This window comes from Pseudodesulfovibrio sp. zrk46, from assembly GCF_012516435.1.
GTDB lineage: Bacteria > Desulfobacterota > Desulfovibrionia > Desulfovibrionales > Desulfovibrionaceae > Pseudodesulfovibrio.
In genome coordinates this window covers 3,495,266-3,608,398 of record NZ_CP051216.1, presented here as the reverse complement: position 1 = coordinate 3,608,398, position 113,133 = coordinate 3,495,266, and the positions used below count along the sequence as shown (strand labels likewise).

118 protein-coding genes (2 of these 118 only partly in view) are annotated in these 113,133 nt (G+C 47.7%); 60 read left to right on the top strand and 58 right to left on the bottom strand.

Going from position 1 to position 113,133, the window contains the following annotated elements:
* Both HFN16_RS16415 and HFN16_RS16410 read left to right on the top strand, forming a co-directional pair.
* Positions 1–1,721: the 3' portion of a chemotaxis protein CheA gene (locus HFN16_RS16415; RefSeq protein ID WP_168891781.1), read on the top strand. 598 nt of this gene lie to the left of the window's left edge; only the last 1,721 of its 2,319 coding nucleotides appear in the window; its start codon lies beyond the left edge, outside the window; it ends in the stop codon at positions 1,719–1,721.
* Positions 1,722–1,754: 33 nt separating this feature from the next.
* On the top strand, positions 1,755–2,822 hold the full coding sequence (locus HFN16_RS16410) for a chemotaxis response regulator protein-glutamate methylesterase (protein WP_168891780.1): 1,068 nt from the start codon (positions 1,755–1,757) through the stop codon (positions 2,820–2,822).
* A gap of 82 nt (positions 2,823–2,904) precedes the next feature.
* Here the strand turns inward: HFN16_RS16410 and HFN16_RS16405 are convergent, their stop codons facing one another.
* Both HFN16_RS16405 and crcB read right to left on the bottom strand, forming a co-directional pair.
* Positions 2,905–3,243, bottom strand: coding sequence for a DUF190 domain-containing protein (locus HFN16_RS16405; protein WP_168891779.1), 339 nt, complete (start codon positions 3,241–3,243; stop codon positions 2,905–2,907).
* A gap of 14 nt (positions 3,244–3,257) precedes the next feature.
* Positions 3,258–3,632 (bottom strand): fluoride efflux transporter CrcB, encoded by a 375-nt coding sequence (crcB, locus tag HFN16_RS16400; RefSeq protein ID WP_168892403.1) that lies wholly within the window; start codon positions 3,630–3,632, stop codon positions 3,258–3,260.
* A gap of 48 nt (positions 3,633–3,680) precedes the next feature.
* On the opposite strand from crcB, the gene HFN16_RS16395 reads away from it, so the two are divergent.
* The 4 genes from HFN16_RS16395 to aat all read left to right on the top strand — a co-directional run bounded on the left by HFN16_RS16395 (position 3,681) and on the right by aat (position 7,796).
* Positions 3,681–4,277 carry a class IV adenylate cyclase gene (locus HFN16_RS16395; protein ID WP_168891778.1) on the top strand — a complete coding sequence of 199 codons (597 nt, stop codon included), beginning with the start codon at positions 3,681–3,683 and terminating at the stop codon, positions 4,275–4,277.
* An 84-nt stretch (positions 4,278–4,361) separates the two neighbouring features.
* A complete protein-coding gene (gene clpS, locus HFN16_RS16390) occupies positions 4,362–4,676 on the top strand; it encodes an ATP-dependent Clp protease adapter ClpS (protein WP_168891777.1) in 315 nt (104 codons plus the stop codon).
* A gap of 9 nt (positions 4,677–4,685) precedes the next feature.
* Positions 4,686–7,004 (top strand): ATP-dependent Clp protease ATP-binding subunit ClpA, encoded by a 2,319-nt coding sequence (clpA, locus tag HFN16_RS16385; RefSeq protein WP_168892402.1) that lies wholly within the window; start codon positions 4,686–4,688, stop codon positions 7,002–7,004.
* A 99-nt stretch (positions 7,005–7,103) separates the two neighbouring features.
* A complete protein-coding gene (gene aat / locus HFN16_RS16380; RefSeq protein ID WP_168891776.1) occupies positions 7,104–7,796 on the top strand; it encodes a leucyl/phenylalanyl-tRNA--protein transferase in 693 nt (230 codons plus the stop codon).
* Here aat and HFN16_RS16375 read toward each other — a convergent pair.
* Positions 7,793–8,308 (bottom strand): hypothetical protein, encoded by a 516-nt coding sequence (locus HFN16_RS16375; RefSeq protein ID WP_168891775.1) that lies wholly within the window; start codon positions 8,306–8,308, stop codon positions 7,793–7,795. The two genes, aat and HFN16_RS16375, sit on opposite strands and share 4 nt — an antisense overlap.
* A 13-nt stretch (positions 8,309–8,321) precedes the next feature.
* Entirely contained in the window at positions 8,322–8,789 is a 468-nt protein-coding gene (locus tag HFN16_RS16370; RefSeq protein ID WP_168891774.1) for a hypothetical protein, read from the bottom strand.
* Between the two features lie 86 nt (positions 8,790–8,875).
* Between HFN16_RS16370 and uvrB the strand changes: the two genes are divergently transcribed.
* Genes uvrB through dapB form a run of 4 tightly spaced genes read left to right on the top strand, consistent with a single transcriptional unit; the run spans position 8,876 to position 14,774 of the window.
* Positions 8,876–10,885 (top strand): excinuclease ABC subunit UvrB, encoded by a 2,010-nt coding sequence (uvrB, locus tag HFN16_RS16365; protein ID WP_168891773.1) that lies wholly within the window; start codon positions 8,876–8,878, stop codon positions 10,883–10,885.
* 3 nt (positions 10,886–10,888) lie between these two features.
* Positions 10,889–11,923 carry a potassium channel protein gene (locus HFN16_RS16360; protein WP_168891772.1) on the top strand — a complete coding sequence of 345 codons (1,035 nt, stop codon included), beginning with the start codon at positions 10,889–10,891 and terminating at the stop codon, positions 11,921–11,923.
* Between the two features lie 23 nt (positions 11,924–11,946).
* Positions 11,947–13,971, top strand: a complete 2,025-nt coding sequence (gene ligA / locus HFN16_RS16355) for an NAD-dependent DNA ligase LigA (RefSeq protein WP_168891771.1) — start codon at positions 11,947–11,949, stop codon at positions 13,969–13,971.
* Positions 13,972–13,994: 23 nt separating this feature from the next.
* Positions 13,995–14,774, top strand: a complete 780-nt coding sequence (gene dapB / locus HFN16_RS16350; RefSeq protein WP_168891770.1) for a 4-hydroxy-tetrahydrodipicolinate reductase — start codon at positions 13,995–13,997, stop codon at positions 14,772–14,774.
* 118 nt (positions 14,775–14,892) lie between these two features.
* Here dapB and cls read toward each other — a convergent pair whose 3' ends face one another.
* The gene (gene cls / locus HFN16_RS16345) at positions 14,893–16,338 is read right to left on the bottom strand and encodes a cardiolipin synthase (protein ID WP_168891769.1); all 1,446 of its coding nucleotides are present in this window, start codon (positions 16,336–16,338) and stop codon (positions 14,893–14,895) included.
* Between the two features lie 96 nt (positions 16,339–16,434).
* Between cls and HFN16_RS16340 the strand changes: the two genes are divergently transcribed.
* Positions 16,435–17,796 carry an MATE family efflux transporter gene (locus HFN16_RS16340; protein WP_168891768.1) on the top strand — a complete coding sequence of 454 codons (1,362 nt, stop codon included), beginning with the start codon at positions 16,435–16,437 and terminating at the stop codon, positions 17,794–17,796.
* Positions 17,797–17,869: 73 nt separating this feature from the next.
* Here HFN16_RS16340 and HFN16_RS16335 read toward each other — a convergent pair whose 3' ends face one another.
* The 3 genes from HFN16_RS16335 to HFN16_RS16325 form a co-directional block, all read right to left on the bottom strand.
* Positions 17,870–18,217, bottom strand: a complete 348-nt coding sequence (locus tag HFN16_RS16335) for an Hpt domain-containing protein (RefSeq protein ID WP_168891767.1) — start codon at positions 18,215–18,217, stop codon at positions 17,870–17,872.
* Between the two features lie 241 nt (positions 18,218–18,458).
* Complete coding sequence (locus HFN16_RS16330; protein ID WP_168891766.1) at positions 18,459–18,890, bottom strand: ACT domain-containing protein; 432 nt, start codon at positions 18,888–18,890, stop codon at positions 18,459–18,461.
* 15 nt (positions 18,891–18,905) lie between these two features.
* Positions 18,906–20,210, bottom strand: coding sequence for a phenylacetate--CoA ligase (locus tag HFN16_RS16325; RefSeq protein WP_168891765.1), 1,305 nt, complete (start codon positions 20,208–20,210; stop codon positions 18,906–18,908).
* 340 nt (positions 20,211–20,550) lie between these two features.
* Here HFN16_RS16325 and HFN16_RS16320 point away from each other — a divergent pair, with 340 nt between their 5' ends.
* The 5 genes from HFN16_RS16320 to HFN16_RS16300 all read left to right on the top strand — a co-directional run bounded on the left by HFN16_RS16320 (position 20,551) and on the right by HFN16_RS16300 (position 25,284).
* Positions 20,551–21,153 carry a nitroreductase family protein gene (locus HFN16_RS16320; protein ID WP_168891764.1) on the top strand — a complete coding sequence of 201 codons (603 nt, stop codon included), beginning with the start codon at positions 20,551–20,553 and terminating at the stop codon, positions 21,151–21,153.
* 20 nt (positions 21,154–21,173) lie between these two features.
* Positions 21,174–21,545, top strand: coding sequence for a ribosome silencing factor (gene rsfS / locus HFN16_RS16315; RefSeq protein ID WP_168891763.1), 372 nt, complete (start codon positions 21,174–21,176; stop codon positions 21,543–21,545).
* Between the two features lie 15 nt (positions 21,546–21,560).
* Positions 21,561–23,090, top strand: coding sequence for a 2,3-bisphosphoglycerate-independent phosphoglycerate mutase (gene gpmI / locus HFN16_RS16310; protein WP_168891762.1), 1,530 nt, complete (start codon positions 21,561–21,563; stop codon positions 23,088–23,090).
* 2 nt (positions 23,091–23,092) lie between these two features.
* A complete protein-coding gene (locus HFN16_RS18940) occupies positions 23,093–23,335 on the top strand; it encodes a hypothetical protein (protein ID WP_168891761.1) in 243 nt (80 codons plus the stop codon).
* Positions 23,336–23,556: 221 nt separating this feature from the next.
* On the top strand, positions 23,557–25,284 hold the full coding sequence (locus HFN16_RS16300) for a methyl-accepting chemotaxis protein (RefSeq protein WP_247648366.1): 1,728 nt from the start codon (positions 23,557–23,559) through the stop codon (positions 25,282–25,284).
* A gap of 110 nt (positions 25,285–25,394) precedes the next feature.
* On the opposite strand, the gene HFN16_RS16295 is transcribed toward HFN16_RS16300, so the two are convergent.
* Both HFN16_RS16295 and HFN16_RS16290 read right to left on the bottom strand, forming a co-directional pair.
* Positions 25,395–26,291, bottom strand: a complete 897-nt coding sequence (locus HFN16_RS16295; protein ID WP_168891760.1) for a DMT family transporter — start codon at positions 26,289–26,291, stop codon at positions 25,395–25,397.
* A 5-nt stretch (positions 26,292–26,296) separates the two neighbouring features.
* Positions 26,297–26,953 (bottom strand): TIGR00730 family Rossman fold protein, encoded by a 657-nt coding sequence (locus tag HFN16_RS16290; protein WP_168892400.1) that lies wholly within the window; start codon positions 26,951–26,953, stop codon positions 26,297–26,299.
* Positions 26,954–27,157: 204 nt separating this feature from the next.
* On the opposite strand from HFN16_RS16290, the gene HFN16_RS16285 reads away from it, so the two are divergent.
* Genes HFN16_RS16285 through miaA form a run of 4 tightly spaced genes read left to right on the top strand, consistent with a single transcriptional unit; the run spans position 27,158 to position 30,774 of the window.
* On the top strand, positions 27,158–28,765 hold the full coding sequence (locus tag HFN16_RS16285) for an MBL fold metallo-hydrolase (protein ID WP_168891759.1): 1,608 nt from the start codon (positions 27,158–27,160) through the stop codon (positions 28,763–28,765).
* Between the two features lie 3 nt (positions 28,766–28,768).
* The gene (gene rsmD / locus HFN16_RS16280; protein WP_168891758.1) at positions 28,769–29,329 is read left to right on the top strand and encodes a 16S rRNA (guanine(966)-N(2))-methyltransferase RsmD; all 561 of its coding nucleotides are present in this window, start codon (positions 28,769–28,771) and stop codon (positions 29,327–29,329) included.
* The gene (gene coaD / locus HFN16_RS16275) at positions 29,317–29,838 is read left to right on the top strand and encodes a pantetheine-phosphate adenylyltransferase (RefSeq protein WP_168891757.1); all 522 of its coding nucleotides are present in this window, start codon (positions 29,317–29,319) and stop codon (positions 29,836–29,838) included. Before rsmD ends, coaD begins: the two co-directional genes overlap by 13 nt.
* A 3-nt stretch (positions 29,839–29,841) precedes the next feature.
* Entirely contained in the window at positions 29,842–30,774 is a 933-nt protein-coding gene (gene miaA, locus HFN16_RS16270; protein ID WP_168891756.1) for a tRNA (adenosine(37)-N6)-dimethylallyltransferase MiaA, read from the top strand.
* Here the strand turns inward: miaA and HFN16_RS16265 are convergent.
* Entirely contained in the window at positions 30,771–31,226 is a 456-nt protein-coding gene (locus HFN16_RS16265; protein ID WP_247648365.1) for a histidine phosphatase family protein, read from the bottom strand. The two genes, miaA and HFN16_RS16265, sit on opposite strands and share 4 nt — an antisense overlap.
* 189 nt (positions 31,227–31,415) lie before the next feature.
* Between HFN16_RS16265 and HFN16_RS16260 the strand changes: the two genes are divergently transcribed.
* Genes HFN16_RS16260 through pgsA form a run of 3 tightly spaced genes read left to right on the top strand, consistent with a single transcriptional unit; the run spans position 31,416 to position 33,862 of the window.
* Positions 31,416–32,363 carry a hypothetical protein gene (locus HFN16_RS16260; RefSeq protein WP_168891754.1) on the top strand — a complete coding sequence of 316 codons (948 nt, stop codon included), beginning with the start codon at positions 31,416–31,418 and terminating at the stop codon, positions 32,361–32,363.
* 2 nt (positions 32,364–32,365) lie between these two features.
* Positions 32,366–33,283 (top strand): hypothetical protein, encoded by a 918-nt coding sequence (locus tag HFN16_RS16255; RefSeq protein ID WP_168891753.1) that lies wholly within the window; start codon positions 32,366–32,368, stop codon positions 33,281–33,283.
* 9 nt (positions 33,284–33,292) lie between these two features.
* Positions 33,293–33,862 carry a CDP-diacylglycerol--glycerol-3-phosphate 3-phosphatidyltransferase gene (gene pgsA / locus HFN16_RS16250; protein ID WP_168891752.1) on the top strand — a complete coding sequence of 190 codons (570 nt, stop codon included), beginning with the start codon at positions 33,293–33,295 and terminating at the stop codon, positions 33,860–33,862.
* 102 nt (positions 33,863–33,964) lie between these two features.
* On the opposite strand, the gene HFN16_RS16245 is transcribed toward pgsA, so the two are convergent.
* Entirely contained in the window at positions 33,965–34,156 is a 192-nt protein-coding gene (locus tag HFN16_RS16245) for a twin-arginine translocase TatA/TatE family subunit (protein WP_168891751.1), read from the bottom strand.
* A 232-nt stretch (positions 34,157–34,388) separates the two neighbouring features.
* Here HFN16_RS16245 and HFN16_RS16240 point away from each other — a divergent pair, with 232 nt between their 5' ends.
* The 10 genes from HFN16_RS16240 to HFN16_RS16195 all read left to right on the top strand — a co-directional run bounded on the left by HFN16_RS16240 (position 34,389) and on the right by HFN16_RS16195 (position 41,684).
* Positions 34,389–34,757 (top strand): hypothetical protein, encoded by a 369-nt coding sequence (locus tag HFN16_RS16240; RefSeq protein ID WP_168891750.1) that lies wholly within the window; start codon positions 34,389–34,391, stop codon positions 34,755–34,757.
* A 21-nt stretch (positions 34,758–34,778) separates the two neighbouring features.
* Entirely contained in the window at positions 34,779–35,579 is an 801-nt protein-coding gene (locus HFN16_RS16235) for a hypothetical protein (RefSeq protein ID WP_168891749.1), read from the top strand.
* A 17-nt stretch (positions 35,580–35,596) separates the two neighbouring features.
* Positions 35,597–36,277, top strand: a complete 681-nt coding sequence (locus tag HFN16_RS16230; RefSeq protein WP_168891748.1) for an HAD family hydrolase — start codon at positions 35,597–35,599, stop codon at positions 36,275–36,277.
* An 88-nt stretch (positions 36,278–36,365) separates the two neighbouring features.
* Positions 36,366–36,674, top strand: a complete 309-nt coding sequence (locus tag HFN16_RS16225) for a YggT family protein (RefSeq protein ID WP_168891747.1) — start codon at positions 36,366–36,368, stop codon at positions 36,672–36,674.
* A 44-nt stretch (positions 36,675–36,718) separates the two neighbouring features.
* On the top strand, positions 36,719–37,222 hold the full coding sequence (locus HFN16_RS16220) for a DivIVA domain-containing protein (protein WP_168891746.1): 504 nt from the start codon (positions 36,719–36,721) through the stop codon (positions 37,220–37,222).
* Positions 37,223–37,382: 160 nt separating this feature from the next.
* Positions 37,383–37,610, top strand: coding sequence for a DUF465 domain-containing protein (locus tag HFN16_RS16215; protein WP_168891745.1), 228 nt, complete (start codon positions 37,383–37,385; stop codon positions 37,608–37,610).
* A gap of 2 nt (positions 37,611–37,612) precedes the next feature.
* Positions 37,613–39,304, top strand: a complete 1,692-nt coding sequence (ilvB, locus tag HFN16_RS16210; RefSeq protein ID WP_168891744.1) for a biosynthetic-type acetolactate synthase large subunit — start codon at positions 37,613–37,615, stop codon at positions 39,302–39,304.
* Between the two features lie 6 nt (positions 39,305–39,310).
* The gene (gene ilvN, locus HFN16_RS16205) at positions 39,311–39,808 is read left to right on the top strand and encodes an acetolactate synthase small subunit (protein WP_168891743.1); all 498 of its coding nucleotides are present in this window, start codon (positions 39,311–39,313) and stop codon (positions 39,806–39,808) included.
* A 120-nt stretch (positions 39,809–39,928) separates the two neighbouring features.
* On the top strand, positions 39,929–40,918 hold the full coding sequence (ilvC, locus tag HFN16_RS16200) for a ketol-acid reductoisomerase (protein ID WP_168891742.1): 990 nt from the start codon (positions 39,929–39,931) through the stop codon (positions 40,916–40,918).
* Between the two features lie 193 nt (positions 40,919–41,111).
* Positions 41,112–41,684, top strand: coding sequence for a DUF5698 domain-containing protein (locus tag HFN16_RS16195; RefSeq protein WP_168891741.1), 573 nt, complete (start codon positions 41,112–41,114; stop codon positions 41,682–41,684).
* An 83-nt stretch (positions 41,685–41,767) separates the two neighbouring features.
* Here HFN16_RS16195 and HFN16_RS16190 read toward each other — a convergent pair whose 3' ends face one another.
* From HFN16_RS16190 to HFN16_RS16150, 9 genes are all read right to left on the bottom strand, one after another.
* A complete protein-coding gene (locus HFN16_RS16190; RefSeq protein ID WP_168891740.1) occupies positions 41,768–42,475 on the bottom strand; it encodes an SIMPL domain-containing protein in 708 nt (235 codons plus the stop codon).
* A gap of 12 nt (positions 42,476–42,487) precedes the next feature.
* On the bottom strand, positions 42,488–43,060 hold the full coding sequence (locus HFN16_RS16185; protein ID WP_168891739.1) for a chalcone isomerase family protein: 573 nt from the start codon (positions 43,058–43,060) through the stop codon (positions 42,488–42,490).
* A gap of 26 nt (positions 43,061–43,086) precedes the next feature.
* Positions 43,087–43,815, bottom strand: coding sequence for an alpha/beta hydrolase (locus HFN16_RS16180; protein WP_247648364.1), 729 nt, complete (start codon positions 43,813–43,815; stop codon positions 43,087–43,089).
* A 130-nt stretch (positions 43,816–43,945) separates the two neighbouring features.
* Positions 43,946–44,359 (bottom strand): tRNA (N6-threonylcarbamoyladenosine(37)-N6)-methyltransferase TrmO, encoded by a 414-nt coding sequence (gene tsaA, locus HFN16_RS16175; RefSeq protein ID WP_168891738.1) that lies wholly within the window; start codon positions 44,357–44,359, stop codon positions 43,946–43,948.
* 8 nt (positions 44,360–44,367) lie between these two features.
* Positions 44,368–45,318: a thiamine-phosphate kinase gene (gene thiL / locus HFN16_RS16170; RefSeq protein WP_168891737.1), complete on the bottom strand. Its 951-nt coding sequence runs from the start codon at positions 45,316–45,318 to the stop codon at positions 44,368–44,370.
* A 22-nt stretch (positions 45,319–45,340) separates the two neighbouring features.
* Positions 45,341–47,473: an ATP-dependent helicase gene (locus HFN16_RS16165; protein WP_168891736.1), complete on the bottom strand. Its 2,133-nt coding sequence runs from the start codon at positions 47,471–47,473 to the stop codon at positions 45,341–45,343.
* A gap of 3 nt (positions 47,474–47,476) precedes the next feature.
* Complete coding sequence (locus HFN16_RS16160) at positions 47,477–48,781, bottom strand: alkaline phosphatase family protein (protein ID WP_168891735.1); 1,305 nt, start codon at positions 48,779–48,781, stop codon at positions 47,477–47,479.
* Positions 48,782–48,785: 4 nt separating this feature from the next.
* Positions 48,786–49,667, bottom strand: a complete 882-nt coding sequence (locus tag HFN16_RS16155; RefSeq protein ID WP_168891734.1) for a phosphatidylglycerol lysyltransferase domain-containing protein — start codon at positions 49,665–49,667, stop codon at positions 48,786–48,788.
* Positions 49,664–51,070 carry an MATE family efflux transporter gene (locus HFN16_RS16150; protein ID WP_168891733.1) on the bottom strand — a complete coding sequence of 469 codons (1,407 nt, stop codon included), beginning with the start codon at positions 51,068–51,070 and terminating at the stop codon, positions 49,664–49,666. Before HFN16_RS16150 ends, HFN16_RS16155 begins: the two co-directional genes overlap by 4 nt.
* A gap of 206 nt (positions 51,071–51,276) precedes the next feature.
* Here HFN16_RS16150 and HFN16_RS16145 point away from each other — a divergent pair, with 206 nt between their 5' ends.
* Positions 51,277–51,675, top strand: coding sequence for a response regulator (locus HFN16_RS16145; protein WP_168891732.1), 399 nt, complete (start codon positions 51,277–51,279; stop codon positions 51,673–51,675).
* Between the two features lie 5 nt (positions 51,676–51,680).
* On the opposite strand, the gene HFN16_RS16140 is transcribed toward HFN16_RS16145, so the two are convergent.
* The 5 genes from HFN16_RS16140 to HFN16_RS16120 form a co-directional block, all read right to left on the bottom strand.
* Complete coding sequence (locus tag HFN16_RS16140) at positions 51,681–52,397, bottom strand: ABC transporter ATP-binding protein (protein WP_168891731.1); 717 nt, start codon at positions 52,395–52,397, stop codon at positions 51,681–51,683.
* Complete coding sequence (gene cbiQ / locus HFN16_RS16135) at positions 52,394–53,164, bottom strand: cobalt ECF transporter T component CbiQ (RefSeq protein ID WP_168891730.1); 771 nt, start codon at positions 53,162–53,164, stop codon at positions 52,394–52,396. The genes HFN16_RS16140 and cbiQ overlap by 4 nt, the downstream gene beginning before the upstream one ends.
* A 98-nt stretch (positions 53,165–53,262) precedes the next feature.
* Positions 53,263–53,826: an HD domain-containing protein gene (locus tag HFN16_RS16130; RefSeq protein ID WP_168891729.1), complete on the bottom strand. Its 564-nt coding sequence runs from the start codon at positions 53,824–53,826 to the stop codon at positions 53,263–53,265.
* Positions 53,827–53,962: 136 nt separating this feature from the next.
* A complete protein-coding gene (locus tag HFN16_RS16125) occupies positions 53,963–54,922 on the bottom strand; it encodes a dipeptide ABC transporter ATP-binding protein (protein WP_168891728.1) in 960 nt (319 codons plus the stop codon).
* Between the two features lie 9 nt (positions 54,923–54,931).
* Positions 54,932–55,897, bottom strand: coding sequence for an ABC transporter ATP-binding protein (locus tag HFN16_RS16120; RefSeq protein ID WP_168891727.1), 966 nt, complete (start codon positions 55,895–55,897; stop codon positions 54,932–54,934).
* 79 nt (positions 55,898–55,976) lie between these two features.
* On the opposite strand from HFN16_RS16120, the gene trmFO reads away from it, so the two are divergent.
* Complete coding sequence (gene trmFO / locus HFN16_RS16115) at positions 55,977–57,302, top strand: methylenetetrahydrofolate--tRNA-(uracil(54)-C(5))-methyltransferase (FADH(2)-oxidizing) TrmFO (RefSeq protein WP_168891726.1); 1,326 nt, start codon at positions 55,977–55,979, stop codon at positions 57,300–57,302.
* Between the two features lie 53 nt (positions 57,303–57,355).
* Here trmFO and HFN16_RS16110 read toward each other — a convergent pair whose 3' ends face one another.
* Entirely contained in the window at positions 57,356–57,586 is a 231-nt protein-coding gene (locus tag HFN16_RS16110) for a hypothetical protein (RefSeq protein ID WP_247648363.1), read from the bottom strand.
* A gap of 217 nt (positions 57,587–57,803) precedes the next feature.
* Between HFN16_RS16110 and HFN16_RS16105 the strand changes: the two genes are divergently transcribed.
* Positions 57,804–59,111, top strand: coding sequence for an O-acetylhomoserine aminocarboxypropyltransferase/cysteine synthase family protein (locus HFN16_RS16105; RefSeq protein ID WP_168891725.1), 1,308 nt, complete (start codon positions 57,804–57,806; stop codon positions 59,109–59,111).
* Positions 59,112–59,179: 68 nt separating this feature from the next.
* Here HFN16_RS16105 and HFN16_RS16100 read toward each other — a convergent pair whose 3' ends face one another.
* From HFN16_RS16100 to HFN16_RS16070, 7 genes are all read right to left on the bottom strand, one after another.
* A complete protein-coding gene (locus HFN16_RS16100) occupies positions 59,180–59,512 on the bottom strand; it encodes a ferredoxin-thioredoxin reductase catalytic domain-containing protein (protein WP_168891724.1) in 333 nt (110 codons plus the stop codon).
* Position 59,513: 1 nt separating this feature from the next.
* Positions 59,514–59,891 carry a glutaredoxin family protein gene (locus HFN16_RS16095; protein WP_348771056.1) on the bottom strand — a complete coding sequence of 126 codons (378 nt, stop codon included), beginning with the start codon at positions 59,889–59,891 and terminating at the stop codon, positions 59,514–59,516.
* A 3-nt stretch (positions 59,892–59,894) separates the two neighbouring features.
* Positions 59,895–60,785 carry an amino acid ABC transporter permease gene (locus HFN16_RS16090; protein ID WP_247648362.1) on the bottom strand — a complete coding sequence of 297 codons (891 nt, stop codon included), beginning with the start codon at positions 60,783–60,785 and terminating at the stop codon, positions 59,895–59,897.
* A 12-nt stretch (positions 60,786–60,797) separates the two neighbouring features.
* On the bottom strand, positions 60,798–61,616 hold the full coding sequence (locus tag HFN16_RS16085) for a transporter substrate-binding domain-containing protein (RefSeq protein ID WP_168891723.1): 819 nt from the start codon (positions 61,614–61,616) through the stop codon (positions 60,798–60,800).
* A gap of 156 nt (positions 61,617–61,772) precedes the next feature.
* Positions 61,773–62,507 carry an amino acid ABC transporter permease gene (locus HFN16_RS16080; protein ID WP_348771055.1) on the bottom strand — a complete coding sequence of 245 codons (735 nt, stop codon included), beginning with the start codon at positions 62,505–62,507 and terminating at the stop codon, positions 61,773–61,775.
* Positions 62,508–62,709: 202 nt separating this feature from the next.
* Positions 62,710–63,348: a dTMP kinase gene (gene tmk, locus HFN16_RS16075; RefSeq protein ID WP_168891721.1), complete on the bottom strand. Its 639-nt coding sequence runs from the start codon at positions 63,346–63,348 to the stop codon at positions 62,710–62,712.
* On the bottom strand, positions 63,324–64,352 hold the full coding sequence (locus tag HFN16_RS16070) for an HD domain-containing protein (RefSeq protein WP_247648361.1): 1,029 nt from the start codon (positions 64,350–64,352) through the stop codon (positions 63,324–63,326). The genes tmk and HFN16_RS16070 overlap by 25 nt, the downstream gene beginning before the upstream one ends.
* A gap of 139 nt (positions 64,353–64,491) precedes the next feature.
* Here HFN16_RS16070 and surE point away from each other — a divergent pair, with 139 nt between their 5' ends.
* The gene (gene surE, locus HFN16_RS16065) at positions 64,492–65,244 is read left to right on the top strand and encodes a 5'/3'-nucleotidase SurE (RefSeq protein ID WP_168891719.1); all 753 of its coding nucleotides are present in this window, start codon (positions 64,492–64,494) and stop codon (positions 65,242–65,244) included.
* A gap of 94 nt (positions 65,245–65,338) precedes the next feature.
* Complete coding sequence (gap, locus tag HFN16_RS16060; RefSeq protein ID WP_168891718.1) at positions 65,339–66,322, top strand: type I glyceraldehyde-3-phosphate dehydrogenase; 984 nt, start codon at positions 65,339–65,341, stop codon at positions 66,320–66,322.
* Positions 66,323–66,493: 171 nt separating this feature from the next.
* Here gap and cimA read toward each other — a convergent pair whose 3' ends face one another.
* The 7 genes from cimA to HFN16_RS16025 are packed head-to-tail and all read right to left on the bottom strand — an operon-like array spanning position 66,494 to position 72,971.
* Positions 66,494–68,098 carry a citramalate synthase gene (gene cimA, locus HFN16_RS16055; RefSeq protein WP_168891717.1) on the bottom strand — a complete coding sequence of 535 codons (1,605 nt, stop codon included), beginning with the start codon at positions 68,096–68,098 and terminating at the stop codon, positions 66,494–66,496.
* The gene (locus HFN16_RS16050; RefSeq protein WP_168891716.1) at positions 68,095–69,330 is read right to left on the bottom strand and encodes an aspartate kinase; all 1,236 of its coding nucleotides are present in this window, start codon (positions 69,328–69,330) and stop codon (positions 68,095–68,097) included. Before HFN16_RS16050 ends, cimA begins: the two co-directional genes overlap by 4 nt.
* A gap of 14 nt (positions 69,331–69,344) precedes the next feature.
* Complete coding sequence (gene tsaE, locus HFN16_RS16045) at positions 69,345–69,833, bottom strand: tRNA (adenosine(37)-N6)-threonylcarbamoyltransferase complex ATPase subunit type 1 TsaE (RefSeq protein WP_168891715.1); 489 nt, start codon at positions 69,831–69,833, stop codon at positions 69,345–69,347.
* Between the two features lie 5 nt (positions 69,834–69,838).
* Positions 69,839–70,291: a CBS domain-containing protein gene (locus HFN16_RS16040; RefSeq protein ID WP_168891714.1), complete on the bottom strand. Its 453-nt coding sequence runs from the start codon at positions 70,289–70,291 to the stop codon at positions 69,839–69,841.
* Positions 70,291–71,835 carry an NAD(P)H-hydrate dehydratase gene (locus HFN16_RS16035; RefSeq protein ID WP_168891713.1) on the bottom strand — a complete coding sequence of 515 codons (1,545 nt, stop codon included), beginning with the start codon at positions 71,833–71,835 and terminating at the stop codon, positions 70,291–70,293. The genes HFN16_RS16040 and HFN16_RS16035 overlap by 1 nt, the downstream gene beginning before the upstream one ends.
* Positions 71,836–71,862: 27 nt before the next feature.
* The gene (locus HFN16_RS16030; RefSeq protein ID WP_168891712.1) at positions 71,863–72,237 is read right to left on the bottom strand and encodes a holo-[acyl-carrier-protein] synthase; all 375 of its coding nucleotides are present in this window, start codon (positions 72,235–72,237) and stop codon (positions 71,863–71,865) included.
* Between the two features lie 8 nt (positions 72,238–72,245).
* Entirely contained in the window at positions 72,246–72,971 is a 726-nt protein-coding gene (locus tag HFN16_RS16025; protein ID WP_168891711.1) for a pyridoxine 5'-phosphate synthase, read from the bottom strand.
* 191 nt (positions 72,972–73,162) lie between these two features.
* On the opposite strand from HFN16_RS16025, the gene HFN16_RS16020 reads away from it, so the two are divergent.
* Positions 73,163–74,500 carry a UDP-glucose/GDP-mannose dehydrogenase family protein gene (locus tag HFN16_RS16020; RefSeq protein ID WP_168891710.1) on the top strand — a complete coding sequence of 446 codons (1,338 nt, stop codon included), beginning with the start codon at positions 73,163–73,165 and terminating at the stop codon, positions 74,498–74,500.
* A gap of 121 nt (positions 74,501–74,621) precedes the next feature.
* On the opposite strand, the gene HFN16_RS16015 is transcribed toward HFN16_RS16020, so the two are convergent.
* Positions 74,622–74,837 (bottom strand): hypothetical protein, encoded by a 216-nt coding sequence (locus tag HFN16_RS16015; protein ID WP_168891709.1) that lies wholly within the window; start codon positions 74,835–74,837, stop codon positions 74,622–74,624.
* 334 nt (positions 74,838–75,171) lie between these two features.
* Here HFN16_RS16015 and HFN16_RS16010 point away from each other — a divergent pair, with 334 nt between their 5' ends.
* The 10 genes from HFN16_RS16010 to HFN16_RS15965 all read left to right on the top strand — a co-directional run bounded on the left by HFN16_RS16010 (position 75,172) and on the right by HFN16_RS15965 (position 87,585).
* Complete coding sequence (locus HFN16_RS16010; protein ID WP_210772210.1) at positions 75,172–75,672, top strand: chemotaxis protein CheW; 501 nt, start codon at positions 75,172–75,174, stop codon at positions 75,670–75,672.
* A gap of 103 nt (positions 75,673–75,775) precedes the next feature.
* Entirely contained in the window at positions 75,776–79,252 is a 3,477-nt protein-coding gene (gene mfd / locus HFN16_RS16005) for a transcription-repair coupling factor (RefSeq protein WP_168891708.1), read from the top strand.
* Between the two features lie 19 nt (positions 79,253–79,271).
* Entirely contained in the window at positions 79,272–80,267 is a 996-nt protein-coding gene (locus HFN16_RS16000) for a peptidylprolyl isomerase (protein WP_168891707.1), read from the top strand.
* A 97-nt stretch (positions 80,268–80,364) separates the two neighbouring features.
* On the top strand, positions 80,365–81,303 hold the full coding sequence (locus HFN16_RS15995) for a SurA N-terminal domain-containing protein (protein ID WP_247648360.1): 939 nt from the start codon (positions 80,365–80,367) through the stop codon (positions 81,301–81,303).
* A 23-nt stretch (positions 81,304–81,326) separates the two neighbouring features.
* On the top strand, positions 81,327–82,331 hold the full coding sequence (locus tag HFN16_RS15990; protein WP_168891706.1) for a helix-turn-helix domain-containing protein: 1,005 nt from the start codon (positions 81,327–81,329) through the stop codon (positions 82,329–82,331).
* A gap of 32 nt (positions 82,332–82,363) precedes the next feature.
* Positions 82,364–83,122, top strand: coding sequence for a DNA repair protein RecO (gene recO, locus HFN16_RS15985; RefSeq protein ID WP_168891705.1), 759 nt, complete (start codon positions 82,364–82,366; stop codon positions 83,120–83,122).
* Between the two features lie 13 nt (positions 83,123–83,135).
* Positions 83,136–84,005, top strand: coding sequence for a glycine--tRNA ligase subunit alpha (glyQ, locus tag HFN16_RS15980; protein WP_168891704.1), 870 nt, complete (start codon positions 83,136–83,138; stop codon positions 84,003–84,005).
* A 36-nt stretch (positions 84,006–84,041) separates the two neighbouring features.
* Entirely contained in the window at positions 84,042–86,153 is a 2,112-nt protein-coding gene (gene glyS / locus HFN16_RS15975) for a glycine--tRNA ligase subunit beta (RefSeq protein WP_168891703.1), read from the top strand.
* A 119-nt stretch (positions 86,154–86,272) separates the two neighbouring features.
* Positions 86,273–86,539: a 30S ribosomal protein S20 gene (gene rpsT / locus HFN16_RS15970; protein ID WP_168891702.1), complete on the top strand. Its 267-nt coding sequence runs from the start codon at positions 86,273–86,275 to the stop codon at positions 86,537–86,539.
* A gap of 194 nt (positions 86,540–86,733) precedes the next feature.
* A complete protein-coding gene (locus HFN16_RS15965; RefSeq protein ID WP_168891701.1) occupies positions 86,734–87,585 on the top strand; it encodes a substrate-binding domain-containing protein in 852 nt (283 codons plus the stop codon).
* Positions 87,586–87,666: 81 nt separating this feature from the next.
* Here HFN16_RS15965 and HFN16_RS15960 read toward each other — a convergent pair whose 3' ends face one another.
* On the bottom strand, positions 87,667–88,341 hold the full coding sequence (locus HFN16_RS15960; protein WP_168891700.1) for a Crp/Fnr family transcriptional regulator: 675 nt from the start codon (positions 88,339–88,341) through the stop codon (positions 87,667–87,669).
* Positions 88,342–88,444: 103 nt separating this feature from the next.
* On the opposite strand from HFN16_RS15960, the gene HFN16_RS15955 reads away from it, so the two are divergent.
* From HFN16_RS15955 to HFN16_RS15925, 7 genes are all read left to right on the top strand, one after another.
* A complete protein-coding gene (locus tag HFN16_RS15955) occupies positions 88,445–89,761 on the top strand; it encodes a 4Fe-4S binding protein (RefSeq protein ID WP_168891699.1) in 1,317 nt (438 codons plus the stop codon).
* 30 nt (positions 89,762–89,791) lie between these two features.
* On the top strand, positions 89,792–90,583 hold the full coding sequence (locus HFN16_RS15950; RefSeq protein ID WP_168892393.1) for a 4Fe-4S binding protein: 792 nt from the start codon (positions 89,792–89,794) through the stop codon (positions 90,581–90,583).
* 15 nt (positions 90,584–90,598) lie between these two features.
* The gene (locus HFN16_RS15945) at positions 90,599–90,916 is read left to right on the top strand and encodes a cupin domain-containing protein (protein ID WP_168891698.1); all 318 of its coding nucleotides are present in this window, start codon (positions 90,599–90,601) and stop codon (positions 90,914–90,916) included.
* Positions 90,917–91,035: 119 nt separating this feature from the next.
* Complete coding sequence (locus HFN16_RS15940) at positions 91,036–91,701, top strand: nitrite reductase (RefSeq protein WP_168891697.1); 666 nt, start codon at positions 91,036–91,038, stop codon at positions 91,699–91,701.
* 27 nt (positions 91,702–91,728) lie between these two features.
* Positions 91,729–92,388: an NAD(P)/FAD-dependent oxidoreductase gene (locus HFN16_RS15935; RefSeq protein ID WP_168891696.1), complete on the top strand. Its 660-nt coding sequence runs from the start codon at positions 91,729–91,731 to the stop codon at positions 92,386–92,388.
* Between the two features lie 173 nt (positions 92,389–92,561).
* Positions 92,562–93,932 carry a Trk system potassium transporter TrkA gene (trkA, locus tag HFN16_RS15930; RefSeq protein ID WP_168891695.1) on the top strand — a complete coding sequence of 457 codons (1,371 nt, stop codon included), beginning with the start codon at positions 92,562–92,564 and terminating at the stop codon, positions 93,930–93,932.
* Positions 93,933–95,396, top strand: coding sequence for a TrkH family potassium uptake protein (locus tag HFN16_RS15925; protein ID WP_168891694.1), 1,464 nt, complete (start codon positions 93,933–93,935; stop codon positions 95,394–95,396).
* A 189-nt stretch (positions 95,397–95,585) separates the two neighbouring features.
* Here the strand turns inward: HFN16_RS15925 and nadB are convergent, their stop codons facing one another.
* The 3 genes from nadB to nadC are packed head-to-tail and all read right to left on the bottom strand — an operon-like array spanning position 95,586 to position 99,121.
* Positions 95,586–97,175 (bottom strand): L-aspartate oxidase, encoded by a 1,590-nt coding sequence (gene nadB / locus HFN16_RS15920; protein ID WP_210772209.1) that lies wholly within the window; start codon positions 97,173–97,175, stop codon positions 95,586–95,588.
* A gap of 24 nt (positions 97,176–97,199) precedes the next feature.
* Entirely contained in the window at positions 97,200–98,240 is a 1,041-nt protein-coding gene (gene nadA, locus HFN16_RS15915; protein ID WP_168891693.1) for a quinolinate synthase NadA, read from the bottom strand.
* Between the two features lie 11 nt (positions 98,241–98,251).
* Positions 98,252–99,121 carry a carboxylating nicotinate-nucleotide diphosphorylase gene (gene nadC / locus HFN16_RS15910; protein ID WP_168891692.1) on the bottom strand — a complete coding sequence of 290 codons (870 nt, stop codon included), beginning with the start codon at positions 99,119–99,121 and terminating at the stop codon, positions 98,252–98,254.
* A 161-nt stretch (positions 99,122–99,282) separates the two neighbouring features.
* On the opposite strand from nadC, the gene mgtE reads away from it, so the two are divergent.
* Positions 99,283–100,614: a magnesium transporter gene (mgtE, locus tag HFN16_RS15905; protein WP_168891691.1), complete on the top strand. Its 1,332-nt coding sequence runs from the start codon at positions 99,283–99,285 to the stop codon at positions 100,612–100,614.
* Positions 100,615–100,693: 79 nt separating this feature from the next.
* Here mgtE and HFN16_RS15900 read toward each other — a convergent pair whose 3' ends face one another.
* The 7 genes from HFN16_RS15900 to ileS form a co-directional block, all read right to left on the bottom strand.
* Positions 100,694–101,431 (bottom strand): protein phosphatase CheZ, encoded by a 738-nt coding sequence (locus tag HFN16_RS15900; protein WP_168891690.1) that lies wholly within the window; start codon positions 101,429–101,431, stop codon positions 100,694–100,696.
* 15 nt (positions 101,432–101,446) lie between these two features.
* Positions 101,447–101,965 (bottom strand): PilZ domain-containing protein, encoded by a 519-nt coding sequence (locus HFN16_RS15895; RefSeq protein ID WP_168891689.1) that lies wholly within the window; start codon positions 101,963–101,965, stop codon positions 101,447–101,449.
* A 23-nt stretch (positions 101,966–101,988) separates the two neighbouring features.
* Complete coding sequence (locus tag HFN16_RS15890) at positions 101,989–102,429, bottom strand: NIL domain-containing protein (RefSeq protein WP_168891688.1); 441 nt, start codon at positions 102,427–102,429, stop codon at positions 101,989–101,991.
* 65 nt (positions 102,430–102,494) lie between these two features.
* On the bottom strand, positions 102,495–103,445 hold the full coding sequence (locus HFN16_RS15885; protein ID WP_168891687.1) for a tetratricopeptide repeat protein: 951 nt from the start codon (positions 103,443–103,445) through the stop codon (positions 102,495–102,497).
* Complete coding sequence (locus HFN16_RS15880; RefSeq protein WP_168891686.1) at positions 103,442–103,669, bottom strand: PLD nuclease N-terminal domain-containing protein; 228 nt, start codon at positions 103,667–103,669, stop codon at positions 103,442–103,444. Before HFN16_RS15880 ends, HFN16_RS15885 begins: the two co-directional genes overlap by 4 nt.
* 32 nt (positions 103,670–103,701) lie before the next feature.
* Positions 103,702–104,190: a signal peptidase II gene (gene lspA, locus HFN16_RS15875; protein ID WP_168891685.1), complete on the bottom strand. Its 489-nt coding sequence runs from the start codon at positions 104,188–104,190 to the stop codon at positions 103,702–103,704.
* Positions 104,191–104,197: 7 nt separating this feature from the next.
* Positions 104,198–107,014, bottom strand: a complete 2,817-nt coding sequence (gene ileS / locus HFN16_RS15870) for an isoleucine--tRNA ligase (protein WP_168891684.1) — start codon at positions 107,012–107,014, stop codon at positions 104,198–104,200.
* Positions 107,015–107,229: 215 nt separating this feature from the next.
* Between ileS and HFN16_RS15865 the strand changes: the two genes are divergently transcribed.
* Together HFN16_RS15865 and HFN16_RS15860 are read left to right on the top strand one after the other, a co-directional pair.
* Positions 107,230–107,847: a tetratricopeptide repeat protein gene (locus HFN16_RS15865; protein ID WP_168891683.1), complete on the top strand. Its 618-nt coding sequence runs from the start codon at positions 107,230–107,232 to the stop codon at positions 107,845–107,847.
* Positions 107,848–107,891: 44 nt separating this feature from the next.
* Positions 107,892–108,455 (top strand): ECF transporter S component, encoded by a 564-nt coding sequence (locus HFN16_RS15860; RefSeq protein ID WP_168891682.1) that lies wholly within the window; start codon positions 107,892–107,894, stop codon positions 108,453–108,455.
* Between the two features lie 74 nt (positions 108,456–108,529).
* On the opposite strand, the gene epsC is transcribed toward HFN16_RS15860, so the two are convergent.
* The 5 genes from epsC to HFN16_RS15835 form a co-directional block, all read right to left on the bottom strand.
* Positions 108,530–109,450: a serine O-acetyltransferase EpsC gene (gene epsC / locus HFN16_RS15855; RefSeq protein ID WP_168891681.1), complete on the bottom strand. Its 921-nt coding sequence runs from the start codon at positions 109,448–109,450 to the stop codon at positions 108,530–108,532.
* A 9-nt stretch (positions 109,451–109,459) separates the two neighbouring features.
* A complete protein-coding gene (cysK, locus tag HFN16_RS15850; protein ID WP_168891680.1) occupies positions 109,460–110,380 on the bottom strand; it encodes a cysteine synthase A in 921 nt (306 codons plus the stop codon).
* A gap of 11 nt (positions 110,381–110,391) precedes the next feature.
* Positions 110,392–111,576: a cysteine desulfurase NifS gene (gene nifS / locus HFN16_RS15845; RefSeq protein WP_168891679.1), complete on the bottom strand. Its 1,185-nt coding sequence runs from the start codon at positions 111,574–111,576 to the stop codon at positions 110,392–110,394.
* 4 nt (positions 111,577–111,580) lie between these two features.
* On the bottom strand, positions 111,581–112,432 hold the full coding sequence (gene nifU / locus HFN16_RS15840; protein ID WP_168891678.1) for a Fe-S cluster assembly protein NifU: 852 nt from the start codon (positions 112,430–112,432) through the stop codon (positions 111,581–111,583).
* Between the two features lie 181 nt (positions 112,433–112,613).
* Positions 112,614–112,874, bottom strand: coding sequence for a DUF493 family protein (locus HFN16_RS15835; protein ID WP_168891677.1), 261 nt, complete (start codon positions 112,872–112,874; stop codon positions 112,614–112,616).
* A gap of 225 nt (positions 112,875–113,099) precedes the next feature.
* Between HFN16_RS15835 and HFN16_RS15830 the strand changes: the two genes are divergently transcribed.
* On the top strand, positions 113,100–113,133 hold the 5' end (the start) of the coding sequence (locus HFN16_RS15830) for an EAL domain-containing protein (protein ID WP_247648359.1). Its footprint extends 2,081 nt past the window's final position; the window shows 34 of its 2,115 coding nt (coding positions 1–34); the start codon lies at positions 113,100–113,102; its stop codon lies off the right edge, out of view.

Sequence of the window (113,133 nt, the reverse complement as noted above, 5' to 3'; positions counted from 1 at the left end):
ATATTCCTGGTAGTGAGGGGGCGGCCCGTTGGGAGCTCTCTCTTGTTACTGATATTGTTAAAGACAACGTCGCCGATGTGTTCTTCTTCGTTGATGCTGATCTTACTGTCGAGATCGAAGATACTGCTATTCCTTCGGATACAGTTCCTGAAGAGCCTATTGTTGAAGATGTCCCTGTGCTTGTTGACGAGAAGTCCGAACCAGAAGTCGAAGAGCCGGTGGTCGAGAAATCAGAAGAGTTGGTTCTCGACTTTGCCGAAGATGAGGGCTCTGTTGAGGGTGGGCCAGCTATTGAAGATGCTGAAGAAAAGAAGCCCGCCGCTAAAGCTGAGCTTTCTGCGTCTGCAGGCTTGGAAGACGTCCCTGCGCCAAGAATTGGTGAAATGCTGGTAGAATCCGGAGAAGTGTCGGAAAAGGATATTCAGGAAGCTCTGAGGAAGCAAAAGCCCATTGGGCAGATTTTAGCCGAAGAAGGCAAGATCGCTCCTGATAAGCTGGAAAAAGTTGTTAAGAAGCAGAGTGAAGTTAAAGAAAAGGAAGCTTCCAAAAAAAGACAGGAAGCCATGTCGAGTATCCGTGTGGCTGCTGATAAGTTGGATTTCCTAGTAGATCTGGTTGGTGAGTTGGTTATTGTGCAAGCACAGATTACTCAGGTTGTCAGTGAGCGAAATGATCCTCAGATGACTGCTCTTGCTGAAGAACTGGAGCGTCTGAGTGATGAACTTCGCGATTCTACTCTTGGAATCCGCATGCTGCCAATCGGTACTTCGTTCTCCAAATTCAAGCGGTTGATTCGAGATCTGTCCAGTGAATTGGGCAAGGAGATCGGACTTTCTACTAGTGGTGAAGATACTGAACTCGATAAGACGGTTATCGAACGATTGGGTGACCCGTTGGTTCATCTCCTCAGAAACAGTTTGGACCATGGGATTGAATCTCCAGAAGAACGTAAGGCTGTCGGCAAGCCGCCGCAGGGCATGATTCTTTTAGCGGCCGAACATTCTGGTGGTGAAGTTCTCATTCGAATTACTGATGATGGCCGTGGAATGTCGACTGAGGCTATTCGTGAGAAGGCCATAGAGCGTGGGCTGATCACGAAGGACACTGAGCTTACGGAAAAAGAGTTGCTCAAGCTTATTTTCGAGCCCGGTTTTTCGACAGCTAAGGAAGTCACTAATGTGTCCGGACGTGGTGTGGGCATGGATGTGGTTAAGCGCGCCATCGACTCTCTGCGTGGAACCATTGACATCGACAGTATTCCTGGAAAGGGAACAACCATCACTATTCGTTTGCCCTTAACTCTGGCTATAATTGACGGTCTTCAAGTGCGGGTTGAGGATGAGTATTATGTTATTCCTCTTTCCTTGGTTGAAGAATGTGTGGAGCTTTCTCGAGCAGAGGTCGAAGACAACGAAACAGGGCAGCGTATTCTGCATCTTAGGGGCGAGATTGTTCCTTATATCCATATCCGAGATTGGTTTGGTATCGAAGGAGACAACCCACCCATCGAACAGATTGTTATCACTGGAGTGGAAGGCAGTCGCGTAGGTATTGTTGTAGACACTGTTATTGGTGAGCACCAGACGGTTATCAAGAGCCTAAGTCGTGTTTATAAGGACGTGGAAGGGATTTCTGGAGCTACCATCAAGGGGGACGGCTCTATCGCATTGATTTTGGATGTTCCCAGCTTGGTACGTCGCGTTGTGGCGGAATCCAAGTAGTTCGACTTGTATTGCATTTGCGAGGCGAAAAGGATGAAGAAGATACGTGTACTCGTTGTGGATGACTCCGCTGTCGTCCGTCAGACTCTTGAGGATATCCTCAATGCCGATCCTGGCATCGAAGTTATGGCAACTGCTGCGGATCCGTATGTTGCAGCTCAGCGGCTGAAAACTGAGATTCCTGATGTCATTACTTTGGACATTGAAATGCCTCGTATGGACGGTCTGACTTTTCTGAAGAAATTGATGAGTCAGCATCCCATTCCAGTCGTTATTTGTTCATCTGTGGCGGATAAGGGTACTGACAACGCTATTAAGGCATTGGAATACGGGGCAGTGGAGATTATCACTAAGCCCAAAGTCGGTACTAAGAAATTTCTTGAAGAGTCCAGCATCCGTCTTGTTGACAGAGTAAAGGCTGCTGCAATGGTGAAGCCTGGCAAGAAAAGGACAGTAGTGGAACCTCTGAAAGTTGCTCCAAAACTTAGCGCAGACGTAGTTATTCCCATGGGTAAGCCACAGCCGTTAGGCCCTACGGATAAAGTCTGCCTTGTCGGGGCTTCTACCGGTGGTACTGAGGCGTTACGAGTTTTCCTTGAGGCTTTGCCTCCAAATTGTCCACCAGTTGCCATAGTACAGCACATGCCAGAGCACTTTACTGCTGCATTTGCAAATCGTTTGAATGGTATCTGTAAGATTGCTGTTAAAGAGGCGGTCGATGGTGATCAGATGATGCGTGGCCAAGCGTTGATTGCTCCTGGCGATAAGCACATGCTTCTTAAACGTGTGGGGAATCGCTATCACGTTGAGGTCAAGCAGGGGCCGTTGGTTTCTCGTCACCGTCCGTCTGTGGATGTTCTCTTCCGTTCTGGTGCCCGCTATGGTGGTGCCAATGTTGTTGCCGCCATTATGACTGGCATGGGTGATGACGGTGCCAAGGGAATGAAAGAGCTATATGATGTTGGAGCGTTTACCATCGCTCAGGATGAGGCGTCTTGCGTCGTGTTCGGTATGCCTCAGGAAGCCATTAAGCACGGTGGCGTCCATAAGGTCATGACTTTGACAGGGATTGCTGGAGAAATGGTTCGCATGTGCGGTTAACCAGCAAAGAGAAACAATTAAAAAGGGCCCCATGTGCAAGTATGGAGCCTTTTTTTTATGCAATGTAAAGGGGATGCAGAGATCAGTTCTTGTTGTGCCGATACAAAATTACATCAACAGGTTCGCGTGTGACCATACCTTCATTAAGCATCGTATCGAGCATTTCAAGGAGTGGAATAAGACGGTCAGGGTGTTCAACGATTTCTACTACTACAGGTAAATCTTCCGAAAGGCGTAGAATCTTACTCGTGTGAATTCTACTATTGGCTCCAAAGCCTATCATTCCACGAAATACAGTTGCACCGGCAAGTCCAAGTTTGCGCGCTTCTTCGACAATTACATCAGCAGTAGGGCGTCCTTTGAATTTGTCGTCTTCACCAATATAAACCCGAATGCGTTCAGCCTTTTCAAGAAGTTTCATGTGAACTCCAATAGTTAGAGAAGTCTACCAAGTGCTATCCCGACTATAACAAGCGTGAGACCCACAACGCTTTGGCCAACCACATTGAGTAAGGCTATAGTGATTTGACCAAACTTGACCAACTCGGCCGTCTCGAACATGTATGTAGAAAAGGTGGTAAATGCTCCCATGAATCCTGTAAGGGCAAGTAAGCGCATCTCGCTGCCGGGCAGAAGGCGGTTTTCGAAGTACCCCCATACTGCGCCGAAAAAGAGGCAGCCGAGCATATTTACGACAAAGGTTCCCAAGGGGAAATTACCCCCGGCCAGTCTTTGCGCTACGCCTGAAAGATAATATCGAGAGAGCGTTCCGGCTGCTCCACCTGCTGAAAGATAAAGAATTTTTGTCAACATTTTGGTATCCTTGATACACCGTATCAACTCGAAGGGAGAATGCCAATGGTTCTGGAATGTGAATTGAAATATCTAGAAGTGAACCTCAACGACTTGAGTGAACGGTTGCATAACGCTGGCGGAGAGTCTTCGGGGCGATATTTTGAGTCCAATATTGTGTTTGACTACCCAGATCGCTCCTTGAAAGAAGCTGGAGTTTTACTTCGATTGAGGGAGAAGAAGGGGGAGGCTGTGTTAACAGTTAAGAAGCCGCCAGAGACAGATGTCCCGTCTTCGTTAAAAGTGTTTGAAGAGATAGAATCTGTTGTTGAAGATTTTGATACGGTAAAACGAGCTTTGGAGGCCGTTGGCTTTCGGGTGGCATTTGCTTACGAGAAAGTGCGTGAAAAGTGGCGATTCATGGACTGTGTGATCTGTTTGGATCATCTTCCTTACGGTGATTTTGTAGAGATAGAGGGGACAGAGGAGACTGTTCATGCTTGTGCAAAGGCAATCGATATTGGTGACCATCCAACTTCCAAGTCAACATATCATGCCTTGAATCTTGAATATCGTTCGGCCAACGGTATGGAAATGAATGAGAGTTTTGTGTTCGCGGAGGAAGATAGACGCAGATTTAAGGAGCAATTCAGGAAAGATTGATATCCTCCCTCGACAGGTCGAGAAAAGGAATTTATATTAGAGGCTAAGAATTAATATTTAGAGGATTGTTGGAGAGTAACGCCCATGAGCGACCCTTTTACCGGTGACCATTATGATTCTGAGCTTTTGGACGAAATAGATGTTCGTGAGCCTCGGAAGTATAAGGTTTTGTTGCACAATGACGATTATACGACCATGGATTTTGTGGTCGAGGTACTAATGCGGGTTTTTCGTAAGAACGAGGCCCAGGCTACGGCGATCATGTTGTCAGTCCATAACAAAGGATATGGTATCTGCGGCGTGTACACCGCTGAGGTGGCTGAAACTAAAGTTGATTTGGTCCATCGCTTGGCAAAGAGTGCCGGTTTTCCGCTGAAGTGCAGCATGGAAGGTGAATAAGATATGACGATGCTCAGCAAGGAATTGGAAAGTGCGTTGACCTCCGCCGTCAACGAGGTGAAGCGAAGGAATCACGAGTTCTTGACGCTTGAGCACCTCCTGTATGCCATCTCCACTGAAGAACAGGGTGAGGAAATCCTGGAAGCTTGTGGTGCGGAAATGGAAAAGCTCCGCGACCAGCTTGGCCGTTTCTTCGTGGAAAACATGGAAGCCCTGCCAGAGGGTACAGAGACTGAAGTGATTCAAACTCTCGGTGTCCGTCGTGTTTTGCAGCGTGCAGTATGGCAGAAGAAGGCTTCTGGAAAGAGCGTGGTTGAAGTCGGTGACGTACTAGCTGCCATGTTCGACGAGGAAGATTCTTACGCTGTCTACTTCCTTCGTACCCATGACGTATCACGTTTGGATATTTTGGAATTTATTTCTCACGGTATGTCCACTGGTGAGGATTGGAATGATCTTGGTGAACATGAGCCTGGACATAAGGCAAGCCCATTGGATGGAGACGCCGGCGAGAAGAAGACTCCACTTCAGGAGTTTACTGTAAATCTTACTGACCGTGCAGCAGAAGGGCTTATTGATCCGCTTATTGGCAGGACCAATGAGCTTGAGCGTACTGTTCAGGTCTTGTCTCGACGTCGTAAGAACAATCCAATTTTTGTGGGCGATCCCGGAGTGGGTAAGACTGCCATGGCTGAGGGGTTGGCGCTTATGATCATCGAGGGCCGTGTCCCCAAGGAGTTTCTGAACGCGGAAATCTACGCCTTGGACATGGGCTCGCTTTTGGCTGGCACCAAGTATCGTGGAGATTTTGAAGCTCGCCTCAAGGGAGTGCTTGCTGAGCTAAAGCTAAATAAGGATGCAATCCTGTTTGTGGATGAAATTCACACCATTGTCGGAGCCGGATCGGTCAGCGGAGGTAGCATGGATGCATCAAATATCCTGAAGCCTCTTTTGCAGTCGGGCGAAATCCGTTGCATGGGCTCCACTACATTTGAAGAGTACAAGAATCATTTTGAAAAGGATCGTGCTCTTTCGCGTCGTTTTCAGAAGATCGATATTACTGAGCCTACAGTGGAAGAGACCATTGCTATTCTTAAGGGGCTCAAGCCTCATTACGAGGAATTTCATGGTGTAAATTACACTCACTTTGCCTTGAAGGCCGCGGCAGAATTGTCCGAGCGTCATATTACCGATCGTTTCCTGCCGGACAAGGCCATCGATGTTATGGATGAGGCTGGTGCTTTGTATAAGCTGTCTCCTCGTCAGCGAAAGGGTGACCGCATCAAGGTGATGGATATTGAAAAGGTTGTAGCCCGTATGGCTCGTATCCCTGCTCGCAGGTTGACTGTGTCTGATAAGGCACGGCTACAGAACCTTGAATCTGACCTTAAGAGCGTTGTTTTTGGTCAGGATGAAGCCGTTGTCGCTTTATCAAAGTCTATTAAGCGCTCTCGTGCAGGTATGCGTCAGGTCGGTCGTCCTGTCGGCTCTTTCTTGCTTACCGGACCTACTGGTGTGGGTAAGACCGAATTGGCCCGTCAACTTGCCAATGTGCTAGGAATTGGTTTCCTTCGCTTCGATATGAGTGAGTATATGGAGAAGCATGCTGTTGCGCGTCTGATTGGTGCTCCTCCTGGGTATGTTGGCTTTGATCAAGGCGGATTGCTCACAGAAGGCGTCCGTAAGAAGCCGCATTGTGTAGTATTGTTTGACGAGATTGAAAAGGCGCATCCTGATGTTTTCAACATTTTGTTGCAGGTCATGGATTACGCGACTCTCACTGATAATAATGGGCGTAAGGCCGATTTCCGTCATGTGATTCTGCTCATGACATCCAATGCCGGTGCTCGTGAGATGTCTAAGGGAGCTATTGGGTTCTCTCGGAATGAAGAATCTGATCGCAAGGGTGGGGCTATAAAGGCTTTGGAGAAGCTCTTTAGCCCTGAGTTCCGTAATCGTTTGGACTCTATTGTGACCTTCAAGTCGTTGGAACAACCTGTAATGGAACTGATTGTGGATAAGTTCATCAAGGAGTTGAATGATCAGCTTCAAGATCGTCGAGTTGTTGTTGCGATCACTGAAGAGGCGCGTGCTAGGCTGGCCGAACTTGGTCACGACAAAACTATGGGAGCTCGTCCCATGGGCCGTGTCATCCAAACCGAGATCAAGGATGTCATTGCTGATGAACTATTGTTCGGAGAACTGGTGAAGGGTGGAGTGGTTACCGTGGATTTGGCTGGCAAGATCAAGAAGCGCAAGAAGATGCCTCTTGTTAGTGAATCTGGTGAGTTTGCCTTTGCTTTTGATCCAGTGACAAAGATTCAGTAGCCAAAAGTAATAATTAATGGGCGGTGCAATCCGCCCATTTTTTTGATCGATTCCCAGAGTGAATACCCGTTGGGTTTAGAGCTTCGCAAAAGAGCATGCATGACAATTTACCGCTTGTTTGATGAACCCATATTTCCTGATCCTGAAGAAGCGGATCCGGATGGACTGTTAGCTGTTGGCGGAGACCTGTCGCCCCAACGTCTTCTAACAGCTTATTCAAACGGCATATTCCCTTGGTACTCAGAAGATTCTCCAATATTGTGGTGGTCAACCAATCCTCGACTCGTGCTTGTCCCGCAAGATTTTCATACCCCGCGCAGTTTGCGCAGGGTTTTGAATAAGGGCAAATACACGTTTACAATGGATACGGACTTTGAAGGAGTGATCCGTGGTTGTGCGCATTCGCCGAGGCCCGAACAGGAAGGTACATGGATTGTTGACGAGATGGTAGAAGCATACTCGCTGTTACATGAACTGGGTTACGTACATAGCGTGGAGGCGTGGCAGGATGGAGAATTGGTGGGTGGTCTGTATGGCTTGTCCTTAGGATCGGCCTTTTTTGGAGAGTCTATGTTCTACAAAGCCCCTGACGCCTCTAAAGCGGCCTTTGCAGTGTTGGTCAATCAGTTAAGGGCTTGGGGATTTACTTTAATTGATTGTCAGCAGACCACGCAGCACCTTTTGCGATTTGGTGCAGTGGAAATGCAGCGATTTCGGTTTCTTGCCATGTTGCGGGAGGCTATGGAGCAGCCAACTAGAGAAGGGCGTTGGTGCTTTGATTATCACTGTTAGCGGCTTTCGTCTAAAGAGATCAGATAGCCGAGCAAATCGTTGAATATTTTATCGGATAATCGCCAACGAGGCATGCAGTAATCAACTTCAATTCCGTTAGGTTTGTATCCTGTTTCCAGTAGGCGTTTTAGAGTCAGTTCTGTGTAAGCAGGGTGACTCCCGTCTTGACGTGCATTGAATGGATATCCACTTCCTGCCAAGTATTTGTATGAGATTGGGGGCGTGGTGAGAAAACAAAAATCAGGTTCAATATTCCCCAATCCCTTGGGGCCGTGGCAGGTTGAACAGCTGCCTCCCTGACTACGCAGCCAGTGAGGCCCTCCCTGGAATGGGAGGTGGGCTCCAACTAATGGAGCGCCTTTTTCAAAGATCGATTTGCCATTCTCTATGTCCGCCTTAGCCAGGACCTCTTTGGGATTGATGGGATCTTGCTTGCTTTTTGCTAATAGTGATTCAGAGCAGAAAAAGGTCAGGGTCACGACAAAGCAAACAATTGGTAAGTATGGGGACATCAGTTTTCCCCTGTTACTCGGCTACAAGGGGAGGATGTGCGCTTAGGTCGTAGAATCCTTTAAGTGGCAGATTTAGTGAATAGCTCGGTATTTTTTCAAATTCGATGAATCCAACGCTTTTGTCGGGCGACAGTTGTGAAAGGGCTGACAATCCAGCCGGAACTGGAAAGGTGAGCGGGGTGGAACGAATGGCTGTAAGCCTTGTGGAATACTGTTCTTTCAGGTAATTAATAATACGGTCCCGTTCTTCGGAAGAGAAAGACTCAAGGATGACTTTTCTACTGCTTTTGACGCAGTCAGAGCAGTCACTGGTAACGAGCCCATTCCAATCGATACTTTCTTCCAATGTGGCGTCCCAAGTTGCTCTGAATAAGTGAACTTCTACGTCACGACGGCCTTTAAAACTCTTAATGACCATGGAGAGGGAGTGGGCATACGGAGTTGGTGGTGGTGAATCAGGTTGTATGACTTTGATATCCATATTGAAATCTCCATGCAGATAGTTGATTGCTGTAGTAAATTGTTACGTGTTTTTGCGAAATATCTCAAGATTCAGAGTACATTTTCATGCCTGATTTTCGATTAGTTAGTGAATTTACACCAAAGGGAGATCAGCCTGAGGCGATTCGTCAACTCGTTGATGGATTGAATGCGGGGGTGCGAGATCAAGTTTTGCTTGGAGCCACTGGAACGGGAAAGACGTTCACAATGGCGAATATCGTGGCTGAACTTAATCGTCCTGCATTGGTGCTTGCACCTAATAAAACTCTTGCTGCTCAACTTTATACAGAATTTCGTGGGCTATTCCCTGACAATGCAGTCGAGTATTTTGTCAGTTATTATGATTATTATCAGCCGGAAGCATATTTACCCCATTCCGATGTCTACATTGAGAAAGACTCGTCCATAAACGATAATATTGATAAGTTGCGTCATGCTGCAACTCACGCCTTGCTTACTCGTCATGACGTTCTCATTGTAGCCTCAGTCTCCTGTATTTATGGTCTTGGTTCGCCTGATTTTTACGCCAAAATGGTTATTCCTGTTGAGGAAGGCCAGATGATGGCGATGGAGGAATTGTTGGCTCGTCTTGTAGAGATTCACTACGAGCGCAACGATTACGACTTTCATCGTGGTACATTTCGAGTACGTGGTGATGTGGTCGAGATTATTCCTGCGTATAGCCGTGAAAAGGCACTTCGAATTGAGTTTTTTGGTGATGAAATTGACTCGATTTCTGAGACCGATCCGCTTACGGGCGAGGTTAAAGACAAGCTCAGAAAGACAGTTATTTATCCGGGTAGTCACTTTGTGTCCGATCGTGACAACCTTGATCGTGCAGTGGAAGATATCCGTAATGAACTGCAGGTGCGTTTAGCCGATTATAAAAAAACTAATAAGCTGGTAGAAGCACAGCGGCTAGAACAACGCACCATGTATGATCTCGAAATCATAGAGGAGTTGGGATACTGTAATGGTATCGAAAATTACTCCCGTCATTTGGATGGGCGCACTGAAGGAGAGCCGCCTGCGACATTGTTGGACTATTTTCCTGATGACTTTATTTTGTTCGTGGATGAATCTCATATCGCCTTGCCTCAGGTGGGAGGCATGTACAATGGCGACCGTTCTCGCAAGACTACACTGGTAGATTTTGGCTTTCGTTTGCCGTCAGCACTAGATAACCGACCATTGAATTATGATGAATTTCAAGAGCGCATCAAGCAGGCAGTATATGTCTCAGCTACGCCTGGAGCACTGGAAATGGACTTGGCGCAAGGTGTTGTTGTGGAGCAAATCATTCGTCCTACGGGATTGCTTGATCCCAACGTGGAAGTGCGAAAAGTACAGGGACAGATTGACGATTTGCTTTCGGAATGTAAAAAAAGACAATCAAGGGACGAACGTGTTCTGGTCACAACGCTTACTAAGCGTATGGCCGAGGATTTGAACGACTATCTCAATTCGATGGGAGTTCCGTCTCGGTATCTGCATTCGGACATCGACACACTTGAACGTATGGCAATAATTCAGGCTTTGCGTACAGGTGAGTTCTTCGTGTTGGTGGGGATTAACTTGCTTCGTGAAGGGCTGGATATTCCAGAGGTTTCTTTGGTGGCGATTCTGGACGCAGATAAAGAAGGTTTTCTGCGCTCAAATCGATCGCTCATTCAGACGTTCGGGCGTGCTGCGCGAAATGCCGACGGCAGGGTTGTCTTGTATGCTGATAAAGTCACGGGCTCTATGGCTGAGGCCATGGAAGAAACAGCTCGACGTCGTGACAAGCAGAAACAATATAACATCGAAAATGACATCACGCCCAAGACCATCCGCAAAAGCGTCGATAATCTGTTTGGCGAGTTGGGTGGCAAGAGTGACGGTAATAGAGCCAATGTTGGCATGGCTGCTGAGACAGGAGCTGATTATGGCTCTACTGATCCCAAGCAGTTACAGAAGACCGTCAAACGGCTGGAGCGCGAAATGCGTGAAGCTGCAAAGGAATTGGAATTCGAGCGGGCGGCCGAACTAAGAGATCGAGTCGCTTTGCTGCGTGAACGCATACTGGAGTTGGGGTAGCCCATGTTCGAGAAAATCCATAGACGGATGCTCAGGCTGAGAGCAAGGCTTGGCTCATTTTGGAGCGTTGCTCTTGGTGTGGTTTATCTGTTTTTCGTGTTCATCATAGGCATCGCTTTTTATATGGGATACGAGGATTGGGATTTTACCAGCTCCTTTTATATGGTGGTAATAACCCTCTCCACGGTTGGCTTCATGGAGGTTAATCAGCTATCCGATCCAGGACGTATTTTTACTTCCTTTTTGATCATGGGTGGTGTTGGTGGTTTCGTTTATATCGCAGGTGCCTTTGCGCAAGTGTTGATTGACGGTCGTTTGCAAATATTGTGGGGTAAACATAAAATGTTGAAAGAAATCTCAAAGCTCAGAGATCATTTTATTATTTGTGGGCATGGTCGCATCGGCAGCATTGTAGTACAGGAAATATTGGCAGAAGGGCACGATGTTGTCGTCATCGAGCAGGACCCTGATCTAATAGATAAAATGGAGCAAGATGGCATTCTTTGTATTGATGGTGATGCCACAAGTGATGAGGTGTTGCTTACAGCCGGCCTATTGCACGCTAAATCTTTGATTTCTGCTCTCACCAGCGAAGCTGCGAATGTTTATGTGACCCTCACAGCTCGGCAGTTGAATCCGAACATAACCATCGTTGCCCGCGCAGGCGACAAATCTCACATTTCTCGCTTGGAGTTGGCTGGAGCCGATCGTGTTGTGTTACCGCATTTTATTGGTGGCTTACGAATGGCTCAGAATGTGCTTCGACCTACAGTTACAAACTTCCTGGAACTGGCTGTTCGAGGTGGTATTGATCTTCAGATGGAAGAACTGGAAGTTACTCCGGATTCCGAGTTGTGCGAACTGGATCTCATTGAGTCCAAGATTCGTCCTCGATTCAATTTGATCATTATTGCTATCAAAACAGGTACAGGGGAGATGGTCTTTAATCCAGGTCCCAAGGAAGTCATTCACGCCTATGACACTCTGCTTGCCGTTGGCAAGAAATCCAATTTGAATGAAATAAAAGAAATCCTGTAATTCAAACAGGCTGATAATACTATATGACTGTATCCGACGTTGAAAAGCGCGTGGTTTTGTTGCGCGAAAAAATCGAGCATCACAACCACTGCTATTATGTACTGGACGCTCCCGAGATTTCGGATGCTGAGTACGACGAATTGTTTCGTGAACTGGTCGCTCTTGAAGATGAACATCCTCACCTGGACGATCCGAATTCTCCCTCTAAGAGGGTAGGTGGAGAGCCTGCAGAAGGATTTACTCCCTACGAGCATGCCTTACGCATGTATAGCCTTGATAACGCCATGAATCTCGATGAGTGGTTTGCTTTTACAGATAGGGTGAGCAGAGGACTGAATCGTGAAGACGCCGAATATTGGACTGACCCTAAAATGGATGGGTTGGCAGTTGAGGTGATTTACGAGAAAGGGATGTTTGTGCGTGCCGCTACGCGCGGTGATGGTCTTGTGGGCGAAGATGTGACCCACAATATGCGTACGGTTATGAATCTCCCATTGAAACTTCGCGGTTCCAATATTCCGAATCTATTAGAGGTGCGTGGTGAAGTCGTTATGTCGAATAGCGATTTTGCGGCTTTAAATGAACGGCAGCGAAATGCTGGCGATAAAGTCTTTGCTAATCCAAGAAATGCTTCGGCTGGTTCTATCCGACAGCTTGATCCCAAGGTTGCAGCGGCAAGGCCTTTGCGTTTTATGGGGTATGGCATTGGACGCGTTGAGTGGGCTATGCCCATGTTCGCGTGGTCCAGTCAAAAAGAGATTATGGATGGCCTCAAGGAACTTGGTTTTTCCATTCCTCCAGAGGCCAAGCTGTGTAAGACGCGTCAGGAAGTTGCAGACTATTTTGAAGAACTGATGGTGCGACGTGAATCCCTGTCGTTTGAGATCGACGGTGTGGTTGCGAAGCTCAATAATCTTGATCAACAGAAAGCGCTTGGTTTTACTTCTCGTGCACCACGATGGGCCTTGGCTTTAAAGTTTCCTGCTCATCAAACCAAGACCAAGCTCAAGGATATTCGCATTCAGGTGGGGCGTACCGGGGTGTTGACTCCTGTGGCAGAGCTAGAGCCTGTGCCATTGGCTGGTGTTGTTGTGAGCAATGCGACTCTGCACAACAAAGGTTATATTGAGGAGCGTGACTTTCGAATCGGTGACACTGTGCTCATACAGCGCGCCGGTGATGTTATTCCACAGGTGTTGTCTGTAGACATTGATGCTCGTCCTGATACGGCAGAAGTATATGAGTTCCCATTGGTTTGTCCTGTGTGTAAAAGCGATGCGCGTGAGGACGGTGAGGCTGTGCGTTGTACTAACGAAGTGTGCCCAGCCAAGACCGTACAGCGAATAATACACTTTGTATCTAAAGCCGGCCTCGATATGGAAGGGGTAGGCAAAAAGTGGGTTGAGCGACTGGCTATTGATGAAGTCCTTGTTTCTCCAGTCGACCTGTTTACTTTGGAAAAGACAGCACTTCTCAAGTATGAAGGCATGGGAGACAAATCCGCAGCTAAGTTCATTGCCGCAGTTGCAAAGGCCAAGGAAGAAGCTCCGCTATGGCGGCTTATCGCAGCTTTGGGTATTCGGCACGTTGGAGAACAGACAGCTCGAACTCTGGCAAATAATTTTGAAGACCTTGAAGCAATTGGTAAAGAGACGCGCGAAGCTTTGCAGGAGTTGGACGACATTGGGCCCATAGTGGCCGATTCTCTGTGGGATTACTTTCAAAGTGATACCACCAAGGAGATGCTTGAGCGCTTCAAAGCCGTCGGTTTTTGGCCTACTGGTGGTGAAAATGGATCAGAACAAAGCAAGGATTCGCCTTTGGCTGGAAAGGTGTTTATTTTCACTGGCACGTTACCAATTAAGCGAAATGAAGCCCACGCTATTGTTGAGGAGCATGGCGGCTCTGCAGTCAAATCCATTTCCAAGAAGGTCGATTACGTGGTAGCCGGAGAAAAGGCTGGCTCCAAGGTCGCTAAGGCCGAGAAGCTAGGGCTTGAAATTATTGACTTCGAAGGCTTTCAGGAATTACTCCAAAAAGCCGAATAAATTTAACGTAGCAGGAGAGAGAGATGGCTACTGATATCGTAATTCTGGGCGCTAAAGGGCGCATGGGGAATACTCTGGTAAATCTTACTCTGGCAGACGATGAACTCAACTTGGTGGGAGCTTGTGAACGTAAAGGGAATGCCGCCGGCATCGATCATGACGGTTGTACCGCTTCTGATTGTCTGGACGAGCTTTTGCCGGAAGTTCCGGGTGCTGTGATTATTGATTTTACGGCTCCTGAAGCTTCTGTGGAGAATGCAAGAGTTGCTGCCAAGCACGGCAATCCTGTTGTCATCGGAACAACTGGTTTGAATAAAGAGCAGGTGGCGGAGTTGGAGAAGTCTGCAAAGGAAACGCCCATTTTCTTTGCACCCAATATGTCTGTTGGGGTCAATGTGCTTCTCAAGGTGCTGCCCCAGCTTGTTCAGTATTTGGGGGAGGCTTATGATATGGAGATGGTCGAGACTCATCACAAGATGAAGAAAGATTCTCCCTCTGGGACTGCTCTCAAGTTGGCTCAGTGTTTAGCTGAGGCCCGTGGCTGGGAATATGATGACGTCAAAAAGCATTGTCGTGATGGCATCATTGGCGAACGCCCCCAGAAGGAAATTGGTGTGCAGACCTTGCGAGGCGGCGATGTTGTTGGTGATCATACCATGTACTTTTTTGGCCCGGGCGAGCGTATTGAAGTGACTCATCGTGCGCATTCTCGTGAAACCTTTGCCTCTGGTGCTCTTCGTGCTGCCAAGTGGGTGGCCCTGCAGAAGCCTGGAAAGCTCTATGCTATGGCTGACATTTTCTAACGGTTTAGAATCGTAATTGTAAAAGGGCTTCCATATGGAAGCCCTTTTTTTTTAACGCTATATGCGGACAATGGTGATTATTGATTGTTTTACAAGCAGCTAGAAGCAACTACACATTTTAGAGAATTGGAGAGAGGAGGCGGGCGAATTTGATAACGGTTTGGTAGACGACATTTTTATTGTGATATTCCTGAGTGCCAGTCTCCACACTATTGGTGAAATCAACTTGGAACATTTGCTCTATCTGATTGCAGAAGGGAATATCCTCTACAAGCATGGTTATTTCGAAATTGAGTCGGAATGAACGGTTGTCCAAGTTCGCGGTGCCTACCCCGGCCAACTTGTCGTCTGCGAGAAATACTTTTTGGTGCAGAAATCCTTCATTGTACCTGAAAACACGGATGCCGGGCATCTTAAGCTCTTTGAGGCAGGCAAACCCTGCTAAGTATACAAGCAGATGATCTGGCTTGCGAGGGAGAAGAATGCGGACGTCTACACCACGCATTGCTGCCAATTGAAGGGCTTTGCATACAGAGCTGTCTGGAACGAAATATGGGCTAGCAATCCAGAAGCGTTTTTGAGCAGAGTTAATGGCGCGAATGAACATGAGAGAACAGGATTCCAGATCGTCTGCTGGGCCAGTTGCCAGTGCCAAGACGTCGGCATTGCCTGAAGGTTCAGGTAGGGAAAGATCGATTTCGTATAGTTCGCCTGTTGCCCAAAACCAATCTTTGGCGAAGCTGATGCGAACGCCGATGACTGCTGGGCCTGTAATTCTCATATGGGTATCGCGCCAACCATCGAATTTGTCTGAGACTCCGAGATATTCGTTACCTATATTATGACCACCCACGAAAGCGGTTTGCCCATCGATGACAACTATTTTCCTGTGGTTGCGGAAATTGAGTTGAAATCGGTTGCCGCGGCCTCGGCGAGTGTGGAAAGGGTGTACATCGACGCCAGCTTTACGCATGGTATTCCAGTATGAAGGCGGGGTCTTGTGGCATCCGATTTCGTCGTAAAGAAAGTTAATGCGTACCCCCTCGCGGGCTTTTCGAACGAGCAGTTTTTGTAAACGTTTGCCAAGTTCATCATCGTGAACAATGAAGAACTGAATAAGCACGTATTTTTTAGCTTGATTGATGTAACTGAAAATTGCGTCGAAAGTGTCGTGCCCATTAATGTGTAGCTCTAAGTCGTTTCCTTTCAGAAATGGAATCTCTGCTAATGTTTCAAATGCAGCACGAGGGGTGTGCGGACGCTTTCGTTCCGAAAGCCGTGGGACTTGGGGGATATTGTGTTTGTCTTCCACCAATTCAAGAAATCTTTCTTCTCCAGCGCGCATGGCGTCAACGTAACCATGAAATTTGCTTCTACCAAATACCCAGTAAAATGGGAGTGTGAGTAGGGGAAAGGTTACTAGTGATATTGCCCAAGCAACTGCCCCTTGTGGGGTGCGTGTGTCGCGTACAGCAATTATGGCGGTGATGATGGCTGTAATCTCAACGACTGTATAGAAAAGGCTGAATGCAGTGATGAGAAAATGTACGTCTTCTGTAAGCATGGAATCTGATTACCAGAAGTATGATGATTGTGGCAATATATCCTGTTGCCTGCATGGATGAAATGTGATCGGATTTCACCCGAAGGAAAATCATTCATGAGTAGTACCAAGATAGAAAAAACAAAAGACCATCCATTCCTTTCTCAACCGCATCGTACCCTTGCAGGCTTGGCTGTTCCTGTCCTCTTTTCACTGGTGGCCGAGCCTCTGACTGGGCTAGCTGACACTGCGTTCGTAGCGCGTTTGCCCGGTTCGGAGCCCGTAGCCGCATTAGGTGTAGGAACAGTGGCTTTTTCGTCAATCTTCTGGGCCTTTTCTTTTCTCGGAGTTGGAACGCAGACTGAGGTGGCAAAGGATGAGGGAGGCGGAAATCACGATCATGCAGTTAAGGTGGTGTCGTTAGCGATTATGATGGCTGCGTGCATCGGAATTGTTCTTATGCTCGGTGCCATGCCTGTACTGAAGTCTATTGGCAGTTTGCTTGGTGCTGCAGGGGCAGTTAATGAGCTTGCTTGCGAGTACATGTTTTATCGACTGCTTGGCGCTCCTGCTGTATTGGTTTCGATAGCCTGTTTTGGGGCATTACGAGGGGCGCAGGATATGCGAACCCCATTGTATGTGGCCGTCGGTATAAACTTGATTAATCTGCTTTTGGATTGGTTGTTGATTTTTGGAGTTGGACCATTTCCCGAACTGGGTGTAGCTGGGGCTGCGATCGCGAGTACTGTGAGTCAGTGGATTGGTGCGGCGTGGGGCCTGGTTGTAGTGGCGCAATCGGTTGGTTTGACATTTCATATTCGTGGCGCAGGTGTTGCCAAGCTTCTCAAGATTGGTGGCGATCTGTTTGTACGTACCGGGATGGTTTTACTGTTTTTGGCTTTGTGCACTCGTGTTGCCAATCACGCCGGGGCGAATGAGGGGGCAGCGTATCAAGCCATACGTCAGTTCTTCATCTTTGCTGCTCTGTTTCTCGATGCTTTTGCAATCACAGGGCAGAGCCTCGTGGGCTACTTTCTTGGTGCTGGAGAAGTCCGATATGCCAGAAGCGTTGCTCGAATGGTATGCATATGGAGTGTGGGAACAGGTCTAGCGATGTGTGCTGCGATGATTGTTGGCGAAAATGGGGTTGCGTGGCTACTGGTTCCGCCAGATGCCTTGTTGGTTTTTGGGCCTGCTTGGTGGGTTGTAGCCTTAACCCAGCCCTTGGGAGCTCTTTCTTTTGCCACTGATGGCATTCATTGGGGAACAGGAGATTTTCGATATCTTCGGAATGCTATGATCGTTGCTTCATGTCTGGCAGGAGGATTGGTTTATTCTCTTGATCAATTGCAACCAGTTCATATTCTAGTTTACATCTGGATGGCGACTGCGCTGTGGACCTTTATTCGTGCTGCTTTTGGACTTGTGCGTATTTGGCCAGGGATTGGCGAGGCTCCACTTAGAATGGCGTGTCGTTAGATGTTTTGTAATAATGAATGAAAAAGGCCTGTCATTGCTTATGACAGGCCTTTTCTAATTCAATTGATATCAACTAGTGTTCAGCTAAGTAATTGAACATGAATCGGTATGCGGTTCGCATCTCTAATTCTAGATCAACAAGATGTTCGTGAGCAGCAGTCATATCTTGAGCTTTGGATGCATTCTCAAGGAGAAGGCAACAATCTCTGACTCGTTCGACACCCATTGTCGCTGCTCCACCTTTAAGAGCATGAGCAAGGTGACGAAGACGATCAACGTCTTGCGCTTTGAGAGCCTCTCGAATCTCTTCAATTCGTTTGGGCTCCTGAGAGATAAAGACTGTAAACATTCTTTTGAGAAAAGGTTGTTTACCGGCCATTGATTCCAGGAATTTGCTGTCGATTACTTCTTTTTCCGCCATTTGAGTCCTCGAGTAGGACGTTTGTTTTTTATTAACCCCATTCACGGTTTCCCCCACTGCCAGTGAATACCAAAACAATGTTCGTATACGTCACGGGCTTTTTTTGAGCAATACTTTTTGGAAGAAAAAGGACTGCTCATATTTTCACACTCATTTGGGGAAGTGTGTATTGGGGGCGTTGAACAAATAAAAAAGGTGGAAGCATATGCTTCCACCTTTTTTATTTGTACTAATAATACAGCTACATGGAGTAAAGAGTGTCTCCGGGGATGATTTCGATATTGTTCTTCTGAAGTAACTCAATACCTTGTTCAGTGCGATCAAATCGGAGTATGAGTACTGCGGAGTCTCCGGACTGCTGTACGAAAGCGTACATGTACTCAACGTTGATACCTGCATTTTGTAGCATAGTCAGTATGTTGTGAAGTCCGCCTGGATCATCAGAAACCTTGACTGCAACTACAGATGTGCGACCAACAGTGAAGCCGTTATCTTTGAGTTTGGCTTTTGCGGTATCAAAGTCTGAGACGATGAGGCGAAGGATGCCGAAGTCCGAGGTGTCAGCCAAGGACAGGGCTCGAATATTTACACCTGCTTCGGACAGAATACGAGTTACTTCTGCCAGGCGACCGGCGCGGTTTTCCAGGAATATGGAGAGCTGATCTACTTTCATTGTATTCTCCTAGGATTAAGCTTCGTTGCGTTTATCAATGATGCGCTTGGCCTTGCCCATGGAGCGTTCGATCTCTTTGGGGTTGACCAATCGGACCTTGGCTGTGACGCCGAGGAATTCCTTGATATTCTTCATTACCTTCCTTTCCAGAAGTTGTAAATTCTTAATCTCGTCGGAGAACATAGTGTCACTGACCTCGACCTGAACTTCAAGGGTGTCGAGGTTGCCTTGGCGTTCCACGATGAGTTGGTAATGCGGGGTGAGACCTTCGGTTTCGATGAGGATGGACTCGATCTGTGACGGGAAGACGTTGACACCGCGAATGATGAGCATGTCGTCGGAGCGACCGGTGACGCGTTTCATGCGGGCAGTGGTTCGGCCACACTTGCAAGGTGTGGTGTTCAAGGTCGTCAGATCGCGGGTGCGATAGCGGATAAGCGGAATGCCTTCTTTGGTCAGAGTAGTGAAAACGAGTTCACCTTCTTCGCCCGGACCAACAGGATCGCCTGTTTCAGGATCAATGGTCTCGGCTAAGAAGTGGTCCTCTTGGATGTGGAGGCCATCTTGCGCCTGATGACATTCGATGGCAACGCCAGGTCCCATGATTTCGGAAAGGCCGTAGATGTCTATGGCAGTGATGCCGAGTTTCTTTTCGATACTGCGGCGCATTTCTTCGGTCCACGGTTCGGCACCGAAAATACCGATGCGCAGAGGGAGGTCCTTAATGTTGATGCCCATATCCTCTCCTGTCTCAGCAAGGAAAAGAGCGTAGGACGGGGTGCAACAGATGACGTCGGGTGCAAAGTCTTTGAGCAGGCTTACCTGACGGCGAGTGGCCCCTCCAGATATGGGGATTACAGTGGCACCCAGTGCTTCAGCGCCGTAGTGGGCGCCCAGGCCGCCGGTGAAGAGCCCATAGCCATATGCATTATGTACAGTGTCCGCAGCACTGGCTCCGGCTGCCATGAAGGAGCGAGCCATAAGTTCTCCCCAATTGTCGATGTCACGCTTGGTGTAGCCAACTACTGTGGCTGTACCAGTAGTGCCGGAGGACGAATGGATGCGGACGATCTGGTCCTTGGGCACAGCAAACATGCCAAAGGGGTACTGATCGCGCAGGTCTTGCTTTACGGTGAAGGGCAGCAGGGTAAGGTCCTTCAGGGACTTGATATCCTGCGGTTTGACACCCTTTTCGTCAAATTTCTTTTTGTAGAACGGGACATTGGCGTACACCCGCTCACACAGGGCCTGTAGGCGTTTAAGCTGGAGCTTTTCCAGGTCTTCCCTGGGCAGGGTTTCATTGTGCACGTCGTAAATCATTCTCTCTCTCCTTCACGTAATGGCCACACAGGTTGGCCTAATGGTCGGGTTGGCCTTTAATCGGCCAAGTTTTCATAATAAAAAAACCACGGTCTCAAGGAAGCCCGTGGTAGTTGTTCATAATATCACTGCGTATGCCACGAGCTTCCTAATGGAGGCTCATAAAAAAGAAGCTGCGCAGAAATAGGGTTTTATGCATAAACGGCAGTTTGGCTCATGTCTTCTTTTAGGTCAAGGGGTTTATCTGTTGCGACTCAATGGATTCACCGGTAAAAGAGTATTTTGCAATCACTTGCGACTTCCATTACACAATAAAAGGCTCATTTTTGGGGAGGTGGATATGGATTTTAAGGAATTGGTTGCGAGAAGCCGTAGTCGTAGAAAGTTTGATCAGTCCGTCAAGATCAACGTTAACGACCTTATAGACTTAGTGGATACCGTTCGACTCATTCCCTCAGGAATGAACATTCAACCTCTGAAGTATGTTGTCGTTGCTGATGAGGACTTGTGCTCTGAAATATTCCCCCATCTTGGGTGGGCCGGTTATTTGAAAGATTGGAAAGGCCCTGATGAGGGAGAGCGTCCTGCTGGCTATATTATAGTATTGCTTGATAAAGACATCAGTGAAAATCCATATATTGATCACGGTATTGCCAGCCAGACAATCATGTTGGCGGCAGCGGAGAAAGGTTTGGGGGGCTGTATGATAGCCACAGTGAATCGTAAAAAGGTGATGCAAGTGATAGGGATCGGTGAGCAATATGAGGTCTTGCTGGTGCTTGCGTTGGGTGTACCTACCGAGGAAGTGACGGTCGAGCCTCTTCCCTCTGACGGAAAAATCGAGTATTGGCGCACCTCGGATGGTAAACATCATGTCCCCAAGCGCAGTTTGGATGATTTGATCGTGGGGCTGTTCCCCAAGAAAGAAGACTGCGATAATTAATCTATATTTGAGTGAGATAAATGAACAAGCCCAAGAAATTTAGTTTGATTCCCAGTGAAGAGAAGGCGCTTCTCGTTGCCAAGTGGCTGGACGAGAAGCAAGGTGGAGAGTTGGTCATAATGGATGTTGAGAAAGTCAGCTCCGTGACCAATATGACCATTGTGGTTTCTGCACGTGGTGTAAAGCACGCCAAGGCTCTGGCTGATTACGTTTTGGACATGTGCGCTGAAGATAACGTCGAGTTTCTGCGCATGGAAGGCCAGCAGACCGGTGAATGGATTCTGTTGGATCTTAATGACGTGTTGGTCCATATCTTTCTGGACGAGCTCCGTGGATTCTACAATATCGAAGGTATGTGGGCGGAAGCACCGCGAGTCGAATTCCAAGCATAACTATTGGAGACCATGATGGCCGAGCCTAAGAAGACATTGCTGTTGATTTTGGACGGATGGGGTGTGGCCCCGGATGGTGAGGGCAATTGTGTGAAGAATGCTCCCACGCCGTATCTTGACGGATTGTTCGACAAATATCCCAGCACACAGCTTCTGTGTTCCGGTCGGGCGGTTGGCCTTCCCGATGGCTTCATGGGGAACTCCGAAGTAGGCCATATGAACATCGGTGGGGGGCGTGTTATATATCAGGATATGACCCGCATCGACATGGCCATTGAAAAGGGCTCATTCAGACAGAATGAGGCTCTACTCGATTTAATTGGCAAGACGAAGGCCGGAAGCGGGCGCTTGCATCTGATGGGCTTGGTTTCCGATGGCGGTGTGCACAGTCACCAGAATCACATCTATGCTATTTTGGAAGCTGCCAAAGCGCAGGGGCTGGAGCAGGTTTATGTCCATGTGTTTTTAGATGGCCGTGATACTCCGCCTGCCAGCGGTAAGGAATACACTCGTCAGCTAATTGCGAAGATGGATGAACTCGGTATTGGCCAGGTTGCTACCGTAAGTGGCCGATACTGGGCCATGGACCGTGATAAGCGTTTTGAGCGAGTGGAAGTCGCCTATAAAGCACTGGTGGATGGCAACGGCGTTGTAATGAGTGATCCATTAGTCGGTATCCAGGCATCTTACGATCTTGGTGAAAATGATGAATTCGTAAAGCCGGGCGTAGTAGATGGTGTTGACGGCAAAATTGGTGATGGCGACGGGCTGTTCTTCTTCAATTTTCGGGCAGACCGGGCTCGTGAAATATCCCGTGCGATTTTCGATGATGATTTCAGTGAATTCGAGCGTACTAGGCAGGTAAAATTGGCGGGCTTTGTCACTATGACAAGGTATGAGTCAACATTTCCCATGCCCAACGCCTTCCCCCCTGAGAGTTATGATAATCCATTAGGGGAGGTCGTAGCTGAGAAGGGCATGAAACAGTTGCGAATAGCAGAGACGGAAAAATATGCTCACGTTACGTATTTTCTCAATTGCGGACGTGAAGAGCCATTTGCGAATGAAGATCGTGTTATGATTCCATCTCCTCGCGAAGTGGCTACTTATGACCAGAAGCCGCAGATGAGCGCTGACGAAGTCGCTGATATTCTCATAGATAAGTTGCCGGACTATGATCTGTGTGTTTGTAATCTTGCAAACCTTGATATGGTGGGACATACCGGTATTATTGATGCTGCCACCAAGGCATGTGTAACAGTGGATGGATGTGTGGCACGTATTGTTGATGCGATGCTGGAACAGGGGGGGCGTGTCTTGTTGACTGCTGACCATGGCAATGCTGAGCAGATGATTGCTGAAGACGGTTCTCCGCACACCGCTCATTCAACCAACCCAGTCCCACTTATTTATATTGAAGAGGGATGCGAGAAATCTAATCTTAAAGAAGGTATATTGGGTGATATAGCACCTACAATTCTCGGTCTCTGGGGCTTTACTCAGCCTGATGCCATGACCGGAAAGAACCTCATTACAAAAGGATAACCATGTCTCTCTCCAGTAAGCCTTTGACTCCTGTGAAACCTGCGGGCATGGAAATTATTTTTCTTTATCCTTGTCCCCATTGTAGTCGTGAGGTGCCTCTGATTGCCCCTTCTCGACCTGCTATGGCTCAGTGTGATGCCTGTCGTGAGAATTTCCCCATCGTGCCAGTTGATGATCGAACCATAAGATATATGAAAGTTATTTTGTCAGGCGGCAAAGCTGCCATAGATCCAGACTTTCTGTAGTCGTTCTTTCGGTATGCGGTTAAGGAGCTCAACCTCTTTAACCGCATTTATATTCTCTAAAGTAACTCTAGACTTTATCTAAAGAAGCTTCTACCAGACCGCACTTCTTAGTCTTTGTTCGGTTTCGTGAGAAAGTAGCGTGAAGGCATCATGACATGAGTTGGCCTCACTATTGCTTAGCAGTTCTTGTCGTAAATCTATTAAAATGACGGGGAAGAACTGTGAGAGAGAGGGAGAGTAAGACGTATCTGGCGGTTATTTCATGCCTTTTGGCAATGCTTGCGATGAGTGTTGTTGGTGATTCTTCTGCATGGGCCAGTGACAGCCAAGTGACAAAACTGTCATCGGAATTGGTGGTATGGAAGTGGAGTTTTACTGTGATGGCTCTGCTAGCTGTCTTGGGTATAGGTGCTTCCATATGTGTGATGTATTTTCGAAGTGTAAATAAAATCAAAGTGATGAATGAGGTGCTGTCAGTTGTTGCCAGTGGTAATGAAGTCACTACAGATCTGATGATGCGCACTGACAAAATTGGCAACTTTAATGGTGAATTGGACCAAATTGTCAGCTACATTGGAGGGTTGAAGGAGCAGATATCAGCCAACGAAAATGTTGTTTGTGAAGCGCAGGCTAAAGCTTGTGCAGCATTGGACCAAGCTACCCAGGCCAGAGAGCAGGGCGAGGCTGCAAGGTGCCAAGGGTTACTCTCTGCTGCAGAGACGTTGGGTGTGTCAGTTAAGGAAATTCGTGATCAGTCTATACGTTTGGATAGTGCCTCATCGCGTGCTCAGGATGGTGCTGAGGATCAGCAGCGATATATTTCTGAAGCTGTTTCCGCGATGGAGGAGATGAACGCATCTGTTGCTGAGACTGCTGTTAATGCTGAAGCGGCTGCTGAAGATGCGGCAAAGGCAATGGAATATGCTCGAAATGGTGCAGACGTAGTTACTCGCACCCTTGAATCTATCAGTAGTGTCTCAGGCAATTCTCAAGCTTTGGCGGATCGTGTTGCAGGTTTGGGGGCTCAGGCTGAGGGTGTCGGTAGAATCATGAGTGTGATTTCTGACATTGCAGATCAGACAAATTTATTGGCCTTGAATGCAGCTATTGAAGCCGCCCGAGCAGGCGAAGCTGGACGTGGGTTTGCAGTAGTGGCCGATGAGGTCAGAAAGCTTGCTGAGAAGACGATGGAAGCAACCCGTGATGTCGGGGTCGCCATTGAAGGAATTCAGGATCAGGTCGCACAGACGATTGAAGGCGTTCAGGAAATGACAGGTCTTGCCGATGGAGCTGCGTCTCTTGCCAATGAGTCTGGCAAGGCGTTGGAGGAAATCGTTTCTTTTGCTGGTACTAGTGCCGATCGTATTCGATCTATCGCTTCTGCTGCCTCACAGCAGTCTGTTGCTAGTGAAGAGGTGACTCGCACTATTACTGAGATACACTCAATTTCTACTGCAACAGGTGAGGGGATGCAGGAAGCATCAGCAGCCGTTGTTTCATTAGCTGAACGAGTCGAAGATCTGTCCACCATGACAGGTGTTTTTCATCTAGTCGGTAGTGGCAAGGTGCAGGATGTGATTGGCGAGTTGGCCGTTTCTTCTGATATACAGTCTCGGGATCGTAATCGTCAGGAAAAGGTTATGCGACAAGCATTGAAGCGTAATGACTTTTTGGAGCTGCTCTATATCACCGATGATAAGGGGCGCCAGACCGTAAGTAACATCAGTGGCAAGGTGGCAGACTTTGCCGAGGACCAATCTGCCTATGGTGCTAGTTGGGCCAATCGTCCGTGGTTTGAAGGGGCTGTAGAGAATAAGACCTTTTATATTTCTGATGTATATGTGTCTTCAGCCTCTGGCGAAAATTGTATCACCGTATCCAGTCCATTTTTCAACGTAGACGGCAATGTGTTGGGGGTTATTGCGGCTGACGTCCGCGTGGCTGTTTAGAAACATATTGGAGGTCGATGCTGACTTCCATTGTGTTGTGATCAAAAAGGGCTACGGATGACCGTAGCCCTTTTGTGTTATCTTTGGGCTATATTGCCCTCATATCCTTATTATCTATCGCTTTTGTATTGCATCAGCGCATTGCCAGCGATGATAAAGCCTAATCCAACCACAGTTGCGGGTAGTATCTTTTCTCCTACCAGAAAATAGATGAATACGAGTGAAGCGAAGGGAGAAAGAAAAATGAGATTAGCAACACGTGTTGTACCACCACCATCCGGTTTGGCTGCGTATTTCATTGCCGTAAGCCAGAGAGCGAAAGTGATTCCCATTTCGAAAAGGCCAACATAGGATGCTCCGATAAATGCTTCAAAAGTGAGGGATGGTATTGAAGAAAATAATACTACTGTTAAAAAGATGAGTGGAAGTCCGAAGAGGAAATTGAAAAATAATCCCACCATGGGATCGATGTTGCTTCGTGTGTTAAAAATCCAATAAAGGGCCCAAATGATTGTGCTGCCAAGAGCTAAAGCTACTCCGACTGGATTTGAAAAATGGAGCGCGAGTACATTGCCGTGAGTGGATATGACCACAACCCCGATATAGCTAATGAGAATTGCGCAGATATCTCTAAAACTCATTTTTTGTCCAAGGAGGGGGATGGACAATAGTGATAAGGTGATGGCCCATGTGTAATTGAGAGGCTGGGCCTCCTGTGCGGGTAGCAAGTCATAGGCTTTGAAAAGGATGACGTAATATAGGAAAGGATTGAGTGCTCCGAGCAGTGCACAGCGGAGTAGGTCGTGACGATGGATGCGTAATACGTTTTTCAGTTTGCCCTGATAGGCGAGGATTCCTGCAAGGACGATCAAAGAAACTGTGCAGGCACATAGTAAGAGTTGGAATGGATCGAGATGGCGCAGGGATATTTTGAAGGCCGAAGCCACAGTGGACCAGATGCCCACTGTGGCCAAGCCAAATGTCAGCGCTTTTTTGCTATTAGTCACGGAGTCTAAATGATGACGTGCTTCTTGATATGAGCCACGACTTCGTCGGGATCGTCAGTGACGATGAAAAGATTAAGGTCCTCGGCGTTGGCAAACTTGTTGGCAACGATTTGATCGCGGAACCAGTCAACCAGCCCTGCCCAGAATTCTGAACCGAATAGAACAATGGGGAAAGGCTTGATACGATGAGTCTGGATAAGCACGAGAGCTTCTGCCAGTTCGTCTAAAGTTCCATAACCTCCAGGAAGGGCGACATAAGCAAGCGCATACTTGATAAACATCAGCTTGCGAATGAAAAAGTAACGAAAGTCGCTACGGATGTTCAGATACGGGTTGTTGTGTTGCTCCATGGGCAAGTGAATATGTAAGCCAATGGATTCGCCTCCATTTTCGTAGGCTCCCTTGTTTCCTGCTTCCATGAGGCCAGGGCCACCACCGGTGATCACAGAGAAACCTGCCTCCGAGAGCTTCTTGGAGAGTTCTACGGTGCTTTCGTATAAAGGCTCGCCTGGTTGTACACGAGCTGAACCGAACATTGATACGGCCGGACCGATTTCTGAGAGGTTTTCGAAACCATCAACGATTTCGGACATGATCTTGAAGAGTCGCCAAGACTCTTGGATGGAAAGATCGTCGATGAGGTACTGCTTGGAACGGCGCATCATGGTAGCTCCTTTATTGTATGTCATTGATTTGTCGTGTTCGAACGTAACGGGTTGCCTGATTTTCGTTTATGAGGCATGTAGTCCGAGGCGGAGGAAGATGTTCTTCATCCACTGTAACTTTCTTAATACACCGATTTTTTCCCTTTCGGAAGCGGATTATTACGCCTCTTTTCCATAAGGGGAATTGCATGAGGGTCCTCGATGAAAATTACATTCATGGGCGCTGCCCGAACCGTCAGTGGTTCCTGTTATATTATTGAATGTGGTGGTAAGCGTTTTGCCATCGATTGCGGCTTGCACCAAGGTAATCCGGAAATTGAAAAGAGAAATTGGAATTTTGATGAGTACGATGCTAAGAATCTTGAATTTATTTTAGTTACTCACGCTCACATTGATCATAGTGGTTTACTGCCAGCTTTGGTTTCCAAGGGATATAAGAATCCAATATATTGCACGGCACCGACTCGTGACCTCATGGAGATTATGTTGCTTGACTCTGCTCATATCCAAGAGATGGAAGCAGAGTGGGCCAATAGAAAGCGTCAGCGTACAGGCGTGCAGCTTGTGCGTTCTCTTTACTCTATTTCTGATGCTGAGAATACTGTGCCGCTTTTGGCAACAGTCGATTACGACAAAGTCTTTGAACCTGCGCCTGGTATTAAAATTACATATAAAAATGCGGGGCATATTCTTGGGTCTGCGTTCATCGAGGTTGAGTATGTTGAAGAAGGGAAGACCACTAGAGCTGTTTTCTCTGGCGATTTAGGGCGTCCGGAACAGCTTATCGTGGAAGATCCCGATGACGTTGAGCATGCCGATTATATCTTTTTGGAATCTACCTACGGTAACCGTAATCATCCCGGGGAAGAACGTAGTCTCGAGGAGTTGGCGGCTGCAATCAGCTACAGTTACGCAAGAGGAGAAAAGGTAGTCATTCCAGCCTTTGCTGTAGAGCGTTCCCAGCAGATCATTTACTCACTTTTCCTGTTGAAGAAGCAGGGTAAACTGCCGGATGACATGCCTGTCTATCTGGATAGCCCTTTGGCTATTCGTGCAACGGAGATCTTTCGCAAGCATCCTGAGTTTTATGATGAGAAAATGCAGGAGCTTATTCGAAATGGTGATCATCCTTTGGATTTGCCCAATCTCCATTTCACAGAGTCACGGGAACAATCTCAAGCTATTAATGAGACTAAAGGGTCTGCAATTGTCATTTCTGCAAGTGGCATGGCCAACGCTGGGCGTATCAAACATCATTTGCGCCATAATTTGTGGAAAGCTGGTGCCAGTGTAATCTTTGTTGGTTGGCAGGGGGTTGGTACTCCTGGACGTAAGATATTAAACGGCGCCAAGAAGATTAGGATCTTTGGTGAAGAAGTGGCTATCAATGCCAAGATTTTTACCATCAACGGATTTTCTGGGCACGCTGGTCAGGATGAGCTCATGGATTGGTTAGGCTCCATGCAGGGTAAGCCGGTGAAGGTCATCTTGGTTCATGGTGAAGCCGAGGTTCAGAAAGAGTTTGGCGACCTCATTACGGATCGTTTCGGCTTTGAAGTTCATATTCCAGAATACATGGAAGAGTTGGAACTTGAACCTGGAGTGGAATTGCAACCTGTTGTTGATATGGCTGTGGCTCGTCCTCATGTTGATTGGGAATTCCTTTTGCGTGATTCCGAGAATTTGTACGAAGAACTTCGCAAACGCATCAAGGACGTGGAGAATCGTCCATGGGTCGATCAGGCTGACCTGCGCGACAAGTTGCTGGATATCAATCGAAATATTGTCGAGCTCGTCTCGGAGATGTAGCTGATGCGTATAGTAAGCGGACAGTACAAAGGGCGCAGCATCAAGACTTGTGAAGGGCCAGGCTATCGACCGGCCACCATGAAGGTGCGTGAATCCATCTTCTCCATGCTTATGGCGAGAGGTGTTAACTTTGCCGATGTCCGTGTGGTGGATATGTTCGCAGGGAGTGGTAGTCTGGCAATCGAATGCTTGAGTCGAGGCGCTCAGGAGGCTTGGTTTGTTGAGAAAAGCAATAAAGCCGCAGGGTTGATTCGTAAAAATCTTAACGATTTGGGTGTAGAAAAAAGGCGTTGCAGAGTAATTAGCAAAGATCTGTTCGCCGTCCTTGGAAAGCCCCCTGAGAAACCCTTTGACCTGATTTTCATTGACCCTCCATATGGTAAGGATTTATTGGTGCCCGCTCTGGAAAAGGCCATAAAGAATGGTTGGATTGCAGAAGATGCCTTGGTGTTGGCGGAAGTCGAGATCGCAGTGGAGGCGCCCCACGAAGGGCCTATTGCAGAGATGGAATTGCTTACCGATCGTGAATACGGTCAGACAAGGATATTGTTATGGCGGAATTAAACCCGAAGATGGCGGTGTATCCCGGTACTTTTGATCCGTTAACCATGGGGCACGTGTCATTGATTCGGCGAAGCCTAAAAGTGTTTGATACAGTAGTTCTTGCTGTGGCTGAAAGTACGCCTAAAAACACTCTGTTTTCGATTGAAGAGCGAGTTAATCTTGCCAAGGAAGTCTTTCGTGACGAAGATAACCTGATTATTGAACCATTCAACAATCTTCTTATCGACTATGTTGAGAGCAAAGGCGCTGGGGTGATTGTACGTGGTTTGCGCGCTGTTTCGGATTTCGAGTATGAGTTTCAGATGGCTTTGATGAACCGTAAATTGGAACGCGATATCGAGACAGTGTTTATGATGACTGACTTTAAGTGGATGTATCTAAGTTCTACTATTGTTAAAGAAGTCGCTCGTTATAGCGGTGACGTTTGTGGCTTGGTGCCAGGGCCGGTGGTTAAAGCTCTTCAGATCAAGTATGGGTCCAAATTTGGTTGTGGCGATAAAGAGGATTAGGCAGTGAAATCAGCACCGCCCATTGTTTGCATGCTCGGCCCTACCGGCACAGGCAAGACTGCTGCTGCCATTGCGGTATCTGAACGGCGTCCTGTAAGTGTCATTAATTTTGACTCACGCCAAGTTTACAAAGACTTTCCAATCATTACTGCTCAGCCTGATGCGGAAGAGCAGTCTGCATGTCCTCATTTGCTCTACGGTTTTCTACCTACCGAAGAGAAGATGACGGCGGCTCGCTTTGTTGAACTTGCAATAGAAAAAATCGAAGAAGTGAGAGCTGAAGGGCGGTTGCCAATACTTGTTGGTGGTACCGGTATGTATTTGAAGTCCTTGCTTACCGGTATTGCTCCCATCCCTGACATCCCCGAAGCCGTTCGCACCGAAGTGTTGGATCGGGTTAGAAAAGTAGGGCCACAAAAGCTCCATGCTGAGCTTACAGAGACCGATCCCGACTATGCGGCAAAGATTCATCCTAACGATACACAACGCAATGCTCGTGCCGCAGAAGTGTTTATTGCTACCGGGAAAAACATGACTTGGTGGCACACTCACGGGGATCATAAGCCCGCTCCCTATGCTGCACTCAAAGTAGGAATGCAGATTGAGCTCAATGAGTTGGAGCCTCATCTGGCAAAACGGATTGGTGTAATGTTGGAGTTAGGTGCTCTCGATGAGGCGAAAGCTGCCATGAATAAGAATGCTGATCCTGAAGCTCCTGGCTGGTCCGGAATTGGGTGTGCCGAGCTGCTAGCCTATTTGCAAGATGAAGTCTCGTTGGATGAAGCTCGTGCAAGGTGGGTTAAGAACACTCGCGCCTATGCCAAAAGACAAATTACTTGGTTCAAAAAAGAGACAGATATTCACTGGTTTAAGCCTGGTGACAATGAGGCCGTGGCTAACCTTGTTGATGAGTGGTTGAAAGAATATGTCGCTTAACTATTGGCGATTTGCGCCAAATGAACGGGACTCAGATACCAGTTTAATGCTCCTTTAGACTTAGGGAGCATAACGTTGATTTGCATTAGTCCTCCATTTTCAATGTTGATTTCCAGATATTGATTGCCGGTGAGCAGTGCGGATGACACTTTTGCCAGTGAAGGAAGGTGTCCGGTAATTAATATGGAATCAAGGCCTTGGTATTCTTTAATAAAATTAATTGTTTCTTCAGGGCGAGACATCGCTTTAACAGTATCCGATAATTCTATCTTTGAGATAGGGTAGCCTGTATATTCTGCCATGATTTCGGCCGTTTGTATTGAGCGCGCTTTGCGACTGGCAACGATTAGTTCAAAGCGTAGCCCAAGTATTTGAGCTGCCTTGGCTGATTTTGTGATTTGCTCACGGCCCATAGGACTTAAAGGCTGGTGCTCATCGAGTTCTTTAGGCATGCATGAGCCGTGTTGCATAAGGTGTATAAGCATATATTGCTCCGATCTTGGTATGAGTAAGATTTGACGTTATCACTAGCCTAAGAGTGCGGCAAGCGGCTTGCGGAAAAAGCGCAAGCGCGATACATGCCTACGAGTTTTGCAGAACCATTGTTGAACACAAGTGATCATTAAGGATATATCTCCCCCATGTCTTTGAGAATAGTTTTATTTAGCGCCTTGATTTTATTTGTTTTTCCCGGTGTTGCGCTACCGTTTGAAGGCTATGTCCAATCTTATTCCCAGAATGCAACGTTGTCTTGGGGAACTGGTGAAATAGTTGTCCCCCGTGTCCTGGCTACACAAATTGGAGGGGATAGTTCGCTAAGTCCTTTGGCCGTGCGTAAAGCTACTTCCAGCGCTCGTAAACAGTTGCTTGATATTATTATGTCTGTGCGTATTGACGCCAAGCGTACCGTATCAGCATATCTTTCTGAGGATGCGGATTTGGCGGCACGGGTTCGAGGTGCTGTTCAAAACTCTCCCCTTGAGCGGCCTAATGTTTTTGGCGAGGAGGGGGAAGTCCGCGTATCCGAACACTTTCGGGGTAAACTCGCAGAGCTTGTTTTGCCGACCACCATACAGTTTCAGAGTGGAATTCCTCCCAAACTTTCGACCTCCATGGAACAAAGCATGGGGTATCAGGGAGCTGTGCCTGAAAAGGCCGGGTCGGGTAGTTCTTATACGGGTGTGATAATTGATGCCCGTGGTATGAAGGTGACACCTGCTCTGGTTCCTGTTGTGTATGGGCAGGATGGCGTGGGTGCGTATGGTGCATTTCAGGTGAGCCGCGCCAACGCAGTAGAGAAAGGAGTGGTTGCATACGCTACTGCGGCTGATCCGGCTTTATTGCGCGAGCGTGTAGGTGCTAACCCTCTGACTGTTCGTGCTGTTAGTGCTTATGGTTCTTGGCGTACTGATATACTTATTACGACCCCCATGGCTAATTTGGTGCGCGCCATCATGCGAACACCCGAGCTCAGTGAGAAGTGTAGCGTCGTAGTCGTAATTTCCGTTCCGGAAGATGAAAGAGATAAGGTTGAAGAGGCAGGAGGTGTCGGTTCCGTTCAAGCTGATTTGCCTGCCAAGGATCAATAACTATGCGTAAGTTTAGATATACTATATTATTGGCACTAGCGATTGCCTGTTTTGTCGCTAATTCTGCTATTGCTGGGAAGGTCCAGGTTTTCATGCCTAAACATGAGGACCTTTCTCCTATGGCTCTGCGGAATAAAGCCATGGCTGAAGGATTTGCCTCCGCTGTGCTGGAAGAGGCCAATGTGATGCTCCCTGCCCCTCTGAAAGAGCTTCGAGCTGAGGCCTTCAAAGAGTACATGCAAAAACATGCAAAGCCATATATTCAGGGGTATAAAATTTTATCTGTTCAGGATATTGAAGAGGGCATTATTCTTGATCTTGAAGTCAAGGTTAATCGGCGTTCATTGCGCACTGGGCTTAAGGGAATGGGACTGTTTGTCACTTCCGTAGAGCCTCTCAGTGCTTCAGTGATATGGCCCGAAGATTGGTCCGAGACATGGGGCGAGGAAGCAATGAGCAAGTTGCATAGTCTTATGATTTTGACCGGTATTCAAAACACCCCTGAGGCATATCCTGCCTTTAAGCTGGAAGCCGGACCTGAAAATTCTTTCAAAGGACGCTTGGAGACGGACAATCAAGAGTGGTTGTCTGTGAACAAGGACTTGGCTGAGGTGTGGTTTGGGCTTTGGAAACGTTATTTCTCTCAGGAACAGGCAGAGCAGATTCGTGCGGGTGTGCGCAAGCTGACCATCTCAGGTTGGTTCTCACCTGATGGCGTACTGGAGTTCGACAGGGTGCTTCAATCTTGGGAGTCTGCAGTACAGGAAGTCAAGCTGGTTGAGCTAGATATGCAGCCTACTGGCGTCGGTGGTGCTTGGGAAATGCGCCTTATTAGTGGAGAGCGGTTGGATATGTTGTTGCGCTCTTATCTACCTCAGCGTGGTCTGACTTATCAGCTTGCGGAGGATGCAGAGGAGTAGGAGGGGTTAGTGGGCCGAGACGCGATCTGGACAGTTCCAAATATACTTACGATTATCCGGATTCTTTTGACTCCGGTCTTTGTTATGGCCTATACGAGTGAGAACTTTAATCTTGCTTGGATCCTGTTCGCTATTGCCGGTCTAACTGATGCTCTTGATGGTTTTCTCGCCAGGATTTGGAATCAGCGCACTCAGCTTGGTGCTATGCTTGATCCACTTGCAGACAAAGCTCTTCTTGTTACTTCATTTATTTGTCTAGCCGCCAAGGGGTGGATACCTGACTGGTTCACAGTCCTCGTAGTCAGTCGGGATGCAATCATTATTGGCGGTTTAGCTGTCTTGAATTTTTGGGGTGTAGATGTTCGGTCGCGAATCAAACCTATTTGGATAAGCAAATTTACCACTACAGCTCAGATTCTTTTGGTTATTTTGGTAATGCTGAGCCGAACATTCAGGATTGAAATGGCTTTTACCCTCAGTGTCATTATTTGGGTGACTGCTGTTGCAACAGCGTGGTCAGGTATTGCCTATGTTAAGCGTGGATTTGAATTATTTGCTGAAGAATCAAGTGAGTGTTGAATCTCTTTCATTGAGATTGAGCGTCGTCGTTATCTATTTCAATTAAAAAAGCCCGACTGCATATGCAGCCGGGCTTTTCTTATACGAACTAGGAACTAGGAACTAGTCTTCTTTGTTCTCTTTCTTTTCCTTGGGGGTGACATCGATTTCTTCAGGTTCATTTGTAGCGCGTTTGAAGTTGCTGATTGCCTGGCCGATGCCGCCTCCTATTTCGGGGAGCTTCTTGGCGCCAAAAATGACCAGAACGATCACGAGAATAATCAGAAGTTCCCATACGCCGAATCCGCCAATCATATATGCCTCCAAAAAAGTAAAAGTCTTCAGATTGTGAGTTGACTGAGGCTATACACCCGCGTCCAAACGAGGTCAAGAAGATGCATCTTTTTCAATAGGAGAAAAAGCAATGTGAAATAAGGTGCATGGCCTTTACAATTGCTCTTCAGGGCTTTACACGTTTTAAACGACACGAACTGGTGTTGGGACAGGCTGTGTCCTGTTTTTTGCACCAATGTCTAGAGAGAAGAAAATGTCCGATGTCAAACGGCTTCCGGGTGATGGTTGCCGACATCATATCAATAAGCGCTGTTTATATGATGAGCATCTGAATCCCGGCTATGCTGAAGGATTTAGATGTCGAGTGCTCTTGCGCTGGGAAATCGCTTTTGACGAGTTCCTGGAAAGGGCTGATGCATTCAATATCGAGCAGGACGCTGTTCCTGACTTGTGGGGACGTAAGTTCGAAAGAATGGCACGTCAGGCTTTTGATTGCGAGAAGTATGAATTTGCGGGAGGTGAAGCTCCTGCTTGTGCTCAAGTGTATGACGGTCTGTGTCTATTGGCCTTGCCCCAGTGTGAGGGACGTTGTCGCCATTTCTTTCTAGTCGATGAAGATTGATTCGATATAAGGAGTTTTCCTATGTTCTTGTCTTTTCCATACATGCATTCAGAATTGGTTTCAGCTGAAGTGGCAGGTGATGTGCTTTTTTTTGATCCGGGTTTAAACGAAGATTCAGGCGAAAACATGTTTCGTCCTGAAGGGTTGCCCTTGGACGCTAAGACTGCGCGTGCCTTGATCAACGACTGTATCAACTTTGGCGAACAGTTTAAGGATCCTAGCGAGATGGCGTACTTCGGTGCTGTGACCAGTGATGACTTTTATGAAGGTTCTTCTATGTCTATCCAGGCCCAGCTAACTCGTCAGTTTGATGATGGAATGGGGGGCAAGGAGGAAAGGGAGAAAAAGGAAGCTGCGGCGCGAGCTCAGTTTGTGCTGTTGTTGGCCTGGTTCTTTGAGGAAAAGATGATCGAACTGAGATCTATTGAACAGGGCGTGAAAGACTCTTGGAAGTCCATGGATAAAACTCTAGGCGTGGATGACGGTGACCGAATTGACGAGCGTGTCCTTGATTTAGGGAATCGTGAAAGTCATACTGGAGGTGTTTCGGATGAACAGTTTGTGCCGCTGCCATGGAAGCGAATCATTGAAGCTCTTCCGGCATTCATCCCTGCTGGTGCAGTACTTCTGTGTGCAGAAGAAGATATTATTGCAGCTTGGGAAGATATGGATATTGCATTTTCCCCTGAAGTGAATGAGATGGGATTGCCGAAAGGGGCGATGGTCGCCACCTTGCCTGCATGGAAGTTTGCTGGTCGACGTAAGGAGCCAGTCGGTATGCCGCAGGCTTTGATGGAAGTAACCGTTGCCATCATTCGATAATACTTGGAGATAGACTAGTGGTAATTGCTAATCCGCTTATGAACCGTGGGTATCTTGAGGGCGTCAAGTGTGTGGTCTTTGACTGTGATGGCGTACTCATCGATTCGCTGGAGGCCAATAAGCAATATTACGGAATTATTAAGGAGCAGCTTGGACTGCCTCCACTTACTCCAGCGGAACTCTATTACGTGCATATGCACACTCATCGTCATGCCATTGAGCACATTGTTCCAGAAGGAAAATTGGACGAAGCATGGCAGAAGACAAGGGATTTTGATTCCTCTTCATTGGTCCAATATCTTCAACGATCTGATGGTGTAAGAGAGTTCTTGTCTTGGCTCCGAGGAGCTGGGTTTAGCTTAGCAGTGAATACCAGTCGGGCAGATACGATAGATTTTATACTCAAAATAATGGATTTAGAGGGTTTCTTCTACCCAGTGATCACGTCGGCCAAAGTCGTTCGTCCTAAGCCTCATCCTGAAGGTATGCATATGATTATGCAGGCCCATGGATTGTTGCCTCATGAGATCGCTTACATTGGTGATTCTAAGGTGGACGAGAGGACGGCGCAAGCTTCGGGGGTTCGTTTCTGGGCTTATCAGGATCAGTCTTTGATGGCTGATGTTCATATAGAAGATTTTTGGGAAATCAAGGCCGCCATGCAGCAATGTTATAAAGGTGGTTCTTGCCTGTATTAAGACTTGATTATTGCACTTTCGTGTGCCAGTTTACTATCATTGATATTATCGGCAGCGATTTAATAACTCGCTGCAATCTGGAGGCTTCATGGACTTGATTGTCCGCGCTATCGCAACTGTTCTTGGCATCGTTCTCAACGCCTATTTTTGGATCGTTATCATATCCGCGTTGCTTTCCTGGGTGAATCCTGATCCGTATAATCCCATCGTGCGTTTTCTGCGTGGTGTAACGGAGCCGGTTTTCTATAAGATTCGCTCTATTATTCCCTTTGCTGTAGTTGGCGGCTTTGATCTCTCGCCCATAGTGGTCATTCTGGCCATTAAGGTGTGTGAGATTGTAGTTGTCGGGAATCTCATGCGCCTCGCCTATTCTTTGGGCGGAGGCATGCCAATGTAGCAGCCTCTGAGGCTGATTGCTGGTACTTCCAAAAGGAGGACCGTATGACCGTTTCCAAGATTGATCTTCTTAATAAACAGTTCTCTCGTCGTATGTTTGGGTATTCCCGCATGGAGGTTGACCAGTTTTTGCTGGAGTTGGCTGAAGTGTTAGGAAACGCAGCAGATGTTCAAAAGGGGCTTAAAAAGAAAATCAAACAATTGGAGCAGTCGGTGAAGGAGTATCGTCAACGTGACGAAACCTTACGCGACACACTGATGTCTACCCAGAAGATGGTGGACGATCTCAAGGTTACTGCCAGTAAAGAAGCTCAGTTGATTATTGATGAGGCGCGGACCAAGGCGGACGAAACTGTTCAAAAAGGTCATAATCGATTGGCCCAGCTTCACGAAGAGATTGAAGATTTAAAACGGCAGCGTACTCGGTTCGAAGTACAGCTCAAAGGATTGATCAAGACTCACCTTGAGTTGTTGGAGACGCCTGATCCAGAAAAAGAAATCGCCGAAGAGCTGGAGTCCAAACTCAAATATTTGAAGAAAGTTGATTAATTATAGTCCTTTCATTGCTGCTAAAGGTAATAAAGTCAGACTGTGCTCTAAGCAGGGTGAATAACCAAAGAGAGCGCCTGACACGAAAACGCGGTCGAATCGGATTTCCGCGTATTAGTCGGAGATCGGTTGTCCGCATAACTGAACAAAGGAGCGGTACATGGAATCCAAAGACCTTGAACTCATTACCAAGTACGAGGGTGAAGACGCCGAACTTAAGGCTCTGTGGGATCAACATGTAGTATACGAAAAGATGTTGGAAAAGCTCGAATCCAAGTCGTATCTGTCTCCCACAGAGACTCAGGAAGTCAAAGAACTCAAGAAGAAAAAGTTAGCAGGCAAGACTCAATTGCAGACCCTGCTCGATAAATACCGCACGGAGGCTTAATTATGAAATTGACCGGGGCCCAGATACTCCTGAAGTGTCTGGAAGAGGAAGGAGTTGATGTGATGTTCGGTTTCCCAGGTGGAGCCGTAATAGACATCTATGACGAGATACCCAACTCTTCTGTAGAGCATATACTAGTACGTCATGAACAGGGTGCTATTCATGCTGCAGACGGATATGCCCGCGCAACGGGTAGGGTAGGAGTATGCCTAGTCACCTCCGGCCCCGGTGCCACCAACACTGTAACCGGTATTGCCACGGCTTATGCGGATTCCATTCCGGTGGTCATTTTCACTGGGCAGGTACCTCGTCCGCTCATCGGCAATGACGCGTTTCAAGAAGTCGACATAGTCGGCATTACCAGGCCGTGCACTAAGCACAATTACCTGGTGCAGGACATTAAGGATCTTGCCGAGACGGTCAAGCAGGCTTTCTATCTGGCCCGCACTGGCCGTCCCGGCCCTGTTCTGGTGGACCTGCCCAAGGATGTGCAGAATCAGGTTTTCGAGTTTGATTATCCGGAAACCGTAGAAATGCGTAGCTATAAACCTACCAAGAAGCCGCATGTCGGTCAGATTCGTAAGGTGGTCAAGCTGCTCAAGAAAGCTAAGAAACCTTTATTTTACACTGGTGGCGGCGTGGTCACCTCTGGTTCCCACGAAGAGCTTACTTGGCTTGGGCAGAATTTGAATATTCCTGTTACCTCGACTCTTATGGGGTTGGGAGCTTATCCCGGTGACGATGATAAGTTTCTTGGCATGCTTGGCATGCACGGGACTTATGCTGCTAATATGGCGGTCGCACATTGTGATTTGTTGCTGGCTGTTGGCGCTCGTTTTGACGATCGTGTGACTGGCAAGATTGATACTTTTGCGCCCAACGCAACCATCGTTCATATTGATGTAGATCCTACTTCTATCCAGAAGAATGTGTCTGTTGACGTTCCGTTGGTTGCGGACTGTAAGTCAGCCTTGTCTGCTTTAGTCAAGGAAGTCAAACCCACCATGGATGATTTCGATTGGACTAAGCATACCGCAGGTTGGGTGCGTAAGGTAAAAGAATGGAATGAAACCCATCCGTTGACTTACAATAGCGACGACAAGGTTATTAAACCACAGTACGTTGTGGAGAAAATTTACGAAATAACAAAGGGTGATGCTATTATCGCCACTGAAGTGGGCCAGAACCAAATGTGGGCGGCCCAGTTCTATAAGTACACCAAGCCCAATACGCTGCTGACGTCTGGGGGCCTAGGCACTATGGGGTACGGTTTTCCTGCCGCCATGGGTGCTCAGAAAGCCTTTCCGGACAAGCTTGTCATTGACATTGCGGGTGATGGCTCCATCCAAATGTGTATCCAGGAAATGATGACTGTGGTGTGTAACAAGCTCCCTGTGAAGATTGTCATTCTTAACAACGGTTATCTCGGCATGGTTCGTCAGTGGCAGGAGCTTTTCTATGAAAAGAACTACTGCGAGACTTGCATGGACGCTCAGCCCGATTTCGTGAAGTTGGCTGAAGCCTACGGGGCTGAAGGCTATCGTTGCACGGAGAAGGATAAAGTTGAATCTACGCTTCGCGAAGCCTTTGCTAGTGATAAGCCGTGTATTGTCGATATTCGGGTTGAGAAGGAAGAGAACGTGTATCCGATGGTTCCGGCAGGGGCTTCGCTGACTGAGATGCTGCTCGTTTAGGAGAGAATGATAATGAGTAAACACACACTTTCCGTGATGGTTGAAAACGAGCCCGGTGTCCTTTCACGTGTGGCAGGTCTGTTCAGTGGACGTGGATTTAACATCTATTCTTTGAATGTTGCCCCAACTCTGGAGAAGGGGGTTTCCCTTATGACCATTGTAGCCGAGGGCGATGACAACATCATTGAGCAAATTGTCAAACAACTGCGCAAACTGGTGCCTACCATTAAAGTCAAGGATCTCACTGAATTGAAGTCTGTGGAGCGAGAGATGGTCTTGCTCAAGGTCAATGCAGAGGATTCCAAACGCGCTGAGATTCTCCGCATTGTTGACATCTTCAGGTGTAAGGTTGTAGATGTCAGCCCCGACGAAGTGACTATTGAGGTCACTGGCGACGAGGGTAAGATCTCGGCGTTGGTCAATTTACTGACCCGTTTTGGCATCAAGGAGATTGCTCGCACCGGATACGTTGCCATGCAGCGTTCCATGCAAATCGACCTATAATTCGCAACCAGGCGATGCACCGGGCCAAGGGATTAGTCCCTTCGCCCGGCTTTTGCGCATGTTTATATAATTCAGGAAATTGCGGCCCAACGTGGCTAAACATATGAGGAGAGAAACCCCATGAAAGTGTATTATGAAAATGATGCGGATTTGAGCTTGTTGAAAGATAAAACCGTGGCAGTCGTTGGTTACGGCAGCCAGGGGCACGCTCACGCTCAGAATCTTCGCGACTCCGGCATCAACGTAATCGTGGCGCAGCGCCCCGGTGGGCCTAACTACGATCTGGCCAAAGAGCATGGCTTTGAGCCTATGGCTGTGGCCGATGCTGCCAAGCAGGCTGATATGATCATGATCCTGCTGCCCGATCAGTACCAGGCCGAAGTCTTCAAGAATGACATTCTTCCTTACTTGGAGGAAGGTAACGTCATCGCTTTCGGTCATGGTTTCAACGTGCATTTCCAGCAGATTGTTCCGCCTGCAGGTGTTGACTGCGTGATGATCGCCCCGAAGGGCCCCGGTCATCTTGTTCGCCGTACCTACACTGAAGGTGGCGCAGTTCCTTGTCTCGCCGCTGTAGCTACTGATGCATCCGGTAAAGCCATGGACATCGCTCTTGCATACGCCAAGGGTATCGGTGGTACCCGTTCTGGTGTTATCGAGACCACCTTTAAAGAAGAGACTGAGACTGACCTTTTCGGTGAGCAGGCTGTTCTTTGTGGCGGCCTGACTGAGCTCTGCAAGGCTGGCTTCGATACTCTCGTAGAAGCTGGTTATCAGCCCGAAGTTGCCTACTTCGAGTGCTTGCATGAACTCAAGCTGATCATCGACCTCATGTATGAGGGCGGTATGGCTAAGATGCGTTACTCCATTTCTGACACTGCTGAGTTTGGTGATTACGTCACCGGTCCCCGCATCATCACCGATGAGACTCGTCAGGCAATGCGCGATGTCCTGAAGGACATTCAGCAGGGCAAGTTCGCTCGCGACTTTATTCTGGATAACCAGGCCGGTCAGGTGCATCTCAAGACCATGCGTCGCATCGGTTCTGAGGCCCAGATTGAGGAAGTTGGCGGTCGTCTGCGCGAAATGATGAGCTGGCTCAACAAGTAAGCTCATTTAGTCGTATACATAAAGGTCCGGTTCGGCATCCGCCGAATCGGACCTTTTGTTGTTTAAGATGGTTTGAAGAAAGAGTGCAGCATAGACGGCCGTTTTATTCGAGTTTGTTGCAAAATAATTACTTGACTCAGTAATAAATGATCTATAAATCCCCCTCTCGATTTTTTGATTAAGAGGTTTAGTCATGTCTATGGATATACTGTTTCTTGGGGTGCTTATCTTTTTTGCTGAAGTCGCGGTGCTGACACTTGGAACCGTCAGGACCATGGTTACAGTGCTGGGTGAGTCTAAAGCAGCATTTTTTCTTGGTTGTCTTGAGATGACTCTATGGATTTTTGGCACGACTGCAGTGATGATGAAGGTCGGAGAGGAACCTTTTCTTGGTGTTTGTTATGCTGTAGGGTTTGCTACTGGTAATGTTGTGGGCATATTGGCTGAAAAGAAACTTGCACTTGGAAATGTCGTAATCCGAATAATAAGCGCATGGCACGGGCATGACATTGCTCAAGCAGTTAGGGAGAGCGGGTTCATGATTACAACGGTTGCCGGTGAAGGATCAGATGGTCCGGTGACAGTTCAGTTTGTTGTTTGCAAACGAACTGATATGAAGCATGTGCTGGCAACGGCACGTGAAATTGATCCTAATTTGTTTTATACATTTGAAACCGCTGGTGGTGCGAGTGAAATTCGCAGCCCGTATGAGAGCCGTATAACTAAACTTATGCGTCCGATAAAGCGTATCGTACCTCAAATATAATCGGTTAATAATTCTTGAAAAACAAGAGGCCCACTGCGAATGCTGTGGGCCTCTTGTTTTATAGGAATATGATTCTTCTAGGATTAATCTTTCAAAAAGTAATCAACAGTAGTGACGACTCGTACCTTTTTGATTTCAGGGGTGTATTGATCGCGGTCCTGAAGGCTAAAATACCCTTGCGTAGCACGGCGAATACCACCAACTTTGGACCCTGAGTCATTAGCGAATTGTTTTGCTGCGTTACGTGCGTTGCGTGTGGCTTCTGCGATCATCTCTGGTTTTATTTCATTAAGACCTGTGAATGCGAAAGTTGGTCGAAACTCATAATTTGGGGAGAGAAGTACTCCGCGTGACACAAGGTCACCCGCCTTCGACATGGCTCTTTTAATAGTGGTGATGTCTTCAGAACGGACGGAGAGAATGGCTTGAGCAGTGTAGCGCAGGCTGGGGCGTTGGTTGTAGTTGTTAGACTGATTGTCTTGTATACGCGGTGCTGCGTCGAGAATCTCGGCGTTGGCAAGTCCCTGGTCTTCAAGGAATCGCATGATTATCTTTCGGGCTGATTTTAATTGAGCATCAACATCGGGAAGGGTATCAGCACTTGCGCTGTAGCTAATGGGCCACATTGCGAGGTTTGCTTTGACTTCGCGTTCAGCAAGACCTTTAACCGTGACATAGCGATCCATCGCTTTAAAATTGACGAGAGCATTGCCAAGAATCCAGCAGCCGAGCACGATGCCAGCAGCTAAAAGAACGCCAGTAAGAGCTGGGAACGAAAGTCTATTGTCCATGGTTAATCCCCTTTAATTGCCAAGGATTGCTTGTTTGAACTTAGTACCGGGACCAGGGTTGGGGCCGATCCATGTCGCTAGAATGGCATCAGCGAAATCTTTGCCAGGGATACCGCCTTTGGGTTGGCCTGCGACCATGATGGCTGTGCCAGAGGTAGGGGAGTATGTAAATCCCATCACGTCATCTTTCTTCATATCAACCATCATGTCAGCGAGTTGTTCGAACTTTGCTTTAAGTTCTTGAGTTGCGTTTGGAGTATTGTCGTTTAAACCCTCTAGCCAGGCCTCGTTGATGGCTTTTGCGTCCACATTCCTTAGAAAATGCATAGTCATCATGCGAGGGGTATCGTCTGCCAGAATTGTTTTTGGATCAGATGTTTTCTTAGGAAGATATAGGGCTGCCACGTAGACGTCGAAGACGAATTTTTCGCGTAGAGCAAGACCATTGAGCACAAGCTGCTGGTCGTCAACCATCTGTGAATCAACCAATATGCCCCCTGCCTTTTCTGCAGCGGTAGATGGTTGGGGAGCAAGAATGACTAGGGTGATGAGGATTGCAGCAAATACGGCAAAAATCTTGTACATATTTTCCTCTCCATGATTTGGTCATATCAGGCTAGTTGAGTAATAAAATTGGTCAACTCATGATTGAATAGATCAGCTTCTTCATAAAATGGCAAATGTCCGCTACGCTCTAGGATGACGAGTTGGGAACCGGGAATGCTTCCGGCTACAAATCGACCAGTGGATGGACCGTAACACATATTTTTTGAACGTCCATACATAACCAAAGTAGGTAGTGTGATAGTTGGAAGCATGTGAGTGTAGTCGCGGCTCATGTAGTCTTCAAATACTGTCCGAGCCGTATGGGGTGATGTCTTCAAATGTTCCGAAAGCATCCACTGGTGAGCGTGAGGTGGGGCTTCTCCAGATAGAAACATGGTGTGGACAAACTGGGCACCATAGATTTGTTGATTATTCTCGAGAAAGTCCATGTCGTCGTTCATGGCATCGATGTTGTGAGCACGGCATCGATGAGTATTCCATGCTTCGCTAGACATGGGAGCTGGAGCTGTTTCTATAAAACCTATTCCAGCAAGACGCTCATTCCCGAATTGTTTCCAGTAATCCATGGCTATCGCTCCACCCATGGACCAGCCGATGAGGGTGACGTTGTCTAGTCCAAGAGCACGGATAATATCGTGTATATCTCGTGCGTTGCGGGGTAGAGATAAACCGCGCATGACAGATTGCGACCTTCCATGGCCTCGGAGATCCATCGTGATTATTTGGTGGGTGGCGGCAAGGGGGATTTGGCGACGCCAGAACTCTGAACTCATGGTCCATCCATGAACGAACAGGATGGGGCGGCCACGACCTTGTACGTCAATCCATAGACGAGTGGAGTCAGATGTTGTGACCCATCCGCCTACATGATTGTCGTTCTTGGTCTCGACAGCTTGAAAATCATTAATCACGTTGTGCTGGAGGCTTGGGTTTGGACTTGATGTCGATGACCGGAGTGCCATCAATAGCTTCTAGCGGTTCAACTGTTAACCGGGCTCCGTTTATGGCAACCAGGGTTACCCGGTGGAGGCCAATAGGGTTAGGACGGAAAGGGGAGCGCGTGGAAAAAACGCCACGACGTGGGCGCGATTTATCGCCACGAGGGTGGACATTCAACACGCTTCGGTCTGCTTTGTGGAACCATGTGAATATTTCCAGATCTGCCCCAACTTCCATGGCCTCAAGTCCCGCAATATAAGTAGGATCTAGTTCAATAGTTGCGCGAACTGCACCTGGTTCATCCTCCATTTTGGGAGCATTTTCCAAGTCTTTGATTGATGAGTGTATATAGCCGATTGTAACCAGCTCTCTGTCCATGAGGCCTCCTAATGGTCGAAATGATCAAATCCCTGTACCTTGAAAGGCTCACCATTTACCAGCAAATCAGGAGAGTCGGTGACTTTGCCTATGACTGTCAGGCCAGGGATGCTTTTCACCTTATCGAGGTTGTCTGGAGAAGTCGTGCCGAGCAAAGCGTAATCTTCACCGCCGAGCATGGCAACTTCTATGGGATCTGTTCCAACGCCCATGGCAAATGCTAGTACATTGCCATTGAGTTGTTCGCCGACAAGTCTGATGTCCGCTCCCAAATTTGGGCCGATTAGGCGGGGTAAATCCCGAGCGAGGCCGTCGGATACGTCCATAAGAGAGTTAATGCCTGCAGCATTGAGAAGGGTGCCAATCATGACTTTGGGTTTGGGGCGGAGGTGTGCATTGACTGCCGCAGGGAAGGCCTCCCGTCCTTTGTCGCCTAGCGCTTCTAGGGTCATGAGGCCTGCGCGGGCGAGGCCTAGGTCACCAACTGTGAAAATGATATCTTCGGGGGCGCAGTTGTTGCGGCGGATGAAATTGCCAGAGCCGCCTGCCACACCGAAGATGGAGATGGATATGCCGAGTTTGTCTGCACGGGACAGGTCTCCACCCGCCAGTACAATATCGTTCTGGCGGGCCAGCATGCTCATGGACTTGAGGAAATCATTCCAGAAGTTGTCGTCCAGTTCTGACGGGGCCATCAGGTCCATGGTGAAGGCCACAGGCTTGGCCCCCATGCCAGCGATGTCACTAATGTTCACTGCTAGCGCTTTGTAGCCAATGTCAGCGGCAGAGAAGTAGGAGCGGCGAAAGTGGACGTCTTCAAGGAATATGTCCGAGGACACGCAGTAGTCCTTACCTCCGGCCAGCACTGCGCAGTCGTCGCCGCGTCCCAGTTTGAGGAATTCGTGATCTCGGGGAAAATAGGTGTCGAGCAGTTTGAGAAAATGTTCTTCGCTTTTCATGGTAATGTGAGATTTTATTTGGTTAGAGTAATTCAAGGTAGTCGCCGATGATGGTTTTGATGCCGAATCCTGGAAAGTTAATTTTGTACTTGTTGGGTTCGGGGCGGGCGATGATTTTTCCTTTGCCAAAAATCTTATGTTTGCAGAATCCGAGCTTGCTAGGATCCTGCTTGGTCGAGGACGTCGGATTGTCCGTTTTAGAGTAGTCCTTGCGCATTGGGGCTGTTGATTGAGAAGCTTTGAGGCGTTTTTCCAGTCCGCCACCGTAAGATTCGTTCAAGCGGTCAAAGGTGTCGCTTGGTAACTCCAGTACAAACGGGCTCGGCAGAGTGGGGTCAGACATGCCGCTGGCACGGTTGTATACCGAACTGGGTACGAAGAGTTTAAGACACTGCTTGGCTCGGGTGCAAGCCACGTACATGAGGCGGCGCTCCTCTTCTAAATCCTCGGCGCGCTGCATTGCTTTGCGCGAGGGGAAGCGGTCTTCCACTAAATCAATAATGATAACCGCGCTCCATTCCAGCCCTTTGGCCGAGTGAACTGTGGAGAGAACCACAGCATTTTCTTTACGTTTTTCCTCGTCCGGGTCGCCATCTAGGCTGAGGTCGCCCAGGAATTGCTCCATGTCTGCATATCCGGCAGCGATCTGACCAAGCTGCTCCAGCCCGGCCTGTCGCTTGGGATAGTCGTCGGGGTATTTTTCTACGAGTATGGGCAGGTAAAAGGCCATGATCCGTTCCATCACCATGCCGGGACGTGGCTGCATCTTGCGCAGGGCGTCCAATTCGTTGAGCAGGTCGCGCAAGGTATCGTTCTTTTTGGTGATCTTGGCCATGTACTTTTGATCATCCGTGTGGATGGCCTGATATATTTTGGCCACGGTCTTGGGGCCTACACCTTTGATGTGCTCCATGGCGCGTTGCCAAGCGAGCAGATCATGGGAATTGAGGACTAAGCGCAGGAAGGCAAGTACGTCCTTGACGTGAGCAGCCTCGTGGAAGCGAATGCCGCCGAACTTTTGGTAGTCAATGCCAATGCGGGTCAGAGCTACTTCCAACGGGAAGGACTGATAGCCTGCGCGGAAAAGAACTGCGATGTCGTGGAGATCGTATTTGCGTTTGAGTTCCAGAATCTGGTCTACCACGAGTCGGGCTTGAGATTGGTCGCTCAATGGGTAGATCACCTCGGGGAGCTTGTCGCTCTTGAGGTCGGAAAAGAGGTTCTTGTCAAATTTGGTGGCGGCTCCATCCAAGACCTTGTTTGTCAGGTCAAGAATAGGTTGAACTGAACGGTAGTTCTTTTCCAAACGGATGACTTTGGCCCCCTCAAAGATGGTGGGGAAATCTAAGATATTCTGAACGTTGGCACCACGGAAGGCATAGATGGACTGGGCATCATCGCCAACGGCCATAACATTACCTTTGGTTCCGGCCAAATGCTTGACTATGCGAGCCTGTACCAGGTTGGTGTCCTGATATTCGTCCACCATAATGTAGCGGTAGCGGGCCTGAAGCTGGTTGCGAAGCGGTTCGTTTTCTTCCAGTAACTTATCCAGATGAAAGAGAAGGTCGTCATAGTCCACAAGAGCGTGATTACGTTTGAATTGGGCGTAACCATCCGAAATTTCATTGATGTCATCTAGATATGGGGAGAGATGGTAAGCCTCGCGTTCCATAATGGCATCGATGGGCAGCTCTTTGTTGCGGGACTTTGTAATCATGTCCAGCAGTGTTCCTTTCTTGGGATAGGAGCGGTCGCCTTTGCCCAGCTTGAGGGAGTCTTTTACGTCTTTGCATATATTCTCGCTATCCGTGCGGTCCATCAGGGTGAAGCCATTGTCGAACCCGATGTCCATAGCGTTGCGGCGCAGGGTGGCATAGGCAAAGGAGTGAAAGGTGCCGCCACTGGTTCCGGTGAGGGGGCGGCCAAGTATGTGTTCGGCACGTGCCAGCATTTCCTGCGCAGCCTTGCGAGTGAAGGTAAGCAGTAGGATTTGGGCCGGGTCTACACCTTCTTCCACTAAATGCGCTAAGCGGTATACAATGGTACGTGTCTTGCCCGAGCCCGCGCCTGCAATTACGAGTACCGGGCCTTCGGTGGTCAGTACTGCCTCACGTTGGGCGTCATTTAGTTCATTCTCAAAATCTATACTCATGGATTAATTGTCCGAAATGTTGAAATATTCCATTATAGTTCGTCCGATGTCGCGCATTCGTACAGGGGCAGAGCCTTCGCTGTCGAAAAAGATTGCGCCTTCCACCGTATGGGTGCCGGTGCGGCCGAAATGGCCAAATATGTCCTGTCTATCGAATTTGGCCTTGAGATCATAGCCGGGGCGAGCTTGGCAGACAAGATCAGGTAGCTGTTCTGAGGTTGCGTCAGGGTACAACTCGTCTCCTGTGTGTACATATTCCATGACGCGCTCCCCGTCCAAGGTTAAGTCCATCAATCCGGCACGGATGGTTTTAATGAGTGAAGAACGCTCAGTGTTCGCTACACAGCCTCGTGCGAACCGTTCGCGCGAATGGATATAGATACGGCCGGGATCAAGTGCGAACGCTTTGGAATCAGAGCCAATACATGTAGCATCCCATTCGTTGAGCGGTGGCTGCCTGAGTTTGAGCAGTTGTTGTTGCTTAAGCCATGTGTTTATGCAGACTTCGGTTTTGAGTTCTGTAAAACCATGATCAGCAAGAACGATTAGTCGCTTGGGTTCCTTCAGAGCATCGTATCGTGCCAGAAGTTGTCCTATCGCCTGGTCCCAATCAGTTAGAAAGGCCATGCAATGTAAATGCTGTGGGTGTTTTTGATTGAGAACGGCATCCATGAAAAAGTGGGATAGCCGATCTGTTTCAGTAAAAACATGAATAAATAGATCCCATGATAGATCAGGCCAAAGGATGTCTAGTGCTGCTAGGCGGGACCGTAAGGTCTGACGCAATTCTGTGAGGAGATATTCCAGGTCCTTCACGCCCCGGTTTGTGTCAGCTTCGAGTTTGTAGTTAACTTCCAACAGCTTTCCGGCAAAGAAGGGTGGGTAGGCCGCTTTGCTTAGTTCGTAGGATACAAATCCAGATACTAACATCCCTTTAATTGGTTTTGCTGGGTATGTATTGGGTAAGTTGATAACTCGAGAAACGAGTTTAGATTGGTTCAACCAATCAAATATGGTAGGGCAATCTATATGATTACTGTTGGTAATCGATAGTTCATAGGTCTCTGTATCTATGCGTGAAAAGCCGAATGTCCCATGTGTTTCTGGCCCTTTGCCTGTGAAGAACGATGTCCAATTAACGGGTGATAGCTCGGGGATTTCCGCACAAACAGTGGTGGCATGCTCGGCCAGTCTACCAATATTGGGAAGACTGCGACCAAGGCTCCGGGCAAGCTCAAGTGGCAGGCCGTCAAGGCCAAGGACGACTAGCCGTTTTTTCGATTGTGTCGGGGCGAGTAGTAAAGACATGGAACTATAGGATGGTTGCCTCGAATTTCTTCATGAAAAAAGATGGGTTGTATGACATTTTGGCTTTTCGGAGACCTTCGTCGCCCAAGTCCTGTTCACGGTTCACGTTGATGAATTCAGCAGCATTATTTTCTAAAAACATTTGATTGATAGCTTGGTATACACCCTTGTAGCGAATATCACCTTTCTCAAAATGAATGACGAGAGAGTCGTCGCAAAGAGGCTCAGCGACAGTGTAGGCTATCACCTTGCCTTCAACGCGTAAGGTGGCTCCCATTAGGCCTTCGATCTGATCGATATTGTGAAGTACACGGGTAATAGCGTGATTCTCGGCTTTAAGGGCATCTGAAGGATTGTTTTCTTCGTACCATTTGTACCACTCGTCCTGCATTTCTAGGACTTCTTCAACACATTCAGGCGCCATGGGCTCGTATTCGTAGAGGTAGTTCTTTTTGAATTGATTGAGTAGGTTCTTTTTCTTGTGGAATTTCTTACCTTTGAGTGCGATCAGTTCTTCTACGGAGTAAACATAGTCCCAGTGGCCTCGATTTTCCTCAAGCAGGATGTTGTTGCCGAATGAGACAGACCAAAGGCGAGCCAAGGCCTCTGGAACGCGGGTAAACCGAGCTGATTCCCGCATTGCGTTGCAACCAGCCCAATCGTATTTTTCCCATGGTCCTACAGGAGCCCAGTATACGGTTTCGGGTTTCGTTTGACGGATAAAACACAGTTCTCCGTGGAAGGCCCATTCTAGGCCATAATGGTCCGCCCAACCATAAACATTGGCAAAGGAGAAGTCACTGGTAAGCAGTTGAGGGCAACCTGTTAGGGCTTTGTGGTACTCATCCTGGCGCTCCAGGCTGACGGTTTCAAATTCAAGTGTCATGCGGATTCCTTGGCGGCGTGGGCATTGCCTTTACGGGATTTAATCATAGCGAAGCGCTGCCAGTTTTTGAAGGTGTATACGTAGACTAGAGTTAAGGACTGTACAATCTGTGAGCAGAACATGGCGATCCAGATACCTTCGGCATTTTGCATACCGAGATGGCCTAGTCCGTAGGCCAAGGGCAGGCGAATGAACCAGGTGGCTGATCCCATGATGAACATGTTCCACATCGTCGCGCCAGCGCCATTGAATGCACCGGCCATGATCATGCTTGTGAGAGTGAACGGGATGGCGAGCATATTCCATTTTAGGTAGTCCACGGCGTGGGCTGCCACTGCAGAGTTATTGGTCAGCAAGTTTACCCACGGAGTGATGAATTGCCAGACTACAATGGAAAATAAACTAATGGATACCAAACCAATTGTCAGGATTCTATAGCCGAAGAGTTTTGCTTCTTCTGGCTGCTGTGCCCCTAGATAGTGGCCGATGAGGATGCTGGCAGTCATGTTGAAGGCAAAAGCAGGTAAGAATAGCAAGGCTTCGATGCGTAGTCCGATGGCCATGCCAGCCAATGCATCAATAGCGTCCCACGGCAAACTGGCAGTAATGGCATACAGAACGAGATAGCCTGAATGCCAGACAACTTGCAGTAATCCGGCAGGCCAAGCGACTTTTGCGAGATATGGTGTAGCGGCTTTCATCCAACGCCATGGTGCGAAGCTTTCTGCTTTGAGGACCCCTTGTCTCGCAAGGAGAATGAGGTTGAATGCAGCGCCTGCAGTCACAGAACCAAATGTAGCCCATGCAATCCCTTTAAAGCCGAGATTGGGCATACCAAACCAGCCTAGACCGAGACCGAGGTCGAGCACGGTGTTGAGTGAAGTTACCAGTACCATGGAGTAGAGCGGATTCATGACCTGCTTTCTAGCTCGAAAGATGGCGTTGGTGATGATCTGCATATAGTAAGGCGGTAAAAGGGCGAGGTACACAGTCAGAAAGTATTCTGTTACAGGACGCATTTCGATCGGAACTTGCAGCGCCGTGAGCAATACGTTCTTAAGTGGTAGCCCCACGAAAAGAAAGACTCCTCCAAGTATTAGTGCAAGGAGAAGGCAGAGTCCTACATAGCGTTTGACGCGTTTGTGCAGGCCAGCCCCTACTGATTGGCTTATGGCGGCCACGGCTCCGTTAGCAACTGCAATGGCCACAACCAGAAGGAAAAAGAGTGATTGGGATATGATTCCCAGTGACGCTTGTACTTCACGGTTAATCTGTCCTGCCACCCAAACATCGGCTAGGCCGATGAGAAAGTGAAAAAACATCATGAGAATCTGCGGCCAGGCAAGATTCCATATGGTGCGGTATGGGGCCCGCGTCATTTTCTCGCTGAGTGTATCTGACATGGTTTCAAGTGGTTTCTAGGCGGGCCAATCTGCGGCGGGCCGTTCGTACATAATATGTCTTCAATTTCAATTGCCAAGTGGTTTTGGGGACTTTTTTATGTATGAGTATATTCTAACGATGTTGTGAGTTTTATCGATCTGCGTTAATTGCTGATTTGGAAGAATATTGGTTTCGCAGATTTGAATGTAATTAGAAAGGTTAAATAATGTCGGCAGTTAGTTTTGATCCTAAGATTCGCATTCTCGTTGTTGATGATTCTAGCACCATGCGTAGGATCATCTGCACAGCTTTAAAAGATATTGGATTAAGAAATATCGTGACAGCGGAAGATGGTGACGAGGCTTGGGAGAAAATTCAGCGGTATGATTTTGATCTCATCCTGTCTGATCACAAGATGGAGCGAGTCTCTGGAGAGGAGTTGCTAAGAATGGTGAGAGAGGATGAACGATACAGCTGTCTTCCGTTCATTATGATTACGGCTGAGGCGTTTCGTGATAACGTTATGAAGGCTGTACAGCTTGGAGTGTCGAACTATATTGTTAAGCCGTTTAATTCTGAACAGCTTCGTGTAAAGATCGAGAAAGTTATTGGAACTATTTGCTAATGGACCTAGTGCTGGTGTGGTACGTCACCTTCTTCGTGTACATGTGTATGGGTGTGGGGTTTGAGCTCTCCAGGGCGAATTTTGCCGTCGCGCATGGCTATAAGCTTGTCCGTTGTGGCAGTGAGAAAATCGGGTTCATGTGATACCACCAAGCGAGCCATGTTGAGATTTTGAAGTATCTCGATGAGGTGATCCTTGGCCTCTGGGGACAACCCTGTGGTGGGCTCGTCTAATACTAGGACTTCTGGATCCATGGCAAGAATAGTCGCTAAGGCTACTAGTTTTTTTTCTCCTCCTGACAGCCTGTAGGGAACACGATCCTCAAATCCTGACAACCCTATTGATTCAAGTGCGCTGGCAGCCTTCTCGCGAGCCTCGCTTTGTGAAAAACCTTGGTTCAGAGGACCAAAGGCTACGTCGTCCAGTACTGTTGGGCAGAAGAGTTGGTCGTCGGAGTGCTGAAATAAAAAACCGATTTTGAGTCGCGCTTCGTCCAAGGCGTTGCCATCAGCCATAGTTTTTCCAAACAGATTGACTACCCCTTGCTGGGGTTTGATCAGCCCCATGAGGATGTGAAGCATGGTCGTTTTGCCTGCGCCATTTGGGCCGAATAACCCTATTTTCTCTCCCTCATGTAAATGAAAATTTAAGCCATCTAAAGTGTTCTCACGTCCAGGGAAGGCGTAGATAATGTCTTTAAGTTCAATGACTGCATGACTCATGCGAGACCTCTCTTAATGATTTCCAAGCTTTCTATGCCGATGGTAGCTAGTAGGCATATCCCAAGAAATACGTAATCACGTTTTGATGTGGTGAATGTGGTGAGTGAATAAAATTGACCACGAAACCCTCTGCATCTCATAGCGGCGTGGACACGCTCAGCGCGATCCCAGCTTTTGACAAGCAGCATACCCACTAACCACGCATAGGTACGGTAGGTATGGGTATCGGTTCGCGGCTTGAATCCCCGAGCTGACATTGCTTGACGCATCGTCTGGTATTCTTGGTGAATGACGAAAATATAGCGGTAGGTGAATAGCAGTATGTGGCAAAGCTTGTTGGGGATTCTTAGCTGCTGCATGGCTGGGCCGAGGTCCTGCACTTTGATGGTACCTATGAGTGCCATGAGTGTAAGTACTATACCGTTTGACTTAATTGTGATCAGTGCAGCGAGCAGTATACCCGAGTTCGTGAGATTGAAAGGGCCATAGTTCCACATTGATTCTCCCGGAGTAGAAAAGGGGAGAAATAGCCAGAGAAATAAAATGAATGTGTTTACGACAATGAGTCGTTTGGAGGCTAACCTCATCGGGAGTTGTCCTAAGAGAGCTAAAAGAACTCCAATAGTCAACGAGGCTGAGGCTTGATCAATATTTTGGAGTAGGGCGGCAGGAATGGTCAGCAGACCCGCGCAAAGCAACCGAATGCGTGGATCCATGCGGTGCAGGAATGAGTCGCCCGAGGCGAAAGGTTCTCCAATAGCGGCCACGATTACACCACATTACCTTGAAATACTGTTTGTTATTAGGAAATCAAGGGGTAGTATAAAATGGGAAACCGTGCAACCGCATTGAAGATGAAATGTGATTATTCGGCTACGAGTCCCACTTCCGGAGCAATAGAGGTAATGGAATCGATGCCGATTTGGAGGAATTCTCCCAACTCAAGGCCGATTTTATCGCATTCACGGATACAGTCGCGATTGACACTGGCGGCGAATGCTTTGTCTTTTATTTTCTTTTTAAGGCTCTTTGGCTTCATGCCCTCGATTTTAGTGGGGCGTACTAAGGCTGCCGCGTGAATCAAGCCTGTGACGGTTTCTCCACATCGCATTGCGTAGTCGAATTGGGTTGAAGGGACTTCTGCTCCGTTCATCTCATAAGCATGGCGACGAATAGCGTTCAAAGCTTCAGCAGGAAGTTTGTCTTCAAGCAAGTCTACTGTGTTAAGTCCATGGCGTTCAGGATTATCACCTGTAGTGGCATAGTCCAAGTCATGAAGTAGGCCGGCAATCCCCCATAGCTCCTCGTCTTGACCGAGTTTCTTTGCAAGACCGCGTAGGACGGCTTCGGACTCAAGTGCGTGATTAATCAGGTTGGTCTCGGTGTTGTGCTCTTTTAGGAGGTCTATAGCTTCATTGCGGGAAATCATCTCTACTCCAAATCTTAAAGTTAAAGTTTAACTTTCAAAAAAAGTCACATAAATTAGGCTAGATGTGAGTTCATTACTTAAGTCATAGTATGGCAACTGTTGTCAGTACAGAAACAGAACTATGCAGATTTATGCATTACAGAGAGTCGTAGAGCCAGCAAGCAACCTCAACGCCATTGGGTATTTCATTTAGATCGGGCCGAGTGTGTGAGCATTTTTCAAACGCTTTGGGGCAGCGTGGATGAAAGGGGCAACCTGTCGGTGGATTTATTGGGCTGGGTAAGTCCCCTGATAAAGGGATCTGAGCTGACTGAATGGTTGGATCAGGGCGGAGAACTGCTGACAGTAATGCTTCAGTGTATGGGTGGCTCGGATTAGCGAATAGAGTGTCACTTGGGCCGATTTCCATGATGCGCCCTAGGTACATTACAGCTACTCGATCCGAAATGTGGCTGACTACTGATAGGTCATGAGAAATAAAGATGTAGGTTAGATTGAACTGATGCTGAAGTTCCTTTAACATACGCAGCACTTGTGCTTGAACTGATACATCTAGTGCGGAAACTGGTTCGTCACATACAATTAGTTGCGGGTCTAAAGCTAAAGTGCGTGCTACAGCTACACGTTGACGTTGACCTCCGGAAAATTCATGAGGGTAGCGATTACCATGCTCTGGGCGCAAGCCCACTAATCCTAGTAGGGTCTCAACTCGTTCTTTACGTTCAGTCGAAGAACCGATTTTGTGGATATCGAGCCCTTCACGTATGATTGAATTGATTTTTTGACGGGGGTTTAATGAGGAGTAGGGGTCTTGAAAGACCATTTGCATGCGGCGACGTAGTTCCTTTTCATTCCACGTTGCGACTGACCGTTCTTTGAAAATAATCTCGCCTTTGGTCACTGATTCCAAGCCCATGATGCATTTGGCAAGAGTTGATTTTCCACATCCAGATTCACCAACGAGTCCGAGGGTTTCTCCTTGATTTACTGTAAAGCTTACGTTGTCTACGGCTCGTACTGAATCAGACTTTAATCCGAACATGCCGCTATTGACTTTGTAATGCTTGCTAACGTTAAGGAGTTCGAGAAGGGGCATGGCGATCTCCTATTCGTAAAGCCAACACCGTACAAAGCGGTTAGGTTCTGGTTCGGTTAATGGGGGAAGCATGAAAGAGCATTTGGCATGAGCATGCGGACACCGTGGGTGGAAGCGGCAGCCCTCCGGCAGATTAAAGATGGACGGAACAATGCCTGGAATCGGGTTGAGATCTGCCTTGTCTCCCATGGTAGGCACGGATGCGAGTAGTCCTTGTGTGTATGGATGCAATGGGTTGCCATATAGTGGGACAACATTGGAAAGCTCAACAATTTTACCAGAATACATCACTGCAACCCGTTGGGCCATGCGAGCAACCACGCCTAGATCGTGTGTGATGAGCATAAGTGAGCCATTCATGCGCGCTTTGAGATCATTCATTAGATCAAGAATTTGTGCTTGAATAGTAACGTCCAGAGCTGTGGTTGGCTCGTCTGCGATGAGAAGATCAGGGTTACAGGCTAAGGCCATGGCAATCATCACACGTTGGCGCATCCCTCCGGAAAGTTCATGTGGGTATGCTGTAGCAATTTTGCCGGGGTTGGGAATACCCACAAGTGTTAGAGCGTCAACGGCCTTGTCTTGTGCCTCTTCTTTCGAAAAGCCTTGGTGGAGTCGGAGCGGCTCTGCTATTTGGTCGTTGATGCGGAAGACCGGGTTGAGAGCGGTCATGGGCTCTTGGAAGATCATTGAGATTTGGTTGCCGCGTACTTGTCTAAGTTCTGCCTCGGACATGTCTAGGAGATCTGCACCACGATAATAGACATTGCCTTCGGTTATGCGACCTGGTGGGTCTGGCACTAAGCCGAGAATGGATAGGGCGAGAACTGTTTTACCACAGCCTGATTCACCTACGATGGCAAGGGTTTCTCCTTGCATAAAGGATAGGCTGACGGTATCCACCGCCTTGGCGATGCCTTGAGGTGAGGAAAAGCAGGTGGTCAACTTGCGTATGTCGAGAAGGATGTCGCTCATGAAAAGAGATTCCAATGGTTCGCGGTTTTGTCGTATATACGGCATATCGATGCGAACGTAAACGATCCAAGGATATGAAATGGCGAAGGTAATTATTGTAGGCGGCGGCTTGGCCGGTTGTGATGCGGCATGGCAGTTGGCCGAAGCTGGTATTTTGGTGGAGCTCTATGAGATGAAGCCAGAGAAGCGCAGCGAAGCGCATTTCGAGGACGGGCTAGCTGAGTTGGTTTGTTCCAATTCTTTTCGCGCTACAGGACCTAATGCGGCTATCGGCTTGCTAAAAGAGGAAATGAGTTCTTTGGGTAGCCTTATAATGGAAGCCGCATTTGCCACCCAAGTGCCTGCGGGGGGAGCTTTGGCTGTGGATCGTACCTTGTTTTCCGAGTACATTACGAAAAAGTTGGAGAATCACGACAATATCACGTTGATTCATAAGGAAATTAAGTCATTGGATGACGAGGAGTTGCAGCATGCGGACGCTGTGATCATCTCTGCAGGACCGTTGGCCAGTCAGGAATTGACCGAGAGTCTGATGCAGGTCATTGGAAATGCACGTCTTTATTTTTATGATGCCATCGCTCCTATCGTGTCTCGTGATTCTATTGATTTTGATAAAGCTTTTTGGGGATCTCGCTGGAAGCCCGAGGATGATGATTACTTGAACTGTCCAATGAGCGAGGAAGAGTACAAGACTTTTGTGGCCGCTCTGTTGGCAGGTGAGAAAGTCAAGCCGCGTGAGTTCGAAAAGGAAAAACATTTTGAAGCGTGTCTGCCTGTAGAAGCAATGGCCGAGCGCGGAGAAATGACTTTGGCTTTTGGGCCGCTCAAGCCAGTGGGATTTGTTGATCCCAAGACTGGTGAACGTCCTTTTGCTATTGTGCAGCTTCGTACCGAGAATAAAGACAAAACAGCATTTAATCTCGTGGGCTTTCAGACCAAGCTAAAATATCCTGAGCAGAAACGTATTTTCCGTATGATTCCCGGATTGGAAAATGCGGAATTCCTGCGGCTTGGATCAATTCATCGTAATACTTATGTTAATGCGCCTGAAGTGTTGGATGATAACATGCAGATCAAAGCCAAACCTGGCTTTTATATGGCTGGTCAGATTACTGGCGTGGAAGGCTATCTAGAATCTGCCGCTTCAGGCCTTTGGCTGGGGCTGACGCTGGCGAAGCAGTTCACTGGTGAAACGCTGGTCAAGCCGCCTGTTGAAACGGCTTTAGGAGCCCTTTTAGGACACCTTACCAATAAACCTGAGAAGGAATTCCAGCCTTCAAATGTAAATTTTGGTCTTATGCCCGGTCTTAAGAAGAAGATGAAAAAGAAATTCCGTAAGGAAGCTTATGGCAAGCGTGCCCAAGAAGCCTTTTCCGTATGGTTGGAGGAGGGGGGATTGGCATAATACAGCCGCAACTGGGGCCGCTCGGGCCGAGGTCCGAGCGGCAACGTTATGTTTTATAGTGAGCCTGCTGACTGGATAACCTTACCCTTGGCGTTGTATACGGGGGATGCCTCAATCTTGACGAGCTCCTTCGCCTTCGATGGATCCACCATTACTTCGCGTTGCATACGCTGCTTGCGGATGTCCTTCATTTCTTGAGCGCCTGATGTGTCTCTGCGTCGGGTTTCTTCGATCATTTGATCTAGGTTAGTCTTGCCGGGTAGGTCTTGGGAAATGTTCGACATGGCTGTACCTCCTGCCTTTTTGCTTGTCTTTCAGCCTGTCTCCCCATGGAACAATGTTCCGTTAGAGAAAAATATGCATTTCATATACCATTCATGGGAATGATGGCTCCGATAGAAGATTGCGATGGTGTAAGGGGTTGCGTATTCTATTTTCATTGCGCATGGTTGTTTCAGCAGAAGAGTATGAGCATCAACATTCAATCCACGGAGTAAGGCCATGGCTGACAAACCATATGGTCCAAATACCCAGGCGTTGCACGCAGGCCACACCCCAGATAGTGATACAGGGTCTCGGGCTGTCCCTATTCACCAGACTACGGCGTATCTATTTCGTGACGCCGAACATGCTGCTAATTTGTTCGCTCTGAAAGAGCCTGGGTACATTTATACTCGGCTCATGAACCCCACTACGGATGTACTGGAACAGCGTCTTGCGGCGATGCACGGTGGTGTTGGAGCGTTAGCAGTATCCTCTGGAATGGCCGCTATTTTTTATACTGTAACTTCGATCGTGTCTGCTGGGCAGAACATCGTTTCCGGTTCCAATCTTTATGGTGGCACTCAGACTTTGTTTGAACACACTCTTAAAAGGTTTGGTATCGAAGCGCGTTTGGTTGATTCTTCCGATCCTGCCAATTTTGAAGCCGCAATCGATGAAAATACACGGATGGTTTATAGTGAATCCATCGGCAACCCTCGCTGCAATGTTGACGATTTACGCGGTATTGCTGAGGTCGCTCACAATCATGGATTACCATTTGTCCTCGATTCAACTGTAGCGCCCCCGCCTATGTTTAATGCTTTCGACGTGGGATGTGATATCGCCGTGCATTCTTTGACTAAGATCATTGGTGGGCATGGCACTTCTATGGGGGGAGCCATTGTAGAGAAGGGCGACTTCGATTGGGGTGTATCTGGAAAATTCCCGGAATTAACTGCTCCAGATCCGACATACAATAACGTTAACTTGTGGGAAGCATTGGGGGGCGCAGCTGGTAACCCCTGTCCTGTTTTTGTTACCAAGGTGCGTATTGGTATGTTGCGTGACACAGGTGCATCCATATCCCCTATGAATAGCTGGCAAATCCTTCAAGGTATGGAAACTTTACCTATTCGAATTCAACGCCATTGTGAGAATGCTCAGAAGGTCGCTGAGTTTTTAGAGACGCACTATGCCGTGGAGTGGGTTAATTACGCAGGACTTCAAAGTCATCCTGACTATGATCGTGCAAAAAATACGTTTTCTATGGGGCCGGGAGCTGTATTTGGATTTGGTGTTAAGGGAGGTATGGAAGCTGGGAGTAAGTTCATTGATTCCGTCAAGTTATGCTCCCATTTAGCCAATATTTTGGATGCCAAGACATTGGTCGTACATCCCGCATCAACAACCCACGGGCAGTCTACTCCTGAAGAACAACTTGCTGCAGGTGTTCCCGTTGATCTCATTCGAATCAGTGTGGGAATTGAGGATGTGGAAGATATTATCGAAGATCTTGATCAGGCGTTGGCAGCGTCACAGCGCTAACAGCTACTCATCATTGAGTAATAAAAAAGGCTCCGTATTACTACGGAGCCTTTTTTGTTGGTGAGATTTTAAAATAGTATCTTTTCAGGTGGGCGTCGCTCCGGCACCACATTTTTTTCGACGGTTCCTTCATTGTATTCTTTGCTAACGTAGAGTGCGCAGAAGCATGCTCCGAATTCTTTTACGTCTTCTTCGCGATAAGTGCAGGGACAAATAATATCTTTATCTGCTTCAAACTCGCCGTTGGCCAGACGGCAAGGACAAGCCATATAGCCGAGGCGCTCTTTGTTGGTGAGGAGGCTCTCGATGAGAGGCATGGTCATGTCCATGTCTTCGTTGAAATAATAGCCTTTGGGTTCCTGTAATTTTTTAAGGTTTTCAAAAAGTGTCTTGGCATCCATTTTAATCGTCTCCCTGAAGAGCTTTGTCGATCTTATCCTTGTGGTAGCCAACGACAACTTTGTCTTTGATTACAATGGTGGGGAATGATACAGCTGGATTATGTACCTTGAGTTCCTGAACAATCTCTTTGCGATCATCGCCGGTGAGCTCGTCAACATGGACGCAGTTGTATTTCACACCACACTCATCAAGGTATTTTTTTGCATTACGGCAGTGAATGCAGGTTGACAGAGCATACACTTTGATATCGTCCATATTGAAAGCCTCCAGGTCGAACGACGGCTTGTCGTTTGTTTTTTGATCTTTTTCGGGGTTCGACGATATTATGGGGTCTTCGTCGACGATGCCCTTGAAAAACTCTTTGATGAATTTGAACACGACTTAGTCTCTTCGTAGTGTGAGTTCGAGTTTCCTTACAGCTAACGAGCACAGGAATGTCAGTATGAAATACATGACCAGCACCGTGGTCCATACTTCAAAGCTACGATAGGTGGTGGTCATAAGCTGTTGGCCTTGGAAAGTTAGTTCCTCAATGGAAATAACCGACACGATGGCCGAATCCTTGATTATTGATATAAACTGTCCTGCGAGTGCTGGCAACATCCGTTGCAAGGCTTGTGGCAAAATGATGTAGCGTAGAGATTGTGAACGACGCATGCCAAGAGCTGTTGACGCTTCCCACTGTCCGTTTTCGATTGATTCGATGCCCGCGCGGACTATTTCAGCAATATAGGCTGCTTCAAATAAAGTGAGGGTAATGACTGCGGAAAGAAATTGTGGGAAGCGGTTCATGGGCCCGAAAAAAAACGCAAGGGAAGATTTGGTCTTGTCAGAAATGCTGTAAACGAAATCATCTATATGAAGGGCGGTCATTATTTGATCGCCTATGAAGAAGTAGAAAATGAAGATAAGTACCAAGGGCGGGGTGTTGCGGATGAGTCCCACATAGGTCGAAGAGATTAGGCGTTTAAAAAGGGACGGGCTGACACGGAATAACCCCATAGCGACGCCTACGAGCATGGCCAGTAGTGTTGACCAGATAGACAAGCGGAGTGTGGTGACAAGTCCTTGAGAGAGTAGCCCAAGCCGCCATTCTCCGGCATTGCTATCGAAGCGCAGGAGATATTGAGGGATGATCTCCCACTTCCAGTGGTAGTTCAACCCTGATGCAGCTTTGAAGAAGAAGTATCCGGTCATCCCTGCCAGTAGCACCAAAATGGCGCCGTCCAGCAGGGAAAACCGGATGTTTTTACGATTTGATTGTGAAGGCAAGAGAGAGTCCGTTTACTGAATCAAGTTTTCCCATTCGCTGGTAAAGAACCAGTAATCGTATCGGTTTTGCAACCACCCCTTGGACATGTTTACGCGAACCCAGTTGTCCAGCCAGTTGAGGAAGTCATGCTCACCTTTGCGGACTGCAAAGGAGATCGGTTCCTTGGTAAAGTCGTTTTCAAGGGGCAGGTAAAGTTGGCCTTCATATTCCTGGGCCAGAGTAAAGGGCAGCGGGTTGGAAGCGACTAGGGCATGAACGCGATTGTTTAGAAGCTCTTGGATCGTTTGAGATTCTTCGTCAAAATAGAGCTTCTTGGCTTTGGGTAAGAAATTCTTGGCCGCTTCTGCTGCAGTTGTGCCCAAGCGGACGGCGATGGTAGTACCAGGAGTATTGAAATCTTGAAGAGTCGTACGGTCGCCAGCTTTGGATTTGCTGGCAACGATATTCATGCCCGAGAATTCGTAGGGGATGGAGAAGTTCACCTTGAGGTTTCGCTGTGGCGTAATGGACATACCACCAATAATAATGTCGAATTTTCCAGTGAGCAGCGCAGGGATAATGCCGGACCACTTGGTGGGGACGAATTCGACCTTGACGCCCATATCTTTTGCTAATTTGCGGGCAACTTCAATTTCAAAGCCAATGTATTCACCATTTTTGTCCTTCATTGCCCAAGGCTTGAAGGTGTCAAAGCCTACTTTGATAGTGCCACGCTTGAGAATGGTTTCAAGCTGGGATTTTTCAGCGGCGGTCGCTGTTTGGTTGAGGCCCAAGATAAGCGCAGATAGGCAAAAAAATACGAGTAAGGCAGCTGTGCGAAGTGTTTTCATAAGGATCCTCTCTTCTTTACGGCAAAAGCCAAGGTTACGTAGTGCATGACGCTTGGGCAAAGGTGACGTGCGACACGCCCAAGATGGCAATCATGATTCCTTTACCAGTTCTGATCGCTCTCCAAATGGTCATGGCTGCTCCAGTTGGTTTAACGGTTAGTGGACATAGTTATTGCTTCGTTTCTCCAGTATTTGCACCACACTGGACAGGGCCAGGGTAACTACCAGATAGATCGCGGCAACGGTAAACCAAATTTCAAACGTCAAAAAAGTTTCTGCATCAATCATTCTGCCCTGTTGAGTCAGATCAAGTATAGCAACAGTGGAGACTAGTGCGGAGTCCTTTATTAGAGAGATTGCCTGACTAGTAAGTGGCGGCAAAACGCGCTGGACTGCTTGGGGCAGAATGATGTGTTTGTACATAGAATAGGGTCCCATTCCCAAGCTTTTAGCTGCTTCCCATTGGCCTTTCTCAATGGAAGTAATGCCTGCACGAAATATTTCGGAGGCATACGCCCCTTCGAATAGACTGAGAGCTATGATCGCGGCCCAAAATGCCGACATGTCTAATATGGGAGCAACAACGAAATAAATGAAAAAAATCTGGATAAGCAACGGAGAGTTGCGGATTAATTCCATATACAACCGTGCCACACTGTGTCCTACCCAGGAATCAGACATCCGTAGTAAGGCTGTGGCTAAACCAATTGCCAGCATCAAGATCATGGATATGGATGCAATTTGAAGAGTAACGCCGAGTCCTTGCATCAGTGGCCCCCAGACGAATCCTTCATCCGTGAATTGCCAGAGGTATTGTGGAATACGATACCACTGCCAATTATAACCCAGTTTTTCGGTCCCGAGGCTGATAAACCACAGAAGCCCCGCCATAATTGCTCCAAACTTGAAAATGTCGATTATGGTCGACTTTCTAACGGGAAGAGCTGAGTTCGGCTTTGCTGTCTTGCTGTCGGGCATTAATCTTGTATGGTTTCAATGGGTTGTATGACGATTGAAGCCGTCATGGTGAACACCATACCAGATTTGGTGGAAATGTTCAGGTACTATTCTGTTTTATACTGGTGAAAAAAAGTCAGGAATCAGCGAGTTTGGCATCAATGATCGACTTGATGCGCTCGAAAACTTCATCTGGGGTTGCATCGGCGTTAGCTATTTTGATTCGATCTTTGTTTAGAGCGGCCCAGGTGAGGTAGCCATCACGTATACGACGATGGAAGGAAATGTGCTCAGCTTCGAATCTGCCTTCTTCTTTAGCCTTCCCTTCCTCAATGTTGCGGAGAGTGGCTCTTTTGAGGCCTAGTTCTGGGTCTATGTCCAGCAATATTGTTAGGTTAGGCCACAGTCCGTCCACTGCAACTTCATTGAGTTGCTGTAGTGTCTTGGTGTCCAAACCACGACCATATCCTTGGTAGACAACGGTTGAATCAGCAAAACGGTCACATAATACAACTTTGCCTGCTTCTAATTCGGGACGAATGACTTGGGCAATGTGTTGAGCTCGATCAGCAAGGTAGAGGAATAGCTCTGTGCTAGGAGCAATGTCTTTGTTGTCCACATGGAGAAGCATCCTTCGCAGCTCTTTACCGATGCGACTGCCGCCAGGTTCTAAGGTTAGGAAAACCTCACGCCCAATGGATTCAAAGTAATTTTTAACTTTGGTGATCTGAGTCGTTTTGCCCGTACCTTCTATGCCTTCAAAGGTAATAAACATTGGTTCTCCGGTTTCTCGGTTTTTTTCTTAGTGATGTCTGGAGTTGCAGGGGGGCGGTACACATTGCGGTCTAGAAAACGCATGAACGGTGACCATTCCTGGCCGGTTTTTTCCATATCTGAGTATGCTTGGTCGATAATGTTGAGTTTGGCGTCCATGTTATCCGCAAAGTGAAGGATGAATGCCTCTGGAGTTTTAGGACGAACAGGGGAGCCGAATTCGTGCTCACCATGATGGCTGGTTATAAGGTGTTTGAGATGAAGTTTGAGTCCTTCGTCCAGCGTCTTGCTCCGTTTAAGAAATGGTTCCAGTTTGTCTTGGCCTATCTGAATATGGCCGAGCAGACGTCCTTCATCTGTATAGTCATTAATAATACCACTTGAAAGTTCCCATGCTTTGCCAAGGTCGTGGAAAATGGCGCCGGCAAGAAGGGTTTGTCTATCCAGATTGGGGTATATGTCGCATAACGCCATACAAGCTCGAGATACTTGTAGAGTGTGCTCAAGCAGGCCACCAATATAAGCATGATGTACTGTCTTAGCTCCTGGTGCCATGATCATGCGTTGGCGGATATCCCTATCGTTCAACACCTTGCGACAAAAGGATTTCCAAGGTGCATACTTCATGTGTTCAGTGATCAAATCTTCGATCGCCTCCATGAGTTCCTCAGGGGGGACACAAGAAGTTGGTAAGAAGTCTGAGTAGTTGATTGGCTCCATCGATGAATCAATGATCGTCATGTGATCGACACGAAGTTGATTCTTGTCTCTATAGCTATCGACAAATCCCTGAACATGAACCATTTGTCCCGCCTCTAGGGCAGGATACTCCTGACTCTTAGGGCTCCAAATCTTACCATCGATCTTGCCTGTTGCGTCCTGAAAGGTCAGGTTCCAATATGGGCCATTTTTAGCATTGGCCATATTGGCATTGCTGATCAGAAATAAGTCATTGAGCCCCATTCCTGGAGTCAGGTCATGAATATATTGCGACTTTTTGGTCACGAATCTTGCTATCTCGCTTATGTTAAGGTACCTCGCCCATATTGGCATGATGCCTTCAGGCGGTTTAAGAGGACATCAATTTCCGCTTTCAGGTTATGAACCTGATTTCACTTGGATTGTCAAATCAAGGAAATATCCCATGAACATACTCCTCGCCAATGATGACGGTATTCAGGCTGTCGGCTTGCGGGCCTTGTACTTTGCCCTTCTAGATGCCGGGCATGTCGTTCATGTTGTAGCACCGGTCACCGAGCAATCCGCAGTAGGGCACGCCGTGACTCTATCAATGCCTATTAAAGTAAAGTGGTTCCGTGAGAACGGCTTTAATGGGCAAGGGGTCTATGGAACGCCTGTGGATTGCGTGAAGTTGGGATTATCCACACTGTTAGACCAAAAGCCCGATTTAGTGCTTTCCGGTATCAATGCTGGAGCTAACGTCGGTGTGGATATTCTATACTCCGGTACTGTTTCTGCCGCAACCGAAGGGGCGCTCATGGAAATACCTTCAATGGCCGTTTCCTATGATAATTTTAACCCTGATGATTTAAGTGGACAGGCTAAATACTGCGCTGATTTAATATCTAAAATTCCTTGGAAATCTTTGGCTTCCAAATGCGTACTAAATCTGAATTTCCCGAATTGCTCCGTAGAGAAGGCAAAGGGATTAGTACTGTGTCCCCATACACGTGCTTCATATGAAGATTCCTACGATACTCGACAAGATCCGAGGGGACATAATTATTATTGGCTAACTGGTACCATCCCCCCAGAGAATATTAGTTCGGATAGGGATAGGGCGCTGCTAACTGAAAAGCATATTACCCTTACGCCGTTGCATTTCGATTTTACTGATCGGGTGACTATGTCATTTCTGGATAAAGAATTGTTGTGAGCGGCTTGCGGGAAAATAATTGAAAGCGTATTGTCATTCGTATTCTATCATACTGGGACTCTAAACAGCACCACAATTTGAGGAGGGAGCTGAAATGGCTACGAAAATTGGTTTGAATGGCTTTGGACGTATCGGCAGGTATTTCGCACGCCTCGTGGCAGAAGAGAAGGATCTGGAATTAGTTGCAGTTAACGCACGTGCTTCCAATGAAGATCTTGCTCATCTATTGAAGTACGATTCTGTTCACGGGCGTTTTTTGGATGTGCAGGCTACAGACGATGGCTTTGTAATGAATGGCAAGGCGGTTAAAGTGACTCGCAATGCTCCTGGAGAGTGGACTTGGGGGGAGCTTGGCTGTGATCTTGTTATCGAGTCTACTGGTAAATTTACCGATCGCGAAAGTTGCGAAAAGCACTTGGCATGTGGTGCAAAAAAAGTGCTGATCAGCGCGCCTGGTAAAGATGCCGATGTTACCGTGGTGGTTGGTGTAAATGATGCCGATCTTAAGGCCGAACACAATATTATTTCTAATGCATCCTGCACCACTAACTGCTTGGCTCCGGTCGCCAAAGTTGTCAACGATAAGTATGGCATCAAGCACGGTATCATGACTACGATTCACTCCTACACCATGAGCCAGCGTATTCTTGACGGTTCCCACAAAGATATGCGTCGTGCCCGAGCCTGTGCTGTGAATATGGTGCCTACTACCACCGGTGCAGCTAAGGCCGTTGGTTTAGTTATTCCGGAGCTTAACGGTGTTCTGGATGGTATGGCCGTTCGCGTACCGACTCCTAATGTTTCTTTGGTGGATCTGGTTTGCGAACTGGACAAGAAAGTAACTGCTGAGGATGTGAATGCTGCGTTGAAGGCTGCTGCAAATGATTCCATGGGCTACACCGATGAACCGCTTGTGTCTGTGGACTTTATGGGCTCTACCTTTGGTGGCGTAGTGGATAGTTCTTTGACACGCGTCATGGGTGGCACTCAGCTCAAGCTTATCATTTGGTACGATAATGAGGCTGGCTTCACTCATCAGCTCATGCGTCTGACTAAGAAAGTTGCAGGTATGATATAACATACTTTTTAGTTGTTAAGCACTTGGGCCGTCTGGAGTTCTCTAGGCGGCCCATTTTCGTACGGTTATGCTTAATCGAAGAGAGTTTAGTAAATAAAATATTTTGGATTCAAAAAAATAAGGCCGGACAGCAAGAGCTGGCCGACCTTATTACTACATGTATGGGAATGATTATACTACGCCTTGTGTGCGACGAACATCGTCGCGAAAGAGTTTATAGTTAATGGCATCTACAACAGCTTGCCAACTCGCTTCGATAATGTTGTGAGATACGCCCATGGTTGTCCAGCGTTCGTGCTTATCTCCACTTTCAATGAGTACGCGGACAAAGGAGGCAGTTCCACCTGTGTCGCGTACGGCCCCCGATAGGACACGAACCTTAAAGTCGAGTAGACGAACTTGGCTAAGTTCTGGGTAGAATCGTTCCAGACCTTTACGCAAGGCGCGGTCAAGGGCGTTGACCGGGCCCATACCCGTAGCAGCGGTATGTTCTACCTGACCTTTCACATCTACGATGACTGTTGCCTCGGTGAAAGGTTCTGCATCTTCTTCTCGTTTGGCATCAACCACGAAAAAGTTTTGGAACCGGAAGTAATTGAGTGGTTTGCCTAAGGCTTCCTGTAAAACTAATTCAAAAGAGGCGTCGGCTACAGAGTACTCATAGCCCATGCTTTCACGCTGCTTGAGCTCCTTCAGCAGGCGGTCCACAGTAGGATCGTTCTTGCCTAGTTCGTAACCTAGTTCCTTTGCCTTAAACAGGATATTAGATTTACCCGCCTGATCCGAAAGGAGTACGCGTTGTTCATTCCCCACAGAAGCGGGTTCAATGTGCTCGTAGGTTTTAGAGTCCTTAAGAATAGCGGACACATGGACGCCACCTTTGTGAGCAAATGCAGACGCACCAATAAATGGTTGACGCAGGAATGGACGTAAGTTTGCAGTTTCACTAACGAAGTGTGAAGTTGTCAGCAGGCGCTTCATGTTGTCTTTACCGATTGTCTCTATGCCCATCTTCAATTCAAGATTGGGAATGACAGAGCAAAGGTTAGCGTTCCCGCATCGTTCTCCGTAACCATTGATAGTGCCTTGCACCTGGGAAGCGCCAAGGCGGACGGCTTCAATAGCATTGGCTACAGCCAGTTCTGAGTCGTTGTGGGTATGAATAGCGAATTCTGCCTCGGGTAAAGCATCAATGACAGCCTGGACGTATTCAGAAACCTGATGAGGTAACATTCCGCCGTTAGTGTCGCATAGAGTAAGTCGTGCTGCGCCAGCTTCATGGGCAGTCTTTAGGACCTGAAGGGCGTATTCAGGGTTGTTTTTGTAGCCATCGAAGAAGTGTTCGGCATCAAAGATGACTTCATCGACTCGTTCGTTCAGATAGCTGATGCTGTTATTGATCAGTTCAAGATTGCGTTCAAGCGGAACGCCGAGGGCTGTAGTCGCGTGAAGATCCCATGTCTTGCCAAAAATGGTGATGACTGAGGTCTCTGCTGCCAACAGGCCCGCTAGGATCGGATCAGTCTCTGGAGTTGTCTTAGCAAGGTGAGTAGAGCCAAATGCTGTTAACTTCGCGTTTTCGAATTTGTGCGACTTGATTTCGTCGAAGAATTTTTGGTCGGTGGGGTTGGCTCCGGGCCAACCCCCTTCGATATAATGAATGCCCAGTTCGTCGAGTTTGTGGGCAATACGGACTTTGTCCTGGGTTGTAAGATTAAGTTCTTCAGCCTGGGCGCCGTCACGCAGTGTAGTGTCGTATATCGTTACTTTTCTCATGGTGTCTCTGTGGTGTCGCCATTCTCTAATTGGAAGGCATTGTGAAGTGTTCTAACCGCAAGCTCGGTGTATTTGTCGTCGATCAAGCATGTAACCTTGATCTCGGATGTGCTGATCATCAGGATATTGATGTTCTCATCGGCAAGCGATTGGAATGCCTTGGAGGCGACTCCTGAGTGGTTACGCATGCCGACGCCGATAATCGACACCTTAGAGACATTAATATTGCTGTGTAGTTCTTCGTATCCGATTTCGTATTGTAGCTTTTCTAGAGTCTTGATGGTTTGGTCTACATCTGCTCGCGGAACAGTGAAAGTCATATCGGTCTTGCCGTCCTTACTTGGGTTCTGGACGATCATATCAACGAGGATGTTCTGTTCCGCCAGAGGGGAGAAGATAGCAGCGGAAACACCTGGGGTATCTTTGACGTGTACAAGGGTAATACGGGCCTGATCCTTGTCGTATGCGATTCCGGAAACGAGAACGGATTCCATGGTTTCATCCTCCTGAGTGACTATAGTGCCCGGCTCATCGGAAAAAGTGGAGCGGACGTGAACGGTTACATTGTATTTTTGGGCAAATTCAACGGAGCGGATTTGTAGAACTTTGGCGCCCATACTAGCCATCTCGAGCATTTCGTCATAGGCGATGCGGTCAATTTTACGCGCTTCCGTGCACATATTGGGATCGGTTGTGAAAACGCCGGGAACATCTGTATAGATTTCACAGACATCAGCATCAAGTGCTGCAGCCATGGCTACAGCAGAAGTGTCAGAACCGCCGCGGCCAAGAGTAGTTATGCGTTGTTCAGCATCACATCCTTGGAATCCTGCGACAACTAGAACATCATACTCATTAAGCATTTTTTGGAGCTTCTCTGAGTCGATGTCTGTGATGCGTGCGCTACCAAAGGCGTTATTAGTGCAAACCGGAGCCTGAAATCCGAGTACAGAGCGGGCTTTCACTCCTTGTTGCTTGAGCAGCATCGCAAAAAGAGCACAGGATACTTGTTCTCCTGTGGATACCAGAGAGTCTCGTTCTGCCGGGTCCGGATTGTCAGACCATTCGTCGGCAAGGGCAAGAAGTCGATTTGTTTCGCCTGCCATAGCCGATAGAACCACGATGACCTTGTTGCCTTCGCGATAGGGGCGAAGCACTTTCTGCATTACCTGACGTTGACATTCGAGGTTACGGACGGAGGTTCCACCAAATTTTTGTACGACGATATTCATTTTGGATCTGCGCTTTATTGCTTGAGTTTGAATTGTTCCGGCAAAGTGTTGGCAATTTCCAGAGCAACCCTTCCCATGGCATGGAAGGTAAGGGTCCGTCCAGTCTCGGACGACGTCCATTCAAGGAATATGGATTCTTCGGGCCAGTATTCCCGGTCAAGGAATTGTATCCATTCCACCACTGCCAGGGTTGCCCGGTCCTCAAAGAGTTCGAATAGCTCGTCGTCTGGAGGCATGCCTTCTAGCCGGTACAGGTCAAAGTGGGCTACTGGCGGGGTGGTTGGGTAGAGATTAAAAATATTAAAGCTCGGACTAGACACCTCTGCCTGGGCTGCGCCGGGTAGAGACTCCACCAATCCACGAACCAAGGTGGTTTTACCTGAGCCAAGATCCCCTTGCAGCAGCAGGGCTGGAGGATTGGGGATGCCTGCTAGTGCATTGGCCAGGAAGCGGCCCAGCACAAGGGTGGCATCGGTATCTTCGAGGTGGAGTTGAACGTCCATGAAAACTAATCAGCCCGGAGAAGTGTCTTGAGAACGTCTTCCTTGCCCACTACACCAACGAGTTTACCGGCGTTCAGGACTGGGAGAGTGTATAGTTTTTCGTTGGCCATCATGGTTGCAATATCTTCCATGGTCGTTTCAGGACTGATAAATGTAGGAGCCGGTGTCATTGCCTCACCTACAGTCATGGCTGTAATTTTGCTCATTTCCCGTTCCAGTTCATCGTGTGAGGAAAGAGGAAATACACCGTCGAGTAAGGTGAAGAACGACGGTAGAGTGACCTTTTTTTGTTGTGCAACGAGATCGGATTGGCAGAGGACGCCAACCACTTTATCGTTTTCCACGACAGGTGCACCATTGATCTTCTTTTCAATCAGGGTTTTAGCTGCTGTGGCGATATCTGTCTCAGGAGTCAGGGTGATGCACTTTGTGGTCATGATGTCTTTTGCTTTCAGCATTATGCAACTCCTTCAATATACTGTTTGACTGCCATAGGCAGCGAGTCTGCGATGTCTGAGGCAAAATTGCCCCTCATCGGAAATTTCTCTCTCAAAATCCGCCCAGTCATGCCGTGCCAGTATACGCCAAGACTAGCGGCTTCAATCGGTTCCAATCCTCGTGCGAGTAGAGAACCGATAATGCCAGATAGCACATCTCCAGAGCCTGCTACAGCGAGGTTGGGCTCGGAGAAAGGACTGATGCAGGTCATCGTCTGATCTGCGACCACTGTCCCCGCGCCCTTAAGGACCAGCGTGGCGTTGCTGATTTCGGTGAATCTCTGTGCGTATCCAAGTCTCTCTTCTTGGATTTTTGAATTGGGCACACCAAAGAGTGTAGCCATTTCACCGGGATGTGGAGTCAGAATTGTGTCTGACGGAAGTTTTGTCATCTTTTCGGAAAGTTGTGCTAGTCCGAAAAGTGCGTCCGCATCCATCACTAGGCGCGCGGGACACTCTGCAATAAAAGCGTCGAGGAAATCAACCGTTTTTCTTGACCTGCCAAGGCCTGGCCCTATGACAATGCTATCAAACTGACTAATTTTATTAAGAATAATTTCTGATAAATTTTGTGACCAGTGGTCACTTTTGTTTAAAGGCAGGGTCATTATGTCAGGATTCCCTGCTTTGATGGTGTCCGCCAGTCCACCTGGGCATGCGATGGTGACAAGTCCTGCACCACTTCGCAACGCACCCATTGCAGAAAGATAAGGTGCACCAGTTAGGCCAGGTGAGCCTCCTATAATTAGGATGTGTCCGGCCTTTCCTTTGTGCATGTCCAACTCTGGCGTTGGAATTAAATTCATAATCTCATCGGATATAAGGTGGTGTCTTGCTGGATGTTTCTCTTGCACAAGAGAAGGGATGCCGATTGACTGAACATGTAAAATCCCGGTGAATCGACTTGCTTCAGGCATAATCAAGCCAAGTTTTGGAGCTTCGAAGGTAACTGTACTATCGGCAATTATCGCTTCGGGCTGCGGTTGGCCATTTAGTCCACTAAGGCCAGAAGGAATATCAATAGATAAGACATAGCTATGCTTAGCAAGTCGATTGATGTTGCGAATAAGTGTTATGTAGTCATCACGGAGATGTCCCCTCAGGCCGGTTCCAAGTAGGCCATCGATTACGATATCTGGTTGGGGTAATATATTAAAATTCACCCGGTCCAGGTGCTTGAGTGGGACTCCAAGCTTTTGTGCCCACAAAAGATTACTACGAGTCTCGGCTCGGTAATGTTTTTTGGGTTTTGTGTGAAAAACTGTGACGTCTGCGCCCAAATCTTGAAGCATACGCCCCATCGCAAACGCATCACCGCCGTTGTTGCCGGAGCCCGCGAAGCAGAATATTTCCTTTTCTTCTACTGGGCCGTATTCATCCAAGAGTACAGATACGGCTTCACGACTAGCGGACTCCATGAGTGTCACGCCTGGGATGCCGATAGTCTTAATGGTTTCCCGGTCCCATCGTAACATTTCTTCAGGAGTGGGGAGTGGCAGAAGCATCAGGGCTCCTTGAGTTTGAGGTTGCTCCTATCCTTCTAATACCACGGTGGCGGCGGCTGTGTCACGGGAGTGGGTGAGAGATATATATGCTGAGGTAACTCCTAGTTCTCGGCATTTCTCAAGTCCCGTCTCTAGAAAATGAATTTCTGGTTTGCCGCTGGGCGCGTGGACAATCTCTATACATTTGAAATGTATGCCTTCAGCGAACCCTGTGCCAAGTGCTTTGACGGCTGCTTCTTTAGCTGCGAAAAGAGCAGCTAGTCGGGGTACAGGATTTTTACGGGGCAACTGTTTTAACTCTCGTTCCGTCAGTATCTTTTCAGCAAAACGAAGGCCGAACCGCTCCCAGTTGTTTTGGATGCGGTCCAGCTCCGTAAGATCTATGCCGAGGCCTTTGATCATGCGTAATCCTAGTCCGCAAAAGTACGTATAAGTTGGACCATGTCGCGGACGGCACGGTCTAGGCCAACATAAATGGCGCGTGCCATTATGGAGTGACCGATAGAATATTCTTTGATGCCGGGAACGTCTTTAAATGACAAAATGTTGCGATAGTTTAGTCCGTGCCCAAGGTTAACTTTTAGGCCAATCCCTTGAGCTAGTTTGATTCCTTCAATAATCTTGGTCAGTTCCGCATTGCGAGCGTGTATGTCTTTTGCATCGGCAAAGTGGCCGGTATGAATTTCAATGTACTCCGTGCCGATGGCTCTGGCTGCTTCGATTTGCTTTGGGTCAGCGTCTATAAAAAGAGAAGATCGAATGCCTCGGTCATGTAAGGGAGCAAGGAATTTTTCCAGTTTTGTCTCGTTGCCAATGCAGTTGAGTCCCCCCTCAGTTGTCAGTTCTTGACGTTTTTCTGGGACGAGGCAAACCATTTCTGGCATGTTTGCAATGGCTATTTCCTGCATTTCCTTGGTGGCAGCCATTTCCAGATGAAGGCGGGTGTTGCAGGTCTTTTTGATCAACTCAACATCGCGATCTTGAATGTGACGACGATCTTCTCGAAGGTGGACAATAATACCTGTTGCTCCTGCCATTTCAGCCAGATAGGCGGCAGAGACGGGTTCTGGTTCTATACCCATGCGGGCTTGTCTGAGAGTCGCGACGTGATCAACGTTGACTACTAGTGTTGGCATGTATATCTCCTTGATTAATTCTTTAAGGACTGAATATCCTCACTGATTAAGCCTTCTTGAATTGAATGGCAACCACAGGTCGTGTCTGTGACGATTCCGAGACTGCTTTTTCTTAATATTGACATGGAAAGCATAGTAAGGGTATCCGCTGAGCCTGTTGAAAAGAATAAACTCTATTCGGAGAATTAATAATGAATGTTTGTATTGTCGGTACAGGGTATGTGGGGCTTGTTTCTGCAGCTTGTTTTGCCGAAATGGGTAATAATATCTCGTGCGTTGACGTTAATCCCAAGGTTGTTGAGACTCTTCGTGATGGTAAAGTCCATATTTATGAACCAGGTCTCGAAGAATTGGTAAAGCGAAATAATGCGGAAGGGCGTTTAGTCTTCACGACAGACCTTGCTGAAGGTATGGCCGATGCACAGGTCGTATTTATTACAGTTGGAACCCCCTGTGGTGATGATGGTACGTGCGACCTTAGTTTTGTTGATGCAGTAGCTCGTGAAGTCGGTCAAAATATGACTTCTCCTAAAATTATTGTGGACAAATCTACAGTGCCTGTGGGGACAGCTGATCGTGTGAGGGGCATTATCGCGGAAGAGCTTGAGAAGCGGGGAGAAGATATTTATTTCGATGTTGTGTCTAACCCTGAGTTTCTTAAAGAGGGCGATGCCGTTTCTGATTTTATGAAGCCGGATCGTGTTGTTGTTGGTACTGAAGACGAGGAGTCTGCCAAGGTGCTGAAACAGCTTTATGCCCCATTTGCGCGTAGTCGTGAGAAACTTATCGTCATGGGAGTTCGTTCTGCCGAGATGACTAAGTATGCTGCGAACTGCATGCTTGCAACGAAGATTTCTTTTATTAATGAGATCGCTAATATTTGTGAGCGTGTTGGGGCCAATGTTACCGAGGTTCGTGCCGGCATTGGTTCAGACAGTCGTATTGGTTACAGTTTTATTTATCCGGGTGTAGGATATGGTGGTTCTTGCTTTCCTAAGGACGTAAAGGCACTCATTGGAACTGCCAAGGAAAATGGTTACGAAGCGACTCTCATCCAGTCTGTTGATGATGTTAATAATCGTCAGAAACACGTATTGGCCGATAAGGTTAAAGCATATTATGACGCTCAGGGCGGGGTTGCTGGAAAGACATTGGCTCTGTGGGGTATTGCTTTTAAAGCCAATACTGACGATATACGCGAGGCTTCGGCAGTTGAGGTCATTAAAGACCTTACCGCTCTCGGAATGAAGGTAAAGGCATTTGATCCTGTCGCCAATGAGCGTGCTCGTGAAGAAGTAGGGGATTTGGATGGGCTGGAGATCATGGATAGCCAGTATGACGTGCTGGAAGGTGCAGATGCTTTGGCTGTGGTAACTGATTGGAATCAGTTCCGTGATCCTGATTTCGAGAAAATTAAGAGTATGCTCAAAGCACCTATTGTTTTTGATGGCCGTAATCTTTATGTGCCTGAGCGAATGGGAGAGGCTGGATTCGCATACTTTAGCATCGGGCGTGTGCCGGTAAGATAACCATTGTAGTAATACTAATAAAAATCCCCAGAAGCAAAGCTTCTGGGGATTTTTATTAGGTAAGATACAAGAAAACCTAGCCGCAAGAGCTAGGTTTTCTTTTTCATTGTTTGTAATTTTTTTAGAATTGGCTTTTGCAGCATGTTCTAAACTGCAACTCTTGTAGGATTACCCTTTCATATTCTGGGTTATAGTCGAAGTCGACTTCTTGCTGCTGATCCAACATTTTTGCAAGTTGTTGGGTTTCTTCCCAAAAGTCTAGTAATTCATCGTCAGCCAGAATTTTAACCTGATCAATGAGAGAAGGGGTGTCCCCGAAGGCGGCGTATTGACCCATATGGTGCAGTCCGTCCTTTGTTTAATAAATTTCAAACAATTTCAATCATGTGCGACTGAAGCTGAGCATACGTTAGTCCTTTATTTTTAAGGCGTCAATACCATGGATACGTCTCCTGTTGAGTGAAGAATGAACACGTATTTGTCTTTAATGAATGATTTGATGGATATCCGGTATGTTGTTTTTTTTATAAAAAAAGGGTTACAATATTGGCTTGTGCAACAATTTCATATGGCTACACATTTTAATTGACAAAAATGATGGCGGTTGACACATTTATGACGTTAAAAAATGTTCGACAAGCGCATTCAAAATGACTTTTCATGAGGTGGATATGAGCGTCGAAGCCGAAGATATGGTGGATGTTGATGAGGTAGAAGTTGACCAAAAATTGATTCAACTGGTCACTTTCAGCATTGGCGAAGAAGAATTCGGAGTCAATATTCTTCAGGTGCAGGAAATTATCCGGACCATGGAGATCACCAATGTGCCACGAGCTCCTGAGTTTGTTGAGGGGGTCATAAATCTGCGCGGAAAGGTCATTCCTATTGTTGATATGCGCAGTCGTTTTGGGTTGGAGTCAAAAGAGCATGACAAGTATACACGTATTATTGTCATCGAAATCGATATGATCATTGTTGGCTTTGTGGTTGACTCTGTCTCAGAGGTACTTAGATTGCCAGCAAGCCAAGTTCAGCCGCCGCCTCCTGTCGTAGCCGGCATGGATTCTGAGTATATTGACGGCGTGGGCAAGCTGGACGACAGGTTGCTTATTTTGCTCGATCTTGATTCTCTTCTCGACAATGAAGAAGTGGAAGCCCTGACTGGCGTCTAGGCTCCATAATTAGTTAATGACAAGCCGTCTTTCTCCCGATAGGGAGTAAGGCGGTTTTTCGTTTTTTTTCAGTCCAACCCACCGACAGAGCGGTCATACCAGCATGTCATCCATATTTCCCGGCGCTATAAACGATTTTATTGAGGGCAAGACCAATTCGGTCCGTGTTTTTAAGAGTGGACCTGCTACTCAGGCTTTTGTCGCTAATTCTCTGTTAGCGCATGGGCATAATGCTGTTATTGTAGTACCTGGGGCGGCCGAATTTAAGCAAATGCGGGCGCTTCTACAGCTTTTTTCCAAAAGAAAATCTAACCCAGAGACACCTGTATGGGAGCAAGATTGGATTGGTTTGCCTCCTTATCTTTCACGCAGGCCTGATGCGAATGCTTGGAGTGAGCGGTGGGCTGCACTATATGGGATGACCTACGGTAGTAAGCCTTGTGGCGTGCTTATGACTGCTGACAATTTGCTGCCCCATTGGCCTAGTGTTGATGTTCTTCGAGAAAACTGGGTTACCTTGTCAAAAGGCGAGGAGATGTCTCCGGATATCCTCCTTGATCAACTTGTTTCTTGGGGCTATGTGCGCCGCAAGTTGGTTTCTGAACCGGGCGATATGGCTATGCGAGGAGACATCCTTGATATACATGCTCCAGGCTATTCGCAGCCACTTCGTTTAGAGTTTTTTGGAGATATGCTGGAGGAAATTCGTCTTTTTGATTCAGCGACACAGCGCTCAAAGGCAGATTTGGCGGAAGTTGTGTTACTGCCTGTCTCTCCAGGTGTCACTACAGATTCTTATGCAGACGACGCTCGTGTGGTTTGGAGTAAACTGCGTAAGACCGGTGAAATCTCTGCTACAGAAGAGCACTCTCTGATAGATCGTCTTGAAAATAATGACGGGTTCGTGTGGCCAGGTATATATTACGCGAATCCTGTAGGTGTAGAGACCTATTTCCCTAAAAAATCGGTGTTTTTACTGTCCTCTGGTGGAGCTTTGCGGGCGCGATTAGAGGATCAGGGGCAGGCTTGGCGTGACTACGTTGACGAAGAAGCCCGGCAAAAAGGTGTTCGTTGGCCTTTTAGGTTTTTCTGTCGTACTTATGACACGGCTCGACAGGTTTGGCGAGAAAATCGTCAGATCGTATTTGAAGAACTTACTATAGGTAGTGAGCGGAACGGCATTGATCTGTCTGAGACGCCTTATAGTGATTTTACAGATCTGTTCTGGAAGCCAGATGCAACGCGTCGCCCGTGGTCTGCACTTATGGGTGGTTTAAAAGAATGGGGACGATCTTCTTTTCAAACCATTCTGAGCTTTAGGACTGAACGATCGCGTAAAAAGTTTTTGTCTCTTGCAGAACAAGAGCAGTTGCCGCTCAATCTTGATTACTCTCCCACAAAGCGTGGTTTGTTCGCTGTCGTTTCTCCTTTGCGTAAGGGGATGGAGCTTGGGTGGAGCCAGACTCGTATTTTGGGTGAGGAAGTTCTTCAACCCGAGCCACCAAAGGTTCATGCTGGTCACGATAAGGCATTTAAAGGCTTGGAGCGGTATGAAGACCTCAATGAAGGGGACTTGTTGGTCCATCGTGATTATGGTCTAGCTCAGTTTGGCGGATTGCACTCCATGAAGTTGGGAGATGCTTCCAATGACTATTTGCTGCTTTTCTTTTCTGGTGACGATAAACTGTATCTTCCTGTGGATCGGCTTAATTTGGTTCAGCGTTTCAAAGGGCCTGAGGGAGCTAAACAGCCATCTTTGGACAAATTGGGTGGCACACGATGGGCTAAGACCACTGCTCGTGTGCGAAAGGCTATTGAAAAAATAGCTCATGATCTTGTAGAAATGTATGCTTTTCGGCGAATTGCCAAGGGGTTCAGTTACGGACCTCTGGATGACATGTATTCCGAATTTGAGGCTACTTTCGGTTTTGAGGAGACGCCTGATCAAGATAAAGCAGTGAAGGATGTTTTCCGTGACATGGAAAAGCCAGAGCCTATGGATCGACTAGTCTGTGGGGATGTTGGCTTTGGTAAAACAGAAGTTGCCTTACGTGCTGCCTTTAGAGCTGCCTTGGAAGGACTTCAAACTGCGTTGCTTTGTCCCACAACAGTGTTAGCTGAGCAGCATTACCAAACTTTTCAAAAGCGCATGGAAGGTTTTCCTGTGCGCATTGGTTTGCTGAGCCGATTTGTTACCCGGAAACGTCAGAAGACTATTCTTGAGGCTGCCGCTCGAGGAGAAATAGATATATTGATTGGTACTCATCGCATCTTATCTAAAGATGTTGAGTTGCCTAACCTTGGTTTATTGATACTGGATGAAGAACAACGTTTCGGTGTTAAACATAAAGAAAAGCTTAAGCAGTTTAGGCAAAATATTGATGTTTTGACTCTGACAGCTACACCCATTCCACGCACCTTGCAGTTGTCTTTGTCCGGCATCCGTGGGCTCTCCGTTATTGAAACGCCGCCTGAAGATCGCAAGCCCGTGGAAACTGCCATCGCCGAAAGAGATGATTTGGAACTTAAGGCTATTCTACGTCGTGAATTAGATCGTGGTGGACAGGTTTATTGGGTATATAACCGCGTGAATGGTTTGGAGAGGGTTGCCGAATATGTGCGGAGACTTGCACCTGATGCCAAAGTGGGGATGGCTCATGGTAAGATGACCGAAAAGGTTCTTGAAGAAACTATGCGCGGTTTTTGGCATGGGGAACTGGATGTGCTCGTCTGTACTTCTATAGTCGAATCGGGTTTAGATTTCCCTAATGCGAATACTTTGATTGTGGACCAAGCTCAGCTTTTTGGTTTAGGGCAACTTTATCAGCTTCGTGGTCGAGTTGGGCGTTCAGATCGACAGGCGTACGCATATTTTGTAGTGCCGCATATAGATGATATTTCAGAAATTGTTCGCAAACGCTTGCGCATCATTCTGGACATGGATTATTTGGGTGCAGGATTTAAGATCGCAATGGAGGATTTGCGTCTTCGTGGTGCAGGGAATATTCTTGGTGAGGCGCAGTCCGGACAAATCGCTAAAATTGGTTTGGATCTTTTTCTCGAAATGCTCGAAGAAGAAGTGCGGAGAGTACGAGGCGAAGAGGCCTTGCGTGCATCTGAGCCAGAATTGAATTTTGTTTTCGAAGCACACATCCCTGGCGGTTTCATTCCTGATGCAAAAGAACGTCTGAGGTTTTATAAATTACTTTCAGCTGCTAAAGACGAGCTTTCTTTGCGTGAGCTAGAGGCCGAGATTAAGGATCGCTTCGGGCATTTGCCAGAGGAATTGGAGACCTTCTTGGGTGTTTTGCGTATAAAGCAAAGTCTTTCACTTCTTCAGGTAGATAGGGCGGAACTTTATCCTGGACGTGTGGTGATTTCTTGGGGAGACAATGTGATGCCTGTTAAGCCGGAACGCCTCATCGGTTGGGTTAATGATCGGGCGGACTATGCAAAAGTCTTACCGCCAGCAAAGTTGGAATTGCGTTTCAAGGATCCGGAATCCATGCGATTGGCTTTAGAGAACACTGCAGAAGAGTTGAGCATGCTTCTTGAGTCTGCAAACACAAAACTGCAGTAATAAAGATGTGAGTGTTGTGATGTTGCGCAAGGTTTTAATATTGGTTGCTATTCTTCTTGTTTTTGGCTGTTCAAATGAAGCTGATGACATGGGTATCATTGCTCGAGTGAATGGTGACCCAATTTATCTTTCTCAGTTAGAATTTCAGCATGATCAGTTTCAGGCAGACACAGCAGGTACGTACGTACCAAGTGTGGAGAAGCTAAGGGGTGAGTATGGTGATATCCTAACTGATCTTATTGTTCAGGAGTTAGTATTACAAGAGTTGGCGAAACGAGAATTGCCTGTGACTGAGCATGAGTTACTCAAAGCAGAAGAGGTAGTAAGGGCCGACTATCCTGAGGGCGCCTTCGATCAGATGCTAGTTGAGGAATATATTGACCTTAAAGCTTGGCGCAAACAGCTCAAGAATCATTTGGGTATGAAAAAATTCTTCCAGCAAGTGCTTAGGCCAAAGATCAAGATTGATTACAAAGAAGCGCAGCAATATTACCGTGAACATATCTCCGATTTTTATTTGCCAGAAAGTTTGCGCATTCTTGTAGTTCGGGGGCCAAGTCGAGAATTAGTTGGTAGGGCTGTTGAAAAATATATGGAAGAGCATGACTCGGGAAATCTTGCAACAGCCTTTGGCGAAGTTGAAGCCCGCGAGGTTGTTGTACGGGAGGGCCGACTGTCCGCTGCTTGGAAGAATGCCATTTCAGGTCTTGAGCCAGGGCAATCCAGTGGTGTGTTGACCGATCGTTTTGGTTTTGAAGCTCTCGTGTTGTTGGAACGGAGTCCGGCTAAAGTGTTGGCTCCAGCACAGGCGTATCCTCTAGTGGAGAAGGCGCTTTTGGAAATTAAATTGCGTGACGCTTTCGAAACGTGGTTGGCAGAAAGTGTGATAATTGCAAAGATTTCAGTCAGCAGTCACCTCTTGACAGAAGCTGCAGAGAATGTGGCGTCGCCGATTGCCGATGATGCTGATAGCAAAACGATGAAAGACGTTAACTTAAATGCGACTGATAGCTAAGTCGGCGCGTTCGTTGCATAGTTTTTACAAACAGACTAGAATCCGTCAAAAATAGATCGTTAAGCGCTCTCATGGGAGCGCGTTTAAGGAGTAATGCGTGTTCCGAAATATGACTTTGACTGTGTGGGCATTGGTCTTGCTTATGCCTATGACAGCCATGGCCGAAGAAGTGGTGTTTGATAGAATCGTTGCTAAGATTAACGATGAAATCATCACTCAGTACGACCTGGAAGAAGAAATGAAGCCCATCTATGCTCAGATCGGGAATCGTCAACTGAACGATAGAGAGAAAGACCAGTTGGCCAAGCTGCGCAAGCAGACATTGGAGCGCATGGTAAACGATGCTCTTTTAGCTCAGGAAATTGAGAAGTACGGAGTCGTTGTTTCTGATGACGTGATTGACAAGGAAATAGAAAAGGTAAAAGAAGAACGTGGGCTTACGGATGATGAGTTTCTTGAAATGCTCAAGAAAGATGGGGTGAACCTGTCTGAGTTTCGTCAGAAACTCAAGTTGATCATCGAGAAGCAAGAGCTTCTTGGATACATGGTACATAGTAAGGTTTTGGTAACTGATAGCGAGATTGAGGCTGAGTATAAGGCCCGTCGTGATGACTATGTGTTGGAGAAGCTGGTATCGTTGGCGATCATTATGCTTCCGTCTGATGTTGCTCCTCTTGAGGTGAAAAAGCGTATAGAAGATGGCGAGATGACTTTTGCCGAAGCCGCTGCCAAATATAGCATTGGACCGAATAAGGATGAAGGTGGTTCTATCGGTGAGGTTGAATGGGGGGATTTGGCTGACGACTGGAAGGATTCCATCGAAGGTGTTTCCGAGGGAGGAGTCTCTTCTCCTGTTACAGTTCAAGGCAAAGAGTCTCTTCTCTCGCCTGTTAAAATCGTCGAAGATCGTCTGGTCCCTCTGGAAGAAGTGCGAGATGATCTGTTTAAACAGTTGACCGAAGAGAAGCGTAATAAGATTTTCGAAGAGTATTTTGATAAGTTGAAGCAGAGTTCGGTTATCGAGTACATGGACTAGTATATATGGAAATGGAGACATTCATGAATTTTCAGGAAATGGGTGATGCTCTTCGGAAAGAGCGTGAACGGAAAGGGTTAACTATTGAATTGGTTATGGAAGCGACCAAGATAAGCCGAACTAATATTGTTGCCATGGAAAGTGGCGACAAGGCGGCCTTACCCCATCCTGTTTATGCCAAAGGTTTCGTGAAAAGTTATGCGCGTTATCTTGGTTTAGATTCTGATGAAATGGCTATGGTCGTGGATCGTGAGTATCAAGATGAGGCTGATGGACCTGAAGAAAAAATTTATGAAGTATCTCCTGCGGCTGAAAAAGCTTTTCAGGAGGGAGATTCTCCTGAAGTTAAGCGACGTTCCATTTGGCCTTTGGTGCTCGTACTTGTTGTACTTGTCGGTGTAGTCGTCTTGTTGGTGATGAATTTTAAGGCCAAGAATGACAATGAGATTGCATCAAGTGCACCTGCTATAGAGCAGGTTGATGAAGTTGATGTGCCTGATTCGCCTATAGCAGAGAATGAAGCTTATGAAGTTGAATCTTCTCAAGAAGATGCGCAGGTTGATTCGGTTGTAGAAGGTACGACTGTGAAGGACGGGGAGGTTGTTGAAGATGAGGTGTCTCAAGTAGAAGACTCAGCCGAGTCAGAGATGCCTCAGGCAGCTTCTGAGGTAGAAATTGAATCGGCTGCAGGTTCTCAGTCTGAGTCTCAGCCTGAACTCTCAGCGATTACTCCTGATGAATCAACGCCTGAAGTGACAAGGCAAGAAAAGCAGAAGTATGATCATATGCTGGTCATTCGTGCAACTACTGAAAAGGGATGCTGGATTGGCGTGTGGCGCGGAGATGAAACCAAGATGGCGCGAGATTTCGTGCTCAAGCAGGGTGAGCCTTTACGTCTTATGTTTAATAGCCCTCGTCGTATTCGCATTGGCAATGTTGCAGGTGTAACCGTAACGTACAATGGTACCCCATACGCATTGGATAATACTCAGGGTAACATTCAGACTCTCCGGTTTGGCATGGAGTAGGGCTCTCATTTTAATAATATGTTGGAGGTGGCATGAATGCCACGGAAAAGGCCCTTGTATTAAAGGTCGGGCGTTTTCGCGAGGCGGATGTTTGGGTTCGCCTTCTTACTCCTACTAGAGGCGTGTTCAACGCCTTTGCTTTTGGTGGCAGTCGCAGTCGTCGTCGCTTCGTTGGCTGTCTTGATCCTCTCAGCCACGTCCTTTTCACAATTGGTACTAGCAAACGAGGCGATTATACGGTCCTTGAAGAAGGGGCATTGCTTCATAATTTTCCTGAAATTCGAAAGGATTCCCTTCGCACTGGTATTGCTGTCAATTGCGTCAAGTTTGTTGAAGCTGTGGAAGTGGAACCGTCGGATAGTGCTCCCGCTTACGAACTTTTGCTAGAGACATTAATGATGCTGGAATTGGGGGGTGGCAGTACAGACTTCGTCCCATGGCTTTTCAGGGCTAAGCTAGCTTTTGATATGGGGTTTACACCGGACTTTTTAGTGTGTGGGGCATGTGGCATGCCAGTGGGCATGGAAAACGGGTATCAATTTGGTGTCGAAAAGGGGCAGGTTGCCTGTGCCTCTTGTCTTTCGGTCGGGAAACCGTTACAGGGTCTTGCTCGACCAATTTCTACTGGCGTGTTGCGTTCACTCGATTGGATTCAGCAAAGTCGGCCCTCAGATTGGGCCAAAGTTGCCATGGACGCGGAGGTGCGCCGGCAAACCAGCCAGTTGGTCGAACTGTTCGTTGCCTATCACCTGGGTTTGTCCTGGGATAATGGTATGTATAAAAAGGTATGAGTTGGAGAAGCTGATGAATTTTCAGAATGTTATTTTAACACTTCAGGATTTTTGGTCCAAATACGGCTGCGCTGTTGTGCAGCCTATGGACATTGAGTGTGGTGCGGGTACTTTCAATCCGTCAACCTTTTTCCGTGTGATCGGTCCCGAGCCGTGGAAGACAGCTTACGTGGAACCATCCCGACGTCCTACTGATGGTCGGTACGGTGAAAATCCAAATCGCTTGCAGCATTACTACCAGTTCCAGGTTATCCTGAAGCCGTCTCCGGACAATATCCAGGAACTCTACCTAGAATCATTGTCTGCACTTGGTATTGATGCCAAGGCTCATGACATTCGTTTTGTTGAGGATGACTGGGAATCTCCGACTCTTGGAGCATGGGGGCTTGGTTGGGAAGTATGGCTCAACGGTATGGAAGTAACCCAGTTTACCTACTTTCAGCAGGTTGGTGGCATCGATCTCAAGCCTGTGTCCGTGGAAATCACTTACGGACTTGAGCGCATCTGCATGTACTTGCAGGAGAAGGAGTCTGTCTACGATTTGAAGTGGAATGACGAGATCACCTACGGTAATGTCTTCCATCAGAACGAAGTGGAGATGTCCAAGTACAACTTTGAGCTTTCCAACGCAGATATGCTGTTTGACCTCTTCAACAAATATGAGGCCGAATGCCTTAATCTCTGTGAAGAAGGTTTGCCCTGGCCTGCATACGACTGCTGCCTGAAGTGCTCCCATTCTTTCAACATGCTGGATGCCCGCGGTGCCATTTCCATCACCGAGCGCGCTACATATATTGGTCGTGTCCGTAATTTGGCGTCCAAGATCGCCCGTCTCTACGCAGATCAGCGTGAGGAAATGGGCTACCCCATGTTGAAGAAATAGGCTTACCACGCGAATTTACAATAAAAGAGTATTAAAATGGCCGAATTCATACTGGAAATCGGAACCGAGGAAATGCCTGCTCGCTTTGTGCCGAAGCTGGCTGCGGAACTTAAAGAGACCTTTGCCAAGTTGCTGGATGAAGCCATGGTGGAGAATGGTGGAGTGGCCACTTATGCCACGCCACGTCGCATCACCGCGCATGTAGCCACCATTGCTGACACACAGCGTCAGGAAGAGGAGACCGTCACAGGCCCGCCTACTCGCATTGCCTATGATGAAGAGGGCAACTTGACCAAAGCTGGCGCTGGTTTTGCGAAGACCCAGGGTGTCGATGAAGCCGATCTGTTTAAGATGGACACCGGTAAAGGGGAATACTTGGCAGCTAGGAAGGTTGTCGGTGGTGGCAAGACTTTTGAGATTCTCCCGGAAATTTGCCTCAAGGCTATTTCCGTTCTTTCCTTCCCTAAGAAGATGCGCTGGGGCAATTATGACTACGCCTTCGGTCGTCCGCTACGTTGGCTGCTGGCATTGCTGGATGCCGATGTCGTGGAATTCTCCATTGAGAACATGACTGCAGGGCGCACTACCCGTGGCCATCGCGTTATGGGACATGGTCCGCATACCGTCAATTCTACTGCTGATTATTTTTCTATCATTGAGAATGACTGCAACGTTGTCATTGACCCTGAGGTTCGCAAGCAGACCATCGTGGAAGAGGGCAACCGCCTCGCCAAAGAATTGGGGGGCGAAATTGTCTGGACTAACGGTTTGCTGGAAGAAGTCGCCAACCTTGTTGAATTTCCCATGCCGATCATCGGTGATATCGATGACCTCTATCTTGAACTGCCTCGTGAGGTTCTGCTGACCTCCATGCAGTCTCATCAGAAGTCCTTTGGTGTGCAGGGACCTGATGGCAAACTTATGCCGCACTTCTTGACAACCCTCAATTTGGAACCCACTGATGTGGCTCTGGTTAAGAAAGGGTGGGAGCGAGTGCTTAAGGCTCGCCTTGAGGATGCACGCTTCTTCTGGGAAGCTGATACTAAGGTTAAATTCCAGACTTGGCTCGATAAGCTCGAAAATGTGGTCTTCCTTGGTCCATTGGGCTCAGTGGGCGACAAGGCCCGTCGTATTGAGATCCTGTGTGGCAAGCTTGCTGAAAAGCTGGGTGAATCCAAGTCTATTTTGCCTGGCGAGATTGAAAAGTACGCCGAGGCCGGACGTCTTTCTAAGGCGGATCTCGTTTCCGAGATGGTTATCGAGTTTGATTCCTTGCAAGGTAAGATGGGTGGTATTTACGCTGAACGCGCTGGAAAGAGTGAGATTGTTTCGCGCGGTATCTACGAACAGTACCTGCCTGCTGGTCCAGAGACTCCGGTGCCGTCCAGTCTTTCTGGTGCACTTGTATCCATGGCCGATAAGGTCGACACAATGGCTGGATGCTTTGGTCTGGGTAAAAAGCCTACCGGAGCCAACGATCCATATGCGCTCCGCCGCTGTGCTCTTGGTATCGCCCGTATCATCATGGAACATGAGCTGGATATCGACCTGAAGGTTTTTATCAAGGCCGCCCAAGACGCATACAGCAAAGATATCAAGTGGAAGGTTGAGCAGGATGAATCTTTCGTCAACCTGTTGGATTTCTTTGGGCAACGTCTCCGTGCCTACTTCACAGGCATGGGCTTTGACACCCGTGCTGTTGATGCAGCTCTGAGTGCAGACTTCAATGATATTCGTACCCTCAAAGTTCGCCTTGAAGCGTTGTCCGATTTCACTAAAGAAGAGGATTTTGAACAGGCCGTACTGACTTTTAAACGTGCTGCCAACATCATTCGCAAGCAGGGCGATGAGGCAGGTCAGGAGCTGTCAGGGGCCTATTCTCCTGAGCTTTTCGAGGGAGATGCTGAAGCCGCGTTTGGTACAAAGTTGGAGGAGATGGCTCCTCGTTTTGACGATCTGTGGGAGAGCAATGATTTTGCCGGCCTGATGGGGCTCCTGCGCGAACTTCGTCCAACCGTAGATGCTTTTTTCGATAATGTTATGGTCATGTGCGATGACGTGGATGTCCGTTTGAATCGATTGAATCTGCTTAAGGCTCTGGTAGATAAGCTGGGCCGTCTTGCCGATTTCAATGCGTTGCAAGTTTAGGTTTCGTCTAGAAAATGCTTGACATCGGAGGGAGAGTCCATATAAAAGGCACTCCCTTTGGGAAGAATCGCAAGCAATAGCTTTTTAATAGATAATAAATTTGATCAGGAGAAATTACCTTGGCTAATCACAAATCCGCCCTGAAAAGGCATCGTCAGAGCTTGAAGCGTCGCGCCCGCAACCGTATTTCCAAGACCCGCATCAAGAACACCGTTAAGGCTGTTCGTGTTGCTATCGAGGAAAATGATATTGCAAAGGCCAATGAGGCCCTTAAGGTTGCTACCTCTATCCTGGACCAGGCTGCCCGTAAGAAGGTCATTCACGCCTCCCAGGCTAAGCGCCGCATCTCTCGCCTTCAGACTGCCATCAACAAAATCGAAGCTTAGTTTCGATTAGGTCGCTACAGTCTTTTGTAGCCCGCTACGCATTTGCGTAGCGGGCTTTTTCCGTTGCAGTTTTATACTCTTAGTGAATTCAATCATATTTCAATGGTGTCAAAATATTAAGGAGTATTATGTCCGATTCAGCATAGTTTTTCTGTGCTACTTGGGGCTCCATCTAGCTAACTTTAAGGAGTGACATGATGAAACATTTGGCTTTGATCTCTCTTATGTTGTTGTTGATGGTAGCAATGGCGAATGCCAGCGATGTGACGTGTAAGTCATCTTATGGCGACGGCAAAGTTGTTTACAAGGTGGCCACAGGCAGCCCCGGAGAACTTGGCCTACTGAAAGTCTTGGCTGAAGCCTTTAACGCCAAGCATGGGACCACCATGTGTTGGGTGAAGGCCGGATCAGGTAAATCTCTCAAACTTCTCAAAGCTGGGCAGGTTGATGCTTGTATGGTGCATGCTCCTGCCGCAGAGAAGCTGGCTGTGAAAGATGGTTGGGCTGTTGGACGAACTTTGATTGGTTCAAATGAATTTTATATTGTTGGTCCTAAGAATGATCCCGCAGGCATCTCCAAGGCCAAGACTGCTGCTGATGCCTATGCCCGTATTGCCAAAGCTAAGCATCCTTTTATGTCTCGTGGTGATAATTCTGGAACCAATAAGAAGGAACTTGCTATTTGGGGTAAGGCTGGCATCATACCTTCAGGTGATTGGTATATCATCACCAAGGCATTTATGATGGCTACTTTGAAGCAAGCGAATGAAATAAATGGTTATTTTATGACCGATAGCAGCACTTGGGTTGCCGGTAAGAAAGAGATGGGTAATCTGAAAGTGTTGTTTCGTGGAGATCCGTTCCTCATCAATACATACCACGCTCTCGCTATGCCTAATGGGGCGCCGAATCATGAACTTGCTATGAAGTTTATTAACTTCCTCGGATCGAAAGATGGTCAAGCAATCATCGAAAATTATGGAAAAGATTTGTATGGTGAAGGTATGTATAACGATGCCGAGTACGCCAAACAATATGATCACTAGTTTGATTTGATAGAGAAGAAAAAGGGGAGCATCATGCTCCCCTTTTTTATGAATAACGTTAAGCAGGCTCATATTATTACTTTAGCGGCCTTCATTGGCGATCTCTTCTAATTCAGCCATGTTCAAGATCGTGATTTCTTTGCCGTTGATTTCAATAATTTCTTGTTCGCTGAATTTTTTAAATATACGTGAAAGGGTTTCCTGAATAGTTCCGAGGTAGAAGGCTATTTGGCCTTTGGGGAGATCTAGTTTGAAAGTATCAGATTCTTGTGAAGAGCGGAGTAAGAGTAAATAAGAGGCCACTCTAGAGGGAGCCTCTTTGAGGCTGAGGTCATCAATCTTATTTACAAGAATTCTAAGCTTCTGGGCAAGCATTGCCATCATTTTCATGGCGAGATCTGGGTCTTCTTTGATCATGTTCTCAAATTCTCTGCGAGGGAAGAACAGGGCTTCACATTTCTCGATGGCCTGACCGTGGGCAGGGAAGGTGCCTCCTTCAAACACAGGAACCTCACCAAAGGCTTCACCTGGACCAAAGACGTGTAGAATTTGCTCTTTGCCAGAAGGAGATGTTCGGAAAATTTTCACGCGTCCTTTTATAGGAGCAAAAAAACCATTTGCGGGGACATCTGCTTCAAAAAGAATCTGTCCCTTGTCATACTTTTTTATAATGGATATTTCTGCAAGCTTGTTGAATTTCTCTTGAGGCAAACCCTCGAAAAACATTACGGATTTAACGGCGTCCAGTTTGTCCATTTCAAAAAAGTCTCCTGATTTTGTGATGTGATTTGCATAAGTTGACCTAAGTCATGGTTCCCGTCAAAAAAAATCTCCATATTGAGGGCGAAGGAAACGAGAAATGAAGCGATCCATTCTGGCTATACCCATCTTCGCGTTGTTGCTTTTGGGAGCGCATGCTCTTCGGCAAGGCGACTTCGGACTGACTGCAGCCTTCGCGCTCATGATCGGATTGATATTCACCCGCCAGGCTTGGGTCAGGTTGATCCTCATAGCGACATTGTTGTGGGGCGGATGTATATGGGCTGATACAACCGTGGAGTTTATTCGTTTCAGGCAGGCTTTGGATATGCCTTGGAAGCGTCTGGCGTACATAATGGGCGGACTTATCGTTTTTGATGCCTTGGCGATTTGGGCTCTGCTCGGCCAAACCTGCCGTGAGTTCTTTGACAGGAATGAAATACAAGCGACAACCCGAGCTGTCATGTTCATATTGGTGGTGTTTGGTCTCACCGTGGCCCGGTCTAAGGTTTCGTTCCCCATCTTGTTGGCGGACAGATATTTTCCTGGCTGGGGCTGGTTGGAAATCATGCTCCTTGGCTTCTATGCACAGTGGATCGGCGGCAAGATGTTGCCCCCTAAGGGACACCGAGTCTGCCGTCCTCGTCTCTGGGCAATGTTCTCCGCAGTTTTTTTTGGGCAGTTGGCATTGGGCTTGATGGGCATGAACGAGATGCTTATGACCGGTAACCTCCACTTGCCTGTACCTGCGCTTATCGCTGCCGGTCCGGTTTTTCGGGGAGAGGGCTTCTTTATGATCATCCTCTTCTCCGTAACTTTGTTACTGGTAGGACCTGCATGGTGCAGTCATCTGTGCTACATTGGAGCATGGGATGATGTCATGAGTCGTTTGGGGCCGCGCCCAGCTCATAATGCGCTGCTCAGCCGGTTGAGTGTGGCAAGTCGTATGATCACGCTGATTCTATGTATCGGTGCCGCATTACAGATGCGGTCCATGGGCATTCCGGGCGTGACCGCAGTGAGCTACGCTGCTGTGTTCGGATTGATTGGCGTCGGTATAATGGTCTTCATCTCCCGCAAGGCGGGCATGATGACCCACTGTACGGCCTTCTGCCCTATGGGGTTGGTCGCAAACGTGTTTGGCAAGATTTCTCCGTGGCGAATTCGTGTGGGCAGCGACTGTACTAAGTGCGGAGCATGCTTCACTAGGTGTCGCTACAACGCGTTGGACGAAAGCAGGGTGAAACTGGGTAAGCCCGCCATCTCTTGCACCATGTGTGGCGATTGTGTGTCCGCGTGTGTGCATAAGCAGATCAGCTATCGTCTCCCCGGCCTTTCTGCTGAAAATGCCCGAACTTTGTTCATTGTAATTGTTGTGAGTCTCCACGCTATTTTCCTTGGTGTGGCACGAATATAATTTTATTGAGAAAACCAGAGAGAGGTATACATTATGGCTCTGAGAAAAATGATCACCATCGACGAAGATTTGTGTAACGGTTGCGGTGAATGCGTTCCCTCTTGTGAGGAAGGCGCTCTGGCCATTGTGGATGGCAAGGCAAAGCTCGTGAAGGAAATCTATTGTGACGGTCTGGGCGCATGTCTGGGAGATTGCCCTACTGGTGCGCTCAAGGTGGAAGTCCGCGATGCAGAGGATTTTGACCCCGAAGCTGTTGCCGAACACCTGAAGTCGCAGGGCCGTGCGGTCCCCGATCACATGCCTAGCCCCGAGAGCTTGCGTCTGGATAAGCCTGCGGGCGGCCCTAAGCCTATGGGCGGTTGCCCCGGCTCAGCCGTGCAGTCCTTGAGTCCCTGTGGTCAGGCTAATATCCCTGCAGCACAGGCTCCGGCAGCCGGTTCAGCTCTGAGTCACTGGCCTGTACAGCTGCGCCTTGTGCCTCCGGCAGCACCGTTCCTTAAAGAGGCTGATCTGCTGCTGACTGCTGACTGTGTGCCTGTTGCCTGTCCTGATTACCACTCCAAGTTCCTGGCTGGCCGTGTGGTCTTGATGGGGTGCCCCAAGTTCGACAACCAGATGGAGTACGTTGAGAAGTTGGCTGCAATCATCGGTGAGAATGACTTAAAGTCTATCACTGTGCTGGAAATGGAAGTGCCGTGCTGCTCTTCTATGAGTACTATTCTCGGTGAAGCTGTGAAGCGTGCAGGAAAGGCTCCTTCAACCACCCGTGTGACAATTTCCCGTACTGGCGGCGTCCTAGAGATGGTTCCGCTGAATTTCTAGCCAAGGAGGCTGGACATGAAGAAGATAGAACTGTTTGAAGAACATGGTTTCAAGGATTTGACCTTTTCCAACTATTTGGTTCATGAATCGGAGTTCATGAAGGTGATCAACTTCAACTTCAAGGCAGGACAGCAACTGCCAGTTCACTCCCATGATTTGGAAGGGGAGCTGACCTTGACTATCCTGGAAGGTGAGGGCGAATTCCTCGGCGCAGATGGTGTGTCCATGCCTGCCCATATCGGTGATGTATTGGTGTCCGAGATTGCGGAACCGCACGGAGTCAAGGCCATCACCGACATGCGTGTGCTGGTCACTATTGCTCCTCCGATTTAAATCGATGGATAATAAACCTGCTTACTTGAAGCTATTATTCCAATCCCGCGCGTGGTATGAAACCGTGCGTCGGGATTGGATTTTTACTTTACTCAATCAAAATGTACCAAGAGATGCCAATGGAAATAGAAGAATATATCAAAACATTGCCCGAGGGGGCCTGCCGTCCTTGTGGTAAAGGGCGTTATTCTCTTATAGCCCGGACAAAGTTGGGCGATGTTTCTGCCGAGCAATTGGACGTCATTAACGGTGTGGTAAAGGAGTTTGGTCTGCCCGGCATCCGGGTGACTGGCAAGCAGAGCATCCAGTTGCTCGATATCCCGGTGAATCATTTACAGGACGTGGTTGAGCGTCTTGGTAATATCGGGGATACTTGTAAATACTTTGTGCAGGCATGTCCTGGCACCCGGGCGTGTCGATTAGGTATGCAGGATTCTTTTGCCTTTGCTGCTAAGCTAAGGGATTTTCTTAACACTTTTGATCTGCCTGCAAAGTTAAAGTCCGGTGTTGCTGGATGCTCCATGTGCTGTGCTGAGCCCTTTGTTCGGGATATTGGGTTGGTTGGCACTAAGAAAGGGTGGACCGTGGTCTTTGGCGGCAACGCCGGCAAGACCGTGCGCAAGGCTGACGTGCTGGGTGAAGGTTTGAACGAAGAAGAGGCCTTTGCTGTCATCGGTAAAGCACTTGATTTTTACCGTGAAAACGCCAAAAAGAAAGAACGCACTGCGCGATTTGTCGAGCGTGTCGGCTTCGATGCGGTATTGGAAGCCATACATGGCTCGTAATTATCTTCTCTTATAGGAGTTTCTGAAATGAGTGAGAAAGGTTCTCCCAAGGGAGCGATTCTTCAGCGTGACAAAAAGACCTACGCCATTGTCCCTCGTACACCTGTGGGGTTGGTGAATCCTGACGTTCTCGAAGCTCTGGCCCGTGTCGGCAGAAAATTTGAAGTACCAATTATGAAGATTACTTCCGGTCAGCGTATTGCTCTTGTCGGCTTAGAAGAAGAGCAGGTCGACGCTGTTTGGGAGGATCTTAAGATGGACATCGGTCCGGCTGTCGGTTTGTGTGTTCACTATGTTCAGGCCTGTCCAGGTACTGAAGTTTGTAAATTCGGTGTGCGTGATTCTCTTGGGTTTGGTTTAGAACTTGAAGAAATGTTTGTGGGCAAAGAACTGCCAGCCAAACTCAAAGTGGGAGTGTCTGGTTGTCCCATGTGTTGCGCAGAAAGTTATGTGCGTGATATTGGTCTCATCGGCAAGAAGAAAGGGTGGACCATGGTTGTGGGCGGTAATGCTTCGGGTAAGCCGCGCATTGCGGACGTACTGGCCGAAGACTTGTCTCGAGCCGAAGCCATTGAACTTGTCGGTCGGTTTATGGAATATTATAAGGATAATTCAGCCAAGCGAAGCCGGTCTTCACTGCTTCTTAAAAAGGTTGGCATTGACGCAGTTAAGGCTGCTATTCTATAAGACTCACCGAATTATTTGATCGAACGCATCGTAGGCGGTCCCGCATGAGCCGGACCGCCTACGTTTTTGATTTGTGCGACTTGGTTAGCCTGTTTTCTCGTGGTATTGCACTGATTTTGAAAGACGGGTACAACTCTTGAGGTTGCGCATTCTCATTTCTAAGGAGAGCACCATTGCGGATCATAATTATCGGCGCCGGCGAGGTCGGCTATCACGTAGCACAGCGACTTGCTGTTGAGAATAAAGAAGTAGTGGTTATCGACAAGAGTTCTGAGGCGCTCAGGAAGTTGGCTGAAGCTTCTGATGTGCAGACAATCCAAGGTTCTGGCAGTAGCCCTGAGATCTTGGAGCAAGCTGGTATTTCAAAGGCGGACATATTTCTAGCAGTCACTGACAGCGACGAGATCAATCTTATCGCTTGTTTTTTTGCTAATATGCTTGCAGGACCGGAAGTCACAAAACTCGCCCGGGTTCGAAGCGGTATGTATACTAGCTACAAGCACCTGCTAATGGATGAAGGGGCTGGCATTACCAAGATCATCAATCCTGATGAAGAAGTCGTAAACTCTGTGTTGCGCCTGATGAGTGTTCCTGGCGCTGTCGAAATCAACGAATTTGCCGAAGGAAAGATACGTCTGATTGGAATCAATCTTCCTGACGATAGCCCGGTCATGGGCACTAAGCTTCTTCACCTGCGTGAAAAGATTGGCGACGAACTCGGTATCGTAATCGCAGCACTGGTGCGTGACGGAGAACTCATTATTCCCAGCGGTCTTGATGAGATTAAGCCAGGCGATGTGGTTTATTTTGTGTGCGATATCCGTGACCAGGAGGAGATTGTAAAGCGGCTTGGCATCGATGTTGAGCCTGTACGTGAGGTCATGATTATCGGCGGTGGTAATATTGGCTACAAGCTCGCCAAGGCTTTAGATAACAAGTATTATCATACCCGTTTGCTGGAGAATCGGCAGAAGCGGTGTGAGTTCCTTTCTGAACGCTTGGATCGACCTATCGTTTTGATGGGTGATTCTACCGATCAGGAAATTCTTCGGGAGGAGAATATTCAGGATATGGATATGGTTATCTCTGTTACTGGCGACGAGGAAACCAACATCCTGACCTGTTTGCTTGCCAAATCCCTTGGGGCAAAGCGTACTGTAACTCGAGTCAATAATTTTGGATATATGCCTCTTATCGAGCCTATAGGTATTGATTATGTGGTTTGTCCTCGTCAATCTGCAATTAACTCGTTGCTTCATTTTATTCGACGAGGAAAAATCATTTCTTCTGTGAATATCCGAGGAGAAGAAGCAGAAGCTTTAGAAGCCGTTGCGCATGATGGATCTCCCATTGTTGGTAAGGCTGTCAAAGATATCAATTTCCCTCGTGGGTGTCTGATCCTTTGCTTCCAGCGTAAGGATGAGGTTGTTATTCCTCGAGGTGATACTGTGGTAGAGCCAGAGGATCGTCTTATTATTATTTCGACTCGGCAGAACATTCCTAAAGTGGAAAAAGTGCTGACCACGACAGTGGAGTTCTTCTAGATGCGTTGGAAATACGTCCTTCACGTCATTGGCGCATTGATCGCATGTGTGGGGATGACCATGGTTCTTCCGTTGGCGTGGGCCTTTTATTACAAAGATGGAACCGCAACTCCTCTTGCTTTGTCGATGGCTATTACTATCGCTATCGGCGTACTGTTGTTTTTTGCTTTTCGCGACCCAGAGGCATCCAAGTCATCCTCTGTTATGACCCATCGTGAGGGGATGGCTATTGTTGCTCTTGGCTGGTTTGCAGCAGGGGCTTTTGGTGGGTTGCCTTTTTATCTTGGTGGGACTTTTGAATCTGTTGTTGACTGTGTATTTGAATCCCTATCAGGCTTCAGTACGACAGGGTCGTCTGTCCTGTCCGATATTGAGGCTGTGCCTCGTAGCATCCTGTTTTGGCGGAGCTTGACACACTGGCTTGGTGGTATGGGTATTATCGTGCTTTCTCTCGCGATTCTGCCATTCCTCGGTGTTGGCGGTATGCAGTTGTACAAAGCGGAAGTGCCTGGTCCTGTGCCTGATAAGCTTAAGCCCCGTATCAAAGATACGGCCATGACGCTCTGGAAGGTTTATGTCTTATTTAGTGTGATTGAAACTATTCTGCTCATGCTCGGCGGTATGGATTTCTTTGATGCCACTTGTCACACTTTTGGAACAATGGCGACTGGCGGCTTTTCAACCAAGAATACTTCTGTTGCCGCATTCAATAGTGCTTATATCGACTATGTCATTACTGTGTTTATGTTCATCGCGGGTGTAAACTTTTCCCTGCACTATTTGCTTCTCAAGTGGCGTCCCAGTGTCATGTGGAAAGACCCAGAATTCCGAGTCTTTACAGTAATGACTTTAGTGTTTGTAAGTATACTGACTATTTCTGTATACTCTGCTGGTAATTACGATAGTATTTCTGAAGCTGTGCGTTACACTTCATTTCAAGTGGCCGCTATTTTGACTACTACGGGTTTTGCCACTGCAGACTATGAATTGTGGCCTGGTATTACCCAAGCTATCCTGTTGTTTTGCATGTTCGTGGGAGGGTGTGCCGGTTCGACTGGAGGCGGCATGAAGGTCATGCGAATAATGGTCTTATGCAAGCATTCCTACAAGGAGCTTTTCCGTCTGATTCATCCCCGTTCAGTCAATCGGGTTAAGATGGGCAAGACTGTTGTTCAAGACGATGTCATTACTGGTGTCTTTGGCTTCTTTATTTTGTGGATAGGATTATTCGTGTTGGCAGCCTTTATTGTGGCAGCAACAGGAGTGGATGTTGTTACTTCATTTGCTGCATCTCTTGCATGTATAGGTAACATTGGTCCTGGTATTGGTGGGGTTGGTCCGACAGACAATTTTGCTTGGCTGCCGGATACCGCTAAATGGGTACTAACATTTTGTATGGTGTTAGGACGATTGGAAATCTATACGGTTATTATCCTGTTTGTGCCAGAGTTTTGGCGCAAATAGTTTTTCTAAATCAAATGAAGAGGGGCGCTCGACTTGATCGAACGCCCCTCTTTTTTTGTGATTTGAACTCTGCTTTAATATCTTTAAGGCAGAGTGTTATAATAGCTTTAAAAGAAAGCTTATTTTCTAGAGAATCAATGGCATTTACCCCAAAGCATTTTGTGGTAATGGCTTTACAAAGAGTAAACTCTAGTCGGCCCGATAATGACAACCTTTAGTTTCTCTATTTCGAAGGGCTGCCAAGGTGATGATATAGGCTGCCTGGGAACCATGAAAAAGGTCGATGATTGGCTTACTAAGTGCTGTATCGCTATAGAAATCTTGTAAGTCTTTAGTGAGCTTGCGCAAGTCGGAAAAAGCGCGGTTCAAGCGTCCTTGAGTTCGGGACACCCCAACATAGTTCCACATAGTGTTTCGGATGCGTGCCCAGTCTTGGGCGATGAGTGCGGGGTCTTCGTCATGGATATCACGACCAGGAATCCAGTCGGGTATGGAGTCGTTGAGTTTACGTCCCAACTTGGCACTCTTTGTCATACGGGATGCTATATCTTGGCCGGTGCTGTGGCCCCATAGCATACCCTCCAATAAAGAAGTTGAGGCCAGGCGATTCGCTCCGTGAACACCTGTGCAACTGCATTCGCCTGCAGCATACAGATTGTCTAGAGTGGTGCGCCCACGATTATCCACAAGTATGCCACCACAGAAGTAATGTGCGGCCGGCACGACGGGCACGAGATCCTTTTTCATATCCACACCAATCTGTTTGCATCGTTGGTAGATGGTGGGAAATCTTGTTTCAACATCTTTCTTGACACCTGACGTGTCGAGGTAGACGCAATCTTCACCTGAATGAAGCATCTCGTCCATGATAGCGCGAGTGACAATGTCACGCGGAGCTAAATCTGCACGGGGATCGTGTCGCTTCATAAAGGGGTCGCCCTTGGAATTTACTAGGACAGCTCCTTCGCCACGAACCGCTTCGGATACAAGAAATCGACGTTCACCTCGCTTGGAGCCTCCAAACATTGCTGTGGGGTGGAACTGGATGTATTCGCAGTTCATGAGCCGCGCTCCAGCACGAGATGCCATGGCTAAACCTGAACCAATGGAACCAGTTGTGTTGGTGGTGTGGAGATACACTTGTCCAATGCCACCAGTGGCTAAAACTGTGTGTTTTGCCAAAATGGTTTCCACTTTGCCAAGCTCCTCGTTAAAAACATAGGAGCCAACACATTGGTTGGATAAGCTGTACTTGAAATCTAAGTGCTTGGCGTGGTGCTGGGTTGTTAGGAGGTCGATTGCTGTCCGCTTGGTTAATACTCGGATGTTGGGGTGCGATTCTACCTCGCGAGCTAGTACATCCATAATGTTTCTACCTGTGTGGTCATCACAGTAGAGGATGCGGGCAAGGGTATGTCCACCTTCTTTGGTCAGGTACCAATCACCGGGCTCGCGTTGGTTGAAAGGAATTTGATACTTATCGAGAAAAACGTCTTTCAGAACTTCAGGTCCTTTTCTACAAAGAAAGCGAACTGCACGGGTGAAGTTGTGTTTCCATCCCGCGGTTAAGATGTCCTTTTCCAGAATACGTGGATCATCATCTTCGCTACGGTAGACTATGCCTCCTTGAGCCAGAGCCGTATTACCTACATAAAGCGTTTCACCTGCAGTGATTACGATAACGTCGAGCCCTTTTTCGGCCAAGGTGAGTGCGGCCACACCACCTGCAATACCGGAGCCGATGACTAGTGCATCACAATTGAGACGGAAATCCATCATGGTCAACCTCGTAGGGTTGATAGGTTATGCACACACTTTCAGCATGCGTTCGAGAGCGATTCGAGCTGTTTTTTTTATCTCCTCATCGACATCCACAGGAGTGGAGTTGTCGATATCTTTGAGAAGTGCAGCTAGATTGTCCACAGTGATCTTACCCATGTCCTCACAGAGACTGACGGCCAATGGCTTGATCACTTTCGTTTCCTTATGTTGGCTAGCGAGCCTGTTCACAAGGTTTGTTTCTGTGCCAATATACACAGTGGATCCTGCTGGGGCTTCGTTTGCATACTTGATGAGAAAGGTAGTGGAACCATTGCCGTCTGATGCCTTGACGACTTCCTGACCGCACTCTGGGTGAACTACGATTTTCGCTTCAGGTTCATTCTCGCGAATGGTCTTGATGGAATCAAGGGTGAAATCCTGATGGATAGGACAGTAACCGGGCCAAACAATGAGTTGTTTGTCTTCGGCGGTTGACGGATCTATATGGAGTTCAGGATCGCCTTCTATAACCCCTTCGGACAAAACGAGACGCTTGCTCTTAGGGATTTCCAGTAGATTTGCTGTGTTGCGTGCGAGCTGTTTGTCGGGAAGAAAAAGGACTGCGTCCCCTTGCTTAAGGGCCCATTCCAACATCGTCTTAGCGTTGGCAGAGGTGCAGACAGACCCGTCGTACCGACCAACCACACCTTTCACTGCAGCGGAAGAGTTAACGTAGGTGAGGGGGATTACCTTGCGACCATTCTTTTGGAGAATCTCAAGTGTCTTCTCTACTCGATTTGCCTCAGCCATGTCAGCCATTGGGCAGGTGGCGGAGGTGTCAGGAATGTGAATTTTTTGGTTTTGTCGGCGCAGGATGGCAGCAGATTCTGCCATAAAATAAACACCACAAAAAACTATGTGTTCGGCATCCAACTGGCCAATTTGACGGGCCAATTCTAGAGAGTCTCCCCGGATGTCGGTAAAATTAATGATATCATCGGATTGGTAGTGGTGCCCAAGAATAACGAGCTTGTCGCCCATTTCTTTTTTGATTTGGGTGATTGTTTTGATGGAATCTTCCACAATTTTCCTCTCTAGCTTAGCGGTATGAATTGCATGCTGAAGTCACTTGACGGTGCCGAGTGGGTCAGTTTGCCAACCGATATGTAATCCGGGCCGATCTCTGCCACTTTGCGAATATTATCTAAATTAATATTGCCGCTTATTTCGGTCTCGATTGAGTCAGGGATAATGCTTAGGGCTTTTGTTGCTGTCTCTGTATCCATGTTGTCCAACATAATTCGTTGGATTTTACACTGGATTGCTTCTTCTACCTCTTCCAGATTACGGCATTCTACCTCGATGGGGGGGCACGGAGAGTGGGCATTCAAGAGCGCCTCCACCGCCTTGGTGATGGAGCCTGCACGATCAATATGGTTGTCTTTTAGCATGAGCATGTCAGACAATGTCAGGCGGTGATTTTTGCCTCCACCAGCAAGTACTGCATATTTTTCAGGGAAGCGAAGTCCAGGGAGGGTCTTTCTTGTATCCAGGAGTTGTGTTTCCGTGTCCTCAATAGCTTTGACATATTCTGCTGTCATGTTCGCTATTCCGGAAAGGTGGCAAAGGAAATTCATGATAACCCGTTCGGCTTTGAGTAACTGAATCGCTGGGCCTTGTAGAGCAGCCACCATGGTGCCTTCTGACACCAGCTCTCCGTCATCAACATTGAGATGGCATTGGCAATCTTCCCCTCCAAACTCTAGAACCATAGGGATAATTGGAAGGCCTGCCACTATTGTGTCCTGTTTTGCAACAATCATGGCTTGTGCCATGTCATTTTCAGAGAAAAGCCCCAAGGATGTTAAGTCTGCGCCGTCTTCCGCTAAAGCAATGCGGATAGTTGCGAGAAGGAACATGCGGGCTTCTGCTTGGAAAAAATCATCGAAGGTGTTGGTAGACATTATTCTCTTCCATTATAAAGTAATGTAACTGTTGGCAAGTAAAGCACGTTCTGACTTTCGTCAAGAGGTGGGGCGGTTGATGAAACATTTCACAAATATATAACGCGATCAATGTCCTATTGTTTTGACCTTGAAGTGGATTTGGGCTAGGTCTTCTCCCCATGAGCGTGAAAGAGGAAATTCGAGAACAAGAGAATGAGATTGTCGACGGTTTGACCGCCGCCGAGATCGAAGCTCAGCACCCTGCCGATGCTGCCGAGACGATAGAAGGGCTCGACATTGCAGATCAGGTTAAATTTATCAAGCAGCTTCCCACCAAGGACGCTGCAGATTCCATTGCGGAGATGGAAAATCATGATCAGAAGGTGCTAATTCAAAGTCTTAATCGAGGACTGGCTGCTCGCATTGTGGAACAAATGTCTCCCGATGATGCGACCGACCTTCTTGAAGAATTGGATTATGAGCTCCAGCAGGCTCTTTTACGCCGGGTGCCCGCCGAAGATAGGGCAGAACTTAAGACGCTCCTGACCTTTGATCCGGATACCGCCGGTGGTGTCATGAACATCGAGGTGGTGATTTTAGATCAGGACCTTACTGCGGACCAGGCAATTGCTAAGCTTCGTGAAGAGGTCGAAGACAAGGAAATTCCCTACTACGCATATCTGACTGACGCTAAGGACCGCCTTGTTGGGGTTGTCTCTCTGCGTGACCTGCTTCTTGCAAAGCGTGGTGTTGTTCTCAAAGAACTGGTCAAGACCCAGAATTTGATTACAGTAAGTTATAGCGTGGACAGGGAAGAAGTGGCGCACCTTATTGCACACTACAACCTGCTCGCACTTCCTGTCGTGGATTTTGGTAACAGGCTCCTTGGTGTCGTAACCGTTGATGACGTCATTGACATCATTCACGAAGAGGCATCAGAAGATATGCAGACTATGGTTGGTGCTGGTGCGGATGAAACCACGGATTCTCCGTGGTTGTATTCTGTGCGTATGCGTTTACCATGGCTTGTTATCAATGTACTTTTCTCAACCTTTTCCGCTTGGGTCGTTCATCTTTTTGAAGGCAATATCGCACAGATGGCCTTTCTGGCCGTACTTATGCCGTTGGTGGCAAATCAGGCGGGCAATACAGGCCAGCAAGCCCTGGCTGTAATGATCCGTCAGCTTGCGATGGAGCGTTTTGACCGTAAGCGTGCGTGGATTGCAGTGCTGCGTGAATTGCGTATCGGATTACTGAACGGGATGATCATTGCAACATTGGTTGTCTCCGCGATTTATTTCACGACAGGCAAGCCTGTGTTAGCCTCTGTGATGGGGCTGGCTTTGGGACTGGATATGATCCTTGGCGCTCTTGCAGGTGCGTCCATCCCACTGGTGCTAAAAGAGATGGGACGAGATCCTGCTCAGGCCTCGAGCATCTTCCTGACCACCATAACGGACTCCATGGGATTTCTTCTGCTATTGGGTCTTGCTGGGCTGGTCTTGCTCTAAGCGTCCACAGAGATAAAAAATAAAATCCGTCCCGATTTTTATCGGGACGGATTTTCTCATTGTGTGTCGTTATTGTTGACTAGTCTAGGCCTAAGGAGGCGAGCAGGTCGTCCACGTCGCCCTGGTTAGTGTCTGTTTGAGGGCCGGAAAGTTTGGAAGTGGCTTCTGACTTGGCTTCTTCGGAAAGACTGTCGATATCCTTCTCCGGTTCTTCCTCTCTTTGCTTGATCATAAGGCCTGTTGAGAGCATGACTTCACGCACGATTTTTTCAACTTGGCGGATGGAGTTAATAATGATTTTGATACGCTGGCCGGTCAAATCTTGGAAGCTGAGCGTTACCATGATGGTGGACAGATCCATTCCTAATGTGTCGTTGATTTCTTTGAGTTTTTCACGGTCCTGTTTGGTAACACCACCAGACTCGAACCCCTTAACAATCTTTGCAACAGAACCCTGGAGTTCTTGAAGATTCTCAACGATGTCTATGATCTCAACGGCAGCTTTTTCTGTGGTTTTTAGTACTGCATCGAGTTGGTCTGAAGTTTCGCTAAAGAGCTCTTCCGGGTCGATATCGGCTGCGATGCTCTTGATTTCTCTGCCTCCACGAGCAGCCTTGACCTCTTGGTAGATTTGCTTCAGCCCGTCTTGGAGATCATCATTCACACGTCGGTAGAACTCTCCTTCGAGGAGGGATTTGGAAAGATTTTTAGCAATTTCCTTTTCTACGGCAGAGGTGATGGAGTCCTTGAGGCTCTCAACAAGCTGCTCGGAAACTTCTTCCATCATCTCTTTGACGAGTTCTTCGTTGCCGGTCATGTGATGCTCCTAAAGCTATTTTTTGGAGTTTCTGATCTGTTCTCGTTGCTGTTGAAAAACGAATTGGACAATGGCTTCCATGTCTGACTCTCGTGTATCAACAAATTCGAATCGGTAGAGCCCTGTATCTTCTTCTTTTCCAACTATGCGCCCTTTGCTGCTAGCCATACGCAGGGGGAGTTGGCTCAGCATCACAATGACTTCCAAGGGGCAGTTTTTTTCAACTTGGTCCTTAGTGCGAAATTTTACCCCGGCAGCAGAGAGTTCGAGGATTTCAATATCTACAGGGAAGTCGCTTCGTATATAGTCTTTGCTAAGAAGGCCGAGGATTCGGTCAAGTTTACGGTCCATCTCACCAAGGAATGCGGTCAGATCATCTGGAAGCTTACTGTTTCGAAACAGGGTCTCGCGATTGCACACATCCTCAACAGAGTCGCTCGTAAATAACTGTGGCGACTCAATAGACTGCATGTAACGAGCGTATCCTTTGAGTCGCACTGGTACGCGGGAGAAAGTCCGTTTTTCTTCACTCATACCGATCCCCTGAGATTGATCGTTTACTGTCTATTTTCATCCAGATCTAAGGTCATGGCCTTGACCGGACAGACGCGGGTACACATGCCACAAGCAGAGCATTTGTCCACGTCGAAAACAACTGTCTTATCACTCTTTTCGAGGTATAGGGCATCCGTAGGACACATAGCTGTGCACAGGCCGCAGTGGACACAGGATTCTTCGTTGCGAAAAATCTTGTGGGCAACTGGAGTGATGCGAATACCATTCTCTTTGAGATAGCCGATACCCTTGTGAAAGTCTTCTTCCAGGCCGGAGACTTCCAGAGTCATGGAGCCTTCATGACGAGGGCTTATGTCCGCCTTCAGAATGTTGAAGTTAAGGTCGAATAACCTAGTGAGGTTGCACACGACGGGGCGCCCAGAGGACTCCGGGGGAAAACTGAGATAGACGATTTTTCTAAAACCTTTGATCACTTCTTTCATAATAAATCCTGAATGAGCAGTATTGCATAGCGGGACGTTACATCGCAAGTCCCGTTAGATTATAATTATTTGGCTTTATCCAGAAAACGCTTAGCTTGGGTTGCTTCAACTGACTTGGGGAATTTTTTGACCACTTCTTCCATGCGCATTTTGGCTAACTCAGGTTTGCCAAGGTAGTTCCATGAGTAGCCTGCCTTAAGCAAAGCAGATTTGTATTTGGAACTCTTTTTGAACTTTTCGATGACGTCTTCAAAAAGAATAGCTGCACGAGCGTAGTCTTTTAGCTTGTAATAACATTGACCTTGCCAAAAAAAGGCACTGGCAGAAAATGCGTGTCCCTTGAAGGTGTCAGTGAACTCGGCCCAGTAGGATCGAGCCTTTTCAAACTGACCTTCTTTGTAGAGGGTATAAGCTTTATCATAGAGTGCTTTGGCTGGATCAGTGTCGTTCGTTGTTGGTGGAGTTGGTGCTGCTTGAGATGCGGCAGGAATGCTTTGGGTTACAGTTTCAGAGGCGGTTGGTGCTCCGACCACAGTTGAAGATGTTGAGGTCGTTTCTACAGCCTGTGCATGGGCAGCAAGGCTTGCTGCGCGTTCTTCACGGATTTTTGGCAGGTCCACTTGAAGTTGGTTTTCCAGAACGAATTCGATTTCGTCTAGTTGGTCTTTCAAGCCATCCATAGTCATTGTGGAGTTAGAGTCGCCGATTTGACGATCCATGCGGATATGCATCAGATCCATTTCCCCACGAAATTTAGCCATTTCGGTTCGCAGGGTCTGCATTTCGGCCCACATGTCCGCAGCGCGTTGGCGAACTGGATTTTGGGAATTCTCAATTTCTTCTTTGAGAAGTTGTCGGGATTCTTCCAGTTCTGCTTCAAGCTGCTTAATTCGATTTAAATCCTGCTGCCGTTCCAATTGAAGTGTTTCAATATCTGTCTTGGATACACATGCCGATGCTGTAAAAAGGGCGATGATGGCGATAACTGTTGAAAGATGCTTGGCAATTTTATTCATACGCGTTTGCTCCCTCGTTTTCTACCGAGGAAAAGATACGCGAGAGAGCCCAGGATGGGAACAAAAATACATATCTGCATCCACAGAACTTTTTCATTGGCGGATTCAAAATCCCGTTTCCAAGCATCTAGGATAGTCCAAGCACTGAAAGAAAAGCAGGCGGCCACGGCTGCGATAATAACAATCCATTGATTTGTGGTGAGAGCGGAGAAATCGGCAAACATGAACTAAGCTCCTGATGTGTTTGTCGAATCTTCTATGCGGATTCGGATTTATGTCGATTAAGAAACATGGACAAAATGATGCAGCAAGCACCAACTGTTAAAGCAATGTCAGCCACATTGAAGGCTGGCCAATGGTAATTGCCTATGTAGAAATCGAGAAAATCGACCACTACACCTAAGCGAATACGGTCAATGAGATTCCCTAAGGCACCACCTATTATGAAACCGAGTCCAACGATCATCCATTTGTCGCTTTCTTCGGTGTTTTTTAACATGAAGCTGATGAAACCAAGGGCTATAAAAGTGATGACAATGAAAAGGGGACGCTGCCAATCGATATGTTCGCTATCAAGGAATCCCCATGCCGCGCCACGATTGAGAACGTGGACCAAATTGAAAAAGCCCGGAATAAGGGCTTTTCCTGTCCACACTTCCATGGTGGACGACACCCACAGTTTGGTGACCTGGTCGAGAACGACCAAGGCCACCGCCCATATGGATGCGATTTTATATCGGTTCATGACGCTCTTATACCAGGTTTTTTAGCACTGCCGTGCAACGCGGGCAGGCGTCGGCGAATTCCGGATCAGTGCCCAGGTCTTCACTGATGCGCCAGCAGCGTTCACACTTTTCACCGGATGCAGCGACAACGCCAACTTTGGCGTCCTTAAACTCTTCTCCAGCGAAGGCATCTGCCGGAGCATCTGCCAAGTTTGCCAAGTTGATTTTTGAGACGATAAAGAATTCCATTGGATCAAGTTCGTCGGAAGAGACTAATTCGCAAATCTCGTCGGTGGCGTAGAGGGTGATCTCAGCGTCCAGGGACTTGCCGATGACACCGTCCTTGCGTTTGGGCTCAATGGCCTTGTTGACCACACCGCGAACAGCTGCCAGTTTTTCCCAAATGGCGCGCTCTTTGTCGGACAGGTGTGTGGCGTCCGGGGCGAAGCGCAGGGCAAAGACAGTGTCAGTCTGGTCAAGGTCGTCCTTGATGGCTTCTGGAAGGCTCTGGAAGGCTTCCTCTGCGGTGAAGGAAAGAACCGGAGCCATGTCTTCGAGAAGCATCAACAGGATTTGCCAGAGAACGGTCTGAGCAGATCGGCGTTTGATCCCATCCTGTTCTTCCACGTAGAGGCGGTCCTTGATAATGTCTAGGTAGAATGCCGACAGGTCGACCACGCACAAGTTGTGCAAGGTGTGATAGACCTTGTGGAACTCAAACTTCTTGTATGCTTCCTGGATGCTTGTGTGGTGACGGGAAACCATGTCCAGCGCGTAGCGGTCCAGAGGTAGCATTTCTTCTACAGCGATTTTGTTTTTGGGGTCAAAGTCGTTGAGGTTGGAAAGAAGGTAGCGGCAGGTATTGCGGATGCGGCGGTAGGCGTCCACCAGGCGATTCAGAGTCTCATCGGAGATTCGGATATCTTCCTGGTAGTTGGAGGCGGACACCCACATGCGCAGGATTTCTGCGCCAAACTTGTCGATGATTTCCTGCGGGGCAATCACGTTGCCGATGGATTTGGACATTTTGCGCCCCTCGGCGTCCACCACGTAGCCGTGGGTCAGGACGGTCTTGTAGGGCGGCACATCGCGAGTACCCACTGAAGCGAGCAGGGAAGAGTGGAACCAGCCTCGATGCTGGTCAGAACCTTCCAGATACAGGTCGGCAGGGAAACGGGTTTCCTCACGTTGTTCGACCACAGCGGCAAAGCTGGTGCCGGAGTCGAACCAGACGTCCAGGATGTCGGTTTCGCGCTTCCAGTGAGTTCCGCCACACTTTGCGCACTTAAGGCCCTCGGGCACAATCTCCTCAATGGGGGCTTCGAACCAGTAATCACAGCCTGTTTCGTGCTCTGCGTACTTGTCGCAGATGTCGTAGACCCACTGGGCGTCGAACCAAGTCTCATCGCAGTCTTCGCAAATCAGCGCAGAGATGGGGACACCCCAGTTGCGTTGGCGGGAGATACACCAGTCTGGGCGGTTGGCAACCATGTTATAGATGCGCTCTTCACCCCAGCCAGGAACCCATTCAACATCGTTACGAATTGCATCCAGAGAGCGCTTACGCAGGTCGTTCTCATCCATGCCTACGAACCATTGTGTCGTAGCGCGGAAGATGACCGGCTCTTTACAGCGCCAGCAGTGGGGGTAGGAGTGAGAAATTTCTTCTTTGGCCAGGAGATTGCCCAGCTCTGTCAGCTTTTCGATAACTTTAGGGTTGGCATCCCAGACATTTAGCCCGGCAAAATGTTCGACTTCTTGGAGGAATTCGCCCTTGTCGTTCATGGGAGAGTATACTTCAAGATCATACTTGAGGCCGGTTTCAAAGTCCTCGCGACCATGGCCGGGAGCGGTATGAACGCAACCAGTACCAGTTTCCAGGGTGACGTAGTCGGCCAGAACAACTGGTGATTCGCGGTCATAGATGGGGTGCTTGGCCTTGAGTCCTTCAAGGTCAGCGCCCTTGACGGTGGCGATGGTCTTAGGTGCATCCCAGCTGAATTTTTCAGCGCATTCTTCGAGCAGGCCTTCTGCTAGGACATAATAGGCGTCGTCGACTTCAATTAATACGTAGTCGAAGTCTGGGTGTACTGCCACACCCATGTTGTCGGGGATGGTCCACGGTGTGGTGGTCCAGATGACGACGTAGAGTTTGGAAATGTCGATGTCCTCAATTTTCTTGGCGTTTTCATCGGCCATAGGGAATCGGACGTAGATGGACGGTGAAGTGTGGTCCTCGTACTCTACCTCGGCTTCGGCCAGGGCGGTGCGACAGTCGCAACACCAGTAGATAGGTTTCTTACCGCGTACAACCCCGTCTCGCTCCATGAAGCGACCAAGTTCGCGGGCAGTGGCTGCCTCATACTCAGGCTTCATCGTCATGTAAGGCTCATCCCAAACGCCGAGGACGCCGAGGCGCTTAAATTCTTTGCGCTGGGTGTCTAGCCACTTGGATGCATAGGAGCGACAAATTTTACGGATGGTCAGAGTGTCGAGCTCTTTTTTCTTTTTCTTGAGCTCTTGTTCCACCTTGTGTTCGATAGGTAAGCCATGGCAGTCCCAGCCGGGAACGTACTGGGCTTTCTGTCCCTGCATGTTGCGGGATTTTACAACGATGTCTTTGAGAACCTTATTTAGTGCGGTGCCCATGTGAATGTGTCCATTGGCGTATGGCGGGCCGTCGTGAAGAACGTATTCGTTGTCTGCATCTCCAGCGGCGACCATGGCGTCATACGCCTTGGTCTCCTCCCAGAACTTTAACATCTCAGGTTCACGCTGTTTGAGATTGGCCTTCATGGGAAATTTGGTTTTGGGCAGGAGCAGGGTTTTTTTGTAGTCGCTCATGTCTTTAAGGTCCTCCGACAGGGATATATTTCTATAGTTATTAGTCTCGGCACAAAGAATCGCGACAGATTGGTATAAGCCGCATCGGAAGTCAAGGGCTGCTCTACATTTGCACACAATTGGTGCATGATTTTAATAGCCACCGGCTGTGTGGGCTGATATAAACCCGACTCTACCACTCAGCTATCAGAATTGAAGATATATAAGGAGACAATATGGGCGTACACAAAAGACAGCGTGAACAGGATGAAATCAAGGAGCATTATATCAAAAAGACTTCTTGTATTATGTTTGTGATTGCAGCGTTATTAGTGGGAGCTTTTGTCGGTAATACCATTACCGTGCTTTATCTTGGGAATAAAGGTGGTACACAGACTGCCGCGGTGCAACAAGGGCAACAGCAGCCTACGCCTACAGCCAATATGAATACGTTGAATAGCTTGGAAAGTGCGGCCAATTCAAATCCAACTGATCCAAACGGTTGGATCAAACTTGGTAATTATTGTTTTGACAACAATTTACCTGGTAAGGCTGTGAATGCATATGAGCGCGCTCTGGAAATCAGACCCATGAATGTGGGAGTCTGGTCAGATCTTGGTGTTATGTATCGACGCACACAGCGCTTTCAAGAGGCCATTAATGCTTTTAGTCAGGCCGTTAAACTGGATAAAAATCATAAGGTCTCCCGTTTCAATATGGGAATTGTCTATCTGCATGACCTCAACGATAAGGTTAATGCTAAGCGGGTATGGGAAGAATTGTTGTCTATTGACCCAAATGCGAAGGCTCCCAATGGGAAGCCTGTAGCTGACTTGGTTTCTGGCTTGAATTAATAACGGGGTGTTGTTGAATTAGAAAGTATGGTAGCGGCTGGACTATGTCTTTCAGCGACGAAACCAAATCCAGCCATTCTCACATGGTCAATCTTCCTATTGTAGGCGGGTTGATTCTGTTTACGGTTTTTCTTGGTACAACTGATCTAGGTTTTATTCCTGTGCCTACCCAAGTAAAGTATGCAACTTCAATGCATCTGCCTACGATTCTAGCTAGTTTATTAGAAGGATGGCCAGCTGGCATGATTGTGGGAACTGTGTTTGGGCTGACAAGCATGTTCACTTCGGGAACACCTATGGCTTCAGATCCTTTTGTTGCATTGTTGCCAAGGATGTTCGTTGGCTTGACTCCTTATGTTGTTTACCTGTGTTTGCGAGACTATAATGATTACGTTCGTTTGGGTGTTGCGGCAGTGACTGGAACGTTAACCAACACTATGGGATTCTTGGGAATGGCGACTTTTTTGGGCTATATGCAACCTGAAGTCGCGCTTAGTATCGCAGTTGTCCATGGTTTGCCGGAATGTATTGTAGCTGTAATTATTGTGATTCCTGGGATGTTTGTAATGCGACGAGCACAGGATTATCTGCAGGGTTTTATTCGTTAAGATATTGATAAGAAAATGAAAAAGGGAAGATCGTTTATCGACCTTCCCTTTTTTATGATTGAGTGTGGTGAGGATTAAATACCGCCACCGTCCGAGAACGACTGTTGCATGGCTCGGGACTGGACAATTTGTGCGCCTGCCGGAACATCACGTGTTATCCAAACATTGCCTCCGATAACTGCCCCTTTGCCAATAGTGACCCGACCTAAAATTGTAGCACCAGCGTAAATGATCACATCATCTTCCACCAAGGGATGTCGGGGGAGTCCTTTTATAAGGCGTTCGTCATCACCTTTGGGAAAACTCTTTGCCCCTAAAGTAACACCTTGGTAAACTCGAACGTTATCTCCAATCACACAAGTCTCACCAATTACAGTGCCAGTGCCATGATCCATAAAAAAAGATCTACCAATGGTCGCTCCAGGGTGAATGTCGATTCCTGTGTCTGAATGAGCCATTTCTCCAATGATGCGAGGGATTATGTCTACGCCGAGTTTGTATAGTTCATGAGCAATGCGGTGGTTAGTCATCGTCCGGATAGATGGGTAGCAAAAGATGGTTTCGCCATGGGTTTTTGCTGCAGGGTCCCCATCGTATGCGGCTTCAACATCAGAGAGCAGGAGTTCTCGTATCTCTGGTAGTTTGGTAATGAATGCACGGGCCATATTCCTGGAGCGCGTTTCGCAGTCCTGGCATCGATCTACCTTATTTTTGTCGCATACAAAACAGTAACCTCGGTTGATCTGATCTGCCAGATGGCGTTCCACTCGGTCCAAAGTGGAACCTATGTAGTAGGGCATTGTGTCCGGAGTGATCTCCGATGGGCCATAATACCCTGGGAAAAGAACTGTCCTGAGATCTTCAACTATTTCAGAAAGGACTTCCACTGATGGCATGGGGACGTCGTCAGAGTAGCGATAGAACGTAGATGCGTTGTCTCCTGATTCAACAAGAAGGGCAACCACGTCAGAGAGGGAGTAATCTCTATTTGACATGTTCTCTCCTTATTCAAACAATGGGGTACTGAGGTAGCGTTCGCCAGTGTCACAAATGATGAAAACGATCATTTTCCCTTTGTTCTCTGGCCGTTTTGCCAATTCGAGAGCAGCCGCACAGTTGCCGCCAGAGGAAATGCCACAGAGAATGCCTTCTTCGGCGATAAGTCTCTTGGCGGTCTCAAAGGCTGTTTCGTTTTCGATCTGAATAACCTCGTCGATAATGTCGGTATTTAGTGCCCCGGGTACAAAGCCTGCGCCAATACCTTGAATCATGTGTGGGCCAGGAGTTCCGCCTGAAAGTACGGGAGATCTGGCAGGTTCAACAGCCACAGCGGTGACAGACGCTTTTTTCTCTTTGAGAATTTCGGCTACACCAGTGATGGTTCCGCCTGTGCCGACACCTGCAACGAAAATGTCAACCTCACCATCTGTGTCTTCCCATATCTCCAAAGCAGTAGTTTTTCGGTGAATGTCTGGGTTAGACAGATTTTCAAATTGCATGGGCATAAAAGCATTATCGTGTTCTTTCACAATCTTCTCAGCTCTGGCAATTGCACCTTTCATACCCTCCTGCGCTGGAGTCAGTATCAGTTCGGCTCCAAATCCTTTAAGGAGTTTACGACGTTCTACTGACATGGACTCAGGCATTGTCAGGATGAGGCGTAATCCCTTCACAGCACAGACAAAGGCTAACCCGATGCCTGTGTTGCCACTGGTCGGTTCAACCAAGACAGTATCTTGATCAATTTTGCCTTCAGCCATGGCCACATCTATCATGTTCTTTGCGATGCGATCTTTAACCGAAGCGCAGGGGTTGTTAAACTCGAGTTTAGCAACAACAGTGGCTTCTAGGCCTTCTGAGAGCTTGTTGAGACGAACCATTGGTGTTTTGCCAACAAGTTCAGTCATATCATGTGCAATGTTCATGGGAGCTCCTGTTATCTGGTAGCCGTGGGCAATTCTATTTCCGCAGAGAAGGGAGAAAGTTTACGCAGGTTCTCTATGATTTTGGGCATATTTTCCAATACGAAGTCGATTTCTTCTTCTGTATTGAAACGGCTAAGGCTAAAACGGATAGAACCGTGAGCGAAAGTAAACGGAACGCCCATGGCACGAAGAACATGGGAAGGCTCCAAGCTTCCCGAGGTGCATGCCGAGCCTGAGCTTGCGCAGATGCCGAGTTGGTCCATCATCAACAAGATAGCTTCGCCTTCAACATAACCAAATGAAATGTTAGAAGTATTAGGTAAACGGTTATCCCTATCCCCATTGAGAACTGAGTCCGGGACTGCTGCAAGCAGGCCATTCTCCAGCTTATCACGAAGGGCCTTCACCTCAGTGTTTTCTGCTTCCATATGCTCATGTGCGAGTTCACAGGCTTTTCCTAATGCAACGATACCTGTAGTGTTTTCAGTTCCAGCGCGACGGCTGCCTTCCTGGTGCCCTCCGATTAGGAAGGGGCGGAAGGGAAGACGCTTGCGAACGAAAAGGGCCCCAACCCCTTTGGGGGCGTGTAGTTTATGGCCCGATAGGGAAAGCATGTCGATGGGCGTCTTTTCAAGGTCGATGGCAATTTTCCCTACAGCTTGCACCGCATCAGTATGGAAAAAAACATTATTTTCCTTAGCAATTTTTGCCATTTCTTCAATTGGGTAAATATTACCAGTCTCATTGTTGGCCCACATGATGGAAACTATGGCTGTATCTTTTCGAATGGCGCTTTTGTATTCATCCAGATCCAAGCGGCCATGTTCGTCCGTTCCAAGATAAGTTACGTCGTATCCTTCTTTTTTTTCCAGGTATTTGCACAGACTTAGAATCGCTGGATGCTCTACACGAGTAGTGATGATATGTTTCTTGTCTGGTTGAGCATTGAGAGCAGAGCGAATAGCGGTGTTGTCAGATTCCGAACCGCATGAGGTAAAGATGATTTCTTTGGGATCGCAGTTGAGTAACTTGGCAACTTGTTCGCGAGCTTTTTTGATTTCAACTCCAACTTGACCTCCGAAACGGTGCATTGAGGACGGGTTGCCGTATAAATCCATGAAGTATGGCTTTATTGCATCAAAGACTTCCGGTGCTACCTGCGTGGTGGCGTTGTTGTCCATATAGATAGTTTTCATTTGACTAGCCTTCCTTAACGATGATTGCCGGGTCTACCTTTTCTTGGAGCTTGCCTTGAACCAAGTTGGTCAGGGTTAGCTTACTGGACGGGCAGTTGGAGCACATGCCGAGCAACTTGACGACAACTGTGTCTTTGTCGATGTCTACCAAAGAGACGTCGCCTCCATCATTCTGAAGGATGGGACGAATTTCATCGTCAATTACGGATTCAATCAGATGCATACGCTGTATGTTCGTCATGCCTTTTGCCGGGAACTCCGGTTGAGCGGAAGGAGTTTCGCAGACGCCTTCCCCTTTAGATTCGTTGAGCAGGCGCTCAAGGTCATCTAAGCACTTTCCGCAACCACCACCAGCTTTGGTGAAGTTTGTGATATCTTCAACGGTTTTGAGATCGTTCTCTTTGATGGCGCGGAGTATCTCTTCATCAAAGATCCCAAAGCATTCACAAATGAGTTCGCCTTCGTGAGAATGTTCAGCCTTCGTTCCTGCTTCTCCACGCATGTTTTTAATGGCTTGTTCCAATGCCTCTTGGCCCATAACCGAGCAGTGCATTTTTTCGCGAGGTAATCCGCCCAAGTACTCGGCGATATCTTTGTTTGTAAGTTTTTCAGCTTCTTCAACAGGCTTACCAATAAGCAGTTCTGTTAAGGCAGAGCTGGATGCGATGGCACTTGCGCAGCCAAAGGTCTGGAATTTCGCGTCGGTGATTATGCCTTCTTCAACTTTTATATAAAGAGTCAATGCGTCGCCGCATGCCAAAGAGCCGACTTCTCCTATTCCGTCAGCGTTCTCCAGCTTGCCTGCATTGCGGGGATTCAAAAAGTGGTCTTTAACTTTGTCTGTGTATTCCCACATGTGAGTCTCCTGAATAAAATAAATATTTCATATGTATTGATCTTACGACAAAAGAAGCCGAAACGATCGTGCAATCGTATCAGTGTATTGTAAGTACGGCTAGAGGGCATGTAAAGCCGTGATTGAAGAAAACCTGACTAATTTGATCGGTTTTTCTGAAAAAGAGAGGAAGGAAGATAGATTAAAGGGACATTACACCTGGTATGGCTGAAACTTTTGCATATACTTCCATAACATCTTTGCTGGAGCACATGTTAGATTCAACGCTCACACTGGTGTATTTCCCATTCTTGGATTCGCGAGTGTTTACTTCTTCGCCTTGAAAAAGATCCATAACCTTAGAGAGGTTCTCCGTAGGAACAATAAATTTGAACAGATATGGACAAGGCCATTGATGATGCTCGTCCAGAATATTTTGAAATTGTTCGTGCTGGTTGGTCATTGTGTTTCCTCCTATGGCAATAGAACCTGCGGTCTATAATTCAAGAATTGTTTTGTCAAATCGATATATAGATGGCGGGAGTGTGGATAAAGCTGACGAAAATTTATGGGAAATTATAAAAACAATTTTTGATCTTTTACGCTAAAGTGATACTTGGTAATAAAGAATAATCAAAAATATTTACTCAACACTTTTTGAAAGATGAATAATATCGTAGATGTGCTAGTGGTTGATGATGAGCGAATCAACCTGAAACTCA

Excerpts from the sequence above, each read along its gene's own strand:
- HFN16_RS16410 (WP_168891780.1), top strand. The coding sequence starts at position 1,755 with ATGAAGAAGATACGTGTACTCGTTGTGGATGACTCCGCTGTCGTCCGT.
- HFN16_RS16405 (WP_168891779.1), bottom strand. The coding sequence starts at position 3,243 with ATGAAACTTCTTGAAAAGGCTGAACGCATTCGGGTTTATATTGGTGAA.
- HFN16_RS16395 (WP_168891778.1), top strand. The coding sequence starts at position 3,681 with ATGGTTCTGGAATGTGAATTGAAATATCTAGAAGTGAACCTCAACGAC.
- clpS (WP_168891777.1), top strand. The coding sequence starts at position 4,362 with ATGAGCGACCCTTTTACCGGTGACCATTATGATTCTGAGCTTTTGGAC.
- clpA (WP_168892402.1), top strand. The coding sequence starts at position 4,686 with ATGCTCAGCAAGGAATTGGAAAGTGCGTTGACCTCCGCCGTCAACGAG.
- aat (WP_168891776.1), top strand. The coding sequence starts at position 7,104 with ATGACAATTTACCGCTTGTTTGATGAACCCATATTTCCTGATCCTGAA.
- HFN16_RS16375 (WP_168891775.1), bottom strand. The coding sequence starts at position 8,308 with ATGTCCCCATACTTACCAATTGTTTGCTTTGTCGTGACCCTGACCTTT.
- HFN16_RS16370 (WP_168891774.1), bottom strand. The coding sequence starts at position 8,789 with ATGGATATCAAAGTCATACAACCTGATTCACCACCACCAACTCCGTAT.
- uvrB (WP_168891773.1), top strand. The coding sequence starts at position 8,876 with ATGCCTGATTTTCGATTAGTTAGTGAATTTACACCAAAGGGAGATCAG.
- HFN16_RS16360 (WP_168891772.1), top strand. The coding sequence starts at position 10,889 with ATGTTCGAGAAAATCCATAGACGGATGCTCAGGCTGAGAGCAAGGCTT.
- ligA (WP_168891771.1), top strand. The coding sequence starts at position 11,947 with ATGACTGTATCCGACGTTGAAAAGCGCGTGGTTTTGTTGCGCGAAAAA.
- dapB (WP_168891770.1), top strand. The coding sequence starts at position 13,995 with ATGGCTACTGATATCGTAATTCTGGGCGCTAAAGGGCGCATGGGGAAT.
- cls (WP_168891769.1), bottom strand. The coding sequence starts at position 16,338 with ATGCTTACAGAAGACGTACATTTTCTCATCACTGCATTCAGCCTTTTC.
- HFN16_RS16340 (WP_168891768.1), top strand. The coding sequence starts at position 16,435 with ATGAGTAGTACCAAGATAGAAAAAACAAAAGACCATCCATTCCTTTCT.
- HFN16_RS16335 (WP_168891767.1), bottom strand. The coding sequence starts at position 18,217 with ATGGCGGAAAAAGAAGTAATCGACAGCAAATTCCTGGAATCAATGGCC.
- HFN16_RS16330 (WP_168891766.1), bottom strand. The coding sequence starts at position 18,890 with ATGAAAGTAGATCAGCTCTCCATATTCCTGGAAAACCGCGCCGGTCGC.
- HFN16_RS16325 (WP_168891765.1), bottom strand. The coding sequence starts at position 20,210 with ATGATTTACGACGTGCACAATGAAACCCTGCCCAGGGAAGACCTGGAA.
- HFN16_RS16320 (WP_168891764.1), top strand. The coding sequence starts at position 20,551 with ATGGATTTTAAGGAATTGGTTGCGAGAAGCCGTAGTCGTAGAAAGTTT.
- rsfS (WP_168891763.1), top strand. The coding sequence starts at position 21,174 with ATGAACAAGCCCAAGAAATTTAGTTTGATTCCCAGTGAAGAGAAGGCG.
- gpmI (WP_168891762.1), top strand. The coding sequence starts at position 21,561 with ATGGCCGAGCCTAAGAAGACATTGCTGTTGATTTTGGACGGATGGGGT.
- HFN16_RS18940 (WP_168891761.1), top strand. The coding sequence starts at position 23,093 with ATGTCTCTCTCCAGTAAGCCTTTGACTCCTGTGAAACCTGCGGGCATG.
- HFN16_RS16290 (WP_168892400.1), bottom strand. The coding sequence starts at position 26,953 with ATGCGCCGTTCCAAGCAGTACCTCATCGACGATCTTTCCATCCAAGAG.
- HFN16_RS16285 (WP_168891759.1), top strand. The coding sequence starts at position 27,158 with ATGAAAATTACATTCATGGGCGCTGCCCGAACCGTCAGTGGTTCCTGT.
- rsmD (WP_168891758.1), top strand. The coding sequence starts at position 28,769 with ATGCGTATAGTAAGCGGACAGTACAAAGGGCGCAGCATCAAGACTTGT.
- coaD (WP_168891757.1), top strand. The coding sequence starts at position 29,317 with ATGGCGGAATTAAACCCGAAGATGGCGGTGTATCCCGGTACTTTTGAT.
- HFN16_RS16265 (WP_247648365.1), bottom strand. The coding sequence starts at position 31,226 with ATGCCTAAAGAACTCGATGAGCACCAGCCTTTAAGTCCTATGGGCCGT.
- HFN16_RS16260 (WP_168891754.1), top strand. The coding sequence starts at position 31,416 with ATGTCTTTGAGAATAGTTTTATTTAGCGCCTTGATTTTATTTGTTTTT.
- HFN16_RS16255 (WP_168891753.1), top strand. The coding sequence starts at position 32,366 with ATGCGTAAGTTTAGATATACTATATTATTGGCACTAGCGATTGCCTGT.
- HFN16_RS16245 (WP_168891751.1), bottom strand. The coding sequence starts at position 34,156 with ATGATTGGCGGATTCGGCGTATGGGAACTTCTGATTATTCTCGTGATC.
- HFN16_RS16240 (WP_168891750.1), top strand. The coding sequence starts at position 34,389 with ATGTCCGATGTCAAACGGCTTCCGGGTGATGGTTGCCGACATCATATC.
- HFN16_RS16235 (WP_168891749.1), top strand. The coding sequence starts at position 34,779 with ATGTTCTTGTCTTTTCCATACATGCATTCAGAATTGGTTTCAGCTGAA.
- HFN16_RS16225 (WP_168891747.1), top strand. The coding sequence starts at position 36,366 with ATGGACTTGATTGTCCGCGCTATCGCAACTGTTCTTGGCATCGTTCTC.
- HFN16_RS16220 (WP_168891746.1), top strand. The coding sequence starts at position 36,719 with ATGACCGTTTCCAAGATTGATCTTCTTAATAAACAGTTCTCTCGTCGT.
- HFN16_RS16215 (WP_168891745.1), top strand. The coding sequence starts at position 37,383 with ATGGAATCCAAAGACCTTGAACTCATTACCAAGTACGAGGGTGAAGAC.
- ilvB (WP_168891744.1), top strand. The coding sequence starts at position 37,613 with ATGAAATTGACCGGGGCCCAGATACTCCTGAAGTGTCTGGAAGAGGAA.
- ilvN (WP_168891743.1), top strand. The coding sequence starts at position 39,311 with ATGATAATGAGTAAACACACACTTTCCGTGATGGTTGAAAACGAGCCC.
- ilvC (WP_168891742.1), top strand. The coding sequence starts at position 39,929 with ATGAAAGTGTATTATGAAAATGATGCGGATTTGAGCTTGTTGAAAGAT.
- HFN16_RS16195 (WP_168891741.1), top strand. The coding sequence starts at position 41,112 with ATGTCTATGGATATACTGTTTCTTGGGGTGCTTATCTTTTTTGCTGAA.
- HFN16_RS16190 (WP_168891740.1), bottom strand. The coding sequence starts at position 42,475 with ATGGACAATAGACTTTCGTTCCCAGCTCTTACTGGCGTTCTTTTAGCT.
- HFN16_RS16185 (WP_168891739.1), bottom strand. The coding sequence starts at position 43,060 with ATGTACAAGATTTTTGCCGTATTTGCTGCAATCCTCATCACCCTAGTC.
- HFN16_RS16180 (WP_247648364.1), bottom strand. The coding sequence starts at position 43,815 with ATGAGTTCAGAGTTCTGGCGTCGCCAAATCCCCCTTGCCGCCACCCAC.
- tsaA (WP_168891738.1), bottom strand. The coding sequence starts at position 44,359 with ATGGACAGAGAGCTGGTTACAATCGGCTATATACACTCATCAATCAAA.
- thiL (WP_168891737.1), bottom strand. The coding sequence starts at position 45,318 with ATGAAAAGCGAAGAACATTTTCTCAAACTGCTCGACACCTATTTTCCC.
- HFN16_RS16165 (WP_168891736.1), bottom strand. The coding sequence starts at position 47,473 with ATGAGTATAGATTTTGAGAATGAACTAAATGACGCCCAACGTGAGGCA.
- HFN16_RS16160 (WP_168891735.1), bottom strand. The coding sequence starts at position 48,781 with ATGTCTTTACTACTCGCCCCGACACAATCGAAAAAACGGCTAGTCGTC.
- HFN16_RS16155 (WP_168891734.1), bottom strand. The coding sequence starts at position 49,667 with ATGACACTTGAATTTGAAACCGTCAGCCTGGAGCGCCAGGATGAGTAC.
- HFN16_RS16150 (WP_168891733.1), bottom strand. The coding sequence starts at position 51,070 with ATGTCAGATACACTCAGCGAGAAAATGACGCGGGCCCCATACCGCACC.
- HFN16_RS16145 (WP_168891732.1), top strand. The coding sequence starts at position 51,277 with ATGTCGGCAGTTAGTTTTGATCCTAAGATTCGCATTCTCGTTGTTGAT.
- HFN16_RS16140 (WP_168891731.1), bottom strand. The coding sequence starts at position 52,397 with ATGAGTCATGCAGTCATTGAACTTAAAGACATTATCTACGCCTTCCCT.
- HFN16_RS16130 (WP_168891729.1), bottom strand. The coding sequence starts at position 53,826 with ATGATTTCCCGCAATGAAGCTATAGACCTCCTAAAAGAGCACAACACC.
- HFN16_RS16125 (WP_168891728.1), bottom strand. The coding sequence starts at position 54,922 with ATGCCCCTTCTCGAACTCCTTAACGTTAGCAAGCATTACAAAGTCAAT.
- HFN16_RS16120 (WP_168891727.1), bottom strand. The coding sequence starts at position 55,897 with ATGAGCGACATCCTTCTCGACATACGCAAGTTGACCACCTGCTTTTCC.
- trmFO (WP_168891726.1), top strand. The coding sequence starts at position 55,977 with ATGGCGAAGGTAATTATTGTAGGCGGCGGCTTGGCCGGTTGTGATGCG.
- HFN16_RS16110 (WP_247648363.1), bottom strand. The coding sequence starts at position 57,586 with ATGTCGAACATTTCCCAAGACCTACCCGGCAAGACTAACCTAGATCAA.
- HFN16_RS16105 (WP_168891725.1), top strand. The coding sequence starts at position 57,804 with ATGGCTGACAAACCATATGGTCCAAATACCCAGGCGTTGCACGCAGGC.
- HFN16_RS16100 (WP_168891724.1), bottom strand. The coding sequence starts at position 59,512 with ATGGATGCCAAGACACTTTTTGAAAACCTTAAAAAATTACAGGAACCC.
- HFN16_RS16085 (WP_168891723.1), bottom strand. The coding sequence starts at position 61,616 with ATGAAAACACTTCGCACAGCTGCCTTACTCGTATTTTTTTGCCTATCT.
- HFN16_RS16080 (WP_348771055.1), bottom strand. The coding sequence starts at position 62,507 with ATGGCGGGGCTTCTGTGGTTTATCAGCCTCGGGACCGAAAAACTGGGT.
- tmk (WP_168891721.1), bottom strand. The coding sequence starts at position 63,348 with ATGTTTATTACCTTTGAAGGCATAGAAGGTACGGGCAAAACGACTCAG.
- surE (WP_168891719.1), top strand. The coding sequence starts at position 64,492 with ATGAACATACTCCTCGCCAATGATGACGGTATTCAGGCTGTCGGCTTG.
- gap (WP_168891718.1), top strand. The coding sequence starts at position 65,339 with ATGGCTACGAAAATTGGTTTGAATGGCTTTGGACGTATCGGCAGGTAT.
- cimA (WP_168891717.1), bottom strand. The coding sequence starts at position 68,098 with ATGAGAAAAGTAACGATATACGACACTACACTGCGTGACGGCGCCCAG.
- HFN16_RS16050 (WP_168891716.1), bottom strand. The coding sequence starts at position 69,330 with ATGAATATCGTCGTACAAAAATTTGGTGGAACCTCCGTCCGTAACCTC.
- tsaE (WP_168891715.1), bottom strand. The coding sequence starts at position 69,833 with ATGGACGTTCAACTCCACCTCGAAGATACCGATGCCACCCTTGTGCTG.
- HFN16_RS16040 (WP_168891714.1), bottom strand. The coding sequence starts at position 70,291 with ATGCTGAAAGCAAAAGACATCATGACCACAAAGTGCATCACCCTGACT.
- HFN16_RS16035 (WP_168891713.1), bottom strand. The coding sequence starts at position 71,835 with ATGCTTCTGCCACTCCCCACTCCTGAAGAAATGTTACGATGGGACCGG.
- HFN16_RS16030 (WP_168891712.1), bottom strand. The coding sequence starts at position 72,237 with ATGATCAAAGGCCTCGGCATAGATCTTACGGAGCTGGACCGCATCCAA.
- HFN16_RS16025 (WP_168891711.1), bottom strand. The coding sequence starts at position 72,971 with ATGCCAACACTAGTAGTCAACGTTGATCACGTCGCGACTCTCAGACAA.
- HFN16_RS16020 (WP_168891710.1), top strand. The coding sequence starts at position 73,163 with ATGAATGTTTGTATTGTCGGTACAGGGTATGTGGGGCTTGTTTCTGCA.
- HFN16_RS16015 (WP_168891709.1), bottom strand. The coding sequence starts at position 74,837 with ATGGGTCAATACGCCGCCTTCGGGGACACCCCTTCTCTCATTGATCAG.
- HFN16_RS16010 (WP_210772210.1), top strand. The coding sequence starts at position 75,172 with ATGAGCGTCGAAGCCGAAGATATGGTGGATGTTGATGAGGTAGAAGTT.
- mfd (WP_168891708.1), top strand. The coding sequence starts at position 75,776 with ATGTCATCCATATTTCCCGGCGCTATAAACGATTTTATTGAGGGCAAG.
- HFN16_RS16000 (WP_168891707.1), top strand. The coding sequence starts at position 79,272 with ATGTTGCGCAAGGTTTTAATATTGGTTGCTATTCTTCTTGTTTTTGGC.
- HFN16_RS15990 (WP_168891706.1), top strand. The coding sequence starts at position 81,327 with ATGAATTTTCAGGAAATGGGTGATGCTCTTCGGAAAGAGCGTGAACGG.
- recO (WP_168891705.1), top strand. The coding sequence starts at position 82,364 with ATGAATGCCACGGAAAAGGCCCTTGTATTAAAGGTCGGGCGTTTTCGC.
- glyQ (WP_168891704.1), top strand. The coding sequence starts at position 83,136 with ATGAATTTTCAGAATGTTATTTTAACACTTCAGGATTTTTGGTCCAAA.
- glyS (WP_168891703.1), top strand. The coding sequence starts at position 84,042 with ATGGCCGAATTCATACTGGAAATCGGAACCGAGGAAATGCCTGCTCGC.
- HFN16_RS15965 (WP_168891701.1), top strand. The coding sequence starts at position 86,734 with ATGATGAAACATTTGGCTTTGATCTCTCTTATGTTGTTGTTGATGGTA.
- HFN16_RS15960 (WP_168891700.1), bottom strand. The coding sequence starts at position 88,341 with ATGGACAAACTGGACGCCGTTAAATCCGTAATGTTTTTCGAGGGTTTG.
- HFN16_RS15955 (WP_168891699.1), top strand. The coding sequence starts at position 88,445 with ATGAAGCGATCCATTCTGGCTATACCCATCTTCGCGTTGTTGCTTTTG.
- HFN16_RS15945 (WP_168891698.1), top strand. The coding sequence starts at position 90,599 with ATGAAGAAGATAGAACTGTTTGAAGAACATGGTTTCAAGGATTTGACC.
- HFN16_RS15940 (WP_168891697.1), top strand. The coding sequence starts at position 91,036 with ATGGAAATAGAAGAATATATCAAAACATTGCCCGAGGGGGCCTGCCGT.
- HFN16_RS15935 (WP_168891696.1), top strand. The coding sequence starts at position 91,729 with ATGAGTGAGAAAGGTTCTCCCAAGGGAGCGATTCTTCAGCGTGACAAA.
- HFN16_RS15925 (WP_168891694.1), top strand. The coding sequence starts at position 93,933 with ATGCGTTGGAAATACGTCCTTCACGTCATTGGCGCATTGATCGCATGT.
- nadB (WP_210772209.1), bottom strand. The coding sequence starts at position 97,175 with ATGATGGATTTCCGTCTCAATTGTGATGCACTAGTCATCGGCTCCGGT.
- nadC (WP_168891692.1), bottom strand. The coding sequence starts at position 99,121 with ATGTCTACCAACACCTTCGATGATTTTTTCCAAGCAGAAGCCCGCATG.
- mgtE (WP_168891691.1), top strand. The coding sequence starts at position 99,283 with ATGAGCGTGAAAGAGGAAATTCGAGAACAAGAGAATGAGATTGTCGAC.
- HFN16_RS15900 (WP_168891690.1), bottom strand. The coding sequence starts at position 101,431 with ATGACCGGCAACGAAGAACTCGTCAAAGAGATGATGGAAGAAGTTTCC.
- HFN16_RS15895 (WP_168891689.1), bottom strand. The coding sequence starts at position 101,965 with ATGAGTGAAGAAAAACGGACTTTCTCCCGCGTACCAGTGCGACTCAAA.
- HFN16_RS15890 (WP_168891688.1), bottom strand. The coding sequence starts at position 102,429 with ATGAAAGAAGTGATCAAAGGTTTTAGAAAAATCGTCTATCTCAGTTTT.
- HFN16_RS15885 (WP_168891687.1), bottom strand. The coding sequence starts at position 103,445 with ATGAATAAAATTGCCAAGCATCTTTCAACAGTTATCGCCATCATCGCC.
- HFN16_RS15880 (WP_168891686.1), bottom strand. The coding sequence starts at position 103,669 with ATGTTTGCCGATTTCTCCGCTCTCACCACAAATCAATGGATTGTTATT.
- lspA (WP_168891685.1), bottom strand. The coding sequence starts at position 104,190 with ATGAACCGATATAAAATCGCATCCATATGGGCGGTGGCCTTGGTCGTT.
- ileS (WP_168891684.1), bottom strand. The coding sequence starts at position 107,014 with ATGAGCGACTACAAAAAAACCCTGCTCCTGCCCAAAACCAAATTTCCC.
- HFN16_RS15865 (WP_168891683.1), top strand. The coding sequence starts at position 107,230 with ATGGGCGTACACAAAAGACAGCGTGAACAGGATGAAATCAAGGAGCAT.
- HFN16_RS15860 (WP_168891682.1), top strand. The coding sequence starts at position 107,892 with ATGTCTTTCAGCGACGAAACCAAATCCAGCCATTCTCACATGGTCAAT.
- epsC (WP_168891681.1), bottom strand. The coding sequence starts at position 109,450 with ATGTCAAATAGAGATTACTCCCTCTCTGACGTGGTTGCCCTTCTTGTT.
- cysK (WP_168891680.1), bottom strand. The coding sequence starts at position 110,380 with ATGAACATTGCACATGATATGACTGAACTTGTTGGCAAAACACCAATG.
- nifS (WP_168891679.1), bottom strand. The coding sequence starts at position 111,576 with ATGAAAACTATCTATATGGACAACAACGCCACCACGCAGGTAGCACCG.
- nifU (WP_168891678.1), bottom strand. The coding sequence starts at position 112,432 with ATGTGGGAATACACAGACAAAGTTAAAGACCACTTTTTGAATCCCCGC.
- HFN16_RS15835 (WP_168891677.1), bottom strand. The coding sequence starts at position 112,874 with ATGACCAACCAGCACGAACAATTTCAAAATATTCTGGACGAGCATCAT.